This window comes from Mesorhizobium sp. M0761, assembly GCF_040320205.1.
In the GTDB taxonomy this organism is placed as follows: domain Bacteria; phylum Pseudomonadota; class Alphaproteobacteria; order Rhizobiales; family Rhizobiaceae; genus Mesorhizobium.
Window position 1 is genome coordinate 1 of the sequence record NZ_JAMYPF010000013.1, and the last position, 115343, is coordinate 115343.

Genomic DNA, 115343 nt, shown 5'->3' on the forward strand with positions numbered 1-115343 from the left:
AACTCCCCCCCCCCCACCCTCTATCTACCGCCGTCCGAGGGGCGCCTGTCCCTTTTGTTTATAACCCCCCCCCTTAAAATCTTCTTTTTTTCCACGCTTGCTATACCCCGGGGCGGGGGCCGCGCCCCGCCCCCTTCGTTTGGGAGGTTGTATCAGGCAGCGATGTCGAAACGGTCGGCGTTCATCACCTTGGTCCACGCCTTGACGAAATCGCCAACGAATTTCTGCCCGGCATCCGCCGACCCGTAGACCTCGGCCAGCGCGCGCAGCTGCGCATGCGAGCCGAAGATCAGGTCGGCGCGTGTGGCGGTCCACCTGACTGCCCTGGTCTTGCGGTCGCGTGCTTCGTAGACCTCATGCGAGCCGGGCTCGGAGGCCGGATCCCAGATGGTGCTCATCGAGAGCAGGTTGACGAAGAAGTCGTTCGTCAGCGTGCCCGGCCTGTCGGTCAACACACCATGCTTCGAGCCGCCGGTGTTGGCGCCGAGCACGCGCAGGCCACCAACCAGCACCGTCATCTCCGGCGCCGTCAGGTTGAGCAGTTGCGCCCGGTCGACCAGCATGGCTTCGACCGACATCGGCGGTTTGCCCCTGACATAGTTGCGGAAGCCGTCAATTTTCGGCTCGAGCGCCGCAAAGGAATGGACGTCGGTCTGCGCCTGCGAGGCGTCGGTGCGGCCGGGCGTGAAGGGGACCTTCACCGCATTGCCGCCATCCGTTGCGGCTTTCTCGACCGCGGCGACGCCGCCGAGCACGATGAGGTCGGCCAGCGAGACCTTCTTGCCGCTTGCGTTGAACTCGTTCTGGATGGCTTCGAGCTCCGCCAGCACGGTAGCCAGTTCGACAGGCTGGTTGACCTCCCAGTCCTTCTGCGGCGCCAGGCGAATGCGCGCGCCATTGGCGCCGCCGCGCTTGTCGGAGTTGCGGAAGGTCGAGGCCGAGGCCCAGGCGGTCGAGACCAATTGCGAAACGCTGAGGCCCGAAGCCAGGATCTTGGCCTTCAGCAATGCAATGTCCTGGTCGCTGACCAGCTCATGGTCGACGGCCGGAACCGGATCCTGCCAGATCAGCTCTTCCTTCGGCACCAACGGGCCGAGATACCGCACGACCGGCCCCATGTCGCGATGGGTGAGCTTGTACCAGGCACGGGCGAAGGCATCGGCGAACTGCTCCGGATGCTCATGGAAGCGGCGCGAGATCTTCTCATAGGCCGGGTCGGCCCGCAGCGCGAGGTCGGTGGTCAGCATTGCCGGCGCATGACGCTTCGAGGGATTGTGCGCGTCCGGCACCGTAACCGCGCCAGAGCCGCCCTTCGGCGTCCACTGATGGGCCCCGGCCGGGCTCTTGGTCAGCTCCCATTCGAAGTTGAAGAGATTGTCGAAGAAGTTACTGCTCCACTGGGTCGGCGTCGTCGTCCAGGTAACTTCGAGGCCGGACGTGATCGCATCGCCGGCAATGCCGGTGGCATGCTTGCTCGACCAGCCGAGGCCCTGCGCCTCGATGCCCGCGCCTTCCGGCTCGGCGCCGACAAGTGCTGCATCACCGGCCCCATGGGTCTTGCCGAATGTGTGGCCGCCGGCGATCAGCGCCACGGTTTCCTCATCGTTCATTGCCATGCGCGCGAAGGTCTCGCGGATGTCGCGGGCCGAGGCCAGCGGATCCGGCTTGCCGTTCGGCCCTTCCGGGTTGACGTAGATCAGGCCCATCTGCACCGCGCCGAGATGGCCGTGCAGCTCACGGTCGCCGGAATAGCGCTTGTCGTCGAGCCACTTGGTTTCCGAACCCCAGTCGACATCCTGCTCGGGCTCCCAGACATCGGCGCGGCCACCGGCAAAGCCAAAGGTCTTGAAGCCCATCGATTCCAGCGCGACGTTGCCGGTGAGAATCAACAGGTCGGCCCAGGAGATCTTGCGGCCGTATTTCTGCTTGACCGGCCACAAAAGCCGGCGCGCCTTGTCGAGATTGGCGTTGTCCGGCCAGCTGTTCAGCGGCGCGAAACGCTGCTGGCCCGCACCGGCGCCACCCCGGCCGTCGCCGATGCGATAGGTGCCGGCGCTGTGCCAGGCCATGCGGATGAACAGCGGCCCGTAATGGCCGAAATCGGCCGGCCACCAATCCTGCGAATCCGTCATCACCTTGTGCAAATCCTCGATCACCGCGTCGAGGTCGAGCGTCTTGAACTCCGCGGCGTAGTCGAAAGCTTCGCCCATCGGGTCCGAAAGGCTCGACTGCTGGTGGAGAACGCCGATGTCGAGCTGGTTCGGCCACCAGTCGCGGTTGGTCCTGGCGGAGGTTCCATGCGCGACCGGGCATTTGCCGGCGCTGTTGTCGTCGGTCATCGCGTCCATCTTGGCCTCCGAATTGCTGATTTATGTGTTGTTTTTTCCGGGCCGGCCGGGAGCCGCGCCACTCTGGAATGGTTCCAGACTAAGCCGTCTCTTCGATAAAAACAAATTGCCTTTCCTGTTTGTTGCGATAGGTTTTCCTTATGATTGGCTTGACCGTGCGGCAGATGCAATATTTCGAGGCTTTGGCGCAAACGCTGCATTTCGGCCGCGCCGCAAAACTCGCCGGCGTCAGCCAGCCGGCGCTGTCCGCGCAGATCGCCGAGATGGAGCAAAGGCTGAACTGCCGGCTGTTCGAGCGCGGCGGCAAGACGGTGCGGATGACGGAAGAGACGCAAGCGCTGCTGCCACGCATCGAGCGCATCCTGCGCGATATCAGCGACGTCGAGACGACGGCCCGGCGCGGCCGCCCGGCCATGGAAGGCCGCTTCCGGCTAGGCATCATCCCGACCGTGGCGCCGTATCTTTTGCCGCATGTGCTCCCGGAACTGAAACGGCATTTTCCGTCCCTGCAGCTCGAACTGCGCGAAGCAGTCACCGCATCACTGGTCGAGGACACGGCAAGCGGACGGCTCGACGCCTTCATTGCCGCGCTGCCGCTCGACCAGCCGGGCCTGGTCACCGAGGAACTGTTCGCCGACCGCTTCTTCCTCGCCGTGCCAGCCGGAGATCCAGCCTTCGCCTCGCCACCGGTGCCGCCGGAAAGCCTGGCGCTGGAGCGGTTGATGCTTTTGGAGGAAGGCCACTGCCTGCGCGAACAGGCGCTGGCCCTGTGCGGCAGCGTGCGCCCGGTGGCAATGGCAAGCTACGGCGCCACCAGCCTGACGACGCTGCTGCAGATGGTGGCGCATGGTCTCGGCGTCACGCTCATCCCCGAAATGGCGGCAAGGCCGGCCAGCGCCATGCCGGACCTCAAGATCGTGCCGTTCCAGGAGCCAATGCCGCAACGCACGATCTGCCTCGCCTGGCGCCGCAACAAGGTGCGGCATGATGAATGCGTCGAGTTGGCGAAGATCATTCGGGGGTTGGATGCGGCGGTGCTGGGGGTGTGAGTCGTTTGGGTCTTGGATGTCGCCTTGGGAACCCCGAAAAGAAACTCAAATCAGGCGCGTTCGCGAATACCCGCATTGATGGCTGGTCGCCAGACCGCACCAAAGCCTCAAGGGATAAATACCAGAAAAACATACGTAAAAAATACAACGGCATGGACGATTCCGGTCAGGAAGGTCGTCCTTTCGTTGCTAAAGCTTACGCCGCATATGAAAAGCGCTAAAACCAAAAGTACTGCGTCAGCTTCCGGGAGCCCCAGGGTCAACCCTCGTCCCGTAAGCAGGCTGGCTGCTGCGACCGCAGGTATCGTCAAACCAATCGTGGCGCAAGCCGAACCCATTGCGACATTCAGGCCGCGCTGCAGCTCATTGTTGAGTGAAGCGCGAACCGCCGAAATGGCTTCCGGCATCAAAACCAGACCCGCGATCATTGCCCCCACAATGCTGTCAGCCTGGGTCACCTGGTAAGCAACGAGCGCATTTTCAACACTTGCGGCGACCTGCTCGGCGAGCATGACAATTCCGATCAGTCCGATTACCAGGAGCAGAGCGCTGGAAGAGATGCTTTTGTGAGGGGCGGTTCGCGCCGAAAGGTCGTGTGCCAGTCCTTCGATGAAATCGTCCCGATGCCGGATTGTCTGCGCGAACACAAAGCTTGCATAGAGCAGCACGGAAAGAACGCTTACCAGGCCAAGCTGAGCTGCCGAAAATGTGCCGGGATCGGTGGTCCGCGTGTAGGTCGGCAGGATAAGCGTCATGACGGTCAGTGCGGCCAGAACCGCCAGATATGCGCTGGTCCCTTGCCGGACAATTGCCTGCTTGCGATGCCGCCAGCCGCCAAACGTGAGACACATTCCGACAACGCCGGTGGAGGCAATCATCACCGTCGAGAAGACGGATTCACGTGCAAGCGTGGGGTTGTTCTCTCCATGCAGCATCATGGAAACGATAATCGACACTTCGATTGCCGTCACGGCAAAAGTCAGCACCAATGTGCCGTAAGGCTCCCCCACACGGTGGGCCACCGCCTCGGCGTGATCGAGCACCACGAAAATAGTGATGAACATGATCGCACTCGAGAGCGCTCCGACGAGAATCCTGACGCTCGGCGAACCTTCGTCCACCGATAGCCCGCTGACTCTGACCGCAACGGCTAGTGCCAGCGCGGCCAAAGGCATCGCATAGGAAGTCGCTGATCGTGCGAAACCAGTCATTCAAGCCCCAATGCGTTCGGCGAACCTTGCGGAAGCCTGTCGAGCACCCCAGTGTCGTTTCGAAGCCGGGCAGTCCCGTCCCCCGGCGTTCAACCTTCAAGCCGTCTTCTGCACCACCAGCCCCAGTTCCTCCACCATCGCCTCGCGCATCAGAAACTTCTGCGGTTTTCCCGTCACCGTCATGGGCAGTTCGGTGCGGAAGCGGATGTAGCGGGGGATTTTGTAATGGGCGATCTGGCCGGCGCAGAAATTCTTGATCTCCTGCTCGGTGGCGATCTGGTTGGGCTTCAGCACGATCCAGGCGCACAGCTCCTCGCCATATTTGGCGTCGGGAATACCGAACACCTGCACCTCCTTGACCTTGGGATGGCGATAGAGAAATTCCTCGACCTCTCTGGGATAGACGTTTTCGCCGCCGCGGATGACCATGTCCTTGACCCGGCCGACAATGTTGCAATAGCCCTGGGAGTCGATGGTGGCGAGATCACCGGTGTGCATCCAGCCATCGCTGTCGATCGCCTCGCGGGTTTTTTCCGCGTCGTCCCAATAACCCTTCATCACGGAATAGCCGCGTGTGCAAAGCTCGCCCGGCGCGCCGACCGCGACGGTGGCGCCGTCGGCGTCGATGGCCTTGACCTCGACATGCGGATGGATGCGGCCGACAGTGGAGACGCGTTTTTCCAGCGGATCGTCGACGCTGCTCTGGAACGAGACCGGGCTGGTCTCGGTCATGCCGTAGGCGATGGTCACCTCTTCCATATGCATCAGCGTCACCACCTTCTTCATCACCTCGATCGGGCATGGTGAGCCCGCCATGATGCCGGTGCGCAGGCTGGAGAGATCGAAGCTGGCGAAATCCGCATGGTCGAGCATGGCGACGAACATGGTCGGTACGCCGTAGAGGCCGGTGCAGCGTTCCTGCGCCACCGCCTTCAGCGTGGCGCCGGCGTCAAAACCCTCGCCCGGGAAAACCATGGTCGCGCCCTTGGTGACGCAGCCCATCGTGCCCATCGACATGCCGAAGCAGTGATAGAGCGGCACCGGGATGCAGAGCCGGTCGTCGACGGTGAGCCTGATTGCCGCGGTGACGAAATTGCCGTTGTTGACGATGTTGGTGTGGGTCAGCGTCGCGCCCTTGGGCGCGCCCGTCGTGCCTGATGTGAACTGGATGTTGATGGCTTCGCCCGGCTTCAGCCCTTCGGAGATGCGGTCGAGGCTGTCATGCTCGTCACGGCCGGCCATCGACAGCACGTCGGCGAAATTGAACATGCCGGGCGAGTTGTCATCGCCCATGCGGATGACGATCTTCAGCGCCGGCAATTTCTGCGCCTTGAGCTTGCCGGGGGTGGCCTTGGCGAGCTCCGGCGCCAGCGTCTCGATCATGCCGAGATAGTCGGAGGTCTTGAAACTGGCGGCGGTGACCAGCGCCTTGCAGCCGACCTTGTTGAGGGCATATTCGAGCTCGGTCAGCCGGTAGGCCGGGTTGATGTTGACCAGGATCAGGCCGATGCGAGCGGTGGCGAATTGGGTGACCAGCCATTCCCAGCGGTTGGGCGACCAGATGCCGACACGGTCGCCTTTTTCGAGGCCGAGCGCCAGGAAGCCGGCGGCGAGCGTATCGACCGTGTCCGACAATTCGCTCCAGGTGAAGCGCTTGTCCTGGCCGACGAAGACGGCAGCATCCTGCGTGGCGTATCTGCCGACCGTGTCGGAGAAAAGCTGAGGGATCGTCTTGTCGAGCAGCGGCACCGAACGGTCGCCCGACACATGTGCCCGGCCGTCGAGCGGAGCGATGAACGCCCTGCCGCGCCCGCGCAGATTGGTGGCGTTCTTGAGCTCGTCGAGATTAATCGCCATCGCCGTTTCCTCCCGATGAGTGAGCCTAGCAGCCTGATGGGGTGGTGGAAAGTACAGGCGGTTCCCCTCCCCCTCGAGGGGAGGGTGCCTCGCGAAGCGAGGCGGGTGGGGTCCTCGGCGAAGTGCTCGACTTCCTTGCTCACGGTCGACCCGGCTTGGGTCGTCTCGCGTCGAGCACTGCCGGAGCGACCCCACCCGTCCATCCGCCTTTGGCGGCTGTCCACCCTCCCCTCAAGGGGGAGGGAGCGCGCTCATCTTCGCGGCTATTTCCCGCACTAGCGCCTCATCCGCAGCAGCACGATCTTTCCTGGCAGCCACGAGGCAGGCCTGCGACTTCAGCACAACCCCATCGGCCAGCACCTTGAGATGGTTGGCGCGTAGGGTCGAGCCGGTGGTGGTGATGTCGACGATGACATCGGCAAGGCCTGCCGCCGGCGCGCCTTCGGTAGCGCCGAGGCTTTCGACGATGCGGTAAACCTGGATGCCGTGCTTTTGCGAGAAGAATTGTTGCGTCAGCCGCCAGTATTTGGTTGCGATCCTCAGCCGCCTGCCGTGGCGCTGGCGGAAATCGGCGGCGACATCGTCGAGATCGGCCATGGTATCGACGTCGAGCCAGATGCCGGGCACCGCGACCACGACATCGGCATGGCCGAAGCCGAGGCGAGCGACGATTTCGGCGCGCGCTTCCCAGTCGGCGAGGTTTTCGCGCAGCAGATCCTCGCCGGTAATGCCGAGGTCGACCGAACCTTGCCCAATCTCGCCGGCGATTTCGGACGCCGACAGGAACGCCACCTCGATGCCCTCAGTGCCGTCGATGCGGGCGCGGTACTGGCGCTCATCGCCGGGCAGGCTGACGGCAAGCCCGGCCCTGGCCAGTACCTCCAAGGCCTGCTCCTTGAGCCGGCCTTTCGATGGGATCGCCAGCGTGATCATTGCGGCTCTCCCCGCAGCGCTTCGATGCGGTCGAGCCAGACGGAGAAGCCGACGCCGGGGATCGGCGTCTTGGCGCCGAGCAGGGTCAGCAGCCGGTCGTAGCGACCGCCGCCGGCCAGCGGCCGCTCGCCACCAAGTGCTGCGATCTCGAAGACGATGCCGGTGTAGTAATCCAGCGGACGGCCGAAGGCAGCGTCGTAGCGGATCGTCTTTGCAGGCAGGCCATGTGCCTCGATGGCTTTGGCGCGGGCGGCGAATTTTTCCAGCGCCGCGCCCAGCGAAAGCCCGGCAGAGGCCGCAAAACTTTCGAGCGCAGCACTCGCGCCGTCGAGCGGCACGTCGATGGCGAGAAAATCCCTGAGCGCCGCAAACGCTTCGTTCGACAACCGCACGCTGCGCAGTTCGGCCTTTTCGATCAGCCGCCGGGCAATGTCCGCCGGCGCGCGCCCGCCGGAGCCCGACAGGCCGGCCCCTTCCATGCCGCCGGCGATGTGGGCGGAAAGCGCTTCGAGATCGCCATCGAGCACAAGGGCCGCGACATCGCCGTCAAGCTGACCGTTGCGCGGCGGGTTGGCGAGATCGGCGAGTGCTGCCTGCAGCATCGGCGCCGAGCCGAAGGCGCGCGCAAGCCGCATGCGCCAGCCGCGCGGCAAGCCGAGTGCTGCCAGCACCGCCTCGAAGATGGTCTGGTCGCCGAGCGTGATCGCAAGAGGTTGCGCCGGCAGCACCAGCTGCAGCAGCGCGTGCGCATCGGCCAGCGAACGCGCATCGGCCTCGGCTGTATCGCGGTCGCCGAGATCCTCGATGCCGGCCTGAAAGAACTCGTTGCCGCCCTCGCGGCGCTGGCGGAACACTTCGCCGAGATAGGAATAGCGGCGCGGCGTGCCGGCCTGCGAGGCGATGTGGTCGAGGCAGACGGGGATGGTGAATTCGGGCCGCAGACACAGCGTCTTGCCGGTCTCGCTTTCGGTGAGAAAGATGCGGCGGCGCAGATCCTCGCCGGCCATATCGAGGAATGGGTCGGCCGGCTGCAGCACCGCGACCTCAACCGCATGGGTGTTGCGGGTGGCGAAGAGCTTGGTGATTTCGGATGCGATGGCGGGATAGCGGGAGGTCATGCGTGGCGCGAGGCACCCCCCTCTGGCCTGCCGGCCATCTCCCCCTCAAGGGGGGAGATTGGCAGCTCGGAGCGCAGCGCCTCTTCTTCAACGCCGGAGATTGGCGAAACCATGCGCGACATCCAATCTCCCCCCTTGAGGGGGAGATGGCCGGCAGGCCAGAGGGGGGCGTTCAAGCGCCACCCTTCGCACGGTCAGCGGCCTGCACCGCCAAAATCTTCCTCACCTCGGCGACCAGCTCTCCCTCCGCCACCGTCACCTGCGCCGGGCGGGCAGCCCGCCATTCAGCGTTGTCGGCGATTTCAGCGGACATGCGCGCGCCTTCGATCAGATCCTTGATCTGCAACTCGCCCTTGGCGCGCTCATCGCCGCCCTGGATGATCGCGACCGGGCTACCGCGGCGGTCGGCGTATTTCAGCTGCGCCTTCATGCCGGCGCCGCCGAGATACATTTCGGAGCGGATGCCGGCCGCGCGCAGATCGGCCACCATCTTCTGGTAGCGACCGAGGCTTTCCGTATCCTTGTCCATCACCAGCACGACGACCGGCGCGATGACATCGGTGGTGTCCAGCTCGCCGAGGTTCTTCAGCGCCGTCATCAGGCGGGAGACGCCGATCGAAAAGCCGGTCGCCGGCACCGGCTCGCCACGGAAGCGCGAGACCAGCCCGTCATAGCGGCCGCCACCGCCGACCGAACCGAAGCGCACGATCTGGCCGTCTTCGTTGGGGATTTCGGCGAGCAATTCGGCTTCGAAGACCGGGCCGGTGTAGTATTCGAGGCCGCGCACGACGGAGCGGTCCATGGCGATGCGATCTTCGCCATATCCGGCCGCCCTGACCAGGGCTTCAATCGTCGCGAGCTCGCCGACGCCTTCTTGGTAAGTCGAGTTCGAGCTCGCTATGGAAACCTGGTCGACCTGTGCGTTCCTTGCCGTGGCGAGAAGAACTGCTTCAGCTTGCCCGTCGTCCAAACCAGCGCCCTTGGCGAAGTCGCCCTCGCCTTCCTTGCCGCCATCCCATCGGCCCGGCCCAAGCAGAAGCTTCACGCTTTCCGGCCCGAGCTTGTCCAGCTTGTCGATGGCGCGCAGCACGGTCAGCCGGCGGCCGGCATTGTTGTCACCGCCAAGGCCGATCGCCTCCAGCACGCCGTCAAGCACCTTGCGGTTGTTGACGCGAATGACGTAGTCGCCGCGCTTGATGCCGAGCGCTTGCATCACGTCGGCCATCATCATGGCCATCTCGGCGTCGGCTGCGACGCCCGGCGTACCGATCGTGTCGGCGTCGAACTGCATGAACTGGCGGAAGCGGCCCGGGCCGGGCTTTTCGTTGCGGAACACCCAGCCGGAGCGGTAGCTGCGATAGGGTTTCGGCAGCTTCTCAAAATTCTCGGCGACGTAGCGCGCTGTCGGCGCAGTCAAATCGTAGCGCAGCGACAGCCACTGCTCGTCATCGTCCTGGAAAGAAAATACGCCCTCATTAGGCCGGTCCTGGTCGGGCAGGAACTTGCCGAGCGCATCGGTGTATTCGATCAGCGGCTGGTCGGCCGGCTCGAAACCGCAGAGCTCATAGACCGAACGGATCGTCGCCATCATCTTCTCGACGGCGCGGATATCGTCGGCGCTGCGGTCGGCAAAGCCGCGCGGCAGCCGCGCTTTCGTCTTTTCCGATTTGTCGGCCATGGGATGGGTCTTTTCGCTTAGTAATCGATGACTTGTTTGGAGTGGGCGTGTCCTAACCGAAGCGGCTTGGTGCGGCAAGGGTTTGCGCTCTTTCCTTCTCCTTCGAAACAAAACGCACCGAAAGGAAACAATTCCGCCATCGGCGCGGCATCGTGCCGACACAATCAGAGCCGATAAGCGCGCCGAAACAAAGGGTTGGGCCATGACTGCCGCACACAAGTTCGACATCAGAGACGACGGCTTGCATGAAGTCCGGTTGCGGCCGGCCGAGAACCGTGCGCCGGTGACGGCGAGCCCCGGTCCGTTTGAGGTCACCGCCGACGAGCGCAAGGGTTCCACCATACGCGAGGCGCTGATGACCGGATTGCTGGTGATTTATCCGGCCTTTGCGGCACTGGCGGCGATTGTGGCGGGATTGTTCCTGACTGGCGCCAGCGGGACGTGAGTTCCTTACCCTCCCCCTTGTGGGGAGGGTCGACGCGTAGCGTCGGGGTGGGGGTGCGGCGCCAAGATACCCCCACCCGCGCCTTCGGCGCGACCTCCCCACAAGGGGGAGGTAGGGGGACAGCGCCCTACTTCGGCCTCTTAAAGGCCTTGCGTTCCTTCTCCACCTGCTCCCGGCAAACACACCCCTCGAGATGGTCGTTGACCAGACCCATCGCTTGCATGAAGGCATAAACCGTCGTCGGTCCGACAAAGCTCCAGCCGCGCTTTTTCAACTCCTTCGAAATCCTGATCGAGACCGCTGTCGTCGGGTTGGCGCGTAGATGCGCCATGTCCACCACCGCCGGCCGCTCCTCCGGCCCCGGCTCGAACTTCCAGAACCAGGCGGCCAGCGAACCGAACTCGTCGACCATTTCGCACGCCCGTTTGGCGTTGTTGATGGTCGAGACGATCTTGCCGCGGTGACGGATGATGCCGGCATTGGCGACCAAGCGCTCGACATCCTCGTCGGTGAAGGCGGCGACCTTGTCGAAGTCGAAACCGGCGAAGGCCTCGCGGAAATTCTCGCGCTTGCGCAGAATGGTCAGCCAGGACAGGCCGGACTGAAAGCCTTCCAAGCAGATTTTTTCGAACAGCCTGCGGTCGTCGGCGACCGGCCGGCCCCATTCATGGTCGTGGTAGTGCAGATAGTCCGGCAGATTGCCGTGCCAGAAGCAGCGCGTGATCCCGTCGGAGCCGGTAAGCAGTCCGGTGTTGTCTTGCGCCATGGCCGATCCATCCGTTAACGCGCTTTCGCGCTGCATTTACCGCGGCTTTACCAGATTCCTGAACCCGGCGGTAACCACACCAAAAGGTTTACTGACAAAGCGGCATTTTACGCATTCCGATTCATGTTTCGGTTGCCGCTTCGCGCCAAGGATCGCGCAACCGGGGGCAAGTTCCGCCTCCGTCCGTTCGACGATCAAGGTGCGTTCCGATGAAGATCTTTTTGCGTTCCGTGCTCGGCGCCGTGGCCATTCTGGCCGCCGGCGTCACCTCGTCTGCCGCCAACGACCGCTATGCCGAAAGGCCGCCGGTGATGGTGAGCCCCGACCTTTCCGCACCCTGGGTGCTGCAGCTTGGCCGGGCGCCCGGCATCGTGCGGCAGAGCCGACAGGTGGTCCAACAGCCGCGCGTTCGCTATGCGCAGCCGGCGCGACCCGATCGGGTTCGCACTGCTTCCGTGCAGGCGCCGGTCAAGCGCGTGGTGATGCGGCCGCAGATCAATCCGCTCTATCTGCCGCAGGAAGTCGCCTATGACGGCCCACAGAAGCCGGGCACGATCGTCATCGATACGACGCAGAACTTCCTGTTCCTGGTCGAGAAGAACGGCAAGGCGCGGCGCTATGGCGTCGGCACCGGCAAGCCTGGCTTCGAATGGTCTGGCACGCACAAGATCACCAACAAGCGCGTCTGGCCGGACTGGCGCCCGCCAGCGGAGATGATCAAGCGCGAGGCCGCCAAGGGCCGCTACCTCCCGACCTATCTGGCCGGCGGCGAGGAAAACCCGCTTGGCGCCCGCGCGCTCTATCTCGGCACGACGGAATACCGCATCCACGGCACCAACCAGCCATGGACCATCGGCGGCTCGGTGTCTTCCGGCTGCATCCGCATGCGCAACGAGGACGTGGTTGACCTTTACGAGAGGGTCAATGTTGGAACGACCGTGGTCGTGATATAGTCGGCTACCGAATCATCTGGTCCAGAAGGTTAGACCTTCAGGATCGGGAAGAGTTTACGGGGGACGGGCCGTGTGGGGATGCGGCCAGTCAGGAAAGGGCAGCCCGGGAAACCGCGCTGCCCTTTCTCTTTGCGGCTATAGCTGAGCCAGGCTGCGCCAGAACGTCGCGCCAGGGGGATGACGGTTCGCTTTCACGCTGCCTTGCCGCATTTCCCCTGCTATAGGGACGGCCAAACTCCCCTGCGCCAAACTCGCTGCAAAGGTTCAGCCATGTCTCCGCCAGACGATAGCCGCTATCTCCGGGGCGGCCCGGTCGCCCAGCGCATCATGGCATCCGTGCGCGAGGATGCCGCCATCGCCACCGCCGAAGGTTTTCCGCCCAAGCTGGTGTCGATCACCGTCGGCGATACCGCTGCCGTCGATGTCTATGTGCGCAACCAGCGCGCCAAGGCCGCCCTTGCCGGCATCGGTTTCGAGGAGCGGCGGTTCCCCGCCGACATCAGCGCCGGCGAACTCGAGGCGGCGATCCACGGCCTGAACGCCGACCCGCGCGTCACCGGCATCATCATCCAGCGGCCGGTGCCGGCGCATATCCCGATCAAGACGCTGCAAGCGGCGGTGCATCCACTGAAGGACGTCGAGGGCATGCATCCGGCGTCGATCGGCAATATCGTCTACAATCAGCTCGACCTCGCGCCTTGCACGGCTGCGGCCTCGGTCGAGCTGCTCAAGGTAACCGGCCTCGACCTCAAGGGGCTCGAAGTCGTCGTCGTCGGCCATTCCGAGATCGTCGGCAAGCCGATTGCCTTCCTGCTGATGGGCGAAGGCGCAACGGTGACGGTGTGCCATCACATGACGCGCTCGGTGGCCGCCCATGCGCGCCGCGCCGACGCACTGTTCGTCGCCGTCGGCAAGCCCAGGCTGATCAAGGCCGACATGGTGAAGCCCGGTGCGGCCGTCATCGACATCGGCATCAATTCCGAGATCGGCCCGGACGGCACGAGCCGCATCGTCGGCGACGTCGACACCGAGAGCGTGAAGGAAGTCGCGTCCTGGATCACGCCGGTGCCCGGCGGCGTCGGTCCGATCACCGTGGCGATCCTGCTGCGCAACACAATGGTAGCTCTCAGCCGCCAGCGCGCGCGCTACCAGGCGACGTATGGCGTGGTGGACCGGCTGGCAGCGGAATAGCTGCTTACTCGGCGGCGACCAGGTTTCCTTCGGAGACGCCCTCCGGCTTCGGACCACCATAGGCCCAGTCGAGCAGCTTGATCGTGTGCACCACCGGCAGCTTCGCGGCGGAAGCGATCTGGGTGATGCAGCCGATGTTGCCGGTGGCGACGATTTCGGCGTCGGTCGCCTCGATGTTCTTCACCTTGCGGTCACGCAACCTTGCGGAAATCTCCGGCTGCAGGATGTTGTAGGTACCGGCGGAGCCGCAGCACAGATGCCCCTCGCGCGGTTCGCGCACGACGAAGCCGGCCCTGGCGAGCAATTCCTTCGGCTGGCGGGTGATCTTCTGGCCGTGCTGGATCGAGCAGGCGGAGTGATAGGCGACGACGGTGCCGGGTTTGCGCACCGGCTCGGGCAGGTCGAGGCTTGCGAGATATTCGGTAATGTCCCTGGCCAGCGCCGAGACCCGCGCGGCCTTGTCGGCATAGGCCGGATCGAGGCGCAGCATGAAGCCGTAGTCCTTGATCGTTGTGCCGCAGCCGGACGCGGTGATGACGATGGCATCGAGCCCGCCCTGGTCGATGGCACGCGTCCACGCATCGACATTCTGCCGGGCCGAGGCAAGGGCTGCTGCCTCGCGGCCCATATGATGGACCAGCGCGCCACAGCAGGCTTCGCCCTGCGGCACCACGACCTCGACGCCAAGCCTGGTCAGCAATGCAATCGTCGTCTCGTTGATGGCGGGGTCGAGTACCGATTGGGCGCAGCCGGTGAGGATGGCGACGCGGCCTCTCTTCGTCCCCTGCCCGGCATGAATGCCGGAAGAGGCCATTGGCGAGACCGTCGGGATCGAGGCCGGTGCCAGCTTCAGCATCGCGCCCAGCGGCCTCAGGGCCGGCAGCCTTTCGAACAGGCCGATGAATGGCTTGCCCAGTCTCGCCAATTTCAGCGCGGCGCGAAAGCGCGCGGGATAGGGCAGCACGAAGGCCAGCATGGCGCGGGTGAGCCGGTCGAGCAGCGGCCGCTTGTAAGTTTCCTCGATATGGGCGCGGGCATGGTCGACCAGATGCATGTAATTGACGCCCGACGGGCAGGTGGTCATGCAGGCCAGGCAGGACAGGCAGCGGTCGATATGGGTGACGATCTGCTTGTCGGCCGGGCGGCCGTTCTCCAGCATGTCCTTGATGAGATAGATGCGCCCGCGTGGCGAATCCAGCTCGTTGCCCAATGTCACATAGGTCGGGCAAGTGGCGGTGCAGAAGCCGCAATGCACGCATTTGCGCAGGATCTTCTCCGATTCCGCGACATGGGGATCGGCGAGCTGGGCAAGGGAGAAGTTAGTTTGCATTATCTTAGCCTTGGGCCATGCGGCCGGGATTGAGGATGGACTTGGGATCGAACTCGGCCTTGAGCCGCGCCGACAATGCGGCCTTATGCGGTGCCTGCGGCTCGAACACCGGAACGGCGGTGCGATGCGAAGGGGTGGCGCGCACCAGCGTCGCGTGGCCGCCGCCGTGCTTTTTGATCAGCCCGCGCAGCAGGGCGGCCTCGGGATCGCCCTCCTCCATGCGCAGCCAGACCAGCCCACCCTGCCAGTCGTAGAAGGCACTGACGCCGATCTGCATGCGCAGCGTCAGCACCATCTGGTGAGCCTGAGACGGCGCCATCGAAACGCGCCAGACCGGCTTTTCGCTACGGTCGGCGAGTGGCGTGCAGTCCCTTATGTCACGCCAGAGGGTATGCGATGTCTCACCTGCGATCTCCTGCAGCGGGCCGGCATTTTTCAGCAGGGTCTTCAGCGCCTCAATGCGATAGGCGACCGATGGGCCAAACCCTTCGACGCGCAGCAGCGTTGCAGCGTCAGTGCCTAGACTGCCCCCGGCAACGCGCGCGGCGATGCGTTCGGGCAGATGGGCCGCGCTCGACACTTCGGCGCTGGAGCCGAGCGCCAGCGCCATGGCGGCAGAGGCGGCATCGTCGAGTAGGCCGCGCATGGCAAGCGTCACCTCGGTCTCGGCCGCCGGCAGCACCTTGAAGGTGACATCGGTGAACACGGCCAGCATGCCCCAGCTGTTGGCCATCAGCTTCGACAGATCGTAGCCGGTGACATTCTTGACGACGCGGCCGCCGGACTTGAAGGCCTCGCCGCGTCCGGCAACCGCATTGATTCCCAGAATATGGTCTCGTGCACCCCCCGCCTTCAGCCGGCGCGGGCCGGACAGGTTCGCGGCGAGCACGCTGCCGATCGTGCCCTTGCCGGGCTCGCCGCCGAGTAAAGGACCGTAATCCATCGGTTCGAAGGCGAGTTGCTGGCCGCTTTCGGCGAGCAGGTTTTCGATCTCGGAAAGCGGCGTGCCGGCCTTGGCCGACAGTACCAACTCGGCCGGCTCGTAGAGCGTGACGCCGGTGAGCTTCGAAAGATCGAGCGTGTGTTCGCTCTGCTGTGGCCGGCCGATGCCGCGCTTGGAGCCGTGGCCGATGATTTCCAAAGGTGACTCTTCCGCCGCCGCCCATTGGACGGTGGAGAGGATCTCGGCCGATGTGGTGGGGGTGAAGGTCGTCATGGCGAAGATGGGTCGAGTTCCTTCGCGCCCCCCTCTGTCCTGCCGGACATCTCCCCCACTTGGGGGGAGATTAGCAGCTTTGGCGACCGCGCCTCTCTAGCAACGTCGAATATTGGCGAAGGCAGAGATGACTGGTGATCTCCCCCCAAGTGGGGGAGATGTCCGGCAGGACAGAGGGGGGCGCGAAGGATCGCCGACGTGAGACATTCCGCCCCCATCAAAACCTCGGAATGTCCGGAAACGCCACCTGGCCGCGATGCACATGCATGCGTCCAAGCTCCGCGCAGCGGCGCAGTTGCGGGAACACTTTTCCCGGGTTGAGCAGATGGTTGGGATCGAAGGCGCATTTGACGCGCATTTGTTGGTCGAGGTCGATCTGGTTGAACATTTCAGGCATCAAGTCGCGCTTCTCGACGCCGACGCCGTGCTCGCCGGTCAAGACGCCGCCGACCTTGACGCAGAGCCGCAAGATGTCGGCGCCAAAACTTTCCGCCTTGTCGAGTTCGCCCGGCACGTTGGCGTCGTAGAGGATCAGCGGATGCAGATTGCCGTCGCCGGCGTGGAAGACATTGGCGACGCCAAGGCCGTATTTTCCCGACAGTTCGCGCATGCCGGCGAGCACACGCGGCAATTCCTTGCGCGGGATGGTGCCATCCATGCAGTAATAGTCGGGTGAGATGCGGCCGACCGCCGGGAAGGCCGCCTTGCGGCCGGCCCAGAAACTCAGCCGCTCCTGTTCGGATTGCGAGATGCGGCAGGTGGTGGAGCCGTTCCTGTAGGCGATCGCTTCGACGAGACCGATCAGGTGATCGACCTCGACGCCCGGCCCGTCGAGTTCGACGATCAGCAGCGCCTCGACATCAAGGGGATAGCCGGCGTGGACGAAATCTTCCGCGGCATGGATCGCCGGCCGGTCCATCATCTCCATGCCGCCAGGGATAATGCCGGCGCCGATGATGTCGGCGACGCATTGGCCGCCCTGCTCGCTGGTCGGAAAGCCGATCAGCAGAGCGCGGGCCGTCTCCGGCTTTTTCAGGATGCGCACGGTGACCTCGGTGACGACGCCGAGCAGGCCTTCGGACCCCGTCATGACGCCGAGGAGATCATAGCCTTCCGAGTCCAGATGATTGCCGCCCAGGCGCACCACCTCGCCGTTCATCAGCACCATCTCGATGCCGAGCACATTGTTGGCGGTCAGGCCGTATTTCAGGCAGTGCACGCCGCCGGAATTTTCCGCGACATTGCCGCCAATCGAGCACGCGATCTGGGAGGATGGGTCAGGGGCGTAGTAAAAGCCCTCCTGCTCGACGGCAATGGTGATGCCAAGATTGGTAACGCCTGGCTGAGCGACGACGATGCGGTCGGGATAGTCGATGGCAAGGATGCGGTTGAAGCGGCTCATGACCAGCAGCACGGCATCCTCGAGCGGCAGCGCGCCGCCCGACAACGAGGTTCCGGAGCCGCGCGGCACGACACGGATGTTGCGGTCGTTGCAGTATTTCAAGATGCGCGACACCTGCGCCACCGTTTCCGGCAGCACCACGACCAGCGGCAATTGCCGGTAGGCGGTGAGGCCGTCGCTTTCGAAGGCGCGCATCTCATTGGTGGCGTCGACGACGCCCTCGCCCGGCACGATGATGCGCATGTCGGCGACGATCTCCGCCCGCCTTCGCATAGTGGCGTCGTCTGGCTTGGGCATGACAAGGCCGGACATCGGCGGCGTTCTCCGCTTGGCTGGTAAAAATCTTTTACCAATTACATTCGGATGTTGCAAACACCGCGTCGGGCAAAGAGCGTACTGCCCGCCTTCCGCAGCGGCAATCTGCCGCTATTCACCCTCCCCCTTGTGGGGAGGGTCGCGAACGCAGTGAGCGGGGTGGGGGTCCGCGCGACGAAAGCTCTTTACGAGCACCCCCACCCCGATCCGCTATGCGGATCGACCCTCCCCACAAGGGGGAGGGTAAAGTGCGCTCCTACTCCCCCGGATGTTTCGCCGGCTCGGAGTGCATCCGCCTCACTCGCCGCACCCCCCACCAGACCAGCACGATGGCGACCGGCACCGAGGCGGCGGTGACGACTTCGGGCGCAATGGCATGGCCGAAGATCGAGGCGCCCTTGGCAAGGTAGGAGATCAGACCGACGACATAGTAGGACACTGCTGCCACCGACAGGCCCTCGACCGTCTGCTGCAACCGCAGTTGCAGCCGGGCGCGGTTGTTCATCGACGCCAGCAGATCGCGGTTCTGCTTCTCGACCTCGACATCAACCCACGTGCGCAGCAGCGTCGTGGCGCGGGTTAGTTTGCGCGACAGGTTGGCCTGGCGCTCCTCGACCGAACGGCAGGTGCGCATGGCAGGCGCCACCCGCCGCTGCAGGAAGCCGCCCCAAGTGTCGTAGCCGGGCACGGCTTCTTCGTCCAGCGCCTCCAGCCGCTCGACAACGATGCCGTCATAGGCGCGGCTGGCGCCGAAGCGATAGAGGCTGGAGGCGGCATCGGCTTCCAGCTCGGCGGCAAGCTCGGTCAGGTCGGCGAGCAGCGTCTGGCTGTCGCGGGTTTCAGTGACCTTCATTTCCAGCGTGGTCTGCGCCAACCGGTCTTCGATGCGGCGGGCGCGGCTCGACAGGGTCAGCGCCAGCGGCAGGCCGAGCATGGCAAGCGTGCGGTAGGTCTCGACGTCGATCAGCCGCTGCGACAGCGCCCCGGTCCGCGCCGGCGTCAGGCCGCGATCAAGCACCAGGATGCGGGTCAGGCCGTCGCCGTCCTGGCGGAAATCGGTGACGATGGCCGCATTGCCGCGCTCGACCAGCGAATAGCAGAGGCTCGTCGGGTCGAAGGCCGCAATCAGCTTCTCGCTTGCCGGCGTCCATTTGCGGATCTCCAGCCTTATGCCTGAGATCACCGTTCCCGGCGGCGAGAACCCGTTGCCGAAAGGAGAATCCTCCTGCGCCCTGCCGCTTTCGGCAAGCGGCCCTTCCCAAAGATAGGTCGAGAATTCCGTATGCCGCTCCCAGCGCAGCGTGCCCTTGCCCCATTTCATGGCGTGGTGGCGGGCATGACGGTCGGGCGCCGCGATGCCGAGGCGCCGCGACAGTTCGGAGAGCACGGCCATGTCGACGCCGGAGCCGCCCTCGGTCATGAAGGCGAGTTGCACAAGCACGCGCGGCTTCTCGATCAGCGGATGCGGCCGGGCATGGACCTCGCCGATCGCGCCGGGCCGTCCCTCATGCGCGGGAAAGCCCATCACGCTGCCCTGGGCGCGCGGCTGGAATTCGAGGTTGGACGTCTCGTCCGACACGGTGGTCCCCCTGTTCTCGACCCTTCGTGTGATGGCGTCCTCTAAAGGCAATCCATGAGGCGCGTAAACACCAAAGTCTAGCATCGTAGGTCCTGCCGGCGCGACGCGCAGACCGACCCGATTGGGCAAATTGGATAAATAATTTGACCAGTTGGCGACGCTGGCTTTATCTTGCGCGACGCCGGTTCAATTTCCCAGGCCCCCGTTGAGCGATATTTTCTCAAGGATCGAGCATTCGCGCACCGCCGACGAGGTGGTGCAGCAGATCGAAAGCCTGATCCTTGAAGGCGTGCTGCGCACCGGCGACCGGCTGCCGGGCGAGCGCGAGCTGGCGCGCCAGTTCGACGTGTCGCGGCCGATCCTGCGCGATGCGCTGAAGGCGCTGGAAGGGCGCGGGCTGCTGATCACCAAGGCCGGCGGCGGCACCCATGTCGCCGACGTCATCGGCCAGTTGTTCACCAAGCCGGTGACCGACCTCATCTCGATGCACCGCAAGGCGGTGACCGACTATCTGGAATACCGCCGCGAGATCGAAGGTGTTGCGGCCGAATATGCGGCGCGGCGCGCGACAGCGGACGACATTGCGCTGCTCGACCGCATCATGGCGCGCATGGACGAGGCGCACCGCACCGGCGATTTCGACGACGAGGCGGAAATCGACGTCGAGTTCCACCATGCTGTGTGCGAATGCGCGCACAACATCATCCTCTTGCACACACTGCGCTCCTGCTACCGGCTGCTGTCTGAAGGCGTGTTCCAGAACCGGCTTCTGGTGTTCAGCGTGCCCGGAGCGCGCGAGGCGCTGCTGGCCCAGCACGGCGCGATCTACAAAGCCGTGAAGGCCGGCGATCCCTCAGCTGCCCGCCAAGCGGCGATGGACCATATCTCCTATGTCGAGCGCTCGATGCTCGAGGCCGAACGCAGCGGCGACTGGCAGCGCGTGTCGCGGCTCAGGCTTAAGCAGCGCTCCGACGCCGACGACGGCTTCAAGACGACTGGCTAACGAGGAACCACCATGAGCGACATCCTCACCATTGCCGATCTCAAGGACCTGGCGCGCCGGCGGGTGCCGAAGATGTTCTACGACTATGCCGATTCCGGCGCCTGGACCGAAAGCACCTACCGCGCCAACGAGGAGGACTTCCAGAAGATAAAATTCCGTCAGCGCGTGCTGGTCGACATGAGCAACCGCTCGCTGGAATCGACCATGATCGGCGAGAAAGTGGCGATACCGGTGGCGCTTGCCCCAACTGGAATGACCGGCATGCAGCATGCCGATGGCGAGATGCTGGCGGCGCAGGCGGCAGAGGAATTCGGCGTGCCGTTCACGCTGTCGACGATGAGCATCTGCTCGATCGAGGATGTCGCGTCGGTGACGAAGAAGCCGTTCTGGTTCCAGCTCTACGTGCTTCGCGACAAGGATTTCGTGCTCGACCTGATCGACAGGGCGAAGGCTGCAAAATGCTCGGCGCTGGTGTTGACGCTCGACCTGCAGATCCTGGGGCAGCGCCACAAGGATGTCCGCAACGGGCTGTCGGCGCCGCCCAAGATGACGCTGGCCAACATTGCCAACATCGCCATGCGGCCGCGCTGGCTGATGGGCATTGCCGGCACCAAGCGCCGCACCTTCCGCAACATTGTCGGCCATGCCAAGGGCGTCGGCGACGTCGCTTCGCTGGCATCGTGGACGACGGAGCAGTTCGACCCGCACCTGTCGTGGAAGGACGTCGCCTGGATCAAGGAGCGCTGGGGCGGCAAGCTGATCCTGAAAGGTATTCTCGACAAAGAGGACGCGCTGATGGCGGTCGAGACCGGCGCCGACGCCATCATCGTTTCCAACCATGGCGGGCGCCAGCTCGACGGCGCATCGTCGTCAATCATGGCGCTGGAAGAGATCGCCGATGCGGTCGGCGACAGGATCGAGGTGCATATGGACGGCGGCATCCGCTCGGGCCAGGACGTGCTGAAGGCGCTTTGCCTCGGCGCCAAGGGCACCTATATCGGCCGCCCGTTCCTGTACGGGTTGGGCGCCATGGGCAAGCAAGGCGTGACCCTGGCGCTGGACATCATCCGCAAGGAGATGGACATCACGCTGGCACTGTGCGGCAAACGGCTGGTGACCGAGATGGGCAAGGACCAGTTGCGGCGATAGGGTCTTGTTCACCGATTAGACCCTAGCCTCGCTGGATCACGGAGACGAAGCCGCCTTGATCGAGACCGGCATCCACTACCTCGACGCGCGCGCGCCCGATGGCATGCGCCTCTATGCGATCGGCGACGTGCATGGCCGGCTCGATCTGCTCGCCGCCATGCATCGCCGCATCGAGAGCGAACTCGAATACAAGCCGACCAGCGATTGGCGCGTCATCCACCTCGGCGACTATGTTGACCGCGGACCAGAGTCCAAGGGCGTCATAGACTTCCTGATCGAGGCACAGAAACGCAATCCACGGCATCTGATGCTCGCCGGCAACCACGATATCGGCTTCCTCGATTTTCTCGACGAGCCTGACCCGGAAGGGCTGTTCATCCGCTATGGCGGCGTGCAGACGGCACAATCCTATGGCGTCGACCTAGCGGGACACGCAAGCTGGTTCGGCAAGGCCGAGGCGTTACGGCGGGGACACCAGGCACTGGTCAATGCTGTACCGCAAGCCCATGTCGACTTCCTGCGGTCGCTGCAATTGTCACTGATATCAGGTGATTTCTTCTTCTGCCATGCTGGCGTCAGGCCTGACGTGCCGCTGGAGAGCCAGAGCCCGCAGGATCTGGTCTGGATACGCGACGTCTTCCACAACCATCCAGGGCTTTACCCGAAGGTGATCGTGCACGGCCACACACCGGTGCCGGAGGCGGAGGTGATGCCGAACCGCGTCAATGTCGACACGCTCGCCTGGCAGTCAGGCATGCTCAGCGCGCTCGCCGTGGACGGCGCGGACAAGCGTATCCTGACTGTGCAGGGAAAAGCGTTTTAGCGAAGCGCGGCGGTGACGCCGTAGCCGTCGACGGCCTGATGGTTGTTGGCCGCATCGGCGGAATAAATGCCGAGACCGCACAAAACGATGGCAGACAGCATGACAAAGGACAGAAGCGCTGCTTTCACGGACGTCATCTCTAGTTGAGCTTCCTGCATCTGGGCACGAGGCGGTTACCAATGGGTTGAAACCGAGAATTCGTCTCAAAGTTTCGACGATTTCGCGCTTGTAGGTCGATTCTGTATCGGCGGTGTGTCGCGCGGATCACACAGAAGGTTCATCGCGGTTGCATTGCCGATGCATAGCGCGCGCCTTGTAGGATGGCGTTCGGCCACAAACCAAGGACGAAAGAAGTTGTCCCCGGCAGATTCCCCGCCGCGTGCCAATTATGCAACGGCCGCGCGTTGGCTGGGTTCAGATCGTCGCCACCCAGGCGCGGGCAATGGCCAAGCCCGCGGCATCAGCCTCGGGGCCGTTGAGAGCCATTTCGCTGTCGAGGCGATCGTGCCAGTCGGGATGGCGATCGGCAATCAGCGGCGCGAAGGATGCGCTCCAGTCCCTCACAATCGGCCGGTCGGCCTCGAAATGGAACTGGAAGCCGTAGACGGCGCGGCCGATACGGAACGCCTGGTTCTCAGCAATTTCGCTGCCGGCAAGCCGCACCGCATTTGACGGCAGCGCGAAAGTGTCGTCGTGCCATTCGAAGATGGGGAAATCCTGGGGAAGTGCGCCAAGCACCGGATCGGTTCTGGCGTCCGGCGTCAGCGATACCTTGTGCCAGCCGAATTCCGAGGCGCCGCCGATCTGGTTCTCACCGCCGAAAGAGCGGGCAACCAACTGGCTGCCCAGGCAGATACCGAGAACCGAGCGATCCTTGGCGGCGAAATCGCGGGTCAGTTCGAGCAGCGCCGGGAAATACGGGTAGTCATCGTCGGCCAGCGCATTCTGACCGCCGCCAAGCATCACCATGGCATCGTGTCCGGTCGCGTCGTCCGGCAGCGCATCGCCCTTGTAAGGCCGGCGCAGGTCGAGATCGGCGCCGGCTTCGGCGAGCGCGGCACCAACCTGGCCAAGGCCGGTGTTGTCGTAGTTCTGGACCACCAGCACCCGCATCGCAAAACCCTGCTGACATGAAATGACGCGACGAGCGATATCATGTCGCCAGCATTGCAGCCAAGATGCATATTCGGGAGAGAGCTATGCCACTGCAGAACCGGGTCGATCCGTTCGGCGCCATCCATGCCATATCCGAGCGCGGCCTGTTCACCGGCAATCGCGGCATCATCCACGATCCTGAGACCAAGACGCTGCTGAAAAAGCGTTGGGCCTTGCCGGCCTGGATCATCTGCGTCTGCCAATTCCGCAATGTGCGGCGCGAGCCGATGGGCAGGAATCGGCCGGGCGGCAGGGCCGGCTGGACCGAGTTGTTCTTCCTCGACGAGGTGACGGCGCTGGCCGCCGGGCACCGTCCCTGTTTCTATTGCCGGCGTGAGCGAGCCACGGATTTTGTCGGGCGTTTCGGCAAAGTCTTCGGTGTAAACGAACCGCGCGCGCCAATGGTGGACAAGCGGCTGCACAAGGAGCGGCTGGCTTCGGGCGGCAAGCCACCTGATGTCACCATGGGAGAGCTTGCCGAATTGCCGGACGGAGCGATGATCGCGGATGGCGGCTCGGCCTATGCGCTGCGCGGCGGCAACGCGCTGCCCTGGTCGTTCGCAGGCTATGGCGATGCGGCGGCCTTCGACAGCCTTGCCGGCCGTTCGCTGCGCCTGCTCACACCGGCCACGACCGTTTCGGTGCTGCGGCACGGTTTTGAACCGGTGTGGCATCGTTCCGCCGAGACTTGACGCCAGGCACCGCCTCGCCCATTCCTCGGCGATGCGCGCCAATTACAAGATGCAGCGGCTGTTCTTGGCCGACGATCTCGCAGCCGACATCGAATTCGATGCCGGCCAGCAGCAAAGCCATTACCTCATGCATGTGCTGCGGCTCGGCGAAGGCGCCGAGATTCTGGTCTTCAACGGCCGCGACGGCGAGTGGTCGGCGGCGATCGCTTCGAAGTCGAAGAAGGCGGTGCGGCTGAGAGTGCTCAGCCAACAGCGGCCGCAACCGCCTTTGCCCGATCTAGTTTATTGCTTCGCGCCGCTGAAGCAGGGGCGGCTCGACTATCTCGTGCAGAAGGCGGTGGAGATGGGCGCCGGCATCCTGCAGCCGGTGATCACCCAGCACACGCAATTGGCAAAACCCTCCATCGACCGGCTGCGCGCCAATGTCGTCGAGGCGGCCGAGCAATGCGGCATACTGGCGGTGCCGGAAGTGCGAGAAGCCGAGAAATTCGAGCGTCTGCTCTCCGGCTGGGACAAGGAGCGGCGACTGATCTTCTGCGACGAGGACGCCTCGACCAACAACCCGCTGCCGGCATTGCAGGCAGTGCCGGAGAAGAAGCTGGCGCTGCTGGTCGGACCGGAAGGCGGCTTTTCCGACGACGAACGCAAGATGCTGCGGGCGCTCCCCTTCGTCACTGCCATCCCGCTCGGACCGCGCATCCTGCGCGCTGACACAGCAGCTGTAGCGGCGCTTGCGGTGATGCAGGCGACGGTCGGAGACTGGTAAGAAGCGTAAAGATCAATTCCTGTTGACCTGTGGCTCAGGATTTTTCGCTTGATCGGCTGCTGACATTTCGTCCATTTAGCGCCGGCGGGCTCCGAGAGCCGCAGAGGGGGCCCCATGGCGCGCGACACAACCGATTTCCGGCCAATCGAAGACATCGACGAACTGGTCGAGCATCTGGCCGAAGGCAACAAGCCGCGCGACAAGTGGCGCATCGGGACCGAGCACGAGAAGTTCCCCTTCTATGTCGACGGCAACGCGCCGGTGCCTTATGGCGGCGAGCGCGGCATCCGCGCCATCCTCGAAGGCATGCAGCAAAAGCTCGGCTGGGACCCGATCATCGATGACGGCCGCATCATCGGCCTGGTCGAGCCGACCGGCCAGGGCGCGATCTCGCTCGAGCCGGGCGGCCAGTTCGAGCTGTCGGGCGCGCCGCTGGAAACGATCCACCAGACCTGTCGCGAGGGCAATGCGCATCTGGCGCAGGTACGCGAGATCGCCGAGCCGATGGGCATCCGCTTTCTCGGCCTCGGCGGCAGCCCGAAATGGTCGCTGGCCGAGACGCCGAAAATGCCGAAATCGCGCTACGAAATCATGACCCGCTACATGCCCAAGGTCGGCACCAAGGGTCTCGACATGATGTATCGCACCTGCACCATCCAGGTGAACCTCGACTTCGAAAGCGAAGCCGACATGCGCCGCAAGATGCAGGTGTCGCTGAAGCTGCAGCCACTGTCGACGGCGCTGTTTGCCAACTCGCCCTTCACCGACAGCCGGCCGAACGGACTGCAGAGCTGGCGCGGCGACATCTGGCGCGACACCGACAACCAGCGCTCGGGCCTGCTCGAATTCTGCTTCTCGCCCGAGTTCGGCTTTGCCGACTATGTCGAATGGGCGCTCGACGTGCCGATGTATTTCGTCATCCGCGACGGCCACTATCACGACATGACGCACATCACCTTCCGCCAGTTCATGGCCGGCGTTGCCCGCAATGAAGTACCGGACGGACTGCCCACCATGGGCGACTGGGCGAACCATCTGTCGACCCTGTTCCCTGACGTCAGGCTGAAGCGCTTCCTCGAAATGCGCGGCGCCGATGGCGGGCCGTGGCGCCGCATCTGCGCGCTGCCGGCCTTCTGGGTCGGGCTGCTCTATGACGAGGCCGCGCTCGACGCCGCCGAGGCGCTGACTTCGAGCTGGACCTATGAAGAAACGCTGGCGATGCGCAATGCGGTGCCGGAACAAGGCATTTCCGCGCCGTTCCGCAACACGACGCTGCGTGAGATCGGCCGCGATGTAATGACGATTTCGCGCCTTGGGCTGAAAAATCGCGGCAGGAAGAACCGCGACGGCTATGACGAGACCTCGTTCCTCAACACGCTGGACGAAGTCGTGGCGCGCGGTACCACCAGTGCCGAGGAAATGCTGTCGGCCTACCACACGCGCTGGGGCGGCTCGATCGAGCCGGTGTTCATGGAATATGCGTATTAGCGTCGCGCCTTGAGCAGCGGCAAAAGCCGCTTCAATCGAACATCGAAACGAACTAGGTTCTCCCTCGAGGATTTCCCGGAGGAGAAACCGATGCCTACCTTGTTCGACATATTGGCGCAGGCGCAGAACGGCAACGGCATGCAGGCGCTTGCCCAGCAGTACGGGCTTTCCATGCAGCAGACGCAGGCGGCTGTCGCCGCTCTGCTGCCGGCCTTCTCGCAAGGGCTGCAACGCAACACCGCCGATCCCTATGGGCTAGGCGCCTTCATGACGGCGATGGCGAGCGGCCAGCACGCGAAATACTTCGAGGACGCGACCAGGGCTTTCTCACCGCAAGGCGTCAATGAGGGCAATGGCATTCTGGGTCATCTGTTCGGCTCGAAGGAGCTGTCGCGCGCGGTGGCCAGCCAGGCCGCGCAGGCGACCGGCGTCAGCCAGCAGATCCTGCAGCAGATGCTGCCGGCCATCGCTTCGATGGTGATGGGCGGATTGTTCAAGCAGACGACAAACCAGTTGACCGGGGGTCAGATGCAGGCCGCCGGTGGCTTCGGCGGCGGCAGCAATCCGCTCGGCGAGATCATCGAACAGATGATGCGGCAGGCGGGCGGCGGGGCACAGCCTGCGCCGCAGCCAGCACCCAATCCTTACGGTGAGAACCCGCTGGGCAAAGTGCTGCAGGACATGTTCGGCGGCGGCGCCCAACAGCCGCAAAGCCAGCCGCAACAGGCGCCCAACCCATATGGCGACAATCCGCTGGGCAAGGTGCTGCAGGATATGTTCGGCGGTGGCGCGGCACAGCAACCGCAGGGCCGGCCGCAGCAGCCAACACAGCCGCAACAGACGCAGAGCCCTTACGGCGACAACCCGCTGGGCAAGATTTTTGAAGAGATGATGCGGCAAGGCGGTGGTGGCGGCTTCGGCCTGCCCGGTGGGCAGCCGGCGCCGCAGCAGCCGCAAGCACCCCAGCCGCGACAGGCACCGCAGGAGCGCCAGGCGCCGCAACCGCAGGCCAATCCGAGCGGCAGGCCACGCAATCCGTTCGACGATATTTTCGGCAAGATGTTCGAGACCGGCGCCCAGCAGCGCGACGACTATCAGAAGGGCGTGGAAACGATCTTCGACCAGTTCAAGCGGGACATGGACCGGCGGTAGTTGGCGGTAGTTGGGCGCTGACCTTCGCGGCTTCGGAGCAAGGAACGAAGCGACGCGGCGCAGACCGCACGATGACGACGGAGCTTTAAAAGAAAAGCCCGGTCCTGGAGGAGGACCGGGCCAGTGTGCAGGCTGGCCGGCGGGGAACCGGCAGGGAGTGGGGAGCCTGCTATACTCGTTGGTCGCAGCGAGCCTGAGAAAGGTTCACGGCAGCCGAAACAATGCGCCCGATATCACGCTATCTGGCGGGCGAGATCTTCGATCGTATCGGCACGATCGCTCGCAATCGCACGCAGCTTCACGGTCGGATCGGCACCGAACGGCACATCGATGGCGACATGGAGATCCGCGCGCGTCAGGCCGATATCGGCGAGTTCGGCGTCCGACATCTCGCCGAGGCGATAGAAGGCCCGGCGATTTTTCCAGGCCTGGTAGGCATTGAGAAGGGTGTTGGCCACGCGCGTCGCAACGGCCGGACGCGAGGTTATGCGCGAGGTCTCGGTAGCGAAATCAAACGTGGTCATGTCGGTCTCCTTCAGACTCGAACTGGACAAGACCAGGCGGTCGGCGCTGGGGACAGCGGCCGTTCCGGTCTCGATTCACATGCCTTCATGTGGACAATGTGAATTTGCCACGCACCGATTGATTAATCCAACGAATGTTTCTAATCTTTAGCATCAACGCTAGTGATGGATTGGACCGATGAAAGCGCCACTCGATCTCGACCAGTTGCAGACCTTCATCTCGATTGCCGATACCGGCAGCTTCACCCGTGCGGCCGAGGAAGTGCTGCGCACGCAATCGGCGGTGTCGATGCAGATGCGCCGGCTGGAAGAGCGGATCGGCAAGCCGCTGTTCGAAAAGGACGGCCGCACCAACAGGCTGACCGAGGAAGGCGACAAGCTGCTCTCCTACGCGCGCCGCCTGCTCTATCTCAACCGCGAAACGCTGGCCGCCTTCGATGATCAGCGGCTCGAAGGCACCATCCGTATCGGCACCCCCGACGACTATGCCGACCGGTTCCTGCCCGAAATCATGGCACGCTTCACACGGTCAAATCCGCGCGTCGAACTGACTGTCATCTGCGAGCCGACACCAGGCTTGGTCGAGCATATCAAGCGCGGCAATCTCGATCTTGCGCTGGTGACGCACAATGATACGCGCGGCCAGTCGGAAGTGGTGCGGCGCGAGCCGCTGCTATGGGTGACCTCGGCCAACCATGCCACGCACGAACAGGAAGTGCTGCCGATGGCCTTCGGCCGGCCGAACTGCATCTGGCGGCGCGCCGCCGTCGATGTGCTCGACCGGCAAAGCCGCGACTATCGCATCCTCTTCACCAGCTTCTCGGCGACCGTCATCACCGCCGCGGTGCTGTCGGGGCTGGCGATCTCGGTGCTGCCGGAATGCGCGCTGCGGCCCGGCATGCGAGTGCTGGGCGAAGCCGACGGTTTTGGCGCGCTGCCCGACTGCCGCATCGGCATCATGCGCGGCCAGACCTCGCGGCCCGAAATCGTCGACGCGCTGGCCCGGCACATCTCGGAAAGCCTCGACAATATTTCCGTGCCGCTCGGCGAAGAAACGGGAAGCTTCGATTTCGCCTCGCTCGCCTTCGCCAAGATGAAGCGGAGCAAGCCGAACCAGATCCTGCCTGGCTGGTAGGAACGATCAGGCCGACGCTGCCGCCTCCGTCGTTGCGTTGGCCGACGACAGGCCGGGCAGCGCCACCAATTGCGCCGGCTCCAGCGGCGGCGACAAGAGGTAGCCCTGCAGCTGCTGGCAGCCCATGGCGACCAGCAGCGCCTTTTGCACCTCGGTCTCTACGCCCTCGGCGGTGACCTCGACCTTGAGCGCGCCGGCGAGATCGATCAGCGCCTTGACGATGGCGCCCGAATTGCCGTCGCCGTCGAGAAGCCGCACGAAGGAGCGGTCGATCTTGAGCTTGTCGATGGCATGGCGGCGCAGATAGCTCAGCGACGAATAGCCGGTGCCGAAATCGTCGAGCACAATGCCGACGCCCGACTGGCGCAAGGCTGCCAGAGCCGCTCTGGTGGTGTCGTTGTTTTCCAGGAGAACGTTTTCGGTGATCTCGAGCTGCAGGCGCTTCGGCGCCAGTCCCGTTTCGGCGAGGATCGAGGCAACCTCTTCGGCAAAGCCGGCGTCGCGCAATTGCAGCGGCGAGACATTGACGGCGAGCCACGGCAGTTTGGTCTTCAAGGCGAAGCGGCAGGCTTCCAGCAGGGCCCATGCGCCGAGCTGCCCGATCATGCCGCGTTCCTCGGCGATGGCGATGAACTGCGCCGCCGGCAGTGCGCCATGGACCTCATGCGCCCAGCGGATCAGCGCCTCGGCGCCGACAATGGTCTTGCCGTCGCTGGCAAAGACCGGCTGGTAGGCGAGCTTGATACCGGTGCCGCCATTCAGCGCGCTGCGCAGCTCGCTCTCGACCTTGCGCTTGCGCAGCAAAAGGTCGTCCATGTCGCCGGCGAAGACCTGGTAGCGGCCGCGGCCGTTCTTCTTGGCTTCGTAGAGCGCGATGTCGGCCTTGCGCAGCAGATCGTCTGCGTCGGCATCAGGGCCTGTCGACAAGGCTATGCCGATGCTGGCGCTGATAAAGACCTGATCGTCCATCAGCTTGAACGGCTCCTGCAGTTTCTGCAGCACCCTCTCGGAAATATCCTCGGCGTTCCTTACGTCGCGGACATCGATCAGGATCACCGCGAATTCGTCGCCACCCAGTCTTGCCACCGTGTCGACGTCGCGAACCGTATGCTGAAGCCTGGCCGCCGTCTGGCGCACGAGTTCGTCGCCTGCCGGGTGACCAAGCGTGTCGTTGACATGCTTGAAGCGATCTAGATCGAGATAAAGCAGCGCGACCTTGCTTTCATTGCCGGAGGTAAGCAAGGCACGCCGCAGCCTGTCCTCGAACAGTGCCCGGTTGGGCAGGCCGGTGAGCGTGTCGTGAAAGGCGAGATATTGCGCCTGGGCCTGGCTGGTCTGCAGCGCCGATGACGCACGGCGCAGACGCCGGAGCAGGAAGGCGAGCACGCTCGCCGCAACCAGCGCGGCCAGAGCCAGGGCCGGGCTGGCCTTGCCCACCAGCGTCAGGCCGGGCCGTTCCTGGTCCCAGGCAATATAGCCGAGGATGACACCCTGTTTGTCGATAAGCGGAATGGCAGCCGAGCCAAGCGGCTGAGCCATCGGCAGGAGATGCGCCCCCGCCAGCAGATATTTCTGCGCGATCTTGCCGATCACCGCGTCGTTGATGAACTCTATGGAGACATGCAGATATTCGCTGCCGGATGCCTGGGTGACGCGATCCGAACTCGGCACCAGAGGCATGACGCTGAGTATGGCAGGCTGACCGCCAAGCGAGACCAGATCGTCGGCAACGAATTTTGCGCCGGCCTGGCTTGCGTCCTTGCTCATCATCTGGCGCAACCTGGCGATGGTCGGCCGCAAAGCGGGTTCGTCCTCGCCAAAGACGGCAGGCGACACGACCTTGCCTTCGCGCATGGCGTGGACCGGCCGGTTGGCGTTGTCCAGCACATAGACCCGGTTGTGGCCGTAATACGAGTACATCCAGACGCTGAAATTCTCGGCCATCCAGGTCTGGTTGCCGGCCTTGGCGTTTATAACGGAATCATCCCAGACGGCGACGCTTTCCTGCTCGCGCTTTACCGCGGCGATCTGGTCCTGCAGGCCGTTGGCAAGGAAAACCTTCTCCCGCTCGAGCGAGACCCGGTCGGCCTGCATGGTGGCGTAAAGGCCGAAGCCGACAACGATGGCCAGTGCAAAAACGGCAAGCGTCAGCACCGTCAGGGTGACCTGGAACGTCAACGGGCTGCGTTGTTTGCGGGCGCTCATGCGTCCTCCTTGGCCCAGAGTCAATCAGGCCAGGCTTAAGATCAAGTTATGGAATCTTGACGCGGAGCGACAACAGCCGCTCAATCGGCCGATGAGCGACGCAGAATCCGAATCACGAACCAATGCCACCGAATACACGGTGAGCGAGATTTCCGGCGCGCTGAAGCGCACGGTCGAGGATGTCTTCGGCCATGTGCGGGTGCGCGGCGAAATTTCCGGCTATCGCGGGCCGCACTCTTCCGGCCATGCCTATTTCACGCTGAAGGACGACCGCGCGCGGCTCGATGCCGTGGTCTGGAAAGGCACGATGAGCCGGCTGAAATTCCGTCCCGAAGAGGGGATGGAGGTGATCGCCACCGGCAAACTCACCACCTATCCCGGCAAATCCAACTACCAGATCGTCATCGACAATCTAGAACCCGCCGGCGCCGGGGCGCTGATGGCGCTTTTGGAAGAGCGCAAGCGGCGACTGCAGGCCGAAGGACTTTTCGATGCCGGCCGCAAGCGGCGGCTGCCGTTCATGCCGCGCACCATCGGCGTCGTCACCTCGCCGACCGGATCGGTGATCCGTGACATCATCCATCGCATCAAGGACCGCTTTCCGCTGCATGTGCTGGTCTGGCCGGTAAGAGTCCAGGGCGAGACGGCGGGGGCGGAAGTGACGGCCGCCGTCAACGGCTTCAACGCGCTGGCCTGGGATGGCGCGATTGCCCAGCCCGACCTTCTGATCGTGGCGCGCGGCGGCGGCAGCCTCGAGGACCTCTGGGGGTTCAACGATGAAGGGCTGGCGCGCGCCGTCGCCGCCTCGCGCATTCCGGTGATTTCGGCCGTCGGGCACGAGACCGACTGGACCTTGATCGACCTCGTCGCCGACATGCGCGCACCGACGCCGACAGGTGCGGCGGAGATCGCGGTGCCGGTGAAAGCGGACCTCGAAGCGACACTAGCCAGTCTTGGCGCACGGCTCAAAGCAGCCACCTTGCGCAATTTCGAACGCAAGCGGCAGGCCTCGCGTGCGGCCGCCCGCGCGCTGCCCTCGCCCGACCAGTTGCTGGCGCTGCCGCGACGGCGGCTGGACGAGGCGGCCAGCCGGCTTAGCCGGGGGCTGATGGTCTCCACCGAAAGAAAGCAAGCTCGGTTCTTCGCCGTGAAGCTCACTCCGGCAACGCTGTCGCGGCGGATTGCCGAGGCGCGACGCACCAACGACCGCGACCTTTTGCGCGCCCAGGGGGCGCTGCGCGCATTGGCGAGAGCCCGGCGCGCGGAGTTGAATCGTGCGGCGGATCAGTTGCCAAAATGTGCGAAAGCATCCCTGCAACGGCACAGGCAGCAACTGGCTTTGCTGCAAGGCCGCATTACGATCGAGCCAACGGCACGGCGGCAAACCGTGCAGAGGGATCTTCTGACAGCTTTGACGAGACGAGGCACGCAAGCGGTACTGCTCAGGCTGGAGCGACTGCGCGGCCGCATCGTCCAATCCGAGAGGCTGATGGCAACGCTGTCGCACAAGGCTGTGCTGGCCCGCGGCTTCGCGCTGGTCAAGGATGCCGGCGGCGCGGTGATCAAACTGGCAGTTGATGTGGCGCCGGGCGCTGGCCTGCAGCTGGAGTTCGCCGACGGCATCGTAAATGCAGTCGCGACCGGCGACGCCGAGCGGGTGCAGGCCGTTGCCAAACCAGCGGCCACGCCGCCCGCCAGCAAACCCGCCGCAAAGCCGACGGCCAGCAAACCGAAAGAGCCGGGCAATCAGGGCTCGCTTTTTTAGAGGACCGCATGACCGGACATGACCCGCATCTTCAAACGCCGGCGGGCAAGCCGCGCGCGCGTGCTTTCGGCATTACCTTCGAGGGCACGCCGGGCGGCTTCAACGCCATCACCGATGTGCCCGGCGTATCGGTCGGCTATGCGACGCTGATTTCCGGCGAGGGTCTGCTCGAGGTTGGCACGGGGCCGGTGCGCACCGGCGTCACCGCCATCCTGCCGCGGCCGTTGGCTGAGCTCGCCACGCCGGTGCTTGCCGGTGTCTTCAGCCAGAACGGCAATGGCGAGTTGACGGGGTCGCACATTATCGAGGAAGTCGGCGCCTTCAACCTGCCCGTCACGATCACCAACACGCATTCCTGCGGCGTTACCCGCGACGGCACGCTGCGCTGGATGCAACGCGTGCTGCCGGCGGCGCTCGACAGCGGCTGGGGCCTGCCGGTTGCGGCGGAGACCTATGATGGTTTCCTCAACGACATCAACGGTCATCACGTCGGCTTCGAACATGTCGAAGCCGCGCTCGACGGTGCCGCCGGTGGAGCGATCGAGGAAGGCAGTGTCGGCGGTGGCGCTGGCATGATTGCCTTTGGCTTCAAGGCCGGCTCGGGCACGGCATCCCGCATCATCGAGTGGCAGGGTATCAGGCATACGGTCGGCGTATTCGTGCAGGCGAATTTCGGCAAGCGGCGCAATTTCACACTGCGCGGCGCCCGCGTCGGGCCCGATCTGGTAGAGCCGGCGATGCGCGAAGGCACGCCGCGTGCCGAAAAGGGCTCGATCATCGCCATCGTCGCCACCGATGCGCCATTTCTGCCGCACCAGATGAAGCGGCTGGCAAAGCGCGTGCCGCTCGGCATCGCCATGACAGGCGGCTTCGGCTACCACAGTTCGGGCGACATTTTTCTGGCCTTCACCACCGCCAATCCGCAAGCAGCACTTGCACCATCGGGACGAACCGCAAACGTCGCTTACATCCCGGACGTCGATATCGATCCGTTCTTCGATGCGGTGGCGCAAGGCGTAGAGGAGGCGATCCTCAATGCAATGGTCGCCAATGAGGATATGAGCGGACGCGACGGCAATTTCGTGCCGGCGCTGCCGAAGGCCTGGCTGAAAGATCGATTTGGATAGAGGACAAGGCCTGGCGGCGCCAGGCCTGTTGCGTCACGGCTTGGCCGCGTTGCTCTGGTCGGCCTCGGCCGCCTCTTCGAGCCGCGATGCGATCAGTTCCTGGATGTCGCCGACTTCTTCCTGGATATCTTCCAGCGGAATGCCGACCTCAGCGGCCTTCGCCGCGCACTCCTTGGCGAGGGTCTCGGCCTGCTTCTCGATCTTTACCGGCGAGTGCTGGCAGTGGACCTTTTCACCGATCCATCCGCGCAAGAACTCGATCGCATGTTCACTCATACTGCTTTTCCCTGGCGGCTATGCCGGTTGGTAACCGTAAACGTCCGCACCCGGTAAAGGATGCATGCTGCCATTCGAACCGAGTCGGCTTCGCCCGGCAAGTTGATCTTGTCGGAGGTCCGAAGAGCCGAATGAAGGGAAGGGTTCAATGAGCACGTTCTGATTGTTTGATAGAGTGGTACGTTGGCCGGGATCGGCTTCGGCTCTATGCTGTTGTTCTTACGATCTTTTCCTGCTGTCGACGGCCGATTTGTATCACAATAGGGATCACAACGCGTAACACATTTTCTGCTGCTTCGTGGTACACAGCCACAGCTACACGGTCGAAGCCGCCGCTATATAGTGACATCATTATGCGATGTCGACTCTATCAGCCATCCTGCTTCCTTCCGCCGCGCTGTGTCAAACGTCATCCCCGTCCAGTATGGAGATTGGATGGCCCCGGAGGGCGTATGAAGATGTTGATTTTATTGCGTTTCGTGAGCCAAAATCAGAAAGCTCTCGTCAGCGTCACCCCGCTCGACTGCCTCCGCCACACTCAGCGCCTCCGACGTCGATTCCTTGCACGTAACGCGCGGGCCGGATGAACGACAACATTGGCGCTTTGGCAGCGCGCTCCTGCTAAGGATGATGTCTCGATGCGACAAGCTCTGCCTTGCGCTGCGCCGTCTCCAGCCCGATTGAGATGAAGGCGCGCGCATGCCGGGCCAGTTCCATATTGTCGGCCCACAGATTGCGCCAGATCGCGGTCTTCCGTGAGAGGTTCTCGTCGACGATCTTCGACGAGAAGGATTCAAAGCTGAGGTCGTCCCTATAGCCGATTGCGGTCAGCGCATCGAAGATGGCGGCAAAGTCGATATTGCCGGTGCCGAGGAAACCGCGATGGCTCTCGCCGATATGGACATAGCCGATCTTGTCAGCGGCATGGCGGATAGCCAGTCCGACATCGGCCTCCTCGATGTTCATGTGGAAGGTATCGAGATGCAGGAAGATGTTGTCGGAGCCGGTGTCCGCGATGAAGGCCAGGCCTTGTGAAGCGGTGTTGAGCAGATTGCTTTCGAAGCGGTTGACGATCTCCAGATTGAGCGTGACGCCGGCGGCCTTGGCCGTCTCCGCAACCTTCGCAAGTGTACCCGCGCTGCGGTTCCACTGATCGCGCGTCGGCGCCTGCGTCTGCAAGCCGTGGCTGGTACTGAGGATGCCGCCAATCTTCTGGCCGCCGAGATCGCGGGTGAGCGCGATCGTCTCGTTGAGGATCTCGACGCCGCGCGCGGCAACCGCCTTGTCGGCACTCGAAATGTCGCCGTCGGCCGGCAGGCCGATGCTGATCGCGACGCCGAGCTTGAGGTCGGCGATGCGCCTGGCCAACCCGCCAACGTCGACATTGGCGGGGTCAAGATAGGAGAACTCGATCAGGTCGAAACCGGCCTCCTTGGTGTTGGCCAGCGTCCGTTCGAGGTCGCCTTGCGCCGAACTCGCCGACCAGACGAAGGAATGAATACCGATGCGCGACATGATCGTCTCCCGTTTCTGAATTGAGATGCGGCCGGGTTGCCCCGGCCGCATCGGCCTTGGGAGGCTTAGCGGGCTGCGGTCCAGCCCTTGTAGTCTTTCAGGTTCTCGGCCGTGATCAGCTTCGGGTCGAGCAGCACGGTCGGCTCCGCCGGCTTCTTGCCGGCAAGCAGCTCAGCCGCCATCGTCAGCGACTGGCCAGCCATCACGTAGGGATCCTGCGAAGCCGAGGCCTTGATCATCGAGGTGCCGGAAGCGAGTTCCTTCTCGATATCGGGAGCGCCATCCACTGCGGTGAAGATGAACTCCGAGCGATTGAGCTGCTTGGCCGCAAGCTGGGCGCCGATCGCCGTCGGATCGTTGATGGCAAACACCGCATCGATCTTGTCGAAGCGGGTCAGCAGCGACTGAAAGACCTTCAGGCCGCCGTCGCGCGAGCCTTCGGCATTCTGGTCGTCGGAGAGGATCTTGATGTCGGGGTGTTTTGCAAGGACGTCCTTGCAGCCCTTGACCCGCTCCAGGATCGACGACGACGCCGGGCCGTTGAGGATGACGTAGTCGCCCTTGCCGCCGGTGTGGTCGACCAGATACTGGCAGGCCTCTTCGCCGGCCTTGACGTTGTTGGTCATGACGGTGACGTCGGCGCCTGGCGCCGAAACGTCGAAGGCGGCAACGACGATGCCCGCTGCTTGCGCCTTCTTCACCGCCGGGCCGATCGCCTTGGCATCGACCGCATTGAGCATGATGACGTCGACGCCGGCGGCGATGAAGGAATCGACCTGAGAGACCTGCTTATTGAGGTCGTAGTCGGCCGACACTGACGTCACCTCGACCTTCGGGTTGATCTTCTTGGCCGCGTCCTCGATGCCCTTGATGGTGGCGACGAAGAAGGGGTTGCCGAGCAGGCCGACCGAGATGCCGACCTTGTTGAGGTCCTTGGCCGATGCGGGCGCGATGGCGGCAGCCGCGAGTGCGACGCCGCAGAGCAGTTTAGCGATGGTCTTCATTGCTTTCCTCCAATTGCCCCGCGCCTCTCACGGTGCGTTACACAAACCGGTCGTTTACGCCGGCGACCAAGGTCAATCACGTTCTCGCTCCTGCCTGGAGCCTGTAGCGGTCGAGGGCGACTGCCACGATGATGACCAATCCCTTGATGATGTACTGCCAGATGTCCGAGACACCGGCCAAGATAAGCCCGTTGGAGAGCACCGCTATGATCAGGCCACCGATCAGCGTACCCCAGATCGAGCCGACGCCGCCGACGAAGCTGGTGCCGCCGAGAATGACCGCGGCAATGGCGTCGAGTTCGTAAGACTGCCCAAGCTGCAGCCCGTTGGCCGCATAGAGCCGGGCCGCTGACATGGCGCCGCCAAGGCCGGCCAGCAGGCCGGAAACGCCATAGACAAAGAGCAGCACCAGCGGCACCTTGATGCCGGTCAGCCGCGCCGCTTCGGCATTGCCGCCAACGGCATAGATCCAGGTGCCGAGCACGGTGCGCTTGAGCACCAGCCAGGACAGCACCACGACCGACAAGGCGATGATGACCAGCCACGGAATGCCGAACAGCGAACCGTTGCCGATGAAGTCGAACGGCAGGTCCGAGTTGAACACCGTGGTGTCCTGGCCGAGCAGGCGGGCGACGCCGCGCACAGCGGTCAGCGACCCCAGCGTGACGATGAAGGGCGGCAGTCTGATATAGGCGATCAGCAGCCCGTTGATGACGCCGAAGCCGAGGCCGACGAGAATGGCCGCCGGCACGCCCAGCAGTCCCCAATCGGGCACCAGCGACACCATCACCGCCACCATCGCCGAGGCGGCAAGTATCGAGCCGACGGACAGGTCGATCCCGCCGGTCAGGATGACGAAGGTCATGCCCGCTGCCAGCACAATGTTGATCGACGATTGCTGCATGACGATCAGCAAATTGGTCTGGGTGAAGAAGCGCGCGTTCATCAACTGAAAGCCGACCGCCAGCAGGATCAGGATCGGCAGCATGCCAAGGGCGGCGAAGGCGGTGCGCAACCGCCGGCTCCTGCCGACAACCTGGCCACTGATCTCGGTCGCCTTGTCGGTCATCCCTTGGCCGCTCCCGTTGCAAGTTCCATGATTGCTTCCTGGCGCAGCGGCTGGTCTTTGGACGCCGTAACCTCGCCGGCAATCGTGCCGTCGCGCATTACCAGCACGCGGTCGGCAACGCCGATCACCTCCGGCAGTTCGCTGGAGATCATCAGGATGGCGATGCCCTTTTTGGCGAGATTGTCGATCAGCCGGTAGATTTCCGACTTCGCTCCGACATCGACGCCGCGCGTCGGTTCATCCAGGATGACCACTTGCGGCTCGGTCTCGAGCAGGCGGGCAAGCAACACTTTCTGCTGGTTGCCGCCCGACAGCGAACCGGCATTGGCCTGTACCGACCTGGTGCGGATGGAGAGATCCGAAACGGCAGTGGCAGCACGTCTCTCGGCGGCTTTGAAATCGCGCAAGCCGCCGGGCCGCGCATCCCTGGCCAGCACGCCCATGCTGATGTTGTCGGAGATCGACATGTCGAGAAAGAGGCCGAGCTCCTTGCGGTCCTCGGTGAGATAGGCGATGCCGGCATTCAGTGCCTCGCTTGGCGAGCCGATGGTTACGGGCTTGCCGTCGAGTTCCAGCGTGCCGGCGATGCGTCTGTCGGCACCGAAGATCAGTCGCGCGAGTTCGGTGCGGCCCGAGCCGACAAGGCCAGCCAGAGCCAGCACCTCGCCCTTGTACAGTTCGAAGGAGCAGTTCTTCAGGAGATTGCCGTCCGCCATGCCGCGCACCGACAAGGCGACCGCGCGCTTGTTGTCCGGCGGGCGATGATCCTTCCTGTAAAAAGCGGACAGGTCGCGGCCAACCATCATCGAGACGAGGCGCGAGGCGTTCAGCTCGGCACGCTCGAGTGTGCCGACATAGCCGCTGTCGCGCAGCACGCTGACACGGTCGGCCAACTGGTAGACCTCTTCCATGCGGTGGCTGATGTAGATGATGGCGATGCCTTGCGACTTCAGCGTCGCGATGACCTCGAAGAGACGGTCGGTCTCGCGCGAGGTCAGCGAGGTGGTTGGCTCGTCCATGACGATGATGCGCGCGCTGGTCGAAAGCGCGCGGGCGATTTCGACCAGCTGACGCTCGCCGAGCGATAGGCTGGAAACCTGGGCCCGTGCGGAGAAGGACACGCCGAGACGCTTGATGATCTCATTGCTGCGCCGGTAGCATTGGTCGCGGTCGACGATGCCGAAACGCCTCGGCTCATTGCCGAGGAAGATGTTCTGCGCGACCGTCAGGTTGGGCGCCAGCGACAGTTCCTGATAGATAACCGCAATGCCGTGAGCCCGCGCCTTGATCGGGTCGCCGGTGGCGACCGGCACGCCGTCAATCAGTATCTCGCCGCCGGCATCAGGCCGATAGGCGCCGGACAGCACCTTCATCAAAGTCGACTTGCCGGCACCGTTTTCACCCATCAGCGCATGGACTTCGCCGGCATGGACGGTCAGCGACACGTCCTGCAAGGCGCGGACTGGCCCGAACGTCTTCGAGATGTGCCGCATTTCCAGCACTGGCTGGCGCGTGACTTCGGCCTGAGCAGCGACGATCACCGTGCGCCTCCCGCTGCCGCGCGGGGGATGCCCTGCTCGCCGATGAGGCCACGCCATGTGTCGCGATATCGGGCAAGTCCGGTGAAGCTTGCGGCACGCACGGGCTCCGGCACTTCCGCGGCAAATTCGCGGCCGACGGTCTCGAAGGCCAGCGCCGCCGCCCCGGTGGCGCTGCCCTCCAGTGTGGCCCCTTGCAGGAAGGCCTGGCTGGGACGCAGTTGCGCCACTAGCCCAGCGAGCAGGCCGCCAGCGTTCAGTCCGCCATCGACGATCACGGTGTTGTCCGAATGGATCTGGTCGAGGCAGAGGTCGACCATCAGCGCGACGTAGAGCAGCGCCACGGCTGCGCGTTCCTCGGCGCTTGGCATGCGGCCGACCAATTTGCCGGCGCGGCCGGGCATTGGGCCGCCCGGCGCGAAGCTCGGCAGCGCCATGCTGCCGGCGTTGATCACCCGCTGCACTGTCGCCAGCGCGATCGCGCCTTGCCAGCCGTCGCTGATCGTGGCGAATTCGCGCCCGCCCATAAAGCGGATGGTCGGCACAGGGCCGCCGTCGACATCGACATTGACCAGCATGTCGCGCTGGCCATCGAGCGCGTCAAGCAGGCAATCCGGATTAAGCACGACCACCCAGGTGCCGGTCGAGACGACGGTGACCGGGCCAAGCTCCTGCCGGCGATAGGCATGGAGCGCGGCATTGCTGTCATGGACACCATTGTGGATGGCGATCCGCCGCTTCGTATCGCCGAGGCGTTGCTCGCCGACAACCGAGCCCGCCCGCTCGAAAGCGGGCATCCGGTCGCGCCAGCCCTCAATGTCGACCAGCGAACTGAAGTCGCGCTTGCGCGGCGCCCATAAATGCGAGTGGCAGCCGAGATAGGACACTTCCGAGACCGCCCGGCCGCCAAACCGCCAGCTCCAGTATTGTGGATAGCCGAGGATCGATTTCGCGGCCGTGAATGCACCGGGTTGCACCGCCTGTAGCCACAGCATGTGGCGACCGTAGTTGAAGCCGAGCGGCAATCGCGGCGAGAAGGTCTCGGTGAAATCCGGAACGAGGCGATCGATTTGCGCGGCAATATCAGCCGGCGGCTCTTGCTCGTAGTCGAGTATCGGATGCGTCAGCGCCGCCTCGTCGATCAGGGCAAAGGTGCAGCCATGGCCCGACACCATCACGCCCTCTACGCCATGGATGTCGGCGGCCTCGCTAACGGCGCGAACCGCCCAATTGTGAAGTGCTGCCTCATCAAGCACGCTGAAGCCATCTTTGCGCATCCAGTTCGGCCGGGTCCGGCGCTCGTCGACGATGCGCCCGTCCTGAGCGAAGACGAACAGCTTCGAATTGGTCTTGCCGAAATCGAGGACGGCCATCTTCACTGGATGGCTCCCGAAGCCGAAGCGATGCGCACCATGACGCCCGCGTCTTCCAGCATGCGCGCGTCGACGTCGGACAGGCCGTCATCGGTCACCAGCGTGCCGATGCGCGACAAGGGCAGCGCGATGTTACGGGCGTGGATCGACAGTTTACGGCTGTCGGCCAGCACCACGATCTGGTCGGCACACAGGCTGAGATCGGCGATGGAGCGGACCAGCAGCGGGTGCGATTCCAGCACGCCCTCCTGGCCAAGGCCTTGCGCGCCGAGAAAGAACTTCGATGCGTAGAACGGCTCCGCCTGTGTCGGTGAATGGATGATGCCCGGCTCACGATGCAGATCGCCGCCGGCAACGGTCAGGCTGCAATGGCCGTGGTCGCTCAGATAGGCCGCGAGCGGCATCGAATTGGTATAGAGACGGATGCTGCGCTCAGCCAGCTTGACCCCAAGATGGAAGCAGGTCGAACCGCCATGCACGATGACCGCATCGCCGTCGCGCACCATCGTGGCCGCGAGAGCGGCGATCTGCCGCTTGGCCTCGACCGCGAGGTCGCGGTTCTCGTCATAGGGTCTGGCATAGGCAACACCCGCCTGTGAAGCGCCGTCGAGCGCCGAGATGCCGCCATAGACCTTCCGTGCTTCACCGGCCTCGTCGATCTTGTCGATGTCGCGCCGCACCGTCGCCGCCGACACGCCGAGCTGCTCCTGCAGTTCGCGCACCGACGCGAAGGGACGATCCCGCAGCAACTCGACGATCTGACGCTGGCGGCCGGAGTCGCTCAATCGTTTTCCTCCCGGAAGCCGTTTTTGCCACGGCATTTGACGTAACTTACTCAACATCTTTCCGATTGCAAGAACCTTTGATGAAATTAGATCACTATTGACGTAAGTCGCTCGCATCTGCGATACACATCAACATCCCACGACGGGTATCCGAAGCTGCGAGGCTGGCGGGGCTGATAGAGGAAATGCGCCATGGCGACCTATGCGGATGCGCAGGAAATGGCTGCCTTGCGGGCGCTTTCGGCCAGCATCGGGCGCAGCCCAAACCTGACCCAGGCCGCCGGCGGCAACACCTCGCTGAAAGCCGGCGACACGCTGTGGATCAAGGCTTCCGGCACATGGCTGAAGGATGCGCTCTCCGAAGATATCATGGTGCCGGTGGCCATGGCGCCGCTGCTCAGGGCTGTCGAACAGCGCGACAGCGCCGCCGACCAGCCGCAGATCTTCGCCATCGAGACGCTCAACGCCCGGCGCCTGCGCCCTTCGATTGAAACCACCGTTCACGCGCTGATGCCGCAGCGCGTCGTCCTGCATGTCCATTGCGTCGAAACCATTTCGCTGGCGGTACAGGCCAATTGCGAGGTGGAAGCCGCCAGACGCCTTGATGGTCTCAAATGGGCGTATGTTCCTTATTTCCGACCAGGCCTGCCGCTTGCCCAGGGTATTGCCGAGCGGCTTCAGGCTGGGGTCGACGTGCTGATCCTTGCCAATCACGGGCTGGTCGTCGCGGCCGATACCGTCGCCGAGGCCGAAGTGCTGCTGCGCCGCGTCACGCTGCTTCTGGCGCGGCCGGCGCGCCAAGTGGCGGAACCGGATGTTGCGGGATTGGCGGCGCTGGCCGGGAAAACCGGTTACAGGCTGCCGGCGGAAATCGAGGCGCACGCGGTCGCCATCGATCCCGAAAGCCGCCGCATGGCGTCCGGGGGCAGCCTCTACCCCGATCACGTCATCTTTCTGGGTCGGGGGTCGGTGGTGGCAAAGCCCGGTGAGGATGTGCCGCGCGTCATCGAGCGGTGCGGTGCAAACCCCGTGGCGATCCTGTTTCCCGGGCTGGGCGTGCTGATGCGCGGCGATGCCAGTGCGGGCGCCGACGCCATGCAACGCTGCCTTGCCGACGTGACGGCACGCATCGACATTGCAGCGCGGCTGAACTACCTCACCGCCGCGGAGAACGATGAACTGGTCAACTGGGACGCCGAGAAGTATCGCCAGAAACTCAATGCCGCCAGCCGCTGACACGCCGCTTGCCATAGGCATCGACATCGGCACGTCCGGCGCGCGCGCGGTCGCCATGCGTCCAGATTTTTCCATTGCCGCGCGTTCCGCCGTTTCGCTCGAGTTGTTTGGCCGGAATGCCCGCGACCCTGCAGTGTGGTGGTCAGCGGTCGGCGCAGCGCTGGCGGAACTGCTTTCGGGCATCGACCGAACAGCGGTCCGGTCGATCGCTGTTGACGGCACTTCAGGTACGTTGCTGCCGGTCGACGGCGCCGGGCGGCCGCTGGCCGAGCCGCTGATGTACAACGATACGGTCGCCGACAACGCCATTCTGGTCGCGATCGCTCGCGAAGCCCCAGCGACCAGTGCCGCACTTGGGGCGACGTCCGGTCTCGCCAAGGCGCTCTGGTTCCAGCGCACGCCCGGTGTTGCCGCGGTGCTGCATCAGGCGGACTGGATCGCGGGACAATTCTCCGGTCGCTTCGATGTCAGCGACGAGAACAATGCCTTGAAAACCGGTTACGACATCACGGCCCGCTGCTGGCCGGACTGGATTGCGGCCACCGAAATGCGCATGGAGTTGCTGCCCGGTATCGTCAGGCCGGGCGATGTCGTCGGCAAGCTCACCGCGGATGCCGCGGATATGTTCGGCTTACCGCGCGAAATCGCCGTCGTCGCCGGAACGACCGATGGCTGCGCCTCGTTCCTGGCGACAGGTGCCGCGGCAATAGGCGACGGCGTCACCGCGCTGGGGTCGTCGTTGACCGTCAAGATCCTGTCCGACCGGCCTATCTCGGCGCCACGCTTCGGCATCTACAGCCATCGGCTTGGAGATGTCTGGCTGGCGGGCGGCGCATCGAACTCCGGCGGCAAGGTGCTGACACAGCATTTCCCTCTGGCGCGCATCGTCGAGCTGAGCATGGCGATCGACCCGATGACCGAGACCGGCCTCGACTACTATCCTCTTGCCACTGCAGGCGAACGCTTTCCGATCGCCGATCCAGCACTGCCGCCGCGTCTTGTGCCGCGACCGGTGGAGGACGCCGACTATCTGAAAGCCATGTTGGAGGGTATCGCCGCGATCGAGGCGCTCGGCTATGACAGGCTCGCTGAGCTCGGCGCGCCGCGGCTGACGTCGGTCAGAAGCGTCGGCGGCGGTGCGGCGAATGCCGCCTGGACGGCGATCCGGCAGCGCAGACTTGGTGTTGATTTCCTGCCGGCGCTTTCGCACGAAGCCGCCGCCGGCACGGCGCGGCTGGCGCTGATGGGCGCAAGCCTGGCGGGGCTTCTATGAGCGCGAAAACAGTCGAACACCTCAACGGAATCAGTCAGCTGGCCGAGCGCTATGATGTTTTCCTGCTCGATCAGTTCGGCGTGCTGCATGACGGCGCCAGCCCCTATCCAGGGGCGGTGGAAGCACTATCGGCGCTGAAGCGCGCCGGCAAGACCACTGTGCTGATTTCGAACTCCGGCAAGCGGGCGGGGCCCAACGAGACCCGGCTGCTAAAGCTCGGCTTCGAACCGGGAAGCTGGGACCATTTTGTTTCTTCCGGCGAGGTCGCGTGGGAGTTCTTCCACGACATGGCGATATCCGGAAAGCTACTGCCAAACACGAAATGCCTGTTGATGAGCCGCGACGATGACCGCTCGGCGATCGAAGGTCTGCCGTTCGCATTGACCAAGGACGGTGACGATGCCGGGCTGGTGCTGATTTCGGCCAGCGAGGGCGACCGCTATGATCTTGAGCACTACCGCCGACTTCTTGCGCCGGCTGCGGTGCGGCAGGTGCCATGCTTCTGCACCAACCCTGACACGATCATGCTGACGGCAGTGGGGCCGCGCTTCGGCGCCGGCCGGCTGGCGGATCTCTACGAGGACCTCGGTGGTAGCGTCACGCGTATCGGCAAGCCTTACCCCGCCATATTCGGCGCCGCACTAGCGATGGCAGGCAATCCAGACCGCGGCACTGTGGTCTGCGTCGGCGACAGTGTCGAACACGACATCGCCGGCGGACTTGCTGCCGGCGTGGCCACGGTGCTGGTTCTGTCAGGAATATTGGCGGAGACCCCTGACCTGTTCGATCTGTTCGACACGATGGACGCCTACCCGAATTACACCATGGATGGCTTCAGGTTTCGCTGATTTGATTAACCCGGCAGCGCTCGCGCCCGAATCCGGCCTCAACGCCTCGTGGCCACGAGCATTGGCCGGCTGGCTCAAGACTGCCGAACAGCGCGGATCCAGTCGAGCCGCGCGGCTGGAATGAGGCCGTAATTGTAGAAATTGACGCCGTCCACACCGGGCGCCAGCGCCGGCTTCACCTTGGCCGCGAGGATGTCGGGGCGGGCCATTTCCGGATAGAACAGCCGGTAGCCGGCGCCGAGGAATTTGTCCGCGCCCAGTGCCGCACGGCCGGCCGCCATCAGGCTGGCGACATCGCCGGCCTGCATGTCGTAGGCGCACAGGATCGCCCCGTCGCACACCTTGCCCAGCGCTGCCAGATCGCAACCGCCAAGCCAGCCGTCTTTCAGATCGATAATGACGACCCGCGTCGTGGGATCGGCTACCTCGCGCAGTTCGGCGACCAGGCTGGTCACTGGCTCGAATCGCCACAAGAGATAGGCATGGAGCTCCGGCCACGGCGCAAAGGCGTCGAGGCCGCAGGCGGGGAAATCGGGAAAGCGCCGCTCAGGCACCGCACGCTCGCAGGTCTCGACGATCCATTGCCTGGTGAGCTTACGCGCCGCCTCGGCATCGATGCCGGCTTTTGCCGCACGGGCGACGCAGGACGGACAGAAGCACAGAGACAAAAGAAAATCGTCTTCCGGCGTCAGCCCGACACCGTCCTTCTCGTGATGGTATTCATGGGCAAAGCCCATGAAGGACGGGCTTTCAAGTTCTATCCGGTCCGGCCGATAGCTGTGCGAGATGTCGGCGATCAGCGCGCGGACATAGGCGCGCGCATCGGGATGGGACGGGCAGAGATTGTAGTAGTTGGCGTCGCCGAAGGCGTTGCGGGTGACGGCCTGCGGATGCAGCATGCCCAGGCGGGTGTTATGCAGGCAGACCGTCCAGCACGAAACGCCTAGCCCGCCCGCGTCGCGACGGCGGATGAGCTGACCGAGCACGTCGCCGCCCTCGGTGATCACGTCAGCCACCTTGGGTTGGATGGCTAGACTTCCCCAGCGCGCAGCGGTCGGCTTGAAATAGATGGTGCCGTCCTCAGGGAAATAGGCCTTGCGGCGCGGACTGCGCGGCTGCAGGAAGCGCCCGGCATGATAGGATGTCGCCAGGCTGATCATGTTGAGCCCGGCGCGCTCGACAAGATCACGTTCGACTGTCTCCAGGCCGAGATCCTGGATGTCCCAGGGATAGGTCCACATGGACAGTTGCTGCATGGAATATCTCTGCCTTTGGCTCAGCCGTCGACCGGCTCTGCGACCTGCATTAGGCAGTCGCCCGCCTCACACATCGTGTGCAGCCGGCGCGACAGCACCAAGCCGCTTTCGGCGAAATGCAGGGCCTCCTCGGCAACATCGAGCCGCTCGAGATCGTGGTACCAGCCGGCCAATTGTCCTGAAGTGACACTGTCGCCGAGCCTGGCGGCGGGCTCGAACCAGCCGCGGCGGGTGGCATAGAGGCCCTGGCTGTGCCTGGACAGGGACAGCAGCCTTGTCGGCGCCGAAGGCTTTTCGCCTGCGCCAAGGACCGGCGCGCCGACCACACCCATTGCTATCATCAGACGGTCGAGTGCGCGGGCCGTGATCGCCATCGAATCGACCGTTGCGGTGCCACCGCCGCCGAACTCGCCGCTGACGCCGATGGCGCCGGCGCGGCGCGCTGCGCCCATCGAGGTTGGCGAGGCCTGGCCGTTGTCAGCGATAAAGCCGTAGGGCATGCCGAGCATGCGCATCAGCTCGACGCCACGCCGGTGGCGCTCGGGATCGGCGTTGCGTTCAACCAGCGCGGTCGGCAGATGCTCCATCGACGTGCCGCCCGAATGGATATCGAAGACGACGTCGTGACGGGGGAACAGCTCCGTCTCAAGGAAATTGGCGAGCCGGCTTGTCGGCGTTCCCGAGGGATCGCCGGGAAAGGCCCGGTTGAGATTGCCGCCGTCGAGCGGCGAGCAGCGCTTGGCGGCCATCACCGCAGGGGCGTTGGCCATCGGCATGATGGTGATGCGGCCCTTGATCCGCTTCGGATCGAGCCGGCGCGCCAGTTTTGCCAGCGACAGCTCGCCCTCATATTCGTCGCCGTGATTGCCGGCCATCAAAAGCAGTGACGGGCCGTCGCCATTGCGGATGAGGCAGATCGGCACCTTGACCTGAAAGTAGGGCGAGCGATCGATCGAGAACGGAATGCTTAGATGGCTGAGCGTCTTGCCGTCGCGGTCGAAATCGAGCGTGTGGGCGAGGCCGGTGTGCATGGTCAGACCGCCGCGACCGCGGTGATTTCGATGCGCAGATCAGGGTCGGCAAGCCGCGCCTCGACGCAGGCCCGCGCCGGCAGGCGGGCAGGATCGATCCAGGCATCGTAGATGCTGTTCATGGCCTCGAAATCACCGATCTGCGGCAGGAAGATGTTGACCGCCACCAACTTCGACTTGCTGCTGCCGGCCTCGACCAGCAGCGCCTCGACTTTGGCCAGCACGTCGCTGGTCTGGCCTTCGATGCCGGCCTTGCGATCGTTGGCCACCTGGCCGGCTATGTGAACGAGGCCGCCATAGACGACTGCCTGCGACATGCGCGAGCCGGACTGAAAATACTTGATCATATCGGATCCTTTCGACGTTCTCTTTTTGGGGGATCTGGTCAGCCGAACCAGGTGGGAAAAGCGTGGCGGACGTGGCCGGTGGCGTCGACCCCGAAGATCACGCGATAACGGTCGAGGCAGGTGCAGGGATGCGAGATGCCGAATTCGACGACGTCGCCGACGGCGATGTCGTCGCTCGGCGCAATCGACAGGAAGGAATGCTGGTCGTTGAGCTTGACCACCTCGGCGCGCGCCGCCGGCATCGGCAGCGGCTTGCGGGCACGAAAGACGGTGAGCGGCGTTGGAAAGCCCTGGTCGAACGACACGTCGCGCATGCCCATGCCGCAGATGGCAAGGCCCGGCTCCGGCCGCGACAGCACTTCGGCCCACAGGCGTAGCGCAGGGCGAAAGGAATGCCGCGCCGAAGCGCTGATGCCGCCTATGGCAAAACCCTTGCGGGCATCGAGGGCGCCGAGCGAACGGTCATAGGTGCCGTGGTCGTGGAAGAAGATGGCGCCGCTGCGCAGCACCAGCGTTGCGTTGCCGTCGCTGGAAACGAGGGGTGCAAGCGCCGCGACCGCCTGGTCGAAGAAGGCGGAGCCGCCGGCTGTGACGATCAGCGGTGCGTCGCCGCCGACGCGGGCACGCAGCCGCAGGAACATGTCGGCGGTCATTGCCAGCAGGCCGGATATCACCTCATCGGTGCGACCGGGCTCGGGTTGCGCCGCCGCCCCTTCATAGGTCGCAACGCCGGCGATCAGCAGCCGCCCGCCGGCAGCCGTGATCGCATCGGCGATGGCCTCGGCTTGCGCCGTGGTGCGGGCGCCCGCCCTGCCCGCACCAAGTTCGACCAGCACGCGCAGCAGCGGCAGCGCCGCATTGGCGCGCCAGGCCTCGGCAAGCGCGTTCACGGCGTCGACCGAGTCGGCAAAGACATAGACCTCGGCATCCGGCCAGGCACCAGCAAGCACCGCCAGCCGGTTGGCGCCGCCGGCTCCGCCAACCTCATTGGCGATGATCAGCCGTGTCAAGCCGGCCTTCAGCATCACTGTCGCTTGCCTGATGTCGGCGACCGTCGTGCCCCATGCGCCGGCCTCGACCAGCGACCGGGCAAGGTCGGGCGCCATCGGCGTCTTGGCATGCGGAGCGATCTCAACATTGTGTTCGCGCGCATAGCGCAGGAACAGGTCGCGATTGGCGGAGAAGGCCGCCTCGTCGAGGGTCAGCACCGGAAGCGCCATGCGTCCATCCGCGGGATGCCAGTGCTCGGCCGCGACAAGGCTGCTGTCAAGCCCGGTTGTGCCGGGAGGCACGCCGCGGATGCGGTCGTCGAGCCGAAAATTTTCGTGCACCGAAAGGGCTGGAACCGGTGAGTTTTCAGTCATCCGATGCTAACCCTTTCACCGTCGCAGAACGAAGCCAGAATCGATCGCCGGTCACAGCCTGAGAGAGATACGTGCCAGAACCTTACGCCGGACCGATCATCGACGCCCATCATCATCTTTGGGATCTCAGCCTGGGACGGCATCCCTGGCTCGGCGCCACGGCCGGCGAGCGCGGCGGCCTGGGCGAGCTTGGCCCCTTGCGGCGGAACTATCTGCCCGGGGATTATGCGCGCGATGCCATAGGGCATAATGTCGTCGCCACCCTCCATGTCGAAGCCGGCTGGGCGAGTGGCGACTGCATCGGAGAAACGCGCTGGCTTGAAGCACTCGACAAATCGCGCGGCGTCGCCGCCCGCTATGTCGTTCACGTGCCGCTCGCCGATCGCCAGGCGCCTGCGCTGATCGAAGCGCAAGCCGCGTTCGAGCGCGTCGCCGGCGTGCGCGACATATTGAGCTGGGATCCCGACCCTGCCCGCCGTTTTGCGGCCCGTGACGGCATCATGGACGATCCGGCCTGGCGCGCCGGGCTTGCCTTGCTTGGCCAGCATCGGCTGGCCTTCGACCTGATGGTGTTTCCGCGCCAGCTCGCCGGCGCGGCTCGCCTTGCGGCTGCCTTCCCCGATCAGCAATTCGTGCTCAACCATTGCGGCAGTCCGATCGACCGCGACGCCGACGGCATGCAGAGATGGCGCGACGGGCTGCGGCTTCTGTCGCAATGCGACAACGTCGCCATCAAAATATCGGATCTGGTCGCCTACGATCATGACTGGACGCTCGACAGCCTGAAGCCCGTCGTCCTGCATTGCATCGATTGTTTCGGCACCGGTCGCGCCATGTTCGGCAGCGACTTTCCGGTCGCCGGCCTGCATGCCTCGTTCGATGACATATATGACGGCTTCAAAACCATCACAGCGGACTTTTCCGCCGACGAGCAGACGGCGCTGTTCTTCGGCAACGCAAGGCGCATCTATCGGCTCGACGATGTGTCATCGGCGCGCCTGCTCCCGGCCTGAGAGCAGCAGCAGGCCGAGGATCAGCGAGCCGAACAGGATGCTGCGCCAGCCGGGCGATGCGTTGACGACGGTGATCAGCGCGGTGATGGTGACCAGCAGGATGGCGCCGGGGATGGTGCCGGCATAGGTGCCAAGCCCGCCGAGGATCGAGGTGCCTCCGAGGACCACAGCGGCAATCGAGGCGAGCAGATAGGGATCGCCGATGCCGACATAGCCCTGTCCGTTCATGCCCAACACGAGCACGCCGGCAAGTCCCGAGCAGAAGCCGCTGATGCCGTAGACCGCAAGCGTCGTGGACGTGACCGGAACACCGGACAATGCCGCGGCAAGTGGGTTGGCGCCCATGGCGAAAATCCGGGCGCCGAGCGATGTCGCATGCATCGTGGTCAGCACGATCACCGAGACGACCACCCACAACAATACGCCAGCGGGAATGCCGGCCGGCCGGCCATTGCCGAGCCAGTGGACCAGCGGGTTCTCGGCGGTCACGGCGCTGCCGCCGGCGATGATGATCAACAGACCCTGCAAGAATGTCGCCATGGCCAATGTCATGATCATCGGGTGGACGCGCAGCAAAGCGACGCCGAGCCCGTTGACCAGGCCGATTGCCGTGGTCAGCACCAGAACGGCAAGAATGGCGGTGATGCCGGTCGGATCCACCTGCCACGACAGCAGCGGCAGGCTGACGGCGCTGACCGTGACGATGGCCGCGACGGAAAGGTCGATGCCGCCGGCGATCACCACAAAAGTCTGGCCCGCGGCAACCAGGCCGATGACGGCGCCGAGCTCCACCAGATAGCGCAGATGGCCATAAGCGCCGAAGCCGCGCGAAACGAAGCTCGCCACGATCCAGACCGCGGCAACGATGGCAACGGTGAGAAACGGCCGGCTGCGCAGGACCGTCAGGGCGCGTTTGCCGCCCGCGCTGTCATTCCATGCTGTCATTGCTGTGCCTTGCGGAATTGCGGGATGGCGACCGCGCCGATGATGATCAGGCCCTGGGCCACATATTGTGCGACCGGCGTGAAGCCGAGGAAGAACATGACGCTGATCATCAGGCTGAGCAGCAGGCTGCCGGCAAGCGCGCCGCGCATCGTGCCCTGGCCGCCGAGGAAGCCGATGCCGCCGAGCACCGCAGCGGCAATCGAGTTCAGGGTAAAGGCGGCGCCGATGACCGGGTCGCCCGAACCGGTCTGTGCGGCGACGAACAAGCCGGCGCCGGTGGAGAGCAGACCGCTGATCGCATAGGCCGCAATGCGCGCGCCGTCGACCGGCACGCCGGAGCGATAGGCGCCGACCGGATTCTCGCCGGCGGCATAGAGGCTCAAGCCAAGCGGCGTGGCGAGATAGAGCTTCCACAGGAGAATGATGACCACCAGCAGCACGAATGCCGCCGGTGTGTTGCCGGCAAGCAGGTCGGACAGCCACGCCGGGATTGCGCCGCCGGGCCGCGGCAGGATCAGCAGTGCGGCGCCGCCGATGATGAACGACCCGGCAAGCGTCACCACGATGGCCGGCAGCCGAAGCCGTACCACGATGAAGCCGGTCGCCGCCCCGATGCCGAGGCCCGTCAGCGCCACTGCGGCAGTGCCCCCGGCGACGCCCAGCGGCCCGGCCATCGTCGTCGCGGCGATGACCGCGCCCAAGCTGACCGTCGCGCCGATGGCCAGGCTGATGCCGCCGGTGAGCATCAGGATCGCCTGCGCCATGGCGACCAGCGCCAATGGAAACCAGCTCTGGGTGAATTTGGCGAAGCCGGACGCCGTGAACAGGCCCGGAAAGAGGACGCCATAGGCGATGAGAAACACCAGGACGACGGCAAACAGGCTGCGCACGCCGACATTGCGACGCATCTGCACCGGCCAGTAGAGCGCATCGGTCTGCCGGGCGGAGGAAGATGTGTTCATGCCGCAACCTTCCGCTGTTCGGCGCCCATCGCCGCGGAGACGATGGCTTCCTCGCTCAGCGCTCCACGCGCCAGCATGGCGACGATGCGGCCTTCGCGGACGATGGCTACACGGTCGCAAAGGTGCACGAGTTCGGGCGTGTCGGAACTGAGCAGCACGACCGCCTTGCCGGCGGCGGCGAAATTGCGAAGCATCATGTAGATCTCACGTTTTGTTTCGACGTCGACGCCGCGCGTCGGATCGTTGAGCAGAAGCACCAGCGGGTCGTGCGGCATCCATTTCGCCAGCGCCACCTTCTGCTGGTTGCCGCCCGATAGAGCCTGCGCCGCCCGCCCGAGGTGACCCTTGATGCCGAGTTGGGCGGCAAGGCTTTTGGCCGTCTCGCCCTCTGCGCGGCGGCTGCGCAGCTTCAGCGCCGGCAGCCTGGCAAAGGCGGGCAGCATCATGTTGGTGATGATGGGATGGATCAGGTGCAGGCCCTCGCGCTTGCGATCCGCGGGCACATAGGCCAACCCCAGCGCGTTGGCTTTCGGCACGCCGCCGGGCAGGCCGGAGGCGCCGTTGACGGTCGCCGACGCCGTCCGTGCCGGAATGGCGCCGTAGAGACCGAGCAGCAGATCTTCCTGCCCTTGCCCGACCAGACCGCCAATGCCAAGCACTTCGCCCGTTTTGATATCTAGATCGACGTCGCGCATCAGGCCGGCCGAAAGATTTCGGACGGAGATAGCGTCGGCAGGCAAACTGGAAGGCTGCCATTGCGGAAAAAGATCACCGGGATCGCGGCCGACCATCAGCCGAACCAACCCGGCGGCGTCGGTGCCTTCCAGGGTGCGGTCGGCCGTGCAGGTGCCGTCCTTCAGCACGGTGACGTGCTGGCATAGCGCCATGACTTCGTTCAGTCGGTGCGAGATGTAGAGAATGGCGATGCCTTCGCCGCGCAACCGCTGCAGCAGATCGGTGAGGATTTTGGTTTCGGTTGCCGATAGCGACGATGTCGGTTCGTCGAGAATGAGCACGCGCGGCCGGCGGTAGAGCGCCTTGGCGATCTCCACCATTTGGCGGCGGCCGAGCGACAGATGCCCGACCGGCGTCGACAGCGGCTCGTGCAGCCCGACAAGTTCGCATGCGGTCCTCGCCCGCGCAGCGAGTTCGCGGTAGTCAATCAGGCCGAACCGTTTGGGATAGGCGCCGAGACCAATATTTTCGGCGATGGAAAGACTGGCCGTCAGGCTGAGTTCCTGCTGGACGACGGCGATGCCGGCCTGCCGCGCAACAGCCGGCGTCATGCGTGAGACCGCGCGTCCATCGACCTCGATCGTCCCGCCATCCGGTCTCAAGGCGCCGGACAAAAGGTTGATCAAGGTCGACTTTCCGGCGCCGTTCTCGCCGAGCAGCGCATGCACGCGGCCCGGCTGGAGAGCGATTGAAACGTCGCGCAGGACGGGGTTGCCGAAGAAAGACTTCGACACACCCCGCGCCGCGAGCAGCGGAGCCATGGTTGTCAACGCTACAACCCTTCAGGCTTATTTCTGAGCCAGCAGCTTCTTGAACAGCTCCTCATCGTAAGGAGAAAAGATGTAGCCGTCAGCCGGGAAGTCCTTGGCCCGGGCGAGGTATTCGTCGATGTTGGAATTGTCGATTACCGGCAGCGGAATCTTGACGAAAGCCGGCACATCCTTGCCTTGCAGCGCCTGGACGGCAGTGTAGGTGGCGAAGGCGCCGAGCCAGTTCGGCTGCATCGTCGCCCAGCTCTTCAAGCCCTTTTCTTTCCAGAGTTCCAAAAACTGCCGGGCGTTCTCACCGGTGATCGGCACCTGTTCACGGCCCTGCTTGTCGAGGGCCAGCACGGCGCCTGCCGACAGAGCGCCGCCGAGCGACAGGATGCCGTCGATCTCGGGGTTGGCGAAGAGGAGGCTGGTGACGGCTTCCTGTGCCGGCGCGACGTTGTAGGGCGTGTTGGTCTCGGCAAGCACCGTCACGTCGGGATGGGCCTTGAGCTCAGCGTCGGCGCCTTTGCGCCTGTCATCGCTGACCGAAACCCCGGCGGGGCCATTGAGGATCAGGATCTTGCCCTTGCCGCCGATGGCGCCGATCAGGAACTTGGCGGCCTGGTCCCCCCATTGCGAAGAATCGGTGTTGACCTTGGCGGTGACCTTGTCGGTGTCGACGAGGCTGTCGAAGTTGATGATGGCGATGCCCTTGGCGCAGGCGTCGGCCAGAACGCGTGCCGGTGCGGTCGACGAACCGGCGATCAGGATGATGGCGTCGACATCGGAATCGATCATCGACTGAATCTGCTGGATCTGGACGTTGGCATCGCCCTGAGCGTCGGTGACGACGAGCTTGTCGACCAGTCCCTGCTTCTTCAGGGTCTCGACTTCGGCTTCGATCGTGCCTTGGGTCTGCTTCATCCAGGTCGGCACGGAATAGATGTTGGCCCAGCCGATCGTGTACGGCGCCTTGCGGTCGCCCTTGATGCAGTTGGCGGCGGCATTGGCCTGCGAGGCGACGCCAAAGCTCAGCACGAGACCGAGGCAAAGCGCGCTGGCGGATGCGAAAAACGGTGATTTCATCATGACTGTTCCCTTCAGAGGTTGTGGCCTCGACGTGCAGAACAAGGGCGAGGAAACCCGTCGGTCGCCGGGTCTTGGAAACCGTGTGTCCTCTCGGGATTTGTCTGCGTCAGGCTCGTTAGTTTGTCTGGTATTTCAGACAATGTGTCTGTATATCGGACAAATTGGATGCTAGACCGAGCCTTGACATCTTTCAAGCGCCTTGAGACGAGAACCGAAATGATTTTGGCGGATGGTCATGAGCGACGGCACTAACGATGCGATCGGGAAGGAAGCCGGCGCGGAGCCGCGCAACGGCGAACGACGACGCGGCATTGACCGCGTCATCATGCTGCTCGAGGCGTTGCTGCGGCACCGCGCGCCAATGCGCGTCGGCGACATCGCCAAAATGATCGGCGCGCCGCGTTCGACCACCTACGAGATCGTCAACAGCCTGCTCGACGCCGAAATGCTCGAAAACGTCGGCGGTGAAGGTTACGTCTATTTCGGACGCGCCATGCATCTGTTCGGCTGGGCCTACTCACATCACAATGCCCATTACCGTCGCATCATCGAGACCTTGGATAAGTTGGCCGCCGAGACAGGCGAGACGGTCCAGCTATGCGGCCTGCGTGGCAACAAATACGTCGTTCTTGACTGCCGAGATTCCCCAGGCCCGTTCCGGATCTCAAGCGATGTTGGGGTTGAGGTGCCGATCCCATGGACGGCATCCGGACGGCTGCTCCTCGGCCATATGAACGAGCAAGAGTTGAGGGATTTCATCCCATCTGGCGACTACAGGCTTCCCGACGGCCGCATCATTGCACCAGCCGAATTCTTTGCCGATGTTGCCTTGGCCCACCGGCAGGGTTTCAGCGAGACCACAGCCTTGGCCGACCGTTTCACCTGGTGCATGGCGGCCCCCATCCGTGACGGCCACGGCGCCATCAAAAGGACCTTGTGTTTGGTGTTACCCGTCGACACGCCGGAGCCACGGCGCGACGAACTGCTTGCGTTGCTGCGCGAGCGCGCCCGTGGACTGTCTCTGGCGGGAGGCTGACGATCAGCCGTCGTGCCCTCAGGTTGAAGCCTCTTAAAGGCACATGGATTCCGCTCTTCCCCATTGGTTCCATTTAGGTTCCGGACCTTAGTCCCATAGTCGGTGGATAAGGTCCAAACCAGGGAACACGCAACCGGAAGCCACATTAGGAGAAGACCGTCGATCAAAGTCCCTTCATCGCCGGTTGAGGATCCCGCCGCTCTTACTGTCGAGAGCGCGGCGGGATCCTTACGCGCGGAGCGAGCACATGAGATTTGTCGAGATTTTCACAGATGTGCTTACGGCCCTGCTTCTCGCTTTATTCGTGTGCGGGATATTCGCTGTTTTCGGAGGCCATCTGGTTCCTCCACGCTACGCAAAGATGGTGTTGCTGCCGGACCTCGATAAGATGACGACTGCATCATCTACACCCAGCTTGCCCGATTCCATCGACTTGCAAGTTCAAAAGCGCCCAGAGGTGCAAAGGTCTGCCGGCGTGACACAGCGCGCAGTCGGTCTGGAGCCGCCAGTGCCATCCAGCAAGCGGTAAGAATCAGCGGAGGTTTTGTGGCTCCCCAGCTATCAGAGAGCGCCGGCGATTATTGACAGACCCGGCTCTTGAAATTGGCTGAAATCGCCGCTCCACATTTCCGCATCTGCTGTTGGATGTGTTCATCAACAGGTCCGAACGCTATGGCGAAGCAGGTTGAGTTGGCGGTGTCCCTGGCTGATCCCCGCCAGTGCTTGATCGCGGCGTTGGATCCTTGTCGAGCTTGGGATTTCGGTCCACCGGTTCACCATTCACATCATCGGCCTTGGAGTTTGCCGGGTCCGTTTCGCCTGGATTTGGGCTGTAAGTATCTGGCGATGGAACCCGGCTGTTTTGTTGTGTCGCCGGTGTCTTAGCCTGCTCGCCATAGATTTCAGCGATCCCCCAGGCAACGAGCGCCAAGACAAGGCCGGCCAAGAGCACGCCAAGGACCGGTCGCCCCAAGCCACCCTGCCTGGCCCGCTTTTCCGGAATGTTTCTGCTCATGATCGCAACCTTGGGCTAAGAGGAGTGGCCCGCGCTCCAGGAGCGAAGACGCGAGACGGTCAAGAGTTCCGGACGTTGGCCATGCGGCGAACAGGGAACTCGCTGCACATACCGAACTCGCTGGCGCTGTTGATGTTCCCACGGAATACAAACAGCGCGCCGCCTGGAGCCGGACTGGCAATTTGGGTTGGAGTGGCTGGAACGAGCCAGCTCAAGGTCAACGAGCGGCGGTGTGCGTAAGCAGGCATTGCGAGCCAGACTGGAACTTTGCCGAATGCGATTCCGCCCGATGGAACATCCTGATCCGCTCGCGGTTGGGGAAGCCCGGGCCAGCGGCAGGAGCATCATCATGAACGTCGAACGTAACCCGGCCGAAGACAGAGGCGATATTCAGTCTGGGGTGACAGAGGACAAGACGCCGGGATTCGACCCGGCGGCGGCGCCTATGGAAACCGATGCCGAAGCGGCAGACACCGGCGCCGTGCCGGTTCCCGCAGCGACGGGCACGCCGGCTTTCGCTAATCAAGCAAGCTTCGCCAATGCAATGCGGCGGCCGGACGACGAGCGCGCTCCGGCCCCGAGTAAAAACGGCCCGGTGCTGGCCATTGTCGCGCTTGTCGTCGTTGCCGCCGTCGTGTTCGTTGTCGCCGCGATGCTGGCGCGATAGCAGATCCTGCGCTTGCGCCAAACCTCTGCCCTGCGAAGCGATCAGGGATGCGGTCGTGGCAGCAGGCGATCAGCGGCTGGAAAAACAAGCTGCAGGTTGCAGCGGCGCATGGAACGCCGGCCGGCACCCTGGCCGAGCAGCATTGCGGCATGGCCGAACCCGGCTCGGCCGCCAAGGGTTGAGGCCGGATGCTCGTTCGAAGCGGGAACATTTCACATCAAGCCAAGTTCGGGCTTGCAGAGCTTGTCGTCAAGGAACAGCACATGCAGGCCCTCACATGGCACGGCAAAGGCGACATACGCTGCGATCAGGTGGCCGATCCGACGATCCAGGATGAACGCGACATCGCTGCAGAAAGTTCACAACAGCGATATCGACCCGTCATTCGTGATCACCCATCCGGCTGGCCTCGAGGCCGGGCCCGAGCTTTACAAAACCTTCCGCGACAAGGAGGACGGCTGCATCAAAGTGGTGATGCGCCCGCACGGCTGACCGTTCTATCCAATGGCCCGACTTTGTTGTCCGGCCGTCTGCATGCTGAAAAGGCGAGAGTTGAAAATGGCCAAGGATAAACCCGCATCGACAAACCCGGCCGCCACACCCCCGGTCAGGTCGCCTGACGCCGCCGGCCTGCCACATCCCCGTCGCGATGCTGAAGACAGCGATTCCGGCGCCAAGCCGACGGCACCCAAGACCGCTGGCGCCCAGCAAGCGTCCAGATCGCCGCTCGACAGCCGTATTGCAAATCGCAATGCCGGCCGTCCTCGTCAGGCAGGCACGACGCCTCGGCCGACCGACGAACCGCTGGAGTAAGATGAAACCTAAGCTGCGGCGCGGGTATCCGCACCGCGGTGTGTGTGCGCAGTCAGGGTCTTCCTGCCCTGCCGAAAGGGCCATACAGGTGTCTTGATCTCTCGTGGATCGTCGGGATCGGCAATCAATACTTTAGCGGGAAATTCGATGGTACCGTTGGCTGGGATCGAACCAGCGACCTCCGGATCCACAATCCGGCGCTCTAACCATCTGAGCTACAACGGCACGTTCGCCTGAGCCAGATCGTGGTGAAAATTCATTCTCCGAGATCCGCTCTGTCGTTCGGCGATGCGTCCAATACGGTCTATCAGAGACTAATTCAAGGCCTTTGATAAGGCAAAGCCGGTCTGCCAACAGACGCCGGTTTCTTCGGCAAAAGAAAAAGGCCGGCGGGAGGAGGTGCCGGCCTTTTCCTGTTACGAGCCAGCGGGAGAAGGTGCTGGCTGGTCACCCCGGAGAGCAGAGGGAGGAGGTTCCACTCGCCGGGTATTCATTTGGACAACTCTATCGCACACCTATTTGTCTGACGAAATGCGACGTTTTGATGCATCGCGGAGTTGTGCGCAATTATTAGGCGGCCTTGATGTCCTTCAGGGCCTTCTCGAAAGCGGTCTTGACCGGCTTGGAGACGTCTTCGGCAGCCTTCGAAGCAACAGCCTGGAAGTCCTTGGCCTGCTCGACCGTGGTCTCGACGCGCTTGCGCAGGAAGGCGGTCTGCAGTTCGACCACTTCCGACAGCGACTTGGCGCCGATGAGGGCCTCGAGATGCAAGAAGCCGGCTTCGGCATTGGCGCGCAGAGCGGCGATGGTCTTGAGCGACAGGTCGCTGGAAACGGTCTTGGCAGTCTCGAAGGTCGATTCCAGGACTTTCTGGGTCTCTTCGGCGCCGGTCTTCAGCTTGGAGTAGGCTTCCTTCGACTGCTCGACGCCCTTTTCGGCGAAAGCGCGGATCTGGTCGGTTGCCTTGGAAGCGTCGAAGCTCGGGAATTCGACGTTTTCGATGGTCTCAGCGGTCTTGGCCTTGGTCATTTTCCATCCTTTCGTGGTAGCGGCTTTGACAAAAAGCCGTCTCGTTCATGTATGATGGCAATATAGCGGTTTTTTTGTGCGATGCAATATCTTTGTTGCAGTGCACCATAAATTTCTTCCCATGCGTCACCCAAGAGGTTATCCAGGGACATTCCGAGAGCTGTTAACCAAGTGGCCAGAGATTCCACCTGCTTCCCGCCATGGCTTGTGGACCTTCGCCGCGCGGGCTTTTATTAACAAAGCGTTAACTGCAAATTGCCCGCCTTGTAGGTTCGCCAAGAGGGGTTCGCCAAGAGGTTTCACCGAAAGGGTCCGCCAAGCGCATGCCTTCCGAGAACTACTCTTTCCTCGATGTCGCCGTGCTTGATGCGGTTCGCCAGCGCTTCGCCGCCGGCGACGCGATCGCGATTCTGTCGGCCGACCTCGAACAGGTGATCTGGGCCAACGGCCCGGGCGCTGCGGTGTTCGGCTATCCCGATATCGAGGCCATCATCGGCGCCTCGGCTCAGCTGCCGCTGATCGCCAGGCGCCAGATCATGGCGACCGCGGGCTTCCCGCAGATCGGCAGCGACCGCGCCATTACGGTACGGCTGGCGACCGGCATCACCAGCCGCGCCGTCGGCTTCCTGGCCAGTGCGGTGACTATGCCGGACGGCGAAAGCGCCATTATGCTGGTGGTGCCGGCAGCGCAGGCCGGCTCGCGCAGTGCTGCCGACATTGCGGCCCGCGCCATCAGCGGCTTTACCGAAGACGGCCATTTCATCGCCTTTGTCGACGCCGCCGGCACTGTCGAGGCGGCTTCGGATGGCTTTGGCGCGCTCGCCATCCGGCCTGAGACGCTGGCCGCGCTTGTCGCCGACGTGGCGAGCCAGGACGACCGCATCGTCAAGCGGCTGGTCCCCGGCGGCGCCACGTCCTATCCGGCCGGCTTCGCGCGCCTGACCGAGTCCAGGCATCTGCTGGTGGTCATCGACGAGGATCAGCTCGGTGAGGAAAATCCTGTCGGCGAGCTGGATGCCGAACCTGCTGCAGCGCAGGTCGACGATGGCCCGGCGCAAGCCGCCGCGGAGAACGCGGTAACGGTGGATGCGGTGGCTGACCACCCCACCGCAAGCGGGAATCAGGGCGCCCCACTCGCGGCCGCGCCTGATGTCGGGGAGACAGGTCCGGCTGCCACCGAGCATGATGCTTCGGCGTCAACCGATACAAAGGCGGACCATCGCGAGCAGACGACCGGCCGCGAGCAGGCGGCGAATGACAGCGCGCCGGCGCAACATGATCATTGGTACTTCCATGCCGGCGAAGAGCCGCAGGCGGGCGAGCCGGACAGCCCGGCGCAGGCCGAGCCGGACTCTGTTTCCCCGGCCGAGAGTGCGCAGTTGGACAGCAGTGCCGCTGCGCCCGCCCTGCCGTCCGACGCAGCCCCACCGGCTGCGCCTCCCGCCAAACGTGAGGTCGACCGCTCGGCGCCGCCGCTGCGCTTCGTCTGGCGCACCGACGCCGAGGGCAAGTTCAGCGCGCTGTCGCCGGAATTCGGCGACATTGTCGGCAAAGCCGCCGCCGACGTGATCGGCCGCCGCTTCAAGGACGTCGCGACAACTTTCGGCCTCGACGCCTCGGGCGAGATCGCGGGCCTGCTTGAACGGCGCGACACCTGGTCGGGCCGCTCGGTACTGTGGCCGGTTGCCGGCTCCGACCTGAAGATACCGGTCGATCTGGCAGCACTGCCTGTCTATGGCCGCAGCCGCGCCTTCGAAGGTTTTCGTGGTTTCGGCGTCGCCCGCGCCGGCGATGCGGTGGTCGATCCGGAAGCAATCGGCATGGCGCTGGTCCCCAATGGCGCGCCAGCGGCAGCAGCTGAGCCGGCCCCGGAACAGCCCGTGGCGGAAGCTCCCAAGGCGGCCGATCCGTTCGAGGGCGAAGTGCCGGCACTGACCATCGTGCCGAAGCAGGAACGTCGTTTTGCCGACAAGGTCATCCGGCTGGCCGAGCATCGGCAGCCCGCCAACGACAAGCAGCCGACAAGCGAGAGGGGCCTGTCGACGCTGGAGCGCAGCGCTTTCCGCGAAATCGGCGAGCGGCTGAAGAAGGACAATCCCCCGCCGGAGCAGCCGGAGACTGCCAAGCAGGCCGAACCGGCCAATCCGGATCAGGTAATGCCAGACCAGGCCAAGGCAGATGAGCCCAAGCCGGATCATGTCGAGGCGGACCAGCCTGAAACAGCCGCGCCAGCCCGACAACCCGCCGAGGTCTCGAGTCCGGACGAAGCCGGCCCGGCTGCCGTGGCTGAACCATCGGCAGCCGCACCCGAAAGCGAAACGGCTGAGGCCGAACCGCCGGAAAGCGATGCCGAGGACGAAAAGGACCTGACGCGGCTTGACGGCGAGCAGCCGGACGACGGCCTTGCGGACAGCGAAGCAGGCGAGGCGAAGGCGCCGACAGTGTCGCGCTCCCTGCTCGACTATGCCGATCCCGAACCAGGCTCCGTCACCGAAGACAGTACGGAAGCAACGTCGTCCAACGACGAACTTGCGCCGGCTTCCGAACCGGATGATACGCAAGCCCAAGAGATCGTCGAGGCCGCAGAGCCACAGCCGGTTGTTGCCGAGACGCCGGCCAATGCCGGTGAAGACGACAGCATGACGTCGGCCGACTTCCGCGATGCCGAGGACAATGAGGATTGGGCGCCGTCCGACGAGGCGACCGATTCCGCCGTGGAAGACGGGGACACGGCCGGCGATGCGGACACAGTGCCGGCAGAACCACAGCGCCTGAAAGTGCCGCCGCTCAAGCTTGAGGGGTTCATGCCTTCGGCATTCTCGGCCGGAGATGAACACAAGGCCCCTGACACGTCGATCCTCGGCAAGCTGCCGGTGCCGCTGCTCATCCATTCGGGCGACGAGCTTCATTACGCCAATGAGGAATTCCTCGGCCTGACCGGCTATGACACGCTTGAGGACCTGAGCGACGCCGGCGGGCTCGACGCGCTGTTTGCCGATCCCTATTCAGAAATGGCCGGCGAAAGCGACCACACACTCAAACTGAAGACGCGCGAGGGCCAGGAATTTCCGATCGAAGCCATTTTGCGTTCGGTGCCGTGGCGCGCCGGCAAGGCGCTGATGCTGGTGGTGCGACGTACCGGCGATAACGAGCCGCCGATGGTTGCGCATCTCGCAGCCGAGGAGCAGACGCAGCCCGATGTCTCCGAACTCAAAGCGCGCATTGCCGAGATGCGCACCATCATCGACACCGCGACCGATGGTGTGGTGTTGATCGGCCGCGACGGCGACATCCGCTCGATCAGCCGGCCGGCCGAGGCGCTGTTCGGCTTCGACAGCGACGACGTCACCGGTAAACCGTTCGCCTCGCTGTTTGCCATCGAAAGCCAGCGCGCGGCGCGCGACTATCTGAACGGCCTGTCCGAGCCCGGCGTGGCGAGTGTGATGAACGATGGCCGCGAGGTGATCGGGCGCGAGGCGCAAGGGCGCTTCATCCCGCTGTTCATGACCATCGGCAGGCTGCCCAATGACAGCGGCTTCTGCGCCGTGGTGCGCGACATCACGCAGTGGAAGCGGGCCGAAGAGGATCTGACCCAGGCGCGCGCGGTGGCCGAGCGCGCCTCCTCGCAGAAGACCGATTTCCTCGCCCGCATCAGCCACGAGATCCGCACGCCGCTCAACGCCATTATCGGCTTTTCCGAGCTGATGGTGGACGAGAAGTTCGGCCCGGTAGCCAATGACCGCTACCGCGACTATCTCAGAGACATCAACCGCTCGGGCAACCATGTGCTCGATCTCGTCAATGACCTCCTCGACATTTCGAAGATCGAGGCCGGCCAGCAGGAAATGGACTACGAGGCGGTGTCGCTCAACGATACGCTGGCCGAGACGGTGGCGATGATGCAGCCGCAGGCCAACCGCGAGCGTGTCATCATTCGCTCCAGCTTCGCCTCGCGACTGCCGGAAGTCGTCGCCGACCTCAGAAGCGTGCGCCAGATCGCGCTCAACATCCTGTCCAACGCCATTCGCTATACGCAAGCCGGCGGACAGGTGATCGTGTCGACCGCCTATGAAACCTCCGGCGACGTTGTCATGCGGGTGCGCGATACCGGCATTGGCATGAGCCATGCCGAGATCGAGCAGGCGCTGAAGCCGTTCAAGCAGATCAATGCGCTGAAGCGCGGGCGTGGCGACGGCACCGGTCTCGGCCTGCCGCTGACCAAGGCGATGGTGGAAGCCAACCGCGCCCGCTTCACCATCACCTCGACGCCGGGCGAAGGGACGCTGGTCGAGGTCGCCTTCCCGTCGACGCGGGTGCTGGCCGAATAGGGCCGGCCATTCCCGGGCGAGAATCCCGGACAAAGAAAAGGCGTCCAACAGGACGCCTTAAATGGGATTTGCTGTCACAACGGGGGCTTGAGCGAATCTGATCCTCAGGGGACGAGGAACGGGATTTCTCCCTCAAGTTACGTGCGACTATCAACGCCGTGCCTTAACAAATCCTTACCGGCCGTCCAAAAAATTTACGAATGTGTACCACTCATGAAATCTAGGTAAATTCGACCGACATATCTGGTTAACCATCCCGGCCGCGTCACTCAGCCAGCTGCGGCAGGTTCGTGAACAGCTCCAGCGCCTCTGGATTGGCCAACGCTTCCTTGTTCTTGATGGCGCGGCCATGCACCACGTCGCGCACTGCAAGCTCGGTGATCTTGCCCGATTTGGTGCGCGGAATGTCGCTGACGGCGACGATCCTTGCCGGCACGTGGCGCGGGCTGGCGCCGCTGCGGATCTTGGAACGAATGCGCTTTTCCAGATCCTCGTCCAGCGTCACGCCGGCGGCCAGCCGCACGAACAGCACGACGCGCACGTCATTGTCGAAATCCTGGCCGATGCACAGCGCCTCAAGGATTTCCGGCATCTGTTCGACCTGATTGTAGATCTCCGCCGTGCCGATGCGCACACCGCCCGGATTGAGCGTCGCGTCGGAACGGCCGTGGATGATCATGCCGCCATGCGCGGTCCATTCGGCGAAGTCGCCGTGGCACCAGACATTGTCGAAGCGCTCGAAATAGGCCGCATGGTATTTCTTGCCCTCAGGATCGTTCCAGAAGCCGATCGGCATCGACGGAAACGCCTTGGTGCAAACCAGCTCACCCTTTTGCTCGCGGATCGGCTTGCCGTCATCGTCCCATACATCGACAGCAAGGCCGAGGCCGGGACCCTGGATCTCGCCGGTCCAGACCGGTTGCGTCGGTACGCCGAGCACGAAACAGGAGACGATGTCGGTGCCGCCGGAAACCGAGGCCAGATGTACGTCCTTCTTGATGCCGTCAAAGACGAAGCGGAAATCCTCCGGCGACAACGGTGAGCCGGTCGAGGAAATCGCCCGCACACTCGACAGATCATGGCTGCGGATAGGCTTGAGCCCGGCCTTGCGCACGGAATCGATGAATTTGGCTGAGGTGCCGAAAAAGGTCATCTTCTCGGCATCGGCGAAGCTGAACAGCACATTGCCGTCGGGGTGGAAGGGTGAGCCGTCATAGAGCAGCAGCGTGGCGCCCGAGGCCAGGCCCGACACCAGCCAGTTCCACATCATCCAGCCGCAGGTGGTGAAGTAGAAGAAGCGGTCGCCTTCGATGAGTCCGGCATGCAGCCGGTGTTCCTTGACATGCTGGACCAGCGTGCCGCCGGCCGAATGGACGATGCATTTGGGAATGCCGGTGGTACCTGACGAGAACAGGATGTAGAGCGGGTGCGCGAACGGCAGCCGCTCGAACGTGACCGCTTTGGCGGTAAAGGGTAACAGCGCCTCTTCGAGCGCCACGGCCTTGTCGATGATCGCTGCGATATCGCGCGAGGTACCGAGATAGTCGACGATCAGGACCTTGCGGACGGTTTCGAGCTTCGCCGCAACGGCAGCGATCTTGTCGGCTACCTCGATTGCCTTGCCATTGTACCAATAGCCGTCCGGCGCAATGAATATGACCGGCTCGATCTGGCCGAAACGGTCGAGCACGCCCTGCTCGCCGAAATCGGGGGAACAGGACGACCAGACCGCGCCGATGGAGGCGGCCGCCAGCATGGCGGCGACGGTTTCCGGCATGTTGGGCATCATCGCCGCGATGCGGTCGCCCTTTTTAACCTTGAGCGACAGGAAAAGCTGCTGAAAGCGCGAGGTCAGCTGGTGCAGTTCGCTCCACGACAGCCGCCGCTCGATCTTGTCCTCGCCGCGAAAGACGATCGCGTCACCGGAACCGGTCTTCTTCAGCAGGTTCTCGGCGAAGTTCAGCGTCGCTTCGGGAAAGAACGATGCGCCGGGCATCTTGTCGCCATCGACGAGCACGGGCTCGCCCGCATCGGTCCCTTTGTCGCCGACAATGCCGCAAAAGTCCCACAGCAGGCTCCAGAAGCCCTCGCGATCCTCGACCGACCAGCGGTGCAGTTCGGCGTAGGAGGCGAAGGATGTGCCGCTTTTGGCCGCTGCTGCCTTCATGAACGCGGTCAGTGGTGCTGCGTCGATCTGGTCTTGCGTCGGAGTCCAGAGCGGTGCTTCGGCAGCCATGATCGATCCTCCTTGAAGCCCGTCGCGTCGCAAGATAGATATGCTTTTGTTTGATGCACGTCGTTGTCCCGGAACCGCTGCACTCTTCCGGGCGACATGCACTAGCCTCAGCTTTACAGGCGCCGCTGTCCCAAAAACGCCGCGCCTCGTAACAGGCTGAAGCTGCATCGCTTATGCCTACCACCGTGCGGCAGAGCAAGATTTTGTTCCGCTAAACTCGGCCATATGTGCGCAATTGCCATCGCCGGGCCATAAAGACTTGAAATGCCTCAGCCCTAAGTCGTAGTGACGGCTGGAAGGCGTGGTGACGACTGGCGGTTACACCCGTCAGGCGTTTATCGGAATGAAAGCAACCGGGGCAATATGCCATCACCTTTGATCCGGCGCGGAATATGGGCGATCGGCGTTGCCGTGCTCGTCATCGCGCTGGTCGTCGCCGCTCTGCCGCTGTTTGCCTCGACCCGGATCGTGCGCGATCGCATCGCCTGGGAGATGAGCGCGTGGAGCGGTTTCAGGGTCACCATCGCCGGTTCGCCGCGCATCGAGGTGTGGCCGAAGTTCCGCGCCATATTGAGCGACGTCACGCTGTCCCAGTGGACCGAGACCGACGCGCCGCCGGTGATCGAGGCCGAACGGGTCGAGGTCGACCTTTCGGCCATGGCGGCGCTGCAGGGCGATGTGGTGTTTTCGACGGCGCGGCTGGTGCGGCCGACGATCCGGGTCCAGCGCGCCGCAAACGGCATATTCCTGCCCGCCATACCAACGGGCGGACGCATCACCCGCTCCATCGACACGGCGCGCGGCGTGGTCAACGCCGATCCGACGAAGCCGGATCTGAGCAAGCTGCCCGCCGATCCGTTCGGCACCGTGGAATTCAGGGACGGCCGCATGGTCGCCTCCGTCGGCGGCAAGGACGTCGAATTGCTGACCAGCCTGTCCGGCCAGGCGAGCTGGGCAGCGATGAACAGCAACGCGACCTTGTCGGCGACCGGAATCTGGCGCGGCGAGAGCGTCACCGTCGATGCCGCCTCGCCCAAGCCGCTGGTGCTGTTTGCCGGCGGCGCCGCACCGGTCACGTTTTCGTTCAAGGCAGCGCCGGCCAGCTTCTCGTTCGACGGCACGGCCAGCATGTCGCAAAACGCCTATTTCGATGGCCAGGCGAAATTCGCCGCGCCCTCGCTGCGGCGCGTGCTGGAATGGTCGCAGGCCGGCATTGCTCCTGGTACGGCGATCGGTTCGGTCTCGATTTCGAGCAAGATCACGGCGACCGCCGGCCGCGTCAAATTCGAAAACACCGCGGTGACGCTCGACAACAACCCGGGAATGGGGGCGCTGGATTTTTCGTTCGGCGACGCCTTGCCGGTGATATCAGGCACACTCGCCTTCGATACGCTCGACCTCAGGTCGCTGTTTTCGGCCTTCACGCCGCTGGCGCCGACCGGCGAGACCGGTCCCGGCGAAATCGACACCAGCTTCGCCGACCGGATCAATCTCGATCTGAGGCTGTCAGCGGCACATGCCTCGGCCGGCGCAATCCAGCTTGCCGACGTCGCCGCTACGGCGCAGGTGAAGAACGGGCTTGCCGTCTTCGATATCTCCGATGCGTCGGCCTTTGGCGGCAACGTGCAAAGTAGCCTGCGTTTCGACCGCAAACCGGAGGGCTCGCAGGTCGAGATCCGGCTGCTCGCCTCCGACATTGACGGCGCCGCTTTCGGCACCGCGGCCGGAATGACGCGGCTGGTGCCGGCCAGCACCGGCACTGTCTCGGTCATTCTCAAAGGGCCGGGCAAATCCTGGGACTCGATCTTCGAGAACGCGGACGGCTCGGTCTCTGCGACGTTCGGGCCGGGCGCGCTGAGCGGGCTCAATTTGCCGGCATTTCTGAAGCACACGGAACAGGGCGGCTTCTTCGCGCTCGACGACGTCTCGGACGGGACACTGCCGATGGACGGCGCCGAGCTCAAGGCCACCATCTCGAAGGGTGTGGCAAGGCTGGACAAGGCCGAGGCCAATTCGGCGAAATACAAGGTCTGGCTGTCCGGCATCGCCTCTTACGGCGGACGCGGGCTGGCGCTTTCGGGGGGTGTCACCCAGGCCGACCCGGCAGCGGCACCGGTCAATGGCCAGCAGGGATCCAACCAGTCGTCATTCTTCGTCGGCGGCACCTGGAGCACGCCGTTCATCTCGCCGATCAGCCGCGGCGTCTCAGGCGAATAGGCGGACCCTTACCGGGACCGCCCTATCCCTCGTTTGACGCAATCAACCGCGCTGCGCGGCCTGTTCGTCGAGCTGGCGCTGCACCTCACGCCGCTTGTTGGCGACCGAAGCGATGATGACGCCTACCGCCACGACGGCGATCAGGATGGTGCAGGCGGCGTTGATTTCCGGCGTCACGCCGAGACGCACCTGGCTGTAGATCTTCATCGGCAGCGTGGTGGCGCCAGGCCCGGAGGTGAAGGAGGCGATCACCAGATCGTCAAGCGACAAGGTGAAGGCCAGCATCCAGCCGGAGACGATGGCCGGCATGATCACCGGCAGCGTGATCTGAAAGAAGGTCTTTACCGGCGTTGCGCCGAGGTCCAAGGCAGCTTCTTCCAGCGAACTATCGAACGACACCAGGCGCGACTGCACGACGACAGCCACGAAGCACATGGTCAAGGTGATGTGAGCAAGCGTCACGGTCAGGAAGCCACGGTCGAGACCGACGGCAACGAACAGCAGCAACAGCGACAGGCCGGTGATGACTTCCGGCATGACCAGCGGCGCAAACACCATGCCGGAAAACAGGATGCGGCCGCGGAAGCGGGTGTAGCGGGTCAAGGTCAGTGCCGCCAGCGTGCCGAGCACGGTTGCCACAGTGGCGGAGATGACAGCCACACGCGCGGTCACCCAGGTGGCGTCCATCAGCCCCTGATTGTGGAACAGCGAGGCATACCATTTGGTCGAGAAGCCGCCCCAGACGGTGACCAGCTTCGACTCGTTGAAGGAGAAGACGATGAGCAGCACGATCGGCAGATAGAGAAAGGCAAAGCCCAGCACGACCGAGGTGACGTTGAAGCGGCTCCAGGTGGCGTTCATTTGTCCTGCTCCTGGGCGCGTGCCTGGGCCTGCTGGAAGAGCATGATCGGCACGATCAGGAGCAGCAGCAGGATGACGGCGACGGCCGACGACACCGGCCAGTCACGGTTGGCGAAGAATTCATTCCACAAGGTCTTGCCGATCATCAGCGTCTGCGAGCCACCGAGCAGATCGGGAATGACGAACTCGCCAACCGCTGGAATGAACACCAGCAGGCAGCCGGCGATGACCCCGGGCAGCGACAGCGGGAACGTGATCTTCCAGAAGGCTGATGTCGGCGGGCAGCCGAGATCCTTTGCCGCCTCGATCAGCGAGTAATCCATCTTTTCCAGCGACGAATAGAGCGGCAGCACCATGAATGGCAGGTAGGAATAGACGATGCCGATGAAGATCGCCGTGTAAGTGTTGAGGATGATCAGCGGCTGATCGATGATGTTCAGCGACAGCAGCAGCTGATTGAGCAGACCCTCGGGCTTGAGGATGCCGATCCAGGCATAGACGCGGATCAGGAACGACGTCCAGAACGGCAGGATAACCAGCATCAGCAAGGTCGGACGGATCGTCGCCGGCGCGCGGGCCATGCCGTAGGCGATCGGGAAGCCGACGAGCAAGGTCAGGATCGTCGAGACAGCAGCGATGATAACACTGGTCACGTAGGCTTTGAAGTAAAGCGCGTCCTGCGTTAGCCAGACATAATTGTCGACGCTGAGTTCGCGGAAGCGGACAAAGAACCCGGACATGCCGTCCCTGAAATCGAGCGCCGGCGTGTAGGGCGGCATGGCGATCGCCGACTGCGACAGCGAAATCTTGAAGACGATGATGAACGGGATGAAGAAGAAGAACAGCAGCCAGAGATAAGGCACGATGATGACGAGCCGGCTGACAAAGCCGGCACCGAGCCGCATCAGGAACGGTTTGGCCGCGGCCGATGGACCGGCGTCGGTGAGTGCAATGTTGGACATGGCCGCCCCCTACCGTGTCAGCACGACGCCGGCATCCGGCCGGAAGGAGACCCAGGCGCGGTCGTTCCAGGTCAGCGGGTCCTCGGTGACTCGCGCCGCGTTGAGCGCGCTTGCCCTGATGATCTGCCCGTCATCCAGCCGGATGTGGTAGACGGTCATGTCGCCGAGATAGGCAACGTCGTAGACCTCGCCCTCAAGCGCATTGACGGCGTCGGCCGGTTTCGTCGACGACACCTTGATCTTCTCCGGCCTGATGGCGAAGACGATGTCGGAACCGGCCTTTGTATCGGTGCTGTTTTCGACGACGATCTGGGCCCCTGTCGCGCCGGTAATGCGCGTGGTGTTTGCCGCACGCTCGGCGACCTTGCCCTCGAACATGTTCACATTGCCGACGAAGTGGGCAACGAAGCGCGAACTGGGGGCTTCATAGACTTCCGCCGGCGTCGCCACCTGCATCACCTCGCCCTTGTCGATGATGGCGATGCGGTCGGCCATGGTCATCGCCTCTTCCTGGTCGTGGGTGACGACGACGAAGGTAAGGCCGAGATTTTGCTGCAGGTCCATCAGCTCGAACTGCGTTTCCTCGCGCAGCTTCTTGTCGAGCGCGCCGAGCGGCTCATCGAGCAGCAAGACTTTTGGCCGCTTGGCAACCGAGCGGGCGAGCGCGACGCGCTGGCGCTGGCCGCCCGACAATTGGTGCGGCTTGCGCTTGGCGAACTGCTCTAGCTTCACCAGCTTCAGCATCTCGGCGACGCGCTTTTCGATATCCGGTCCCGGCATGCCTTCCTGCTTGAGGCCGAAGGCAATGTTCTTTTCCACGCTCATATGCGGGAACAGCGCATAGGACTGGAACATCATGTTGACCGGGCGGCGGTAAGGCGGGATGCCGCGCAAGTCCTGGCCGTCGAGAAGGATACGGCCGGCGGTGGGCTCCTCGAAGCCGGCAAGCATCCGCAGCAACGTCGACTTTCCGCAGCCCGACGCGCCGAGCAGGGCGAAGAACTCGCGCTCGAAAATGGTCAGCGACAGATTGTTGACGGCGGTGAAGTCACCGAAGTTCTTGGTGACGTTCTCGAACTGGATATATGGCTTGGCGTTCGGGTCGTTCCATGGCGCGAAATCCCTGCGGATGCTGCCAAGCGATTTCATGTCCCACTCCGTCCTATTTTTTTGCTTCTTGCCCCAGAGAAGAATGGTCCCGGCAGGTGGCTGCCGGGACCATGTCGCATTGCTTACTGGCCGGTGACGATCTTGGTCCAGCTGCGCGTGATCAGGCGCTGGGTCTTGGGATCGTAGGGCTGGACCGTATAGAGCTTTTTCAAGGTCTCGGCGTCCGGATAGACCGCCGGATCATCCAGCAGTGCCTTGTCGACGAACTGCTGCGAAGCCTTGTTGCCGTTGGCGTACAGCACATAGTTGGACGACTTGGCGATCACTTCGGGCTTCATTATGTAGTTGAGAAATTCGAGTGCCTCGGCGGTATGCGGCGCATCGGCGGGAATCGCCATCTGGTCGAACCACATCTGGGCGCCTTCCTTGGGCACGGAATAGCCGATCTCGACGCCTTGCTTGGCCTCGACCGCGCGGTTGCGTGCCTGGAAGACGTCACCCGACCAGCCGACCGCCAAACAGATATCGCCGTTGGCGAGCGCGTTGATGTATTCGGACGAATGGAATTTGCGGATATACGGCCGCACCTTCAGCAACGTCTCCTCGGCCTTGGCGATGTCGTCAGGTGAGGTGCTGTTCGGATCGAGGCCGAGGTATTTGAGCGCCGCCGGGATGATGTCGGCCGGCGAGTCCAGCACATAGACGCCGCAGTCCTTCAGCTTGGCCAGGCTGTCGGGATTGAAGAACACATCCCAGCTGTCGATCTTGTCGGTGCCGAGTGCAGCCTTCACCTTCTTGATGTTGTAGCCGATGCCGACCGTGCCCCACATGTAGTTGATCGAATATTCGTTGCCCGGATCGTATTTGGCGGTGCGCTCCGAAACCGTGTCCCACATGTTGGAAATGTTGGGCAGCTTCGACTTGTCGAGCTTCTGGAACACGCCGGCCTGGATCTGGCGGGCCAGGAAGTTGCCGCTGGGCACGACGACGTCATAGCCGCTGCCGCCGGCAAGCAGCTTGGTCTCGAGGATTTCATTGGAATCGAAGGTGTCGTAGACGACCTTGATGCCGGTCTCCTTGGTGAAGTCGTCAATGATCGAACTGTCGATGTAATCCGACCAGTTGAAGACGTTGACGACGCGGTCCTCGGCATGGCCGCCGACGGCGAAAAGCGTCAGAAATGCCGAGGTTGCCGAAAGCCAGAGCGCTTTGCGGATCATGCTGTTCTCCTTTGATGAGTGTTCCTTCGCCAAGTCGTCGCTGTTCGAGCGCGATTGGGCATTTGCTTCAGAGTATTGAGCTTTCCGGGCAGCCACAAGCATGAACTGCCAGCCCCGTCCGGGCGGTTCGCCGAGCGGCAGATGATGGCTCTGTGTGCCCGCATGGCGGGCGCGCTGACGCCGTCAGAGGCTTTCGCCGCGGCGCGGGCAGGGATACGACGCTGTGGTCCGGTCTTGGTCCGACCGGCGGGGACACTTGGCAAGATAAGCCTGTCTTGTTGTTGCCGTGCCCCCAGCCTGCCCGTGCCGCAGCAAGGTTGTCAATGGCCCGTGCGGGGAAGCTCGGTCAATAGGGCGTGCGGCTTCGCTAATTGGGGAAAGACGGGCGTAATTAGGGAAGACGGGCTCAACTAAGGGAAAGGCGGGTCAATTAGGCGATGGCAGGCCGGTGGTCCCCGGCCGTGCAGGCCTCGCCTGGCGCTTGAATTCAAGCGCGATATGGACGAGCAGCGCGGCGACCACCACCGCGCCGCCGATGATGGTGCGCACCGAGGGCACCTCGCCATGAACGAGCCAGACCCAGATCGGTCCGAGGATCGGCTCGAACGTGCCGAGGAGTGCTGCGATCGCCGCCGGAACCAGCCTCGCGCCGGTGGCGAAGAAGGCAAGGCCCAGGCCGAGATTAATGACGCCGAAGGCAAACAGGAAAGCCATGTCGTGGGCCGACGTGGCAAACTGCGTGGCTTGCGATGCGGCGAAAGCCGCTGCCAGCATCGTGCCGAGGCACGTCGCCGGCGTCATGCGCACATGGGCGAAGCGCCGGGTGATGACGGTGGCAATCGAGAACATGACGGCGATCAGCAGCGACAGCCCGTCGCCGATGGGCGATACGGCGCCGTCGAGCGATTCCGACACCATGATGGCGACGCCGGCGATGACGGCGGCGATCGCCACCCAGGTCGCGACGGCGACGCGTTCGCGAAACAGCACCCAGGCAAGCAATGCCGCCAGCAGCGGCACACCGGCCTGCATCAACAGGATATTGGCAACGGTGGTGTAGGCGAGCGCGACAACGAAGCACGTCGACGCCGTGGCGAAACAGACGGCCACGGAAAGGCCGGGCAGGCCCATGTCGCGAAACAGCCGCAACATGCCGCGCCAGCCGTCGCGCCAGGCCATGAAGCAAATCAGGAACACAGCCGCCCACAGCGCGCGCCAGAACACCACCGTCCAACTGTCAGCGGTGTCGATGAAGCGGGCGATGGTGCCGCCAAAGCTCCACATCAGCGCCGACAGGAACACCAGCAGCAAGCCGACCCGCTCTTCGCGCGGCGAGACGATCGGCGGTGCGGCGATTGGAGAAGATGCGGTATCGGTCATGGGGTGCGACTGTCGGCTATCTCGGGGTGGCATGATGCACAATGGACGACAGAAACGTGCCGTATTCGCCTAGCGCATAGGCTACCGCCGGACGTGACCCAGCCCGGCATTCCCTTTGGCGCACCGCCAACCGGCAGCCATACGGGCAAACACCGCCGTTTCTAGGACATGCCCTTGTTGCCGCGGATAAAGCGCCAGAGACCGGCCAACGGTACCAGCAGCAGAATGCCGAACTTTTTCAGGGCGATGAGCGCGACTGCAATCAGGCCGGCCTTTGCCGCGAGTTTTCCGGCGATGAGGCCGCCAATGCCAACCGCGGCGACCGTGTCGGTGCCTGGCAGAAAATCGGTGTATTTCTTGCCGGTGTTGAAGTCCGCCACGCCCAGCACTTCGTCCAGGCTCTGCTTGATCTCCGGCAATTGTTCGACCGTAGCGATGTAGCTCATCACGAAGACGCCTTCCCGGCCGAGGAAACGGACGTCGTAATTGAGCGTGTGGACGGTATCGTCTCCGAACTGCAGTTCCTTGGCCCAGTGCAGCCGTTTGTGGACGAAATCATAGACCGGCGGCGAGGCCCAGCCGATCAGCTTGATCGGGGGAAAGCCGTCCTTCACCCGCTGATCGTTGGCCGACAATGTGTCCGCCTGCATGCTGCTCAGCAATTCGGTGTAGTCGATGGATGCGGCGTCGGCGTCATCGACATGGCCGATCTTTTCATAGCGCAATTCGATGCCCCAACCGTTGCCGGCGATGGGCTCGTACTTGGCCGGGAAGATCATGCCGATTGCTTCGGACGCGGTATCAGCCGGATTGCCCCAGGCCTCGGTCAGGACGGACGTCGCGTCCTTCTTGCCCAGAAAATAGAACTTGTCCTTGAAATCGAGATGGATGCCTTCGGGAAGGTCGACCGCGCCGGTCTTTGGATCGATCTTGTCCAGGAATGCCTTGCCGTCGTCACTATACTGTTGATAGTCCTTGAAGAATTCCGAGGATTTTTCCGCCAGAGCTGGCCCTGCCGAAACGGCAAGCGCCACGCCAAGCCACAAAGCTTTCCTGTTCATAAGCCGTCCCCCCCTTGGCTGCCCTGCGGCTCACCTTTCGATAGCGCAGCGCCGATGCTTAATCAATATTTGGTTCGGCGGTGGTTCGGGCCGCACTCTATTGCTTAAGGCCAATAGCTCCAGTCTTCCGGGACGGCCAGCTCGAGAGCATCACTGGAAATCGAAAGCGCTCAGGCCCGTCACCATCTCGTCGAGGCCCAGCGGACGGGTCACCGGCGGCTCGGCGCGGGCGAGGCAGCCGATGCGTTCGCACAGCCGGCAAGCAGGACCGACCGGCGTGGCGGCGCCCTGTCCGGCCTTTGCCGGCAGCCCGGCGCCATAGACGATCTCGTCGCGAAAGCCGATATCGCAGCCCAACAGCAGCGCGGTGCGGCGCGGACGCTCGGAGAACGAACCCTGCGGCCCTTCGAGCGTGCGTGCGATGCAGAGGAACTCGGCGCCGTCGGGCATTTCCACCGCCTCCACCAGGATTTGGCCAGGCGAAGCGAAAGCGGCATGGACCGGCAGTTTCGGGCAGCCGCCGCCAAAGCGGCTTTGCGGAAAGCCCTGGCCGCCGGCCTTGCGGAAGCGGTTGCCGGCATTGTCGACCTCGAGCATGAAGAACGGGACTCCGGACAAGCCAGGACGCTGCAGCATGGTCAGGCGGTTCGCCGCCTGTTCGAAGGAGACGCCGAAACGCGAGCGCAGCACATCGATGTCGTAACGAGCCCGCACGGCGGCGGCATGAAAGGCCTGATAGGGCATCATCAAGGCATGGGCGGCGTAGCGGCCGAACTCGAAGCGGGCGAGCCGGCGGGCTTCGTCCGTACCGAGCTTCAGCGCCTGAATTTCGCCGGCGATCGCGACCGTCATGCGGATCAGGCAGGCCTCCATGGCGACTTCGCGCAACTGGTCGAACGGCGACAGCCGCTCCGATAGAAAAAGACGCTGCGAATGACGGTCATAACGGCGGCGCCAGTTCGGCATGGTGGCGACCGGCAGAACCTTGACGACGATGCCATACTCGCGCTTCAGCCACGCCTTCAGCGCGCCGAACAGATCGTCGCCGGGGTCGAGCATCGAGGTGAAGGCCTCGGCCTCTTCCTCCAGTGCTGCAAAATGGTTCGGCCGGCGCTCGAAAATCTCGTGCACTTCGTCGATCGGCAGCCGCGCACCGGACAGCGCCGTGGCGCGGCCCTCGCGCGCCAGAAGCTCGTTGAGATCGGACAGCCGCTCGGCCTGCTCGCGGTAAGCGCGAAACAGTTTTATCATCGCAGCCGATGCGTTGGGGGCTGCCTCGGCCAGTTCGATCAGTTCCTGGTCGCCCGGCAGCTCACCGGCAAGCAGCGGGTCGCCGAACACTTCCTTCAAGTCCGAGATCGACCCTCTCGCCTCACCCTGCAATTCATGCGGGTCGACCTTGTAGACAGAGGCCAGCTTCAGGATCAGTTGCACCGTCAGCGGCCGCTGGTTGCGCTCGATCAGGTTGAGATAGGACGGCGAGATGCCGAGCCCCTCGGCCATCGCCGTCTGGGTCAGGCCTTTGGCGATGCGGATGCGGCGGATGCGCGGCCCGGCGAATATCTTCTGGTCGGCCACCGGCTTTCCTTGACAGGAATTTACACGACTTGCGAGCGATGAACGGCGCACTATCTTTTTACAATCATGACAGATTTACAGCGGCAAGCAGTCAAACACAACACAGGTTTTCTCTTATTTTCTACCGGAAATGGCGGTTTTCCTCGCTCTCGTCACGGCGCAATGTAAATGATGTCACACACAGACGACGCACACCATCCCAGGGGCGCGGCGTTTCAAGACACTGGCATCGATTGATCTGGAGTGACCAATGACTGATTTTTACAATCTTGTCCCATCCGCGCCCGAAGGCCGCTTCGACGGCATCGAACGAGCCTATTCGCCGGACGATGTGAAGCGGCTGCGCGGGTCGGTCCAGATACGCCAGAGTCTTGCCGAAATGGGCGCCAACCGGCTGTGGAAGCTCATCCACGAGGAAGACTTCGTCAATGCACTCGGCGCCATGTCGGGCAACCAGGCGATGCAGCAGGTGCGTGCCGGGCTGAAGGCAATCTATCTCTCGGGCTGGCAGGTCGCCGCCGACGCCAACACCGCGTCGGCCATGTATCCGGACCAGTCGCTCTATCCCGCCAATGCGGCGCCCGAACTGGTCAAGCGCATCAACCGCACGCTGCAGCGCGCCGATCAGATCGAGACCTCGGAAGGCAACGGCCTGTCGGTCGACACCTGGTTCGCGCCGATCGTCGCCGATGCCGAGGCCGGCTTCGGCGGACCGCTCAACGCCTTCGAGATCATGAAGGCGTTCATCGAGGCGGGCGCTGCCGGCGTCCACTATGAGGACCAGCTGGCCTCTGAGAAGAAGTGCGGCCATCTCGGCGGCAAAGTGCTGATCCCGACCGCCGCGCATATCCGCAACCTCAACGCGGCGCGTCTGGCGGCCGACGTGATGGGCACGCCGACGCTAGTCGTGGCACGCACCGATGCGGAAGCGGCAAAGCTTCTGACCTCCGACATTGACGAGCGCGACCAGCCTTTCGTCGACTACGATGCCGGCCGCACGGTTGAAGGCTTCTACCAGGTCAGGAACGGCATCGAACCGTGCATCGCGCGCGCCATTGCCTATGCGCCGCATGCCGACCTGATCTGGTGCGAAACATCCAACCCCGATCTGGCGCAGGCCAAGAAATTCGCCGAAGGCGTGCGCAGGCATCATCCGGGCAAGCTGCTCGCCTATAATTGCTCGCCGTCGTTCAACTGGAAGAAGAACCTCGACGACGCGACGATCGCCAAGTTCCAGCGCGAGCTCGGCGCCATGGGCTACAAGTTCCAGTTCATCACATTGGCCGGGTTCCACCAGCTCAACTTCGGCATGTTCGAACTGGCCCGCGGCTACAAGGCGCGGCAAATGGCGGCTTACTCCGAACTGCAGGAAGCCGAGTTCGCGGCGGAAGTCCACGGCTACACCGCGACCAAGCACCAGCGCGAGGTCGGCACCGGCTATTTCGACGCCGTGTCGATGGCGATCAGCGGCGGCCAGTCCTCGACCACCGCCATGCATGAATCCACCGAGCACGCCCAGTTCAAGCCGGCAGCGGAATGAACCGATCGACATAACCAACAGAGGAAACGCCCGAAGGGCAAGGGAGAAGAAAATGGCATCGATAAGCCGCGTCAAGGAACGTGCAGACGAGCAGTCCACCACGATGAGTGTCGACCAACAGGCGACCATCCGCATGCTGGCCAACGACCTGCACAGGCTCAATCAATCGGTGATGAAGGCAGTCGAGGCCGGCGTCTCGGTGGAACTGGTGCGCTCGGCCCGGCATCATGGCGGCGACGGCAATTGGGGCGACCTGCTGATCCCGGTGATCGTCACGCAGAAGAGTCACGGCTGATCTTTCCCTTACGGAAGCTTTGTGCTTGTGGAACTTATGGGCCCCGCCGCTCACTGGCCGATTTCAACGTCACCCGCGGGTTTTCAGCGCGGGTGACTTTCGCTTTTGAGCGTAAACTTAACTACAGTTCGAAAACAGACTTTGTCTCCGGGGTTTAATATTTCCGGCTATATTTCGCAGGTCCGTCATTTCAGCTTGACATGGCGGGCGATCTCACGCCAATTGGCTCTCGGATTTCAACCCTGCATTGAAGCAGCGCCGAGTGCCCGCCCCGCCCATGTGCCCTGTGAACCGCGAGACCGACACCGCCAAACATCTGAATTCGTCAAGCAGGGACGCGAACTCCGAGATATCAACGGATTTCTCCCACGTGCTGGTCGTTGGAAAATCGCCGATCAACCGGGTGGTGGTGTCGAAGATCGTCGAGAAGTCCGGACTGAAGCCGATCTCCGAGTCGCCCGAAATGGCGGCCAAGACATTGCGAACCCTCATTCCGGGCGCCGTCGTTCTCGATGGCGGCCCCGACAACGAGGACTGCCGCGCGCTGATGGCGGCCATCGACGCCTTGCGGCGGACATCTGGGCGGTCGCTCCCCAAGGTGATCCTGCTTTCAACCAACACCGGCACGCCCGACAGCCTGGGCCTGTCGAGCGTGGTAGATGTGGTGGTAACCAAGCCGATCACCACCGAAAGGCTGCAGCCGGTGGTCGACCGGCTGATCAGTCTCGGGCGCGGCTGATCGCAATCCGCCCGAACGCGTGCGGGGCGGTCAGCCTTCCTTGCCGATGCTCTCGATCAAAGCCGGCAGTTCGCCAAGATCGACAAGCTGACGAAATCGCGGTGCCTCGACCGGCGGCTCGACGTGTTCGAGCACCCAGGTCAGCTCGTGCGGCACATACACACCCCAACTCCCGGCCTCGATGGCCGGCACCACGTCCGACTTGAGCGAATTGCCGACCATCATGCTGTCCTGCGGGCTGCCGTGGCGGCCAAAGATCCTGGCATAGGTGGCGGCGCTCTTGTCGCTGACGATCTCGACGGCATCGAACAGGTCGCCAAGGCCGGACGCCGCCAGCTTGCGCTCCTGGTCGAACAGATCGCCCTTGGTGATCAGCACCAGATGGTAGGCGCCGGCAAGCCTTTCCACGGTCTCACGCGCATGCGGCAAAGCCTCGACCGGATGTCCCAGCATGTCGCGGCCGGCGGCAAGGATTTCGGCAATGGTCGACCCCGGCACACGGCCCTCGGTCACTTCTATTGCCGTCTCGATCATCGACAAGGTAAAGCCCTTGATGCCGAAGCCGTAGACGGCAAGGTTGCGCTTCTCGGCCTCCAGCAGCCGTGCCGAAATGTGCTCGGTATCGCCATGGTCGGCGAGCAGGGTTGCAAAATGCTTCTCGGTCAGGCGGAAGAACTGTTCGTTCTGCCATAGGGTATCGTCGGCGTCGAAGCCGATCGTGGTCAATTTGCCTGGCATACGGTGTCTTCTGCTGCTCGATCTGCGGGAGGTTGACCCTAATCTGCGTGGCGCGATTTTCAACCAGGAAGGCGAAGACAGGCAGCTCCCCTTCCCTTCCATCACCGGCAACAGCTATACTGTGATAATTGCAACCCAAACTGGTGAATGATGCCGCCTGCGAAAAAGGAAGTCCGTCCGTCGACCCGCGGAGGACGCGTCCGAACGCCTGCCTTCGTGAAAAATCAACGCGGCGTGAAGAACTGGAAGGAAGTCAGCGCCTGGCTGGAATGGCGCGGCATCGAAGACATAGAATGCATCACGCCTGATCAGGCTGGCGTCGCGCGCGGCAAGATGATGCCGTCAAAGAAATTCACTTCCAACACCTCGCTGGCGCTGCCATCGGCAGTGTTCATGACGACGATTTCGGGCGGCTATCCCGAGGACGGCAACGGTTTCCACTATCCGGAGGATGATGGCGACCTGAAGCTGATGCCGGATCTGTCGACGTTGACCGTGGTGCCGTGGGAAGAAGACCCGACGGCCGCCGTCATCTGCGACCTCGTCCATCAGGATGGCCGTTCGGTCGAGTTCACGCCGCGCAACGTCCTGAAGCGCGTGGTAGCAGCCTATGACAAGCGCGGGCTGAAGCCGGTGGTGGCGCCCGAGATCGAATTCTACCTGGTGCGCAAGAACCCCGACCCGGATTACCCATTGACGCCACCAGTCGGGCGTTCCGGGCGGCCAATCGGCGGCGGAGCCGGCTATTCGATCGCCGGCGTCAACGAGTTCGACGAACTGATCGACGACATCTACCATTTCTCCGAAAGCCAGGGCCTGGAGATCGACACGCTGATCCACGAGGAAGGCGCCGGCCAGCTCGAGATCAATCTGCGTCACGGCGATCCGGTCGAGCTCGCCGATCAGGTGTTCATGTTCAAACGCACCATTCGCGAGGCAGCGCTGAAGCATGAGATCTATGCCACCTTCATGGCCAAGCCGATCCAGGGCCAGCCAGGTTCTGCCATGCACATCCACCAGTCGATCATCGACAAGAAGACCGGGCTGAATATCTTTTCGGCGAAGGACGGCTCGGAAACCGACGACTTCTTCCATTTCATCGGCGGCATGCAGAAGCATGTGCCGAACGCACTGGTGATGTTTGCTCCCTACGTCAATTCCTACCGCCGGCTGACGCAGTCGGCCTCGGCGCCGGTCAACAACAAATGGGGCTATGACAACCGCACCACGGCGTTCCGCGTGCCGCGCTCGGATCCGGCGGCGCGGCGTGTCGAAAACCGCATCCCGTCTTCCGACGCCAACCCCTATCTGGCGCTGGCGGCCTCACTTGCCTGCGGGCTGATCGGCATCACCAACAAGATCAAGGCCGAGCCTCCGGTGCTGACCACCGCAAACGCCGATGAGATCGACCTGCCGCGCGGCCTGCTCGAAGCCGTCGACCTGTTCGAGGGCGACGAGGAGCTGTGCGCCCTTTTGGGCAAGTCCTTTGCCGCAACCTATGCAGCGATCAAGCGGGCGGAGTTCGAGACCTTCATGGAAGTGATCAGCCCGTGGGAGCGGGAGTATCTGTTGCTCAACGTGTGAGCGGCGACTTCGTCGTGTGAATGGTGAATAGTGAATGGTGAGTAGTTTCATATTGGATGGATGAGCGCAGACGTCGTGCGTCTCGCAGCCATTCACCATTCACCATTGGCTGGTGTCCCCATGCCTTACCAATCACCTATCTCCCCCGGTCGCTCCTGGTACGAAGACACAGCCGGACCACGCCCTGAGTACCCTGCCCTGGACGGCGACCGCAGCTGCGACGTCGTCGTCGTCGGCGGTGGCTTCACCGGGCTGTCGGCGGCCGCTCATTTGGCGAAGGCGGGAGCCGACGTCGTTCTGATCGAGGCGCATCGCTTCGGCGACGGCGCTTCAGGGCGCAATGGCGGCCAGCTCGGCACGGGCCAGCGCGCCTGGGCCGAAGAGATGGAGGCCGAATACGGCTTCTCCCGCGCCAAGGCGCTGTTCGACCTTGCCGAGGAGGCGAAAGCGCACCTGCTCGAATTCGCCGCCGTTAACCAGATCGACATCGACTATATGCCCGGCCAGTTGTCCGTGGCGCACAAGCCGCGTTATCTCGACGACTACAAGGCGCATGCCGAGATCATGGCCGGCCGCTTCAATTATCCGCACATCGCCTTCATGGATGCCAGGGAAACGGCCGAACGGCTGGGCTCCACACGCTACTTCGGCGGCACCCGCGACACCGGCACCGGACACATCCACCCGATGAAGCTGGTGATCGGCACGGCAAAGGTCGCGGCAGCGGCCGGCGCGCACCTGTTCGAGCAGACACTATCGACCGGTGTTACCTCCAGCGGCGGCAAGGTCAGGGTGACGACTTCGAGAGGCACCATCACCGCCCAGAAATGCCTGATCGGTGTAAATGCCTATGGCGGCACGCTCGAGCCGGTGAGTGCCGCGCACATCATGCCCATCGGTTCCTTCATCGGCGCGACGGTGCCGCTGGGCGTGGACTCGAAAGTGCTGCCGGGCGGCGAGGCGGTCGACGATTCGCGTTTCGTCGTGCGTTATTTCCGCAAATCCAGGGATGGAAGGCTGCTGTTCGGCGGGCGCGAGGTCTATGGCGTCAACGATCCGAAGGACATCCATGTCCATATCCGCCGGCAGATAGCCGAGCTTTATCCGGAGCTGAGCGATGTCGAGATCACCCATGGCTGGGGCGGCTATGTCGGCATCACCATGCCCAGGAAACCGTTCGTGCGCGAGGTGATGCCCAATGTGATCTCGGCCGGAGGCTATTCCGGCCACGGCGTGATGCTGTCGAACTTCTTCGGCAAGCTCTATGCCCAGGCCGTCGCCGGCAACCGCGACAGACTGAAGCTGATCGAGGACCTGAACATCCCGGCTTTTCCAGGTGGCCGGCGCTTTAGAACGCCATTATTGTTCCTCGCACTGAACTGGTTTGCCCTGAGGGACCGAATATAGGGAAAGTATCTCATATCAGCCGGGGCTGGTACTGAGCTGATTCTATTGAGCTGTTGGTTGCCGCAGCGAGACGTTGCAGAATCCTTAACAAGGGCGCACAATTCCCCTGAGGGCGCACTGATGCCACAATCAAGGGCAAAGGATGCCGGTTCTGGGCGATTGAACGGGGATTTCTGCGGGCCTGCCCGCTTTGTTGTTGGGACCGATGCCGATCGAATGCCGGGCTGCCGGCGCCGATCGAAAGAACACCGGCCCATCTTTTGGAGGTGGCAAGAGTGAACGAGCCCTTCAGTTTCGGCGCGCCGGAACGTCGGCGCTTCGCCATGCAATTCGGTTATGACATGCGGCCCTCCTTCTGGCAGGGGGTGCGCACGAATTCGCATCTGGTGATCGCCGCGGTCGGCACCGCAGCGCTGCTTGGCGTGGCGGGCATAGCGCTTTGGCTGGCATTGCCGGCCACCGACCGGCAAGCGATCGCCAGCACACAGCAGAACGTTCCGACTTTTCCGGTCAAGACGACCAAGATTGCCCCGGTCGCAGCGACGGCTGCAGCGGTAGCGGCGCCACAAGCCGCGCGCAAGGGCGACGCGGTTTCATCGACGGTCGCTGTGGGTGGGGCTGCGATGCCGCCGCTGTCGGCCAACGATCCGCGCTGGACTGCGGCGCAATCCAACAGCGACCCTGCCGCGACGCCATCCGATCAGGCGCCTACCGAGCAGGCTGCCGCCAAACCGTCCGATGCCGCGGCATTCGAAGAACCGGCGGCCCAGGGCGACGCCACGACGCAGTTGTCAAAGGTCGCTGCTCCCGCCAATGACGACGACGCGGAAACCGCCGCCATACCGACGCCAAAACCGCAACTTCCAGACGAGCAATCTTCCGCCGCAACGAACGATACCCAGGCCAAGGCCAAGCCACAGAAGGTGGCTGCTGCCGCCGGCACCGGACGCATCCTCAGGACGGTGACAATGCGCAGCGGTCCGCAGAAAAACGCCGCCGCCATGGGCACCGTGCCCGCCAAGTCGTCGGTGCAGGTGGTGAGTTGCAAGAAATGGTGCCAGATCGTCTACAACGGCAAGCGCGGCTGGATCTACAAGAGCTACATCAAGACCGGGGCTTGAGACACAAGCCGCCAGATCTGGTCAGCCGCCGAGCAACCACCTGAAACGGTGTCTCCTGCGAGCAAGTTTGCGCTTCGCCAGGAAATCCCGGTGTTCCTCGAACGGCACCTCATAGAGGCCGCACATTTGGCAGCTTTCTGACCTGCCGCATAGCGGGGTCCAGCATTTCACATCGTGCGTCCAGGCGAGCGCGATCCTTTCCAGATGAAGGTTGGACGAACTTTTCAGCAGAATCAGTTCTCCTGGGACTGCCGTCTGTTTGATGTGATCCGAAACTTCCTTGGGACTGCGAAGCTCAATGAACCGGCCGCTGTCGCGGTCGGCCTGGCTGGCGCGCGAGCGATGCGCATTGTCGCCCGTGTAGATGACCTCATCGGCGATTTCGCGAGCGATCTTGTACGCACTGCCGTATTTCCTCGACGAGCCGGCGTAGTCGGATATCTGCCCAAGCACAATGCGCTTGCGAGCGGCCTTGGCCTTTGCAATCATCTCCAGAGCAATGTTGAGCGAATGCCAGGGCGCTTTGGCCGTATCGACCAGGAATTTCGGACCCGCGGATACCTCTTGCACCGTAGAGCGGTTGGGCAGTGGTGCAAACGATGCCGTTCTTGCTACGACTTGCTCTGGCGGGACGCCAAGTTCCAAGGCGGCGGCCATGGCCGCTGCAGTCGGCAGCCAGAATTGCTCGCCGGGAAAAGGCGCTTGAATATTCAGGCTGCCACCGCGCCAATGAAGGGTGAACCGCAGCAATTCCGGATACGCGGCATGCACGTCACTCACGCGGTAGTCTGCCTCGCCGGACTGGCCGAAGGTCGCAATCCGGCATTTCGCGCCAGACGCCATGCCGATCACCAGTGGGTCATCGCAATTGAGAACCGCAAGTCCATCGGGTTGGAGTGCCTCGACCAGCGCCCGCTTCTCTCCCGCCACAGCTTCCAGAGTCCTGAACTTGCCGAAATGCTCCAGACGGATCATCGTAACCACCGCCACACTCGGCTTCAGCATCTGCGCCATGGCGCTGATCGTGCCGAAGTCGGAAGCGCCGGCTTCGAAAACGACGTAATCGACTTTGCCGGCCTTCCTCAGGCGCTTGTAAAGCGTTCGGATGAGCGCAGGCATTGTATTGGCCTGGGCCTGTAGATGCACCTTGCCTTGGGCGCCCAGTATGTGTGCAAGCAGGCTGGTGGATGTGGATTTACCGGAGCTGCCGGTAATGCCGATGAACGTCGCCTTGTTACGCGCCCGCACCCAGCGCGCCTGCAGCCGTCGCAGCGCCCAGCCCAAGTCCTTGCGAATTTTCAGCGATTCCAGTTTCACACCCCGCCAGCTTTTAGCCCAGCCTAATATGCGTCGTGCCAAGTTCCAGAGTCAAACGGGCGCTGGCGTGCTTGAGCCAAAGAGTTCTAGCGACCGAGGAGCCGCAGCAGTCTGTGCTTGCGGCGCTTCGATTTTCTCTGCGCCACAAACTCACGGTGCTGCTCAAACGGCACTTCATAGAGGCCGCATTGCTCGCATCCCTCGGTTTTGCCGCATACCGAAACCCAGCACTGGACGTTGTGGGTCCAGGCAAGTGCGACACGCTCGAGGTGCAGATTGGACGAGCTCTTGAGCAGGATCAACTCGTCAGGCTGCGCGGTTTGGGCGATGTAGTCCGACACTTCCCTCGCCGTGCGCAATTCGATGAAGCGGCCGCTGTCGCGATCTGCCTGGTTCGCCTTGGAGCGATGGGCATGATCGCCGGCATAAATCACCTGGTCTGCAATCTCGCGCGCGCTGCTGTAAGCTTGGGCATATCTGTTATTCGAGCCGGAAAAATCCGATAGCTGGCCAAGAACGATACGTTTTCGCCCAAATGTCGATCCGGCTACCATGTCGAAGGCAAGGCTCAGCGAATGCCAGGGCGCCTTTGCGGCATCCACGATGAAGTGGGGGCCACCCGCGGGGACGAGCACCTGGCCGCGATTTTCCAGAGGCTGGAACGTCGCGATCCTGTGCTTGACCATCTGCGCAGGCACGCCCAGCTCAAGAGCGGTTGCCACCGCCGCTGAAGTCGGCAGCCAGAAATGCTCGCCGGGGAACGACGTCTCGATATCGAGCACACCGCCGCGCCAGTGGAGCGAGAACCGCAACGGCTTGGGATAGGAGGCCTCGATATCGCTGACGCGATAATCCGCCTGCTCCGATGTGCCGAATGTGACGGAACGGCAATCGCTCGCCGAGGCCATGCCCATCACAAGAGGGTCATCGGCATTGAGCATCGCGAAGCCGCCCGGCTCCAGCGCCGCGACCAGGGCGCTTTTTTCTCGTGCGACGTTTTCGACAGTCTTGAAACTGGCGCGATGCTCCAGCCGGACCATTGTGACAACAGCCACGTTGGGGCGAAGCAATTCGGCCATGGGCTTCATTGTATCCGGGCCGAATGCAGCAGCCTCGAAGACGACGTAGTCGGTTTTGCCGCCCTTTCCCATTCGCCTGGATAGCGTCGAGACCAACAGTTTCATCGTGTTGGCCAGAACCTGTGTATGGACCGAACCATGACCGGCCAGGATGTGTCCAAGCAGGCTTCCCGCCGTGGTCTTGCCGGAGCTTCCGGTAATGCCGATGAAAATTGCCTTGCTTCGCGCCCGCGCACGCGTGGCCAGGTAAAGCCGCAGCCGCCATCCCAGATCATAGCGACTTTTCTGCTGCCTGATCTTCATCACCCGCCAACACTATCCACGATCCCGTTATGCCTTTCGGGTGATCGAGAAGTCAAACTGGGGTCCGGCGTGACGACGTCAACTGTTCGTTCCTCGGCCGGCCGGCGCACCGATGCGAACTTTTGCCGACGTTGCTCTGTCTGCCGTGCATTGCGAACAGCGAGGGACTTCCCGAATTGCTCAAATGCAGCGGCCGCCGTCGACCTCCAGCGCCACGCCGGTGATGAAGGCGGCTTCGTCCGACGCAAGCCAAAGCGCAGCGTTGGCGATATCGAGCGGCGTCGACAGACGGCCGAGCGGTATCGAGGCACGGAATTTCTCGCGGATCTCGGGCGTGTCAGTGCCCATGAATTTCTCCAGCATGCCGGTCTCGCCGGCGACCGGGCAAAGGCAGTTCACGCGGATGTTCTTGGGCGCGAGTTCGACCGCCATCGACTTGGTCGCGGTGATCGCCCAGCCCTTCGAGGCATTGTACCAGGTGAGCCCCGGACGCGGCCGCAGACCGGCGGTCGAAGCCGTGGTCAGGATGACGCCGCCGCCCTGCCGCTCCATGATCGGCACCACGGCAAGTGCGGCGTGGTAGATCGCCTTCATGTTGACTGAAGTGATCAGGTCGAAGGTCGCCTCGTCGACGTCGAGCATGTCGCCATTGCGATGGGTGTAGCCGGCATTGTTGACCATGATATCGATGCGGCCGAAGGCGCTTTTTGCGGCATAGACCATCTCGTCGAATTCGGAACGCTGCGAAACGTCGGTCTGGGTCCAGATCGCGGCCTGGCCGATCTCTGCTGCAACGCGCTCCGCGCCCTTGGCGTTGAGGTCGGCGACGACGACCTTGGCGCCCTCTTCGGCAAAGCGCCTGGCCATGCCTTCGCCGAAACCTGACGCAGCACCCGTGATGACGGCAACCTTGTTTTCCAGACGCATGCTTTTTCCGCTCATTGAAGACCCACCTCGCAAGCGCATTTTTCCTTTTTGTTTGATGCGTGTCTGTCTCCCAGAACCGCTTCGCACTTCTGGGCGACACGCATTAGCTTTCGTCACATTCCCGCTTTATGTTGCAGGCGCGAAAGCCCCGGGACCATCGCTTGACGAAAAGCCTCCGGGTGGCAGCCAGTGTCAAGGCACATTTGGAGCGAATCAATATGCAGTGATTTGGCCTTGATGTGACACCATGGCACTGGATAGTTTAAATCGATTAGATTATATCCTGCCGCGTCACAGCGAGCGGCGTCAAAGCGGACAGACCATGACCAGCCAGATCATTCCCGTCGAGCCTTTCGACTTCATCATTTTCGGTGGCACCGGCGACCTGTCGGAACGCAAGCTGCTGCCCTCGCTCTACCACCGCCAGCGCGACCACCAGTTTTCCGAGCCGACCCGCATCATCGGCACCTCGCGCTCCAAGATGAGCGACGAGGAATTCCAGGCTTTCGCCAAGCAGGCGATTTCCCAGCATGTGAAGCCGGCCGACATCGACGCCGAGGAACTCAAGACATTTCTTGCCCGGCTGTCCTACGTATCGGCCGACGCGACGACGGGTGCCGGCTTCGACAAGCTGAAAAAGGCGATCGGCGAAAGCGACCGCATTCGCGCTTTCTATCTGGCGGTTGCGCCGGCGCTGTTCGGCGACATCTCGCACCAGCTGAAAGCCCACAATCTCATCACGCCGAATTCACGCATCGTGCTGGAGAAGCCGATCGGCCGCGACCTCGATTCGGCGCGCAAGCTCAACGACGTGGTTGGAGACGACTTCCACGAAAGCCAGATCTTCCGCATCGACCACTATCTCGGAAAGGAGACGGTGCAGAACCTGATGGCGCTGCGCTTTGCCAACGCGCTCTATGAGCCGCTTTGGAATTCTGCCCATATCGACCATGTGCAGATCACGGTGGCCGAGACCGTCGGTCTTGAAGACCGCGTCACCTACTACGACAAGGCCGGCGCGCTGCGCGACATGGTGCAGAACCACATGCTGCAGCTGCTCTGCCTGGTTGCCATGGAGGCGCCATCGTCGATGGATGCCGATGCCGTGCGCGACGAGAAGCTGAAGGTGCTGCGGGCGCTGAAGCGCATCAACGGCAATGAGGCACCCAAGCACACCGTGCGCGGGCAGTACCGCGCCGGCGCCTCTGCAGGCGGCGCGGTGAAAGGCTATGTCGAGGAACTCGGCAAAGACAGCTCCACCGAGACCTTCGTCGCCATCAAGGCCGAGATCGGCAATTGGCGCTGGGCCGGCGTGCCGTTCTATCTCCGGACCGGCAAAAGGCTGGCGACCCGCGTTTCGGAAATCGTCATCGAGTTCAAGCCGATCCCGCATTCGATCTTCGGCGACAGCGCCGGGCCGATCTCAGCCAACCAACTGGTGATCCGGCTGCAGCCCGACGAAGGCGTCAAGCAGTTCATCATGATCAAGGATCCAGGCCCGGGCGGCATGCGGCTGCGCCAGATCCCGCTCGACATGAGCTTTGCAACATCTTTCGACGGTCGCGCGCCGGACGCCTATGAACGGCTGATCATGGATGTTATCCGCGGCAACCAGACGCTGTTCATGCGCCGCGACGAAGTCGAGGCGGCATGGAAGTGGATCGACCCGATCCAGAACGCCTGGGAAAGCGCCAGGCAGGAGGCGCAAGGCTATACGGCCGGCACATGGGGTCCCTCGGCCTCGATTGCGCTGATCGAACGCGACGGGCGGACATGGCACGAAAGCAATTGAGCGAGCCCGTCTATAACTGGAACGGCTTTGCCGGGCGCCAGGATCTGGCGGCAGCCCTTGCCGGCAATGTCGCGGCGCGCCTGACCAAGGCCATCGACGAGCGCGGCACGGCCCTGCTTGCCGTTTCCGGCGGCACCACGCCGGCAAAGTTCTTTGCAGCACTTTCGGCCATTCCGATCGCCTGGAACAAGGTGACGGTGACGCTGGTCGACGAACGGTTCGTGCCGGCCTCCTCGCCGCGCTCGAATGCGGGGCTGGTGGCGGCCAACCTGCTGCAGAACAAGGCGGCTGCCGCGCACTTCGTGCCGCTCTACCATGAGGCGGCAAGCATCGAGACCGCCGCGGCGGCCGACGATGCGGCGCTGAAGGCTCTGCCCTGGCCCCTCGATGTCGTCGTGCTCGGCATGGGCGGCGACGGCCACACCGCCTCGTTCTTTCCCGACGCCGAGAATCTCGGCGATTTGCTCGACCCAGCCTCATCAAGGATCGTGCTGCCGGTTCACGCGGCAAGCGCCGGCGAACCCCGGTTGACGCTGCCGCTGGCGCGGATCGTCGACGCCGGCTTCATCGCGCTGCATATAGAAGGCGAGGACAAGCGCACCGCCTTCGACGATGCGATGGGACCGGGCGCGAAAAAGCCCATCCGCAAAGTGCTCGAAGCGGCACCCACCCCGGTAGAGGTGTTCTGGGCACCCTGATTTCACGCAAAGTAGTCCCGGCAGACGGTGGAGGACGTTCTTCCGGGGCTCGAAAGGACCGACCATGACAGCCAGACGCGACATCGAAGCCATCACGGAACGCATCCGCCAACGCTCGAAAGCCGGCCGCGAGCGCTATCTCGGCCGCATCGCCGAGGCCTCCAGCCGCACCGCCAACCGCGGCGTCCTGTCTTGCGGCAACCTCGCGCATGGCTTTGCCGTCTGCAGCCCGTCTGAAAAGCTGGCGCTCGGCGCCGACAAGGTGCCGAACCTCGGCGTCATCACCTCCTACAATGACATGCTGTCGGCGCATCAGCCCTTCGAAACCTTCCCGGCGCTGATCAAGGAAGCCGCGAAGGAAGTTGGCGGCATCGCGCAAGTGGCCGGCGGCGTGCCCGCCATGTGCGACGGCGTGACCCAGGGACAGCCCGGCATGGAGCTGTCGCTGTTTTCGCGCGACGTCATCGCCATGTCGGCGGCGATCGGCCTGTCGCACAACATGTTCGACGCCGCCGTCTATCTCGGCGTCTGCGACAAGATCGTGCCGGGGCTGGTGATCGCGGCTCTCACCTTCGGCCATCTGCCGGCGGTGTTCGTGCCGGCCGGGCCGATGACGACGGGCCTGCCCAACGACGAGAAGGCCAAGGTTCGCCAGCTCTATGCCGAGGGCAAGGCCGGACGCGCAGAACTGCTCGAAGCGGAGTCCAAATCCTATCACGGGCCGGGCACCTGCACGTTCTATGGCACCGCCAATTCCAACCAGATGCTGATGGAGATCATGGGCCTGCATACGCCCGGCGCGTCCTTCGTCAATCCAGGCACGCCGCTGCGCGACGCGCTGACGCGCGAGGCGACCAGGCGAGCCCTGGCGATCACCGCGCTCGGCAACGCCTACACGCCGGTCGGCCGCATGATCGACGAGCGCTCTTTCGTCAATGGCGTCGTCGGCCTGCACGCCACCGGCGGCTCTACCAACCACACCATCCATCTCATCGCCATGGCCGCGGCGGCCGGCATCACGCTTACCTGGCAGGACATTTCCGACCTGTCGGAAGCGGTGCCGCTTCTCGCGCGCGTCTATCCGAACGGGCTTGCCGACGTGAACCATTTCCATGCCGCCGGCGGGCTCGGCTTCCTGATCCGCGAATTGCTCGACGAAGGCATCCTGCATGAGGATGTGCAGACGGTATGGGGCGAAGGCCTGAGGCCCTATGCGGTCGAGGCCCGGCTCGGCGAAGATGGCGGCGTCGTGCGTGAAGCCTCGCCGCTGCAGAGCGGTGACGAGAAGGTGCTGGCGCCGTTCAAGAAGGCCTTCCAGCCGACCGGCGGCCTGAAAGTGCTCGCCGGCAATCTCGGCCACGCCGTCATCAAGACGTCCGCCGTGAAGCCGGAACGCCGCGTCATCGAGGCGCCGGCCAAGGTGTTCGACAGCCAGCAGGGACTGAACGAAGCCTTCAAGGCCGGCACGCTGACCGGCGACTTCATCGCCGTCATCCGCTTCCAGGGCCCAAAGGCAAACGGCATGCCGGAACTGCACAAGCTGACCACCGTGCTCGGCATCCTGCAGGATCGTGGCCAGCGCGTCGCGCTGGTCACGGACGGGCGCATGTCTGGCGCTTCCGGCAAGGTGCCGGCGGCGATCCATGTAACGCCGGAAGCGGTCGAGGAAGGGCCGATCGCCAGGATCCATGACGGCGACATCATCCGGCTCGACGCCGATGCCGGCACGCTGGAAGTGCTGGTGCCGGGGCCCGAGCTCGCGCTGCGCCGCACGGCCGACATTGATCTCATCGGCAACGAGTTCGGTTTCGGCCGCGAGCTGTTCGCCGGTTTCCGCCAGCTGGTCGGCCGCGCCGACCACGGCGCCAGTGCTTTCGGCACGGCCTGAGGCATCATTGCCTATTTTGTAAAAAGGGCGGCTCGAGCTCGGTTTGAGGCCGCCCTTTGGTGAGGGATGGATGGCGATTACGGCTGAACCGTAATCTCGCTCCGTTCGCCGGCCTTGACCGTCACCGGCATTTCCTTGTCATGGCCTTGATCGGGCATGTGGCGGAGGACGACATAGTCGCCGGCCGGGATAGTCTGCTGCCAGGTGTCGCCATAGTTCAGGCCGAGCGCCTTGCGGTTGCCCTGGATATCCTTCTTCGACGACAGCACCTCGATCGAATAGGCGCCCGGCGCCGACATCACCAGCACGCCGGCATCGAGCGTCACCTTGACGTCCTTGACGTCGCCAACCTTGACGCTGAAAGGCTGCTCGACGGTTGCGAGCTCAAGCGAGGTGACCGCGACATAATCGTCCGGCGGCAGCCAGAATTTGCTGTCGGGCCCATAGGAGTGGGCGACATCGTCACGCGAGCCGTCGATCTTTTTCTTGGCCTTGACGATCTGGACGCTGATGCCCGAGGAGTCGGCCTTGTCGCCACCTGCAGTGTAGTAGGCGTTGACGGCGGCATGGCCGACGCCGACGACTATGTCTTTTTCCACAGTCTGCCCGGCGGCGAGCTGGATGTTCTCGGTCACCGAGCCGCTGCCGATCGCAACCGTCACCTTCTGCTCACCAGCCGGCACGATGATCCTGGTGTCGCCATAGTGGGTGGTGCTGCCGCCCGGGAAGGCGAAGTCGACATCGGCTTCGTCACTGATCTCGGCGCCCTGGCTTGGCTTCGGATGGATGAGCATGGTGCCGGCGTTCAAGGTGAAGAGCGGCTTGTAGACCTGGCCCGCCTCGATCTTGACCTTCTGTTCCGCCCGAGCTTCGTCGGCGCGCGCGACGACGACATAGTCGCCCGGCTCGAGATTGGCCTCGTAGTTGTTGTACTGGGTGGTGACGGCCTCGCCGTGCGTGCCATCGGCCTTGGCCTTGTAGACCTCCCAGGCATTGCCGTCGGTGATCGGATCGCCGCCTTCGGCCATGACCACGCTCGGGATGAAATTGAATTCGGGCTTTGCCGGTTCAGGGGCTGGAGCTGGGGCTGGCGCCGGTGCGGGTTCAGGTGCCGGAGCCGGCGCGGCGACGGTTTCGACCAGTGCTTCCTGCAGCGCCTTCTCGTCCGAGGCCTGGATATATTTGCCGCCGGTGTTGTCGGCAAGGCAGGCGATCTGCTTGCCCTCGTCAGCGGTCAGGCCGAAGCCGACGACGTCGACTGTGAAATCGACGCCTGAGGCCTCCAGTTCCTTGCCCAGCGCGCACGGGTCACCTTCGCAGGTTTCAAGCCCATCGGTGATGAGGACCACGGTCGCCTTGTCCTCGGTGTATTTCAGAGCTTCGGCCGCCTGCTTGACGGCTGCGGTCAGCGGCGTCTTGCCGAGGAATTTCAGGCTGTCGGCAGCGGCCGAAATGGCGCTAGCCGAGCCGGCTTGCGGCGGCACGATCAGTTCGATGTCGTCGCAGCTGCCCTTTTCGCGGTGGCCATAGGCCATGAAGCCGATCTCGTCGTCGCCCGGGACCGACTGCAGCACGGTTCTCAGCGATTCGCGCGCGATCTCGAGCTTCGGCTTGCCGTCGATCTGGGCCCACATCGAGCCCGAAGCGTCAAGAATGATGATGACCTTGTTGGCGGCAAAGCCGAGCGAAGTCATCGACAAAAGGAGCAGCGCCGCAGCGACGCTCCGCAAAAGTCCCGCCATGGAAATCTCCTTGAGACCGCCCTCTGATCCGCGCCGGAAGCTATTTGACGGCGCGTCCGGGCACAAGCCCCGGAGCGGGTTACGAACGGTTGCCGTGTAACAGGATCGGCGCCGGCCGAGGCCTGTTCCGAGGCCGGCTCAGCACCGCGTCAGTACGTGGTGCGCCGCTCTTCGGAAGGCGGACGGCCGAACTGCAGCCGGTAGCTCTGCGCGAAATAGGAGTGCGAGGTAAAGCCGGTGGCAATGGCCACGTCGAGGATCGGCATGTTGGTCTGGCGCAGCAGTTCGCGCGCCCGCTCAAGCCTGAGCCGCATGTAGTAACGACCGGGCGTGACGCTCAAATGGCGCAGGAACAAGCGCTCGACCTGGCGCACCGACAGGCCCGCCGATTTGGCAAGCTGCACGGCTGATAGCGGCTCGTCGAGATGGTCGGCCATCAGTTCGACGATGCGCCTTAGCTTCTCCGACTTGCCGGTCAGGTCGCGCTCCGGCCCGACGCGCTGGCGGTCGCCGGCGGAGCGGATGCGCTCATGCTGGAACTGGTTGGCAACGCCGTTGGCGAGGTTCGAGCCGAAGTCGCCACGCACGATCTCCAGCATCAGGTCGATCGAGGTGGTGCCGCCGGCGCATGTGTAGCGCTTGCGGTCGATCTCGAAGACGTTGCCGGTGCAATTGATGTCGGGAAAGCGCTCGACGAAGCCGGCGCGGTTTTCCCAATGGATGGTGCAGCGATAACCTTCGAGCTGACCGGCTTCGGCCAGGAGGTAAGAGCCCACCGACAGCGCGCCCAGCGCATTGCCGCGCCGGCCCCAGCTGCGCAGCGCCGCCAGCACCTTGCTCTTGCCGGGGAACTCGACCGACAGGCCCACCGACACGAACAGGATATCGACCGGCGGCAAATCGGCGACGGCATAGTCGATCTTGAGCGGCAGGCCGTTGGAGGCCATGACGGGATCGCCGTCGGCCGAGACCGTCGTCCAGCCATAGAAATCGCGGCCGAGCAGGCGGTTGGCCGAGCGGAAGGTATCGATCGCCGCTGCCAACGAAAACATCGAAAACTTGTCGACCAGCAGGAACGCGAATTGCCGGCCCCCTTGAACGGGATCATCCACGACCGGCCGTTCAGAGGGAATAGTAAGGTTCGGCAAAGAAGCTGCTTTCTGGGTCAGAAGGAAGGCCGCTTCAAGCCGGCCGCAAGGTAGGCTGAGGCTAACGTATTGGCCATCAGCATGGCAATGGTCATCGGTCCGACACCGCCGGGCACGGGGGTGATGGCGCCGGCGGCCTTGGCCGCTTCGGCATAGGCTACATCGCCGACGAGGCGGGTTTTGCCTTCGCCTTTCTCGGGTGCGGCAATGCGGTTAATCCCGACATCGATCACGGTGGCGCCGGGTTTGACCCAGTCGCCCTTGATCATTTCGGGCCGGCCGACGGCGGCAACCAGAATGTCGGCTGTGCGGGCCAGCGCCGGCAGATCCTTGGTGCGGCTGTGGGCAATGGTGACGGTGCAGTTGGCGGCAAGCAACAGATTTGCCATCGGCTTGCCGACGATGTTGGAGCGGCCGACGACGACCGCGTTGAGGCCGGAAAGATCCTTGCCGCGCACGCGTTCGATCAAAAGCATGGAGCCAGCCGGCGTGCAGGGCACGAAGGCTGTTTCGAGTTCGCCGGTGCCGAGCTTGCCGACATTGATGAAATGAAAGCCGTCGACATCCTTTTGTGGCGCGATGGCCTGGATGATCTTGCCGGCATCGATATGGGCGGGAAGCGGCAGCTGCACCAGAATGCCGTTGATGGCCGGATCGGCGTTGAGTTCGCCGATGATCTTCAGCAGTGCCGCTTCGGACGTGTCGGCCGGCAGTGTGTGCTGCAGCGAATGAAAGCCGCATTCCTTGGCGGTGCGCGACTTCGACGCGACATAGACCTGGCTTGCCGGATCCTCGCCGACGATGACCACCGCCAAGCCGGGCTGGGCCTTTCCCTTGGCGACCAGGTCCTCGGTCAAGGCCTTGACCTTCTGAACCACGTCTGCGGCGACGATCTTTCCGTCAATCACTTCGGCCATGAACCATCCTCGACATCATTCCAGCCAAGGCGCGGCGCGCGCCTTGAACGTTGCTTCGTGCATGTCGTTGTTCCAAACGTTCCGCCCATTCGGGTAAAGCCCGACGGCAGCGTTTTTTGGGCGCCATGCTGCGCGGCATTGTCACGAAATTTGGCCTAAGCAATCCCGTCAAAGCGCCGTCACATGCCGTAAACTCGAAACCGGCAGCTTTTATTCTGTGCTGACGGGCTCAGAGCGACTCATCCTTTCACGGAAAGGCTGAACCGCTCTATTTCTTGTTTTGACGCAATTCCCAAGGGAAAGCGCGCTACGCGCTTTTCCCGGGAAAACCGTTTCACACTTTTCCTGGAATTGCTCAGAAATAGCGGCGGTGCGAACGGCTTTCGGTGAGTTCGCGCACCGCTTCGCGAAATTCGCGCAGGCTGGCGCGGATATCGTCGATTTGCGCCTGCTGGTCTTCCGGCGCCGCCCCAGCGGGCTGCGGAGAAGACCACGGCCCGGACGCCACGGGCATCGGCTGAGCCTGCGAATAGGCATAGTCAGCCGGCTGACGAGGCTGCGCGTAGCCAGGCTGCTGCGCAGGGGATTTGGCGTGCGGAACCTCGTTCCGGAAGTCCGGCTGGCGATAGCCCACAGGCTCCTGCACCGGCCTTGTATATTCGGCGGCTGGTTGGGCGCGGTAGGTCTCGACAGGTTCGCCTGACGTCCCGCTACCCGGCGCGGCTTTGCGCATCGCCGAGAACAGTCCGTCGAACAGACCTGGGCTCCGGGCGGGAACGGCCGCGGTCGGCAACACCGGAGGTGCTGCCGGTGGCGGCGCCACAGGCAGCGGCGCGCGATAGACCTTGTCCTCGACCGGAGGGCGGCGCTCGTCCATTCTGCCGCGCGAACGCGAATTGGCAGCGCCGCGCAGGCTGGCAAAGGCGCCGCGCATGGCGCCGACACCGATGCCCGAAGCAAGCCCGAGCAGCAGGCCGGCCAGCGCTATTACAGCCCGCGACGGTCCGTTGGGTTCGAGCGGCGGTTGCGCGGGGGTCATCAGATTGATGTTGGTGGTGTTGATGTTTTGCTGTTCGCCGGTCTCCTTGGCGCGCAGAAGGTACTGTTCGTAGACGGAGCGTTTGGCGGTGGCATCGCGCTCCAGTTCGCGCAGGCTGACCAGATCGCTGTTGACGTCGCCGCTCTGGACCTTTGCCTGAGCCAGGCGGGAAGCGAGATCCTGCTCGAGCTGGACCGAGCGCTTCAAATCGACCTGTAGCGACGAGGCGATGCGGCGCAGTTCGCCTGCGATGCGCTCGCGCGAGCCGCCGAGCTGGGCACTAAGCGCCTGGTATTCGGGATGACGCGGTCCCAGACGCACGGCGGCGCGGTCGGCCTCCTGCTTCAAAGCTGCATATTGCGCGCGCAGTTCGCTCATCGTGTTGGAATTGATTTCTTCCGGCAACGTGCCGTTGATGACCGAATTGACGTCCAGCGAACGCGCCGACGCGGCCCGGGCATTGAGTTCCAGCGTACGGGCCCGGGTGACTGAGAGCTGCTCGTTGAGCTTCAGCATCTGGTCGTCGCTGATCAGATGGCCCTGCGCGTCGACGAGATCATGCGTGGCCCTGAAATCCTCGACCTTGCGCTCCGCTGTCTCGACATTCTTGCGCAGGTCATCGAGCTTGGCCGTCAGCTGGTCCGTCGCGCGCCCGGCCATCCCGAACTGGTATTGGGCCGCCTCCTGCTGGAAAACGTCCCTGGTCCTATTGGCTATCTCCGCCGATTTGTCGGCGCTTTGAGTGGTGGCGCTGATGGAAACGACAAAGCTCTTGCCGCTGCGCTCAACCGACAGGCTCTTGGCCAGATTGCCGACCGCCAGTGCCTGGCGGCGCACTTCACCGCCGCCGCCAGGGCCATCCTGGCGCGACAGTATCGAGCGAATGAGCGACAGGACGCCAAGGCCGCCAGAGCCCTGTCCGTTGAATTCCGGATCGTCGACGAGATTGAGATCGGCCACGACCTTGTCGAGGACCTTGCCGGATGTCACCATCTTGATGCGGGTTTCGACAACAGCCAGCGCCGCATCGGGCTGCCCGACCGGTTGGGTGAGATCGTTGTCGGAAAGCTTCAGGTCGCCTGGCTCGATGACCATCTGTGTGGTGGCTTCGTATTTCTTCGGTGTCGAAACGGCGACGGCGACGCCGAGCACCGTCCCCAATATCGTCGTCGAGACGATCAGCAACTTGGAACGACTAATGCCGCGGACGACCTGGAGCGGATCGATCAGCGGTTTCCATTCCTGCCCGTCATCGTCGTCGCGGTCCGGTTGCTGCTCGTGGAAAGAGCGGGGCTCATAGGCCGCGCGGGAGCGAGGCTCCTGACGCCGGCCGGAAACAGGCTCCTCACGCGCGCTGGCGGCCGAAACGGGTTCGCCGTCGGCCTGGAACTGCGGCGGCTCGGGCGGTGACGTTGGCGCCGGATTCGACCGCGCCTCGCGTTGCGAGCGGGCTATGCGGTGACGCGTGGCGGCATCCTCGCGCCATGACGGATCGGCCCGGTCACCGATGGAGACCGCCGACGCATCCGCCGCCTCATCGCCGCGCACGGCTTTGCCGAGCGCCAGGAGGGAGCGCTCGCGCCTCCAGTCTTCACGGTTTTCCCTGTCGACCATTGTCTCGAAACTTTACCTTCGACGGCGCGGGAGCGGCGGTCGGCCAATCGTTAAGTCACGCTAAACAGGCATGGGAAACAAAAGGTTAATTTCCGAAGTCTGCAAGTGAAAGTTTCTCGCTTCGCCACGCATTGCCGGGATCTGTAAAATGGCGTCAGAACCGCACGTTAAGCTTTCCGGCTTACGGCTTTCCTCGATATGACGCAGGCCAGCGACATACCGCAAAGGCGGACACTCGCCCGCATCGGCACCTTCCTTGCCGAAAGACGGGGGCTGGTTCGCGACTATCTTTCAGCGATCAGCGGCGCCGGCGGGCGGCTGGTGTTCTCGCTCGCCTATTTCATTGCACTTGCCAACACGCTGTCGATTGCCGAGTTCGGCATGTTCGCCACCGCCTCGGCGGCCGGCGTCATGCTGTCGCGCATCCTCGCCTTCGGCTTCATCTCGGCGCTTTACCGCACAGCCACCATCCGCCCCAATCTGATCGGCACCTTCACCGCCGGCTTCCTTTTGCTTGGCGCCGTGTCCTTGCCGCTGCTGGCGGCCGCCTCGTGGGGCGTCTACCTGATCTTCTTCGCCAGCACCGTGCCTCTGGCCGTCTTTGCCGCAATCGTCTTTGCCGAAGCGCTTTTGTGGCGGCCGGTCGAGGTGGTGCTGATCGTCAACAACGGGCTCGGCAAATTCGGCCGCGCCGCGGTGCTGTCGATCGTGACCACGGCGTTCCGTGCGCTGGGCGCCGTGCTGTTCATGCTGTCGGGGCAGCACAGCGTCTGGATCTGGTCATTGTTCTACATCGGCGCCAACGCCGCCTCGCTGCTGCTGGCCTTCGGCTTCTATTATCCACGCCAGCGGCTGAGGCTGCGCACCGAGCTCTATCTCAGGCGGCTTGCCGATTCGATCTATGTTGCAGGAGCCGAAGTGCTGTTCTACCTGCAGTCGGAATTCGACAAGCTGCTCGTGCTGGCGATCGGCGGGCCGCATCTGGCCGGTATCTATGCCATCATCATGCGGCTGGTCGACCTAACGGCAATACCGATCCGCACCTTCTCGATGATGTTGGTGCAGAAGATGATGCGGTCGCCGGAGCTGTTGTCGCGACTGCGGGTCAAGAGCGGTATCGAAGCCGGCGTGTTCCTGGTATCGACATTGGCGCTGGCCGCACTCGGCATCGTGCTGCATTTCTTCCCCAATGCACTTGGCCGGAATGTCGCCGAGGCGGCGCCCTTGGTGGCATTGGCAATCGGCGTGCCGGGACTGCGCAACCTGGTCGAATACCAGGCCGAGCTGCTGTTCGCGCGCGGCCAGACCGCGCTCAGGGCGCTCAACCTCGGCCTGCTGGCGGGGCTGAAGGCGGTGCTGTTGACCTATGTGCTGACCACGATTGCCGACACGCCCAGGCTTGTCGTATCGCTCAATGTCGTCTTCCTGCTGCTCTATCTCGCCTCGGCGCTGCTGACCTATTCGGCGCTGCGCAAGCCCGCCAAGGCAATCTAAGCCAATCCGATCAGGCGGCGGATGCGGCCGATATCGGTGCCGATGAAGGATTGCATGCCGATCGCCACCTGCCCCGGTGCCATAGCGGCGACGAAGCTGCGGAATTCGTCATCCGACAGCGCCTCCCCGGTCCAATGCACGCGGCAGAATTCCTCCGAGCCGTGGAAATGGCCGGCGCCCCCCAGCACATCGTCGACATAGCGGCCATAGATCATGCATTCGGAGAACCGGCGCACTGAAGCGATGACCTCGACCCAGCCGCGCGCGTGCACCTTCTCGATCTCGGCGCACATCGCCGTCACGGTCTGACGGCGCCAGGCGATCAGCGTCGAAATATAGTCGTGGTTCGAAACCTCGGATGCATCGATACCAATCGCCGAGGCCGCATTGCGCGACCAGATGCGATGCTCGTCGTGACCGTCGCTCGACAGCACGCCGTCGCGCCGGAACAGCCGCACCTTGCCGTCGCGCCAGAAGGCGCTCAGATCGAATGGCTTGAGGAAGGCGACGTCGGAATCGCAGAAGACCAGCACGTCTTCTCCAGCATGCGCAGCGATGGCGATGCGGCGCAGCTGCTGCACATGCCAGCCGCGCAGCGGCTGGGTCTTGAAACTGAGCCAGATGCGACGGCGAAAGAGGCTCATCGGATCGTCGAACACACGCAGCCAGCGCGGCAGCAGGTCGCGCTCGTCGACAACGCTGCGGCGGTCGTTTTCCAACTGGCGAAACAGCGCCACGTCGCGGTGCTCGACCAGAATGTAATGATGCGCCACGCCGGAGACATGGCGGTCGAGGGTCTCGCACAACAGGCGGCAGCGTTCGAAATCCGGCGCATAACTGGCGGTCACCACCGCCGCCGTCGGCGTTTGCGGCAGGGCACCGGTCTCGGCTGCAGGGCTCGGCACGACGCGGCTGTTCACCGCAACTCTCCGGCGGGCTCGGGCCGACGCGAGAATTTCTGCCTGACGACACGCAGCAGGAACACCGGATTGCCGACGACGTAGCGGCGCCACAGCCGGCCGGGCTCGATGCACAGACGGAACAACCATTCGAGCCTCAGCTGGCGCATCCACAGAGGCGCCCGCGGCACCGTGCCGGAGAGAAAATCGAGCAGCGCGCCGACGGCGATCGGCAGCGTGCAGTGGCGGGCATCGATATGACGGGCGATCCACAATTCCTGGCGCGGCACGCCCATGGCCACAAGCAGCACGTCGGGCCGCAATGCCTCGATGCGATCGACGATCGCCTGCTCTTCGGCGGGGGAGAAATAGCCGTCATGGATGACGACGAATTCGTGCTGCACCGCCAGAGCGGCTAGCCTGACCGACGCCGCCTCGGCGTTGGCGCGGGTGGCGCCAAGCAACCCGACGGTCAGCGGCCTCGCCGATGCCTGCAGAAAGGCCGGAATGAGATCAGTGCCGTTGAGATTGTCCGGGAACGGCGCGCCGTAGAGCAGCTTTGCCGCCAGATCGACGCCAACGCCGTCAGGCAGGATGAGGAAATCGTCGAGCGCCTCGGCAAAGACCGGATCGGTAGAGGCGATGTTGGCGTTGTGAGCGTTGAGAAAACTGACCTTGGTGAAGCGCCGCTCGGCAATCAGACGAGCGAGCAGCGCGATCGCGTCATCCCAGCCGATGGCAAGGACCGAAATGCCAAGGATCGTCTTCAGCGTATCGAGCCCGAAGGCGGCGCGGGCGGTGTGCATGTTCATGCAAACACCTCCTCCCCCACCGACCCGAGCTTTTCCAGGCCGAGCCTGATGGCGGCATCCAGTGCCTTGATCTGCCGGCGGTGAAAGGCGCTGCCATCGACATCCTTGACATCGGCCGCCGCTGCCTCCAGCGCGCCGGCGAAGGCGGCCGGATCGTCGGTGACGAAGCAATTTGCCGGGCGATGATCGATGCCGCGCAGCGAACGGCTGGTGGCGACCGACGGCAGGCCGAGCTCGAAGGTTTCGATGGTCTTGAGCTGAACGCCGCTGCCCGCGGTGCTGATCAGTGGAATGACGGCGGCGCCGCGCACGAAATTCTGGGCGTCGGACACGCGGCCGACAAATTCGACACCGGGATGGGCAGAGGTGATATCCGACGGCATGTTGCCGGCGACCCTGATGCGAAAGCTCCGGCGAAGATGCGGCACGACTTTTTCCAGGAACCAGTCGAGGCCGATGCGGTTCGGCTGCCAGGTCCAAGTGCCGATCAGCGCCGCGTCGCAATCGATGCGGCGCGGCTTGACCGGCTTTGGCGCCGTGGCTGTGGTCACCAGCGGCAGCACCGCCGAGCGGTCGTCGCTGGCAACGCCGAGTGCGGCGCGGTCTTCCTCGGCCAGCGTGAAGACGAAGCGAGCCCGGCGGCAGAGCCGCTCCTCCATGGTCTTGAGCAGCCTGGCCTCGCGGGCAAACAGCAGGCGCTGGAAGCGACTGTTTGCTGCTGCCGCATTCTCTTTGGCCGAACCATGTTCGACATTGTGGGCGACGAAAATCGAGGGACGGTCGGCGAACAGTTTTTCAAAGGCGCCGGCGAACTGCACCGAATTCAGGACATAGCCGTCGAAGGGACCGGCGCGCTCGATCGCGGCACGGACTTCGCTGTCGGAAACCGCGCGCAGCTTCACGGAAGCGAAGGTGAGCCCTGACAGCACCGCCTTGCCAAGCCAGGCGAGCTTCTGCCGCGCCGAGGCGCTTTCCGTGCGCACGTCGACGGCGCCGAGCACGATGGTGTTTTCGGGGTCGCTGGGCGCCTTGCCCGGCCAGATGAAGCCGATGACGGTGACGCGCACGCCGGCGCGCCGCAAGGCGGCGATGATCGCAGCATTGGCGATCTCATAGCCCGAAGCGAGAGCGCCGTCGGGCACGATCGATGTGGCGAACAGCAGATGCATCTCACCTATCCAGGCGTCAGCCACTAGCAAAGCTGGGTGAACCCTTGATTAAATCACGCAACGCAATGGCTGAAAGGCGCGGACCGGCAGGCGCCGCTGCGAAAGGTGATTAACGAAACGTTATCGTCGCGGTGTTATCGAAAGCCAGATTCAAAACATGCGGCTGGAGCGGATGATCCCTTTGCCATCGGACGGTTCGGTATCGATTGCGGGACGCTCTCCGGGGCTCGCCGCAGAGACGATGGAAGCCGTCGTCACGCTGCCGACCTTCAAGCGGCCGCAACTGCTGCTCGAAACGCTGGCGTCGCTCAAGGCACAGCAAACCAGCCGGCGCTTCGCCGTCATCGTCATCGAAAACGAGGCCGAGGCGCGTGAGGGCGCCCAGGCGGCCGTGCCGCTGTTCGAACGCGACGATATGAAGGGCATGGTCATCATCGCGCATGAGCGGGGCAATTGCAGTGCCTACAATGCTGGCTGGCAGACGGCGATCCTGCATTTTCCGGATTTCCGCCACCTGCTGGTCATCGACGATGACGAGATCGCCGACGCGGACTGGCTGGAGCGCATGTGCAGGACGGCGGAGACGCTTGGCGCCGACATTGTCGGTGGCCCGCAGGTGCCGGTGTTTACCGATCCTGCTCACGCCAAATGGGCCGAGCACCCGGTGTTTGCGCCGCCCTATCGCCAGACCGGGCGCGTGGCCGCACTCTATTCCTCTGGCAACCTTCTGGTCGGGCGCAATGTGCTCACCATCATGGGGCCACCCTTCCTCGACCTGCGGTTCAACTTCATGGGCGGCGGCGATTCCGACTTCCTCAGCCGCTCGGCGCAGAAAGGTTTCGTGCTTGGCTGGTGCGCCGAGGCAAAGGTGCGCGAAGGCGTTCCAGCCCGGCGCGTCGAGGCTGACTGGATCCGCGCCCGATCCTTACGCAACGGTGTAATCTCGACGCTGGTCGAAAAGAAGAAGCGCGCCGGCATGCCATTCGCCGGCGCCAAGGTGTTTGCAAAAAGCCTGGCGCTGCTGATAGCCTCGCCCGTGCGCGGCGCAATCAAATTGGCGCGGACAGGATCGCTGTCGACGGCGCTTTACCCCGTCTATGTCTCGCTCGGCCGCGTGCTTGCCGAATTCGGATACGCCAATGAGCAATACAGGCAGCCTGAGAAGAACTGACGAGCTGCTGCTGGGCGGCATCGTCACCCGCAACAGTGTGGCGACGGCGATTGCCGCGCTGTTGTTTGCCGTCGTCATCGTGTCGTTCCGGCCGTTTCAGCCGGCAGGCGCGGAACTGACCGGCGACGGCGGCGACATCGTCAACCAGCTCGGCTTCAGTTCGCTCGGCGCCATTTCGATCTTCTCACTGCTGACGTTCGCCGACCCCAAGGTGGTGCGCTCGCTGCTCAGCCCGTCCTGGATTCTGATGCTCGGCTTTTTCATGCTTTCGGTCATCAACGCGACCGACCCGTCCTCGGCCATGCGCGCGGCCTTCTTCACGCTGCTTGGCGTTCTGACGATAGCGACGGTCCTGGTGCTGCCGCGCGATGCCGACAGTTTTTCGAAAGTCATCATATTCTGCGCGATCGTCGTTATCGGCCTGTCCTATATCGGCCTCATCGTCTTTCCGCATGAGGCCCTGCATACGGCCGATTCGCAGGAGCCCGAACATGCCGGCCTGTGGCGTGGTGTGTTCGCCCACAAGAACATTGCCGGACCAATCATGGCCTGCTTCAGCTTCGCCGGCCTCTATCTCTTCCGGCGCGGCCAGAAATTCTGGGGCGTGGCGATCTTCGGCGCGGCGATGATCTTCATGCTGCACACCGGATCCAAGACGACGGCCGGCCTGGTGCCGTTCTCGATCCTGATCGTCGTGCTGCCGGGCCTGATCGGCATGCGGTTCGGCACGCCGGTCCTGTTTGCACTGGCGATCATTGCGACGGCCATCGGCACCTTAGGCATCGTCTTCATCCCGCCGGTGAAGGAACTGGCGGCCATCTATTTCCCCGACCTCACCTATACCGGGCGCACGACGCTGTGGGAGTTCTCCGGCGAGATGCTGGCGAAGAAGCCCTGGACCGGCTACGGCTATGAAAGCTTCTGGGGCACGCCGCTGCTGCTGAGCCAGGACCAGCCCTTCGACCGGGCCTGGGACATCCGGACCATCGTGCATGGCCATGACGGCTATCTCGACATTGCGGTGCTGATGGGCATCCCGGCGCTGTGCGTTGCCGTCTACAATTTCCTGATCGCGCCGCTGCGCGACTACATGCGCATCCCGCCGCGCAAGGAGAACATCTATCTCGGTGACTTCTTCATGATGGTGGTGCTGTTCACGGCGCTGAACGCTTTCCTCGAAAGCTTCTTCTTCCACCGCGGCGACCCGGTCTGGCTGTTCTTCGTGCTCGGCGCGCTTGGCCTGCGGCAAGTGTCGCTGCGGCCGATCGCGGTGCGCCGGCGACCTTGACCGGCTGGCCTGATCCAGCACCCCTTGAGGGGCTTTCCCGTCTGCCCGCTAGCGTCTAAGGAGAACCCTTGTCTCGGAGGGCTCTCAATGACGATCAGGCTTGTTCTCGCCGGTTGCGGCAATATGGGTTACGCCATGCTTGCGGGCTGGCTGAAATCCGGCAAGCTTGCCCCGCAAGCCGTGTTCGTGGTCGAGCCCAATGCCGAATTGCGCAAGCGCGCCGAGCACCTCGGTTGCAGTGTCGCCGCGGACGCGAACGGGATCCCCGCCGACGCAGAGCCCGACCTCGTCGTCATCGCCGTCAAGCCGCAGGTGATCCGCGACGTCACCGCCGCCTACAAGCGCTTCGGCGACGGCAGGACCACCTTCGTCAGCATCGCCGCGGGCACGCCGGTCGCCACCTTCGAGCACATACTCGGCCATCTCGCGCCTGTCATCCGCTGCATGCCCAACACGCCGGCCGCGATCGGCAAGGGCATGATGGTGGTCTATTCCAACCCGCTGGTGACCGACGACATCAGGCGTTTCGTTGCCGAGCTGCTGTCGGCGAGCGGTGTGGTGACGACGATCGACGACGAAGGCCTGATGGACGCGGTGACGGCGGTTTCGGGGTCCGGTCCGGCCTACATCTTCCATTTCATCGAGGCGCTTACGGTTGCAGCCGAGAAGGCCGGGCTGCCGACCGAGACCGCCAGGCTGCTTGCCATGCAGACCGTCTATGGCGCTGCTGCACTCGCTGCCGAAAGCGGCGAGAAGCCCGGCGTCCTGCGCCAGCAGGTGACCAGCCCCAACGGAACCACGGCAGCCGCCCTTGCCGTGCTGATGGGCGAAGACCGGCTGACGAAGCTGCTGACCGAAGCAGTCGAAGCGGCACGGCTGCGGTCGGTGGAATTGGGGAAGTAAACCGTTCGCGATACGTCAGGGCTGTAGGTGGCCCGTGTGCTCCTGCCTTAGCCCCGGGCCAACCGTATCAGCCCCACTTCATTTCACCCTTGGCGACCTTTGCTCCCAGTTCCAGCGACGAGACGTCAAGAAGATCAGGATAGCGCCGCTTCATCGCTGCAATCAGCTCGACGCTGGATTTCGCTTTTTCGGCTTCCTTATTGAAAGCTTCGAGGTAGGCGCGGGTGAATTCCACGGCCGCCAGACCGTCCGGTGCACCGGCTACCTGATGGGACGGCACCACGATGTTGGGTTTGCGGGACGCGATTTCGTTGAGCGCGGCAATCCATTTCTTGCGGTCGTCTACGGTTGGCTCGTCGGCAACCCAGACATGTACGCCGGACGAGATCAGCACGCCGCCGAACACCGCTTCAAGGCTGGGCACCCAGAGATAGCGGCGGTCTTTCAGATCGGCGACGGTGACGATCTCGATCTTGTTTCCTTCGACTTCAAGTGAGGTGATATCGGATGCCTCGGGAATGACGACATCCGCCAGGACCTTCGGTCCATTGTCCTTGAGCTGCGGGCCCCAGACATCCAGCTTGGCTTGCACATTGGCTTTGATGGCCGCCACCGTCGCAGCGGCCGCGATGATCTTGGCGCCGGGGAAAGCATCCGCGACGGGACGCAGGCCAAAATAATAGTCAGGGTCGCTGCAACTGACATAGATCGTCGTCAGGGTCTTGCCCGTCGCCTTGCTCGCATCCGCGACCGCACGGCCATCGGACAGGGTAAATCCGCCGTCGAGGAGGATGGCTTCTTTTTCCCCGGTCAGCAGCACCGGCGTGCGGCGGAAACCATTCTCGTCAGCCTGAAAATAGGTCCATTCCAGCTTGGCGGCGGCCCTGGCTGCAAAAGCCAGAGGCTGAAGCATGGCAACCATGCCCGTTGCCAGAAGGGTTTTCATCGTCTCGCGTCTTGTCCAAATGGTTTGCAAGATTTCAATCCTCAATGGGGGTTCAGCTGATCGAGATTGGCATCTCGGCATCGTTTGAAAAACCCGGATCAAAAAGACAGACTGTATGAATCGATCATACAATGGCAGCCGATGGTCTGCGTCGTCAGCACGAGCGCAATGATCATGCGCGAGCAGGTCAACAGCCCCATGGCGAGAGCGCGGCAGCATTTGGCCTGCTGGGCGGGACCGGCTGACGAAGCTGCTGGCCGAATCGTAGAACTGGGGGAGTAGGATCAGGCCAGATCGGTGTGGGAAAAGTCTTTCCCTTTGTAGAGCAAGGGCATCCCACAGCTTTTTGCCGAGGCATATGACAGGCAGTCAGCGAGATTGAGCTGAGCCGGGTGGCCGCGACCTTTGCCATAGGTCGAAAAAGCCTGGATCGCGAGCTTGGCATCACCGATTTCGATCGGAACCACCTCGATCTCGGCCTCACGCAGGAAGTCCTCTATCGCCTTTTCGGCGAAGAGCGGCTCCACCACCAACTTCGATGAAAGCCGCATCGCCGCTTCGAGCACGACCAGCGGAGATGTGATCCGTACCGAGGCCTGCCCGATCCGGCGGCTCCAATCGGCGGCGTCTTCCTCTCCGGCGAGGACAGCGATCACCACCGAGGTGTCGATGAACATCAGGAATGTCCCCACATCTCGTCGATCTCATCCTTAGTCAAATCCCTGCCGCCGCTTCCCGCCTTGGCCTTCAGATCGTTCGATATGGCGGCCAGCCGCTCAGCCAGCGGAACCTGTTCACGTTCGCGCTGAAGTTCGGATTCGAGCGCTTCGATCACCGCTTCGGTCAAGGAAATCTTTCGCTTTTCGGCAAGCTGCCGGGCGAGGTCACGGGCGCGCGGGTCTCTGATTTGGAGATTCATTCTGGAAGCCTCCGTTCGCTGTCACTACAATATAGTGATCTTGTCATGACAAAGCCAGAGATCTGGCCTGTTCATGCCATCTCAGCCCCGTAGAGCATATCATCCTGCAGCTTCCGCAAAGCGAACAGCCTCGTCGTGCGGTCGGGCGTAGCATTGTCGGCGGTGAGCAGTTCGCCCTTCCTCACCGGTTTCAGCACCTTGCCGCCTTCGAGCAGGCCGACCGGCACTGCGCGATTGGCGCGCGCCTCTTCGACGGTCATGGTCCATGAGCGGTAGCAAGTCTCGCCGATGGCATCGAAGGTCTCGCCCATGGCGAGATCGCGCTTGGCGACCGCGCAGACCTCGGCCACCGGCTTCGGCAGCGGCACCATGTCGGGGCGGCCGTAGAGCATGATACGCGCTGCCGTCAGCGGCACTTCCAGCGAGGTCAGATGGTAGGGCCGGAAGAAGCTGTAATAGGGGCCGTGGCCGATATGCAGATCGTCCATGCGCTCGACGATGCGTGGATGCGTCGCCTCGACGATGACGAAGACGCCCGGCGCCACACCCTTGCCGATCGTGTAGTCGACAACACCCTTCTTCGACAGGATGCCGCCATCGGCGCGCGGTATCAGCACCTTGGCCAGCTGGTCGCGGTCGGCCTTAGGCCCGTGCATGCCCGGCACATCGGGCACCAGCCCGGTGGCGTTGGCGATGGCGCACATCTCGACCATGGTTTTCGAGCCGTCGACGAACTCGACCAGCATGCGCGGGTTCATGTTGCGGCGAAGGGCTTCCTCGCGATAGTCATCCGGAACGGCATCGTGGTTGAGCGGGTTGTTCTTGCCCTTGCCAGCCGAGACGATGGTGTAGCCGAGCGCGGAGGCAAACTCGATCAGCTCCATGCAGCTCGACGGCTCGTCGCCGGCGCCGACCGAATAGACGACGCCGAGCCGGTCTGCCTGCTGCTTGAGGTAGCAGCCGATCGTGACGTCGGCCTCGACATTCATCATCACCAGATGCTTGCCGTGCTCCATCGCCTTCAAGTCGAAATCGGCGGCGACACCAGGCTTGCCGGTGGCGTCGATCACGACGTCGATCAGCGGATTGGTGACCAGCATCTCGTTCGAGGTGATGGCGATTTTCCCGGCCTCGATCGCCGCGGTGACTTTCGAACCCATGTCGGCCTCGACCGCCATCGCCTCGTCGCCATAGGCGATGCGGATGGCGTCGCGCGCCGTGTGCGGACGCCGCGTCGAGATGGCGCAGATCTCGATACCGGGCATCAGCATGCCTTGCGTGACCAGGTCGGTGCCCATTTCGCCGGAGCCGATGACGCCGATGCGCACCGGGCGGCCCTCGGCGGCGCGCCTGGCGAGATCGCGGGCCAGTCCGGTCAGGGCGACATTGGTCATGCAAGCGTGTCCACGGCTTCTTGATTGCAGGCGGGAATAGCAGGGAACGGCCCCGCTTTGCCAACGAAACCAGCGGACGGCGGCAATTTCTCCGGCAACAGGCCCGGCAGGTGAGGCCAACCCCAGTAGAGGCTGATTGACCCGCCTCGGCGTCAAACCACCCTGATATAGCTCGTCATGCCGGTTTTCTGATGTTCGATGATGTGGCAGTGCAGCAGCCAGTCGCCGGGATTGTCCGCGACGAAACCGAGCTGAACCTTCTCGTTGGGCTGCATGAGATAGGTGTCGGAGATGACCGGCTGAACCTGGCGTGTCGACGACGACAGCACCTTGAAGCTCATGCCGTGCAGATGCATCGGATGCGATTGCGGCGTCAAATTCTCCATGTCGATGACATAGCTTTTGCCGAGCTTCAGCTCGGCCAAAGGCGCGGTCGGGTCCGGCGTGTCGCCCGGCCACGGTACCTTGTTGATGGCCCAGAAGGAGTAGCCTAGCGTGCCGCATATGCTGTCGCTCGGCACGTTTTCCGCCGTGGCGCTGAGCGAGAGCGCGATGTGTTTCGCGCTGGCGAGATCCACCTCCGGCACCGGGTTGGCTTCCAGCGGTGCGAGGTCGCGCAAATCGCGCTTGAGCGAGCTGCCGGTGGCGCGCAAGGTGGCGAGGACCTTGGGTTTGGTGCCTCTGATGTCGCCCAGGCTGACGATCGCGCCCTCCTGGTCAGGCATGCGGATGGCGAGCTCCATGCGCTGCCCCGGTCCGAGCAGCAAAGCATCGGGCGCAAAACGCTGCGGCACCGGATTGCCGTCCAGCGCGATGACCGCGGCCTCCCCACGCTCGACGCGAAAGGCGTAGATGCGGGTGACATCGGTGATGGCGACCCGCAGCCGCACCAACCCGCCGGCCGGCGCGTCGAATTGCGGCTGGTCGAGCCAGTTGGCGGTGCGCACCGTGCCATAGGTTCCGGTTTTTGCGGCATCGCGCGGCCGGAATTGCTGGATGAACTGCGCGTCGTCGCCGAGGCGCCAGTCGCGCAGATTGACGATTGCCTCCGCATCGAATTTCGGATCGCCCGGGTTTTCGACCACGATCACGCCCGTCAGGCCGTGGCCCATCTGCTCCAGCGTGTTGCAATGCGGGTGATACCAGAACGTGCCGGCGTCGGGCGGGGTGAAGGCGTAGTCGAAATGATCGCCGGTGTAGACGTAGGGCTGAACCAGGAAGGGAACACCGTCCATCTTGTTTGGAACGCGAATGCCGTGCCAATGGATGGTCGTCGGGTCGTCGATGGCGTTGACGAGACGCGCGGCAAAGGGCTCGCCTTTTTTCATCCGCAGTACAGGCGGCATGCCTGATTCACCATACGTCAGGACATCCCGGGTCTCGCCCGCATCCATGAACCTGGCCTGGATCTTTGCCGTCTTGAGCACCACCGGCTCAGGTGTGACAGCTGCCCAACCGCTGAGCCTGGTCATTGCTGCCAGCCCGACGCCGCCAGCGCCGGCAACCGCAGCCGTTTTCAGAAGCCCGCGGCGGGTGAATAGGGTCATCTGGCGCTCCAACGGAATATGATTACCTGTCGCCCTGAATGACGGGTGGCGACCGGCGCACAAGCCGATACTGCCACATCGCATCTCTGTCATGCCATGGCGAGCCGGTGACATCTGCTTGCACAACAGCGTGAACGCTGGCGTGCCCACCATTCGCCCGCATCCGGGAGCGCGGGCTCGGATTAATGCAACTCGGCCAGCAACGCCTGTGCCTCGGCGAGGTTTTTTTCGGAACCGGCGGCGAGATCGTCCATCTTCTTGTCACGGAAGATGACGAGCGCGTCCTGGCATGCGGCGATCGCTTCCTGTGCCATCGCCTTGTCCTTGTGGGCGGCGCCCAGATCAACCAGCACGTCGCACAGGCTGTCCTGCGTGAAGGCGACAGCCGGCACCGAATTGATCTTCTTTTGCGCCACGATCGCCTCGCGCAGGACCAACACCGCCTCCTCGAAATGCGCGACATTGTTTTCGGCGCGGCCGGCCATGGTCAAGGCATAGCCCATCTCGTTGCGCGCATTGGCCCAACGTTCGGGATCGCGGTCGCGACCGAGCTGCTCGGCAAGCGCCCGGTTGACGACAATCGTCTCCTCGTACAATTCAGCCGAAGGCTCGCGGGCCGCGATCATGCTCAGCGTCTGCGCGAGACTGGTCTGGTTGGTGATCCAGAGATCGGGATCGCGGGCGATCGTTCGCACCGTGGCGAGGTCGCGGTAGATCTGAGCGGCTCGTTTCAGCTTGCCGACATCGTTCGCCCAGTAACCAAGACTCGACAGCCCGCCGGCGAGATTGTTCTGATTGTTCTCCCAGACAGCCAGCGCATTCTCGCGCGTTACCACGCTGAGCGCTGCGTCATAGGCGGCAATCGCGCGGGTGAGCAACTCGACGTCCTTGCCGTCCGCGGCCATCAGCAAGGCATTGCCGATATCGCCCTTGGTGCGCGCCCATTGCATGCGGTTGGGAAAACCGTCGTAGATCCGCGCTGCCGTCTCGAAGCTCTCCACGGCCTTGGCGTAGAACGTGGCGTCGCCACCAATCCGGCCCTGGCTGTAGAGGGCAAAGCCGAGGTCGTAATTGATATTGGCCCACTCCTCCGGGTCGGCGTCCTTGGAGTAGGCGGGGAGCGCGGCTTCCAGCATGTCGGCTGCTTGCGCCAGCAAGTCCAGGTTGGATGTATTGTCGCCCAGGATCGACAGGGTCTGGCCGAGCACGCGCCGCGTCTGGCCGATCTCCGTGACATCACCGCCTTTCGTCTGCCCGTCGAGCGCCGCCCGCAGCGCGTTGACCGATTGCTGCAGCAGTTGATCGTCAGAGGCCAGCTTGCCTGACATCATCAACGCGCAGCCGAGGCGGAATTCCGTCTTGGCCCAATTGGCTGGGTCCTTGTCGCGGGTGCGAACCCTGAGCACCTGACCGTAGACATCGATCGCCTGCCGCAGGGTCGAGATGTCCCCCGCGCGTTCGCCCCAGTTCGATAGCGTGCCTGCAAGGCTGTAACCAATCGAAGCGAACTCGCCCGGCGCGGCGGTTGCGGTATAGACCTCCCATGCCTTACGATACGCGGTCACCGCCTGAATGTAGTAATCGGTTCCCGTATCGAGATCGCCGAGCGTGTCGTTGACCGATCCCAGATTCTGCTGCAGCGAAGCCCAGTCGAGCGGCAGTTTCTCACGCGGATATTCGGACAGAGCGGCCTGGTACGCGGTGGCTGCCAGCAGCAGCAGTTCCTTGTTCTTCTGCTTGGCGCCGAGGCGCTGCAAGGCGTTGCCGAGCGTCAGCTGGCCGTTGGCCCAGCTCGCCGCGGCGTGCTCGCGCGTCCAAACCGTAAGCGATGCAAGGGCGGCGTCGCGCGCCTGCTCAAGCGTGGCGACATCGCCGTTAATGGTTCCGATCGATTCCAGCGCCGTGCTCAGATTATTCTGGATTGTCGCCCATTGCGCCGGCGCGCGTTCCCTGGTCATTTCGCCGGTCGCCGCCTGATAGGCAGCAACCGCCTGCTGCATGGTCGCGATATCCTTTTCGCGCTCACCGAGGCGGTAGAGCGCGGCCCCCAGATTGACCTGGCTCAGCGCCCAGTCGAGCGGTACGCGCTCCCTGCTGTATTCGGTCAGCGCCGCACGATGCGCTTCGATTGCGGCGCGAAAACTGTCCGATGTGGTCTGGCGTTCGCCGATCTCGGACAGCACGATGCCGACATTGTTCTGCGTCGCCGCCCATTCCAGCGGCAGTTTTTTCGACGACTGTACCTCGAGCGCCGAGCGGAAGGCCGCGACTGCCCGCTCAAGCAGTGCCGTCCCGTTCTCGCGCTGGCCGAGCCGCCAGTAGACCGTGCCCAGATTGCCATAGGTCGATGCCCAGTCGTCAGGGTAGGCGTCATGCGTATAGACGGTCAGCGCCTGCTCATAGGCGGCAGCTGCCTTGTCGAGGTTTTCGCGGCCGGCTTCCCGTTCGCCCAACGTAGCAAGCGTGGCGCCCATATTGTTCTGGGTGGCCGCCCAAAGTAGCGGCAACTTTTCGCGGGTGACATAGGTCAATGCCTGTTCATAGGCTGTCAGGGCCTGGGCGAGATACGCATTGTCGCCGGAGAAGTCCCCTTGTTCCGACAGAGCGTTGGCCTCTGCCGCCTTGTAGTAGAACGCGTCTTCGTCGCTCCATTTGGCAGCCTGCTCGAAGGCCTTGGCGTAATCCTGCGCCGCCTCCTTGAAGTTGAAGGAGATTTCATAAGTCCTGGCACTGCTGGCGAAGACCTTTGCGAATTCCAGCCGCTTTGCCTTCAGCTCGGCCTCGGCCTGGTCGACCGTAGACGAAAGTTCGCCGATGCGGGCCTTGGCCTGCTCGTTGAATTTCTGCGCCGCTTCGAGCGCGCCTTCCTGAACCGCCTGTTCGGCGAGTTTCGATAGCCTGGCAATTTCGGGGTCCGGGTTTTTCAAAGTCTCGCGTTCAGCCAACACGTGTTTCAGCCGTTCGGTCTGGCCGCGCAGCAATTTGTCGAGTTCGGCCGGATCCTTGGGTATGTTGACCCCGAGCGCCTTCAGCATGGCGTAGAGCCCATCCATCGGCACCTTGCCGTCACGCGCTATGGTTTCGATCTGGCGGCGCTCCGGATCGGGTAGCGTCGAGATGGTCAGCAGGAGCTGGCGCCGCTCCCTTAGGATTTCCCCCTCGTCGCCTTTCGGCGCCTCGGCGGGGGTACCGAAATAGAGCAGCCGCCGCAGGCTCTCATTGACCCAGGGCCGCTGCTGGCCGTTGGTCTTGAGATAGACCTCCTCGCCGATCATGCGCAAAACGGTGCCGAATTCCTCGCCGCCCATCGTGTCGATGTGGCGCAGGATCGCCGCCGCATAGGGGCTGTTGCCATCGGCCGGACCGTCCAGCGCAACCTTGCCGGGCTCGGCGGCAAAGGCGATGACCTGGCCGAGGCTGTCGTCGACCGAGCCCTTGGCCTCGGCGCCACCTTTCAGGGAAACCACGCCGCGCGTTTCGCCGAGACCGCCGGCGCCGATCGGCTTGCCTTCGTCGCCCGGCGCCAGCTTCAGGAGCGTGCCCGGCGGGAACGGATCGTTGCGGCAGGCGTCCAGCAGAACGATGGTGACCGGCACCTTGGCCTTCAGTTCGGCGACGATGGACGACAGCGGCACCAGCTTTTCGCCGGCATTGTCGAGCGCCGAGATATCGGCATCGACAGGCACCAGATAATTCTCGCCGCCGGCTTCGATGCCGTGGCCGGAATAGTAGATGATGGCGACATCGGCGCCCTCGGCATCGTCGACGAAGCCTTCGAGATCGCGCCGCAATTTGCGTGCGTCGCGATTGGTGGCGACATTTGTCTCGAAGCCGAGCCTGTCGAACATCTCCTCGATGGCGCGGGCGTCGTTTTCCGGATTGGGCAGTTTGCCGACATGCTGGTAGTCGGACTGACCGATGATGAGCGCGACGCCTTTCAGCGCCTTCGGCTCTTCAGCCAAAGCGGGGCCAAACGCGCATAGGCACACCAGTGCCGCGGCAAGTGCCGCGCACATGCGCCCTGTCGCACCTGCTGTTCGCCCAAAGAGCATTCTCTACCCCAAACCCGACGCTATCTTCCGCAAGCGAGATGGCATCATGATGGCCGGCCGATGGCAAGTCCTTGGGCGAGCTGTGTTCTTGTCATGCGTACGAGGCGGCTGGCTTTCAGCGTGCGAGCGGTAGTGTTCAGCATGCCGGATACGGCCAGTCCGGCCTGTTCATGAGTTGACAGGTCCGGACTTGTTGAGCAGTCGTCCGGCCCGTAGAGCCTCTTTCTCTCAATGTTTCCGGGCGAGGGGGCCACGGTTGGATGCGCGGGATTGGCACTTTTGCGTCAGCCGGCTTTTTTGGTCCGCAACGAGACCCCGACTTCGCGACGCATCTTTTTAAAATCGAAGGAATGAACTGGTGCTGCGAGAGAGGATTGAACTCTCGACCTCTCCCTTACCAAGGGAGTGCTCTACCACTGAGCTACCGCAGCCGCTGATGGCGGGGCTTCTGCCATATAGAACCGGCAAGCGCAAGGCGTCTGTGAAAGGCTTTGCCAGACAAGTTTCGCTGACATGGCGGCGCCACAATGCTAGCTATCCCTTGAACGGCAGGCCCTGCCAG

The 115343-nt window shown here is 63.5% G+C and carries 92 protein-coding genes, 2 tRNA genes and 2 pseudogenes; 37 read left to right on the forward strand and 59 right to left on the reverse strand.

The window, feature by feature from the left end:
* Positions 1-152 precede the first annotated feature (152 nt).
* Positions 153-2348 carry a catalase/peroxidase HPI gene (gene katG, locus NKI32_RS20605; protein WP_023738280.1) on the reverse strand — a complete coding sequence of 732 codons (2196 nt, stop codon included), beginning with the start codon at positions 2346-2348 and terminating at the stop codon, positions 153-155.
* 140 nt (positions 2349-2488) lie between these two features.
* On the opposite strand from katG, the gene NKI32_RS20610 reads away from it, so the two are divergent.
* Complete coding sequence (locus tag NKI32_RS20610; RefSeq protein ID WP_353003394.1) at positions 2489-3397, forward strand: hydrogen peroxide-inducible genes activator; 909 nt, start codon at positions 2489-2491, stop codon at positions 3395-3397.
* A 107-nt stretch (positions 3398-3504) separates the two neighbouring features.
* Here NKI32_RS20610 and NKI32_RS20615 read toward each other — a convergent pair whose 3' ends face one another.
* From NKI32_RS20615 to hisS, 5 genes are all read right to left on the reverse strand, one after another.
* Positions 3505-4608, reverse strand: a complete 1104-nt coding sequence (locus NKI32_RS20615; RefSeq protein ID WP_353003396.1) for a calcium:cation antiporter — start codon at positions 4606-4608, stop codon at positions 3505-3507.
* A 96-nt stretch (positions 4609-4704) separates the two neighbouring features.
* Entirely contained in the window at positions 4705-6465 is a 1761-nt protein-coding gene (locus NKI32_RS20620; protein WP_353003398.1) for an AMP-binding protein, read from the reverse strand.
* 231 nt (positions 6466-6696) lie between these two features.
* Positions 6697-7398, reverse strand: coding sequence for an ATP phosphoribosyltransferase (gene hisG / locus NKI32_RS20625; protein WP_023701298.1), 702 nt, complete (start codon positions 7396-7398; stop codon positions 6697-6699).
* Complete coding sequence (locus NKI32_RS20630; RefSeq protein ID WP_023704467.1) at positions 7395-8516, reverse strand: ATP phosphoribosyltransferase regulatory subunit; 1122 nt, start codon at positions 8514-8516, stop codon at positions 7395-7397. The genes hisG and NKI32_RS20630 overlap by 4 nt, the downstream gene beginning before the upstream one ends.
* A gap of 172 nt (positions 8517-8688) precedes the next feature.
* On the reverse strand, positions 8689-10194 hold the full coding sequence (hisS, locus tag NKI32_RS20635; RefSeq protein ID WP_353003400.1) for a histidine--tRNA ligase: 1506 nt from the start codon (positions 10192-10194) through the stop codon (positions 8689-8691).
* Positions 10195-10396: 202 nt separating this feature from the next.
* Between hisS and NKI32_RS20640 the strand changes: the two genes are divergently transcribed.
* Positions 10397-10639: a hypothetical protein gene (locus tag NKI32_RS20640; protein ID WP_023740499.1), complete on the forward strand. Its 243-nt coding sequence runs from the start codon at positions 10397-10399 to the stop codon at positions 10637-10639.
* Between the two features lie 127 nt (positions 10640-10766).
* Here the strand turns inward: NKI32_RS20640 and NKI32_RS20645 are convergent, their stop codons facing one another.
* Entirely contained in the window at positions 10767-11405 is a 639-nt protein-coding gene (locus NKI32_RS20645; RefSeq protein WP_023740498.1) for a DNA-3-methyladenine glycosylase I, read from the reverse strand.
* Between the two features lie 209 nt (positions 11406-11614).
* On the opposite strand from NKI32_RS20645, the gene NKI32_RS20650 reads away from it, so the two are divergent.
* Together NKI32_RS20650 and NKI32_RS20655 are read left to right on the forward strand one after the other, a co-directional pair.
* Positions 11615-12358 (forward strand): L,D-transpeptidase, encoded by a 744-nt coding sequence (locus tag NKI32_RS20650; protein WP_352498900.1) that lies wholly within the window; start codon positions 11615-11617, stop codon positions 12356-12358.
* 270 nt (positions 12359-12628) lie between these two features.
* Positions 12629-13549, forward strand: a complete 921-nt coding sequence (locus NKI32_RS20655) for a bifunctional 5,10-methylenetetrahydrofolate dehydrogenase/5,10-methenyltetrahydrofolate cyclohydrolase (protein WP_352759046.1) — start codon at positions 12629-12631, stop codon at positions 13547-13549.
* Between the two features lie 4 nt (positions 13550-13553).
* On the opposite strand, the gene glcF is transcribed toward NKI32_RS20655, so the two are convergent.
* The 4 genes from glcF to NKI32_RS20675 all read right to left on the reverse strand — a co-directional run bounded on the left by glcF (position 13554) and on the right by NKI32_RS20675 (position 19391).
* Positions 13554-14879, reverse strand: coding sequence for a glycolate oxidase subunit GlcF (glcF, locus tag NKI32_RS20660; RefSeq protein WP_353003403.1), 1326 nt, complete (start codon positions 14877-14879; stop codon positions 13554-13556).
* 4 nt (positions 14880-14883) lie between these two features.
* Positions 14884-16095 (reverse strand): FAD-binding protein, encoded by a 1212-nt coding sequence (locus NKI32_RS20665; protein WP_353003405.1) that lies wholly within the window; start codon positions 16093-16095, stop codon positions 14884-14886.
* A 217-nt stretch (positions 16096-16312) separates the two neighbouring features.
* Positions 16313-17809 carry an FAD-linked oxidase C-terminal domain-containing protein gene (locus NKI32_RS20670; RefSeq protein ID WP_353003407.1) on the reverse strand — a complete coding sequence of 499 codons (1497 nt, stop codon included), beginning with the start codon at positions 17807-17809 and terminating at the stop codon, positions 16313-16315.
* Between the two features lie 259 nt (positions 17810-18068).
* The gene (locus tag NKI32_RS20675; RefSeq protein ID WP_023686827.1) at positions 18069-19391 is read right to left on the reverse strand and encodes a DUF3422 family protein; all 1323 of its coding nucleotides are present in this window, start codon (positions 19389-19391) and stop codon (positions 18069-18071) included.
* A 205-nt stretch (positions 19392-19596) separates the two neighbouring features.
* Between NKI32_RS20675 and NKI32_RS20680 the strand changes: the two genes are divergently transcribed.
* The 3 genes from NKI32_RS20680 to NKI32_RS20690 are packed head-to-tail and all read left to right on the forward strand — an operon-like array spanning position 19597 to position 22366.
* Positions 19597-20394, forward strand: coding sequence for an FCD domain-containing protein (locus NKI32_RS20680; protein WP_023695102.1), 798 nt, complete (start codon positions 19597-19599; stop codon positions 20392-20394).
* A gap of 12 nt (positions 20395-20406) precedes the next feature.
* Complete coding sequence (locus tag NKI32_RS20685; protein WP_023715638.1) at positions 20407-21543, forward strand: alpha-hydroxy acid oxidase; 1137 nt, start codon at positions 20407-20409, stop codon at positions 21541-21543.
* 55 nt (positions 21544-21598) lie between these two features.
* Positions 21599-22366: a metallophosphoesterase family protein gene (locus NKI32_RS20690; protein ID WP_023727717.1), complete on the forward strand. Its 768-nt coding sequence runs from the start codon at positions 21599-21601 to the stop codon at positions 22364-22366.
* Here the strand turns inward: NKI32_RS20690 and NKI32_RS20695 are convergent.
* Both NKI32_RS20695 and NKI32_RS20700 read right to left on the reverse strand, forming a co-directional pair.
* Positions 22363-22503, reverse strand: a complete 141-nt coding sequence (locus NKI32_RS20695) for a hypothetical protein (RefSeq protein WP_006206855.1) — start codon at positions 22501-22503, stop codon at positions 22363-22365. The genes NKI32_RS20690 and NKI32_RS20695 overlap by 4 nt on opposite strands.
* Before the next feature lie 277 nt (positions 22504-22780).
* Complete coding sequence (locus NKI32_RS20700) at positions 22781-23479, reverse strand: type 1 glutamine amidotransferase (protein WP_353003409.1); 699 nt, start codon at positions 23477-23479, stop codon at positions 22781-22783.
* A gap of 86 nt (positions 23480-23565) precedes the next feature.
* On the opposite strand from NKI32_RS20700, the gene NKI32_RS20705 reads away from it, so the two are divergent.
* The 4 genes from NKI32_RS20705 to NKI32_RS20720 all read left to right on the forward strand — a co-directional run bounded on the left by NKI32_RS20705 (position 23566) and on the right by NKI32_RS20720 (position 27619).
* Positions 23566-24213, forward strand: coding sequence for a hypothetical protein (locus NKI32_RS20705; protein WP_023692351.1), 648 nt, complete (start codon positions 23566-23568; stop codon positions 24211-24213).
* 31 nt (positions 24214-24244) lie between these two features.
* On the forward strand, positions 24245-24979 hold the full coding sequence (locus NKI32_RS20710) for a 16S rRNA (uracil(1498)-N(3))-methyltransferase (RefSeq protein WP_023827914.1): 735 nt from the start codon (positions 24245-24247) through the stop codon (positions 24977-24979).
* A 114-nt stretch (positions 24980-25093) separates the two neighbouring features.
* The gene (locus tag NKI32_RS20715; protein WP_023681841.1) at positions 25094-26467 is read left to right on the forward strand and encodes a glutamate--cysteine ligase; all 1374 of its coding nucleotides are present in this window, start codon (positions 25094-25096) and stop codon (positions 26465-26467) included.
* Positions 26468-26557: 90 nt separating this feature from the next.
* Positions 26558-27619 (forward strand): DUF937 domain-containing protein, encoded by a 1062-nt coding sequence (locus tag NKI32_RS20720; RefSeq protein WP_023710135.1) that lies wholly within the window; start codon positions 26558-26560, stop codon positions 27617-27619.
* A gap of 233 nt (positions 27620-27852) precedes the next feature.
* Here the strand turns inward: NKI32_RS20720 and NKI32_RS20725 are convergent, their stop codons facing one another.
* Positions 27853-28143, reverse strand: a complete 291-nt coding sequence (locus NKI32_RS20725) for a DUF1127 domain-containing protein (protein WP_023670560.1) — start codon at positions 28141-28143, stop codon at positions 27853-27855.
* A gap of 178 nt (positions 28144-28321) precedes the next feature.
* On the opposite strand from NKI32_RS20725, the gene NKI32_RS20730 reads away from it, so the two are divergent.
* On the forward strand, positions 28322-29278 hold the full coding sequence (locus NKI32_RS20730) for a LysR substrate-binding domain-containing protein (protein WP_023670561.1): 957 nt from the start codon (positions 28322-28324) through the stop codon (positions 29276-29278).
* A gap of 6 nt (positions 29279-29284) precedes the next feature.
* On the opposite strand, the gene NKI32_RS20735 is transcribed toward NKI32_RS20730, so the two are convergent.
* Positions 29285-31483, reverse strand: coding sequence for a bifunctional diguanylate cyclase/phosphodiesterase (locus NKI32_RS20735; protein WP_353003411.1), 2199 nt, complete (start codon positions 31481-31483; stop codon positions 29285-29287).
* Between the two features lie 91 nt (positions 31484-31574).
* Here NKI32_RS20735 and xseA point away from each other — a divergent pair, with 91 nt between their 5' ends.
* Together xseA and NKI32_RS20745 are read left to right on the forward strand one after the other, a co-directional pair.
* Positions 31575-33248, forward strand: a complete 1674-nt coding sequence (gene xseA / locus NKI32_RS20740; protein ID WP_352765728.1) for an exodeoxyribonuclease VII large subunit — start codon at positions 31575-31577, stop codon at positions 33246-33248.
* Positions 33249-33256: 8 nt separating this feature from the next.
* The gene (locus NKI32_RS20745) at positions 33257-34375 is read left to right on the forward strand and encodes a DmpA family aminopeptidase (RefSeq protein ID WP_353003414.1); all 1119 of its coding nucleotides are present in this window, start codon (positions 33257-33259) and stop codon (positions 34373-34375) included.
* Positions 34376-34408: 33 nt separating this feature from the next.
* Here NKI32_RS20745 and NKI32_RS20750 read toward each other — a convergent pair whose 3' ends face one another.
* The 7 genes from NKI32_RS20750 to NKI32_RS20780 form a co-directional block, all read right to left on the reverse strand.
* Entirely contained in the window at positions 34409-34651 is a 243-nt protein-coding gene (locus tag NKI32_RS20750) for a DUF768 domain-containing protein (protein WP_023670565.1), read from the reverse strand.
* A gap of 621 nt (positions 34652-35272) precedes the next feature.
* Positions 35273-36166, reverse strand: coding sequence for a sugar phosphate isomerase/epimerase family protein (locus tag NKI32_RS20755; RefSeq protein WP_353003416.1), 894 nt, complete (start codon positions 36164-36166; stop codon positions 35273-35275).
* Between the two features lie 65 nt (positions 36167-36231).
* Positions 36232-37170: an ABC transporter substrate-binding protein gene (locus NKI32_RS20760; protein WP_023670567.1), complete on the reverse strand. Its 939-nt coding sequence runs from the start codon at positions 37168-37170 to the stop codon at positions 36232-36234.
* A gap of 76 nt (positions 37171-37246) precedes the next feature.
* Positions 37247-38239, reverse strand: a complete 993-nt coding sequence (locus NKI32_RS20765; RefSeq protein ID WP_352807449.1) for an ABC transporter permease subunit — start codon at positions 38237-38239, stop codon at positions 37247-37249.
* Positions 38236-39732: a sugar ABC transporter ATP-binding protein gene (locus NKI32_RS20770; RefSeq protein WP_050588083.1), complete on the reverse strand. Its 1497-nt coding sequence runs from the start codon at positions 39730-39732 to the stop codon at positions 38236-38238. The genes NKI32_RS20765 and NKI32_RS20770 overlap by 4 nt, the downstream gene beginning before the upstream one ends.
* 44 nt (positions 39733-39776) lie before the next feature.
* Positions 39777-41156 (reverse strand): FGGY-family carbohydrate kinase, encoded by a 1380-nt coding sequence (locus NKI32_RS20775; RefSeq protein WP_353003418.1) that lies wholly within the window; start codon positions 41154-41156, stop codon positions 39777-39779.
* Positions 41153-41935, reverse strand: coding sequence for a DeoR/GlpR family DNA-binding transcription regulator (locus tag NKI32_RS20780; protein ID WP_023701285.1), 783 nt, complete (start codon positions 41933-41935; stop codon positions 41153-41155). Before NKI32_RS20780 ends, NKI32_RS20775 begins: the two co-directional genes overlap by 4 nt.
* Before the next feature lie 192 nt (positions 41936-42127).
* Between NKI32_RS20780 and NKI32_RS20785 the strand changes: the two genes are divergently transcribed.
* From NKI32_RS20785 to NKI32_RS20795, 3 genes are read left to right on the forward strand one after another with little or no spacing between them, the layout of a single operon-like run.
* The gene (locus NKI32_RS20785) at positions 42128-43171 is read left to right on the forward strand and encodes a class II aldolase/adducin family protein (protein ID WP_023738259.1); all 1044 of its coding nucleotides are present in this window, start codon (positions 42128-42130) and stop codon (positions 43169-43171) included.
* On the forward strand, positions 43155-44444 hold the full coding sequence (locus NKI32_RS20790) for an FGGY-family carbohydrate kinase (RefSeq protein WP_353003420.1): 1290 nt from the start codon (positions 43155-43157) through the stop codon (positions 44442-44444). Before NKI32_RS20785 ends, NKI32_RS20790 begins: the two co-directional genes overlap by 17 nt.
* Positions 44441-45292: a TIGR01459 family HAD-type hydrolase gene (locus NKI32_RS20795; RefSeq protein ID WP_353003422.1), complete on the forward strand. Its 852-nt coding sequence runs from the start codon at positions 44441-44443 to the stop codon at positions 45290-45292. Before NKI32_RS20790 ends, NKI32_RS20795 begins: the two co-directional genes overlap by 4 nt.
* Positions 45293-45366: 74 nt before the next feature.
* Here the strand turns inward: NKI32_RS20795 and NKI32_RS20800 are convergent, their stop codons facing one another.
* From NKI32_RS20800 to NKI32_RS20815, 4 genes are read right to left on the reverse strand one after another with little or no spacing between them, the layout of a single operon-like run.
* Entirely contained in the window at positions 45367-46548 is a 1182-nt protein-coding gene (locus NKI32_RS20800) for a hypothetical protein (protein WP_352789379.1), read from the reverse strand.
* Positions 46549-46568: 20 nt separating this feature from the next.
* Entirely contained in the window at positions 46569-47579 is a 1011-nt protein-coding gene (locus NKI32_RS20805; protein WP_023681856.1) for a succinylglutamate desuccinylase/aspartoacylase family protein, read from the reverse strand.
* 2 nt (positions 47580-47581) lie between these two features.
* Positions 47582-47926, reverse strand: coding sequence for a RidA family protein (locus tag NKI32_RS20810; protein WP_023670576.1), 345 nt, complete (start codon positions 47924-47926; stop codon positions 47582-47584).
* Between the two features lie 38 nt (positions 47927-47964).
* A complete protein-coding gene (locus tag NKI32_RS20815) occupies positions 47965-49290 on the reverse strand; it encodes an alanine racemase (protein WP_353003425.1) in 1326 nt (441 codons plus the stop codon).
* A gap of 71 nt (positions 49291-49361) precedes the next feature.
* On the opposite strand from NKI32_RS20815, the gene NKI32_RS20820 reads away from it, so the two are divergent.
* Positions 49362-50303 (forward strand): amidohydrolase family protein, encoded by a 942-nt coding sequence (locus NKI32_RS20820; protein ID WP_023701281.1) that lies wholly within the window; start codon positions 49362-49364, stop codon positions 50301-50303.
* Here NKI32_RS20820 and NKI32_RS20825 read toward each other — a convergent pair.
* Genes NKI32_RS20825 through NKI32_RS20840 form a run of 4 tightly spaced genes read right to left on the reverse strand, consistent with a single transcriptional unit; the run spans position 50277 to position 54786 of the window.
* Positions 50277-51248: an ABC transporter permease gene (locus NKI32_RS20825; protein ID WP_023748645.1), complete on the reverse strand. Its 972-nt coding sequence runs from the start codon at positions 51246-51248 to the stop codon at positions 50277-50279. The genes NKI32_RS20820 and NKI32_RS20825 overlap by 27 nt on opposite strands.
* Positions 51245-52210 (reverse strand): ABC transporter permease, encoded by a 966-nt coding sequence (locus NKI32_RS20830; RefSeq protein WP_023834041.1) that lies wholly within the window; start codon positions 52208-52210, stop codon positions 51245-51247. The genes NKI32_RS20825 and NKI32_RS20830 overlap by 4 nt, the downstream gene beginning before the upstream one ends.
* The gene (locus NKI32_RS20835; protein ID WP_198031631.1) at positions 52207-53706 is read right to left on the reverse strand and encodes a sugar ABC transporter ATP-binding protein; all 1500 of its coding nucleotides are present in this window, start codon (positions 53704-53706) and stop codon (positions 52207-52209) included. Before NKI32_RS20835 ends, NKI32_RS20830 begins: the two co-directional genes overlap by 4 nt.
* A 27-nt stretch (positions 53707-53733) precedes the next feature.
* Positions 53734-54786 (reverse strand): substrate-binding domain-containing protein, encoded by a 1053-nt coding sequence (locus NKI32_RS20840; RefSeq protein WP_353003428.1) that lies wholly within the window; start codon positions 54784-54786, stop codon positions 53734-53736.
* Between the two features lie 229 nt (positions 54787-55015).
* On the opposite strand from NKI32_RS20840, the gene NKI32_RS20845 reads away from it, so the two are divergent.
* Positions 55016-55822: an IclR family transcriptional regulator gene (locus NKI32_RS20845; RefSeq protein WP_023723361.1), complete on the forward strand. Its 807-nt coding sequence runs from the start codon at positions 55016-55018 to the stop codon at positions 55820-55822.
* Between the two features lie 670 nt (positions 55823-56492).
* Here NKI32_RS20845 and NKI32_RS20850 read toward each other — a convergent pair.
* Positions 56493-56837, reverse strand: coding sequence for a hypothetical protein (locus tag NKI32_RS20850; protein WP_081725440.1), 345 nt, complete (start codon positions 56835-56837; stop codon positions 56493-56495).
* Positions 56838-57126: 289 nt separating this feature from the next.
* Between NKI32_RS20850 and NKI32_RS20855 the strand changes: the two genes are divergently transcribed.
* The 3 genes and pseudogenes from NKI32_RS20855 to NKI32_RS20865 form a co-directional block, all read left to right on the forward strand.
* Positions 57127-57504, forward strand: coding sequence for a hypothetical protein (locus NKI32_RS20855; RefSeq protein WP_023807591.1), 378 nt, complete (start codon positions 57127-57129; stop codon positions 57502-57504).
* A 68-nt stretch (positions 57505-57572) separates the two neighbouring features.
* Positions 57573-57686, forward strand: a pseudogene (locus NKI32_RS20860) (SDR family NAD(P)-dependent oxidoreductase); the annotation flags it as partial.
* Positions 57687-57873: 187 nt separating this feature from the next.
* Positions 57874-57996, forward strand: a pseudogene (locus NKI32_RS20865) (glutathione-dependent formaldehyde dehydrogenase); the annotation flags it as partial.
* A 469-nt stretch (positions 57997-58465) separates the two neighbouring features.
* On the opposite strand, the gene NKI32_RS20870 reads toward NKI32_RS20865, so the two are convergent.
* Positions 58466-58542: transfer RNA gene (locus NKI32_RS20870), tRNA-His, on the reverse strand.
* A gap of 345 nt (positions 58543-58887) precedes the next feature.
* The gene (locus NKI32_RS20875) at positions 58888-59346 is read right to left on the reverse strand and encodes a phasin (RefSeq protein ID WP_023806626.1); all 459 of its coding nucleotides are present in this window, start codon (positions 59344-59346) and stop codon (positions 58888-58890) included.
* Between the two features lie 323 nt (positions 59347-59669).
* On the opposite strand from NKI32_RS20875, the gene NKI32_RS20880 reads away from it, so the two are divergent.
* The gene (locus NKI32_RS20880) at positions 59670-63674 is read left to right on the forward strand and encodes a PAS domain S-box protein (protein WP_353003431.1); all 4005 of its coding nucleotides are present in this window, start codon (positions 59670-59672) and stop codon (positions 63672-63674) included.
* A 265-nt stretch (positions 63675-63939) separates the two neighbouring features.
* On the opposite strand, the gene NKI32_RS20885 is transcribed toward NKI32_RS20880, so the two are convergent.
* A complete protein-coding gene (locus tag NKI32_RS20885; RefSeq protein WP_023806624.1) occupies positions 63940-65910 on the reverse strand; it encodes an acetoacetate--CoA ligase in 1971 nt (656 codons plus the stop codon).
* A gap of 363 nt (positions 65911-66273) precedes the next feature.
* On the opposite strand from NKI32_RS20885, the gene NKI32_RS20890 reads away from it, so the two are divergent.
* Entirely contained in the window at positions 66274-68127 is a 1854-nt protein-coding gene (locus NKI32_RS20890; RefSeq protein ID WP_023753890.1) for an AsmA family protein, read from the forward strand.
* A gap of 42 nt (positions 68128-68169) precedes the next feature.
* Here the strand turns inward: NKI32_RS20890 and NKI32_RS20895 are convergent, their stop codons facing one another.
* From NKI32_RS20895 to NKI32_RS20925, 7 genes are all read right to left on the reverse strand, one after another.
* Positions 68170-68988, reverse strand: coding sequence for an ABC transporter permease (locus NKI32_RS20895; RefSeq protein ID WP_353003434.1), 819 nt, complete (start codon positions 68986-68988; stop codon positions 68170-68172).
* Positions 68985-69950, reverse strand: coding sequence for an ABC transporter permease subunit (locus tag NKI32_RS20900; RefSeq protein WP_353003438.1), 966 nt, complete (start codon positions 69948-69950; stop codon positions 68985-68987). Before NKI32_RS20900 ends, NKI32_RS20895 begins: the two co-directional genes overlap by 4 nt.
* Positions 69951-69959: 9 nt before the next feature.
* Positions 69960-71099 (reverse strand): ABC transporter ATP-binding protein, encoded by a 1140-nt coding sequence (locus NKI32_RS20905; RefSeq protein ID WP_353003440.1) that lies wholly within the window; start codon positions 71097-71099, stop codon positions 69960-69962.
* Positions 71100-71182: 83 nt separating this feature from the next.
* Complete coding sequence (locus NKI32_RS20910; RefSeq protein WP_353003443.1) at positions 71183-72280, reverse strand: polyamine ABC transporter substrate-binding protein; 1098 nt, start codon at positions 72278-72280, stop codon at positions 71183-71185.
* A 426-nt stretch (positions 72281-72706) separates the two neighbouring features.
* A complete protein-coding gene (locus NKI32_RS20915) occupies positions 72707-73660 on the reverse strand; it encodes a DMT family transporter (protein ID WP_353003445.1) in 954 nt (317 codons plus the stop codon).
* Between the two features lie 161 nt (positions 73661-73821).
* Positions 73822-74721 carry a DUF2167 domain-containing protein gene (locus NKI32_RS20920; protein ID WP_352839253.1) on the reverse strand — a complete coding sequence of 300 codons (900 nt, stop codon included), beginning with the start codon at positions 74719-74721 and terminating at the stop codon, positions 73822-73824.
* Positions 74722-74871: 150 nt separating this feature from the next.
* The gene (locus NKI32_RS20925) at positions 74872-76299 is read right to left on the reverse strand and encodes a helix-turn-helix domain-containing protein (RefSeq protein WP_353003447.1); all 1428 of its coding nucleotides are present in this window, start codon (positions 76297-76299) and stop codon (positions 74872-74874) included.
* Between the two features lie 250 nt (positions 76300-76549).
* Between NKI32_RS20925 and aceA the strand changes: the two genes are divergently transcribed.
* The 3 genes from aceA to NKI32_RS20940 all read left to right on the forward strand — a co-directional run bounded on the left by aceA (position 76550) and on the right by NKI32_RS20940 (position 78873).
* Entirely contained in the window at positions 76550-77839 is a 1290-nt protein-coding gene (gene aceA, locus NKI32_RS20930) for an isocitrate lyase (protein WP_352626313.1), read from the forward strand.
* 52 nt (positions 77840-77891) lie between these two features.
* Positions 77892-78134 carry an SMc00767 family acetate metabolism repressor gene (locus NKI32_RS20935; RefSeq protein ID WP_352513154.1) on the forward strand — a complete coding sequence of 81 codons (243 nt, stop codon included), beginning with the start codon at positions 77892-77894 and terminating at the stop codon, positions 78132-78134.
* Between the two features lie 277 nt (positions 78135-78411).
* Positions 78412-78873 (forward strand): response regulator, encoded by a 462-nt coding sequence (locus tag NKI32_RS20940; RefSeq protein WP_352513180.1) that lies wholly within the window; start codon positions 78412-78414, stop codon positions 78871-78873.
* Between the two features lie 30 nt (positions 78874-78903).
* Here NKI32_RS20940 and NKI32_RS20945 read toward each other — a convergent pair whose 3' ends face one another.
* Entirely contained in the window at positions 78904-79611 is a 708-nt protein-coding gene (locus tag NKI32_RS20945) for an HAD family hydrolase (protein WP_352513155.1), read from the reverse strand.
* Between the two features lie 147 nt (positions 79612-79758).
* Between NKI32_RS20945 and NKI32_RS20950 the strand changes: the two genes are divergently transcribed.
* The 3 genes from NKI32_RS20950 to NKI32_RS20960 all read left to right on the forward strand — a co-directional run bounded on the left by NKI32_RS20950 (position 79759) and on the right by NKI32_RS20960 (position 83723).
* The gene (locus NKI32_RS20950; protein ID WP_023681878.1) at positions 79759-81195 is read left to right on the forward strand and encodes a glutamine synthetase family protein; all 1437 of its coding nucleotides are present in this window, start codon (positions 79759-79761) and stop codon (positions 81193-81195) included.
* Between the two features lie 120 nt (positions 81196-81315).
* Complete coding sequence (locus tag NKI32_RS20955) at positions 81316-82602, forward strand: NAD(P)/FAD-dependent oxidoreductase (RefSeq protein WP_352463242.1); 1287 nt, start codon at positions 81316-81318, stop codon at positions 82600-82602.
* 275 nt (positions 82603-82877) lie between these two features.
* Entirely contained in the window at positions 82878-83723 is an 846-nt protein-coding gene (locus tag NKI32_RS20960) for an SH3 domain-containing protein (RefSeq protein WP_352839256.1), read from the forward strand.
* 21 nt (positions 83724-83744) lie between these two features.
* Here NKI32_RS20960 and NKI32_RS20965 read toward each other — a convergent pair whose 3' ends face one another.
* From NKI32_RS20965 to NKI32_RS20975, 3 genes are all read right to left on the reverse strand, one after another.
* Positions 83745-85040 (reverse strand): Mur ligase family protein, encoded by a 1296-nt coding sequence (locus NKI32_RS20965; RefSeq protein WP_352839257.1) that lies wholly within the window; start codon positions 85038-85040, stop codon positions 83745-83747.
* Positions 85041-85126: 86 nt separating this feature from the next.
* Positions 85127-86422: a Mur ligase family protein gene (locus NKI32_RS20970; protein WP_352839298.1), complete on the reverse strand. Its 1296-nt coding sequence runs from the start codon at positions 86420-86422 to the stop codon at positions 85127-85129.
* 180 nt (positions 86423-86602) lie between these two features.
* Complete coding sequence (locus NKI32_RS20975; protein WP_027049416.1) at positions 86603-87349, reverse strand: SDR family oxidoreductase; 747 nt, start codon at positions 87347-87349, stop codon at positions 86603-86605.
* 322 nt (positions 87350-87671) lie between these two features.
* Here NKI32_RS20975 and zwf point away from each other — a divergent pair, with 322 nt between their 5' ends.
* The 3 genes from zwf (at position 87672) to edd (ending at position 91727) form a co-directional block, all read left to right on the forward strand.
* A complete protein-coding gene (zwf, locus tag NKI32_RS20980; protein ID WP_023669307.1) occupies positions 87672-89141 on the forward strand; it encodes a glucose-6-phosphate dehydrogenase in 1470 nt (489 codons plus the stop codon).
* Positions 89123-89839, forward strand: a complete 717-nt coding sequence (pgl, locus tag NKI32_RS20985; protein ID WP_023701816.1) for a 6-phosphogluconolactonase — start codon at positions 89123-89125, stop codon at positions 89837-89839. Before zwf ends, pgl begins: the two co-directional genes overlap by 19 nt.
* A 64-nt stretch (positions 89840-89903) precedes the next feature.
* Complete coding sequence (gene edd / locus NKI32_RS20990; RefSeq protein WP_023747208.1) at positions 89904-91727, forward strand: phosphogluconate dehydratase; 1824 nt, start codon at positions 89904-89906, stop codon at positions 91725-91727.
* Positions 91728-91804: 77 nt separating this feature from the next.
* On the opposite strand, the gene NKI32_RS20995 is transcribed toward edd, so the two are convergent.
* The 4 genes from NKI32_RS20995 to NKI32_RS21010 all read right to left on the reverse strand — a co-directional run bounded on the left by NKI32_RS20995 (position 91805) and on the right by NKI32_RS21010 (position 98187).
* Positions 91805-93469: a vWA domain-containing protein gene (locus NKI32_RS20995; protein ID WP_023697312.1), complete on the reverse strand. Its 1665-nt coding sequence runs from the start codon at positions 93467-93469 to the stop codon at positions 91805-91807.
* Between the two features lie 149 nt (positions 93470-93618).
* The gene (locus NKI32_RS21000) at positions 93619-94617 is read right to left on the reverse strand and encodes a GlxA family transcriptional regulator (RefSeq protein ID WP_032888631.1); all 999 of its coding nucleotides are present in this window, start codon (positions 94615-94617) and stop codon (positions 93619-93621) included.
* Positions 94618-94634: 17 nt separating this feature from the next.
* Entirely contained in the window at positions 94635-95534 is a 900-nt protein-coding gene (gene folD / locus NKI32_RS21005) for a bifunctional methylenetetrahydrofolate dehydrogenase/methenyltetrahydrofolate cyclohydrolase FolD (RefSeq protein WP_023669302.1), read from the reverse strand.
* 355 nt (positions 95535-95889) lie between these two features.
* Positions 95890-98187, reverse strand: coding sequence for a GumC family protein (locus tag NKI32_RS21010; RefSeq protein WP_353003455.1), 2298 nt, complete (start codon positions 98185-98187; stop codon positions 95890-95892).
* A 198-nt stretch (positions 98188-98385) separates the two neighbouring features.
* Here NKI32_RS21010 and NKI32_RS21015 point away from each other — a divergent pair, with 198 nt between their 5' ends.
* Positions 98386-99681, forward strand: coding sequence for a lipopolysaccharide biosynthesis protein (locus NKI32_RS21015; RefSeq protein ID WP_023681896.1), 1296 nt, complete (start codon positions 98386-98388; stop codon positions 99679-99681).
* On the opposite strand, the gene NKI32_RS21020 is transcribed toward NKI32_RS21015, so the two are convergent.
* Genes NKI32_RS21020 through NKI32_RS21030 form a run of 3 tightly spaced genes read right to left on the reverse strand, consistent with a single transcriptional unit; the run spans position 99678 to position 102561 of the window.
* Positions 99678-100601, reverse strand: coding sequence for a DUF6492 family protein (locus NKI32_RS21020; protein WP_023704513.1), 924 nt, complete (start codon positions 100599-100601; stop codon positions 99678-99680). The two genes, NKI32_RS21015 and NKI32_RS21020, sit on opposite strands and share 4 nt — an antisense overlap.
* Complete coding sequence (locus NKI32_RS21025; protein ID WP_023669298.1) at positions 100598-101392, reverse strand: WecB/TagA/CpsF family glycosyltransferase; 795 nt, start codon at positions 101390-101392, stop codon at positions 100598-100600. The genes NKI32_RS21020 and NKI32_RS21025 overlap by 4 nt, the downstream gene beginning before the upstream one ends.
* On the reverse strand, positions 101389-102561 hold the full coding sequence (locus NKI32_RS21030) for a glycosyltransferase (RefSeq protein WP_023669297.1): 1173 nt from the start codon (positions 102559-102561) through the stop codon (positions 101389-101391). Before NKI32_RS21030 ends, NKI32_RS21025 begins: the two co-directional genes overlap by 4 nt.
* 172 nt (positions 102562-102733) lie before the next feature.
* Between NKI32_RS21030 and NKI32_RS21035 the strand changes: the two genes are divergently transcribed.
* From NKI32_RS21035 to proC, 3 genes are all read left to right on the forward strand, one after another.
* Positions 102734-103732 (forward strand): glycosyltransferase family 2 protein, encoded by a 999-nt coding sequence (locus NKI32_RS21035; protein ID WP_352446451.1) that lies wholly within the window; start codon positions 102734-102736, stop codon positions 103730-103732.
* Entirely contained in the window at positions 103701-105020 is a 1320-nt protein-coding gene (locus NKI32_RS21040) for an O-antigen ligase family protein (RefSeq protein WP_353003457.1), read from the forward strand. The genes NKI32_RS21035 and NKI32_RS21040 overlap by 32 nt, the downstream gene beginning before the upstream one ends.
* An 87-nt stretch (positions 105021-105107) precedes the next feature.
* Positions 105108-105923 carry a pyrroline-5-carboxylate reductase gene (proC, locus tag NKI32_RS21045; protein WP_023727777.1) on the forward strand — a complete coding sequence of 272 codons (816 nt, stop codon included), beginning with the start codon at positions 105108-105110 and terminating at the stop codon, positions 105921-105923.
* A gap of 67 nt (positions 105924-105990) precedes the next feature.
* Here proC and NKI32_RS21050 read toward each other — a convergent pair whose 3' ends face one another.
* The 7 genes from NKI32_RS21050 to NKI32_RS21080 all read right to left on the reverse strand — a co-directional run bounded on the left by NKI32_RS21050 (position 105991) and on the right by NKI32_RS21080 (position 115212).
* A complete protein-coding gene (locus tag NKI32_RS21050; RefSeq protein ID WP_353003500.1) occupies positions 105991-106890 on the reverse strand; it encodes an MBL fold metallo-hydrolase in 900 nt (299 codons plus the stop codon).
* Positions 106891-107153: 263 nt separating this feature from the next.
* Positions 107154-107546 carry a type II toxin-antitoxin system VapC family toxin gene (locus NKI32_RS21055; RefSeq protein ID WP_023689346.1) on the reverse strand — a complete coding sequence of 131 codons (393 nt, stop codon included), beginning with the start codon at positions 107544-107546 and terminating at the stop codon, positions 107154-107156.
* Positions 107546-107788, reverse strand: coding sequence for a type II toxin-antitoxin system VapB family antitoxin (locus tag NKI32_RS21060; RefSeq protein WP_023704520.1), 243 nt, complete (start codon positions 107786-107788; stop codon positions 107546-107548). Before NKI32_RS21060 ends, NKI32_RS21055 begins: the two co-directional genes overlap by 1 nt.
* 71 nt (positions 107789-107859) lie before the next feature.
* Positions 107860-109182: an NAD(P)H-dependent oxidoreductase gene (locus NKI32_RS21065; RefSeq protein WP_353003460.1), complete on the reverse strand. Its 1323-nt coding sequence runs from the start codon at positions 109180-109182 to the stop codon at positions 107860-107862.
* A gap of 152 nt (positions 109183-109334) precedes the next feature.
* Complete coding sequence (locus tag NKI32_RS21070; protein WP_352626296.1) at positions 109335-110729, reverse strand: multicopper oxidase family protein; 1395 nt, start codon at positions 110727-110729, stop codon at positions 109335-109337.
* A gap of 182 nt (positions 110730-110911) precedes the next feature.
* Positions 110912-114745: a caspase family protein gene (locus tag NKI32_RS21075; protein ID WP_353003463.1), complete on the reverse strand. Its 3834-nt coding sequence runs from the start codon at positions 114743-114745 to the stop codon at positions 110912-110914.
* 392 nt (positions 114746-115137) lie between these two features.
* Positions 115138-115212, reverse strand: a tRNA-Thr gene (locus NKI32_RS21080).
* Positions 115213-115343: the final 131 nt, after the last annotated feature.

What these genes read in the sequence shown, in the direction of transcription:
- NKI32_RS20630 (WP_023704467.1), bottom strand. Translation starts at nt 8,516, where the DNA reads ATGACCTCCCGCTATCCCGCCATCGCATCCGAAATCACCAAGCTCTTC.
- NKI32_RS20935 (WP_352513154.1), top strand. Translation starts at nt 77,892, where the DNA reads ATGGCATCGATAAGCCGCGTCAAGGAACGTGCAGACGAGCAGTCCACC.
- NKI32_RS20830 (WP_023834041.1), bottom strand. Translation starts at nt 52,210, where the DNA reads ATGAACACATCTTCCTCCGCCCGGCAGACCGATGCGCTCTACTGGCCG.
- NKI32_RS21035 (WP_352446451.1), top strand. Translation starts at nt 102,734, where the DNA reads ATGATCCCTTTGCCATCGGACGGTTCGGTATCGATTGCGGGACGCTCT.
- NKI32_RS20765 (WP_352807449.1), bottom strand. Translation starts at nt 38,239, where the DNA reads ATGACCGACAAGGCGACCGAGATCAGTGGCCAGGTTGTCGGCAGGAGC.
- NKI32_RS20705 (WP_023692351.1), top strand. Translation starts at nt 23,566, where the DNA reads ATGCCACTGCAGAACCGGGTCGATCCGTTCGGCGCCATCCATGCCATA.
- NKI32_RS20785 (WP_023738259.1), top strand. Translation starts at nt 42,128, where the DNA reads ATGGCGACCTATGCGGATGCGCAGGAAATGGCTGCCTTGCGGGCGCTT.
- aceA (WP_352626313.1), top strand. Translation starts at nt 76,550, where the DNA reads ATGACTGATTTTTACAATCTTGTCCCATCCGCGCCCGAAGGCCGCTTC.
- NKI32_RS20745 (WP_353003414.1), top strand. Translation starts at nt 33,257, where the DNA reads ATGACCGGACATGACCCGCATCTTCAAACGCCGGCGGGCAAGCCGCGC.
- NKI32_RS20845 (WP_023723361.1), top strand. Translation starts at nt 55,016, where the DNA reads ATGGTCATGAGCGACGGCACTAACGATGCGATCGGGAAGGAAGCCGGC.
- NKI32_RS20995 (WP_023697312.1), bottom strand. Translation starts at nt 93,469, where the DNA reads ATGGCGGGACTTTTGCGGAGCGTCGCTGCGGCGCTGCTCCTTTTGTCG.
- NKI32_RS20800 (WP_352789379.1), bottom strand. Translation starts at nt 46,548, where the DNA reads ATGCAGCAACTGTCCATGTGGACCTATCCCTGGGACATCCAGGATCTC.
- NKI32_RS21055 (WP_023689346.1), bottom strand. Translation starts at nt 107,546, where the DNA reads ATGTTCATCGACACCTCGGTGGTGATCGCTGTCCTCGCCGGAGAGGAA.
- NKI32_RS20950 (WP_023681878.1), top strand. Translation starts at nt 79,759, where the DNA reads ATGATGCCGCCTGCGAAAAAGGAAGTCCGTCCGTCGACCCGCGGAGGA.
- glcF (WP_353003403.1), bottom strand. Translation starts at nt 14,879, where the DNA reads ATGCAAACTAACTTCTCCCTTGCCCAGCTCGCCGATCCCCATGTCGCG.
- NKI32_RS20920 (WP_352839253.1), bottom strand. Translation starts at nt 74,721, where the DNA reads ATGAACAGGAAAGCTTTGTGGCTTGGCGTGGCGCTTGCCGTTTCGGCA.
- NKI32_RS20805 (WP_023681856.1), bottom strand. Translation starts at nt 47,579, where the DNA reads ATGCACACCGGCCTCGCCCACACGCTCGATTTCGACCGCGACGGCAAG.
- NKI32_RS20790 (WP_353003420.1), top strand. Translation starts at nt 43,155, where the DNA reads ATGCCGCCAGCCGCTGACACGCCGCTTGCCATAGGCATCGACATCGGC.
- NKI32_RS20650 (WP_352498900.1), top strand. Translation starts at nt 11,615, where the DNA reads ATGAAGATCTTTTTGCGTTCCGTGCTCGGCGCCGTGGCCATTCTGGCC.
- NKI32_RS20750 (WP_023670565.1), bottom strand. Translation starts at nt 34,651, where the DNA reads ATGAGTGAACATGCGATCGAGTTCTTGCGCGGATGGATCGGTGAAAAG.
- NKI32_RS20700 (WP_353003409.1), bottom strand. Translation starts at nt 23,479, where the DNA reads ATGCGGGTGCTGGTGGTCCAGAACTACGACAACACCGGCCTTGGCCAG.
- NKI32_RS20815 (WP_353003425.1), bottom strand. Translation starts at nt 49,290, where the DNA reads ATGACTGAAAACTCACCGGTTCCAGCCCTTTCGGTGCACGAAAATTTT.
- NKI32_RS20910 (WP_353003443.1), bottom strand. Translation starts at nt 72,280, where the DNA reads ATGATCCGCAAAGCGCTCTGGCTTTCGGCAACCTCGGCATTTCTGACG.
- NKI32_RS20880 (WP_353003431.1), top strand. Translation starts at nt 59,670, where the DNA reads ATGCCTTCCGAGAACTACTCTTTCCTCGATGTCGCCGTGCTTGATGCG.
- NKI32_RS20840 (WP_353003428.1), bottom strand. Translation starts at nt 54,786, where the DNA reads ATGATGAAATCACCGTTTTTCGCATCCGCCAGCGCGCTTTGCCTCGGT.
- NKI32_RS20855 (WP_023807591.1), top strand. Translation starts at nt 57,127, where the DNA reads ATGGAACATCCTGATCCGCTCGCGGTTGGGGAAGCCCGGGCCAGCGGC.
- folD (WP_023669302.1), bottom strand. Translation starts at nt 95,534, where the DNA reads ATGGCCGAAGTGATTGACGGAAAGATCGTCGCCGCAGACGTGGTTCAG.
- NKI32_RS21075 (WP_353003463.1), bottom strand. Translation starts at nt 114,745, where the DNA reads ATGTGCGCGGCACTTGCCGCGGCACTGGTGTGCCTATGCGCGTTTGGC.
- NKI32_RS20620 (WP_353003398.1), bottom strand. Translation starts at nt 6,465, where the DNA reads ATGGCGATTAATCTCGACGAGCTCAAGAACGCCACCAATCTGCGCGGG.
- NKI32_RS21015 (WP_023681896.1), top strand. Translation starts at nt 98,386, where the DNA reads ATGACGCAGGCCAGCGACATACCGCAAAGGCGGACACTCGCCCGCATC.
- NKI32_RS21025 (WP_023669298.1), bottom strand. Translation starts at nt 101,392, where the DNA reads ATGAACATGCACACCGCCCGCGCCGCCTTCGGGCTCGATACGCTGAAG.
- zwf (WP_023669307.1), top strand. Translation starts at nt 87,672, where the DNA reads ATGACCAGCCAGATCATTCCCGTCGAGCCTTTCGACTTCATCATTTTC.
- NKI32_RS21065 (WP_353003460.1), bottom strand. Translation starts at nt 109,182, where the DNA reads ATGACCAATGTCGCCCTGACCGGACTGGCCCGCGATCTCGCCAGGCGC.
- NKI32_RS20610 (WP_353003394.1), top strand. Translation starts at nt 2,489, where the DNA reads ATGATTGGCTTGACCGTGCGGCAGATGCAATATTTCGAGGCTTTGGCG.
- NKI32_RS20760 (WP_023670567.1), bottom strand. Translation starts at nt 37,170, where the DNA reads ATGAAGACCATCGCTAAACTGCTCTGCGGCGTCGCACTCGCGGCTGCC.
- NKI32_RS20970 (WP_352839298.1), bottom strand. Translation starts at nt 86,422, where the DNA reads ATGAAGATCAGGCAGCAGAAAAGTCGCTATGATCTGGGATGGCGGCTG.
- xseA (WP_352765728.1), top strand. Translation starts at nt 31,575, where the DNA reads ATGAGCGACGCAGAATCCGAATCACGAACCAATGCCACCGAATACACG.
- NKI32_RS20835 (WP_198031631.1), bottom strand. Translation starts at nt 53,706, where the DNA reads ATGGCTCCGCTGCTCGCGGCGCGGGGTGTGTCGAAGTCTTTCTTCGGC.
- hisG (WP_023701298.1), bottom strand. Translation starts at nt 7,398, where the DNA reads ATGATCACGCTGGCGATCCCATCGAAAGGCCGGCTCAAGGAGCAGGCC.
- NKI32_RS21070 (WP_352626296.1), bottom strand. Translation starts at nt 110,729, where the DNA reads ATGACCCTATTCACCCGCCGCGGGCTTCTGAAAACGGCTGCGGTTGCC.
- NKI32_RS20730 (WP_023670561.1), top strand. Translation starts at nt 28,322, where the DNA reads ATGAAAGCGCCACTCGATCTCGACCAGTTGCAGACCTTCATCTCGATT.
- NKI32_RS20720 (WP_023710135.1), top strand. Translation starts at nt 26,558, where the DNA reads ATGCCTACCTTGTTCGACATATTGGCGCAGGCGCAGAACGGCAACGGC.
- edd (WP_023747208.1), top strand. Translation starts at nt 89,904, where the DNA reads ATGACAGCCAGACGCGACATCGAAGCCATCACGGAACGCATCCGCCAA.
- NKI32_RS20640 (WP_023740499.1), top strand. Translation starts at nt 10,397, where the DNA reads ATGACTGCCGCACACAAGTTCGACATCAGAGACGACGGCTTGCATGAA.
- NKI32_RS20735 (WP_353003411.1), bottom strand. Translation starts at nt 31,483, where the DNA reads ATGAGCGCCCGCAAACAACGCAGCCCGTTGACGTTCCAGGTCACCCTG.
- NKI32_RS20770 (WP_050588083.1), bottom strand. Translation starts at nt 39,732, where the DNA reads ATGCGGCACATCTCGAAGACGTTCGGGCCAGTCCGCGCCTTGCAGGAC.
- NKI32_RS20655 (WP_352759046.1), top strand. Translation starts at nt 12,629, where the DNA reads ATGTCTCCGCCAGACGATAGCCGCTATCTCCGGGGCGGCCCGGTCGCC.
- NKI32_RS20905 (WP_353003440.1), bottom strand. Translation starts at nt 71,099, where the DNA reads ATGAAATCGCTTGGCAGCATCCGCAGGGATTTCGCGCCATGGAACGAC.
- NKI32_RS21040 (WP_353003457.1), top strand. Translation starts at nt 103,701, where the DNA reads ATGAGCAATACAGGCAGCCTGAGAAGAACTGACGAGCTGCTGCTGGGC.
- NKI32_RS21030 (WP_023669297.1), bottom strand. Translation starts at nt 102,561, where the DNA reads ATGCATCTGCTGTTCGCCACATCGATCGTGCCCGACGGCGCTCTCGCT.
- NKI32_RS20945 (WP_352513155.1), bottom strand. Translation starts at nt 79,611, where the DNA reads ATGCCAGGCAAATTGACCACGATCGGCTTCGACGCCGACGATACCCTA.
- NKI32_RS20795 (WP_353003422.1), top strand. Translation starts at nt 44,441, where the DNA reads ATGAGCGCGAAAACAGTCGAACACCTCAACGGAATCAGTCAGCTGGCC.
- NKI32_RS21060 (WP_023704520.1), bottom strand. Translation starts at nt 107,788, where the DNA reads ATGAATCTCCAAATCAGAGACCCGCGCGCCCGTGACCTCGCCCGGCAG.
- NKI32_RS20615 (WP_353003396.1), bottom strand. Translation starts at nt 4,608, where the DNA reads ATGACTGGTTTCGCACGATCAGCGACTTCCTATGCGATGCCTTTGGCC.
- NKI32_RS20725 (WP_023670560.1), bottom strand. Translation starts at nt 28,143, where the DNA reads ATGACCACGTTTGATTTCGCTACCGAGACCTCGCGCATAACCTCGCGT.
- NKI32_RS20645 (WP_023740498.1), bottom strand. Translation starts at nt 11,405, where the DNA reads ATGGCGCAAGACAACACCGGACTGCTTACCGGCTCCGACGGGATCACG.
- NKI32_RS20755 (WP_353003416.1), bottom strand. Translation starts at nt 36,166, where the DNA reads ATGTCGCGCATCGGTATTCATTCCTTCGTCTGGTCGGCGAGTTCGGCG.
- NKI32_RS21010 (WP_353003455.1), bottom strand. Translation starts at nt 98,187, where the DNA reads ATGGTCGACAGGGAAAACCGTGAAGACTGGAGGCGCGAGCGCTCCCTC.
- NKI32_RS20875 (WP_023806626.1), bottom strand. Translation starts at nt 59,346, where the DNA reads ATGACCAAGGCCAAGACCGCTGAGACCATCGAAAACGTCGAATTCCCG.
- NKI32_RS20915 (WP_353003445.1), bottom strand. Translation starts at nt 73,660, where the DNA reads ATGACCGATACCGCATCTTCTCCAATCGCCGCACCGCCGATCGTCTCG.
- proC (WP_023727777.1), top strand. Translation starts at nt 105,108, where the DNA reads ATGACGATCAGGCTTGTTCTCGCCGGTTGCGGCAATATGGGTTACGCC.
- NKI32_RS20810 (WP_023670576.1), bottom strand. Translation starts at nt 47,926, where the DNA reads ATGATCAAGTATTTTCAGTCCGGCTCGCGCATGTCGCAGGCAGTCGTC.
- katG (WP_023738280.1), bottom strand. Translation starts at nt 2,348, where the DNA reads ATGGACGCGATGACCGACGACAACAGCGCCGGCAAATGCCCGGTCGCG.
- pgl (WP_023701816.1), top strand. Translation starts at nt 89,123, where the DNA reads ATGGCACGAAAGCAATTGAGCGAGCCCGTCTATAACTGGAACGGCTTT.
- NKI32_RS20685 (WP_023715638.1), top strand. Translation starts at nt 20,407, where the DNA reads ATGAGCGACATCCTCACCATTGCCGATCTCAAGGACCTGGCGCGCCGG.
- NKI32_RS20975 (WP_027049416.1), bottom strand. Translation starts at nt 87,349, where the DNA reads ATGCGTCTGGAAAACAAGGTTGCCGTCATCACGGGTGCTGCGTCAGGT.
- NKI32_RS20825 (WP_023748645.1), bottom strand. Translation starts at nt 51,248, where the DNA reads ATGACAGCATGGAATGACAGCGCGGGCGGCAAACGCGCCCTGACGGTC.
- NKI32_RS20885 (WP_023806624.1), bottom strand. Translation starts at nt 65,910, where the DNA reads ATGGCTGCCGAAGCACCGCTCTGGACTCCGACGCAAGACCAGATCGAC.
- NKI32_RS20890 (WP_023753890.1), top strand. Translation starts at nt 66,274, where the DNA reads ATGCCATCACCTTTGATCCGGCGCGGAATATGGGCGATCGGCGTTGCC.
- NKI32_RS20850 (WP_081725440.1), bottom strand. Translation starts at nt 56,837, where the DNA reads ATGAGCAGAAACATTCCGGAAAAGCGGGCCAGGCAGGGTGGCTTGGGG.
- NKI32_RS20955 (WP_352463242.1), top strand. Translation starts at nt 81,316, where the DNA reads ATGCCTTACCAATCACCTATCTCCCCCGGTCGCTCCTGGTACGAAGAC.
- hisS (WP_353003400.1), bottom strand. Translation starts at nt 10,194, where the DNA reads ATGGCCGACAAATCGGAAAAGACGAAAGCGCGGCTGCCGCGCGGCTTT.
- NKI32_RS20695 (WP_006206855.1), bottom strand. Translation starts at nt 22,503, where the DNA reads ATGACGTCCGTGAAAGCAGCGCTTCTGTCCTTTGTCATGCTGTCTGCC.
- NKI32_RS20665 (WP_353003405.1), bottom strand. Translation starts at nt 16,095, where the DNA reads ATGACGACCTTCACCCCCACCACATCGGCCGAGATCCTCTCCACCGTC.
- NKI32_RS20670 (WP_353003407.1), bottom strand. Translation starts at nt 17,809, where the DNA reads ATGTCCGGCCTTGTCATGCCCAAGCCAGACGACGCCACTATGCGAAGG.
- NKI32_RS20895 (WP_353003434.1), bottom strand. Translation starts at nt 68,988, where the DNA reads ATGAACGCCACCTGGAGCCGCTTCAACGTCACCTCGGTCGTGCTGGGC.
- NKI32_RS20900 (WP_353003438.1), bottom strand. Translation starts at nt 69,950, where the DNA reads ATGTCCAACATTGCACTCACCGACGCCGGTCCATCGGCCGCGGCCAAA.
- NKI32_RS20940 (WP_352513180.1), top strand. Translation starts at nt 78,412, where the DNA reads ATGTGCCCTGTGAACCGCGAGACCGACACCGCCAAACATCTGAATTCG.
- NKI32_RS20715 (WP_023681841.1), top strand. Translation starts at nt 25,094, where the DNA reads ATGGCGCGCGACACAACCGATTTCCGGCCAATCGAAGACATCGACGAA.
- NKI32_RS20710 (WP_023827914.1), top strand. Translation starts at nt 24,245, where the DNA reads ATGCGCGCCAATTACAAGATGCAGCGGCTGTTCTTGGCCGACGATCTC.